General features: G+C 60.0%; 113 protein-coding genes and 1 pseudogene (2 of these 114 running past the window's edge). 60 read left to right on the top strand and 54 right to left on the bottom strand.

What is annotated here, in order from left to right:
- On the bottom strand, positions 1 to 711 hold the start of the coding sequence (locus CAG25_RS10765) for a DUF1302 domain-containing protein (RefSeq protein WP_085611370.1). The gene continues 1,083 nt to the left of window position 1, outside the view; only the first 711 of its 1,794 coding nucleotides appear in the window; it begins with the start codon at positions 709 to 711; the stop codon falls past the left edge of the window.
- 719 nt (positions 712 to 1,430) lie between these two features.
- Between CAG25_RS10765 and CAG25_RS10760 the strand changes: the two genes are divergently transcribed.
- Complete coding sequence (locus CAG25_RS10760; RefSeq protein WP_085611369.1) at positions 1,431 to 3,491, top strand: S-type pyocin domain-containing protein; 2,061 nt, start codon at positions 1,431 to 1,433, stop codon at positions 3,489 to 3,491.
- Entirely contained in the window at positions 3,488 to 3,748 is a 261-nt protein-coding gene (locus tag CAG25_RS10755; RefSeq protein WP_085611368.1) for a hypothetical protein, read from the top strand. Before CAG25_RS10760 ends, CAG25_RS10755 begins: the two co-directional genes overlap by 4 nt.
- A gap of 44 nt (positions 3,749 to 3,792) precedes the next feature.
- On the opposite strand, the gene CAG25_RS10750 is transcribed toward CAG25_RS10755, so the two are convergent.
- The 5 genes from CAG25_RS10750 to CAG25_RS10730 all read right to left on the bottom strand — a co-directional run bounded on the left by CAG25_RS10750 (position 3,793) and on the right by CAG25_RS10730 (position 7,735).
- On the bottom strand, positions 3,793 to 4,704 hold the full coding sequence (locus tag CAG25_RS10750) for an SDR family oxidoreductase (RefSeq protein WP_085611367.1): 912 nt from the start codon (positions 4,702 to 4,704) through the stop codon (positions 3,793 to 3,795).
- 151 nt (positions 4,705 to 4,855) lie between these two features.
- Positions 4,856 to 5,758, bottom strand: coding sequence for an alpha/beta fold hydrolase (locus CAG25_RS10745; RefSeq protein ID WP_085611366.1), 903 nt, complete (start codon positions 5,756 to 5,758; stop codon positions 4,856 to 4,858).
- Positions 5,758 to 6,540 carry a class II aldolase/adducin family protein gene (locus tag CAG25_RS10740; protein ID WP_039769359.1) on the bottom strand — a complete coding sequence of 261 codons (783 nt, stop codon included), beginning with the start codon at positions 6,538 to 6,540 and terminating at the stop codon, positions 5,758 to 5,760. The genes CAG25_RS10745 and CAG25_RS10740 overlap by 1 nt, the downstream gene beginning before the upstream one ends.
- Before the next feature lie 132 nt (positions 6,541 to 6,672).
- On the bottom strand, positions 6,673 to 7,359 hold the full coding sequence (locus tag CAG25_RS10735) for an LrgB family protein (protein WP_007957226.1): 687 nt from the start codon (positions 7,357 to 7,359) through the stop codon (positions 6,673 to 6,675).
- Complete coding sequence (locus CAG25_RS10730; RefSeq protein ID WP_085611365.1) at positions 7,349 to 7,735, bottom strand: CidA/LrgA family protein; 387 nt, start codon at positions 7,733 to 7,735, stop codon at positions 7,349 to 7,351. Before CAG25_RS10730 ends, CAG25_RS10735 begins: the two co-directional genes overlap by 11 nt.
- Positions 7,736 to 7,830: 95 nt before the next feature.
- Here CAG25_RS10730 and CAG25_RS10725 point away from each other — a divergent pair, with 95 nt between their 5' ends.
- Positions 7,831 to 8,718 (top strand): LysR family transcriptional regulator, encoded by an 888-nt coding sequence (locus tag CAG25_RS10725; protein WP_085611364.1) that lies wholly within the window; start codon positions 7,831 to 7,833, stop codon positions 8,716 to 8,718.
- On the opposite strand, the gene CAG25_RS10720 is transcribed toward CAG25_RS10725, so the two are convergent.
- Entirely contained in the window at positions 8,708 to 9,163 is a 456-nt protein-coding gene (locus tag CAG25_RS10720; protein WP_064593430.1) for a flavodoxin, read from the bottom strand. The genes CAG25_RS10725 and CAG25_RS10720 overlap by 11 nt on opposite strands.
- A gap of 153 nt (positions 9,164 to 9,316) precedes the next feature.
- Here CAG25_RS10720 and CAG25_RS10715 point away from each other — a divergent pair, with 153 nt between their 5' ends.
- The gene (locus CAG25_RS10715) at positions 9,317 to 9,793 is read left to right on the top strand and encodes a PAS domain-containing protein (RefSeq protein ID WP_085611363.1); all 477 of its coding nucleotides are present in this window, start codon (positions 9,317 to 9,319) and stop codon (positions 9,791 to 9,793) included.
- Between the two features lie 54 nt (positions 9,794 to 9,847).
- Positions 9,848 to 10,453 (top strand): hypothetical protein, encoded by a 606-nt coding sequence (locus tag CAG25_RS10710; protein WP_085608095.1) that lies wholly within the window; start codon positions 9,848 to 9,850, stop codon positions 10,451 to 10,453.
- Between the two features lie 3 nt (positions 10,454 to 10,456).
- On the opposite strand, the gene CAG25_RS10705 is transcribed toward CAG25_RS10710, so the two are convergent.
- Positions 10,457 to 11,416, bottom strand: coding sequence for a MerR family transcriptional regulator (locus tag CAG25_RS10705; protein ID WP_085611362.1), 960 nt, complete (start codon positions 11,414 to 11,416; stop codon positions 10,457 to 10,459).
- 211 nt (positions 11,417 to 11,627) lie between these two features.
- On the opposite strand from CAG25_RS10705, the gene CAG25_RS10700 reads away from it, so the two are divergent.
- The 5 genes from CAG25_RS10700 (at position 11,628) to CAG25_RS10680 (ending at position 14,284) form a co-directional block, all read left to right on the top strand.
- Positions 11,628 to 12,197, top strand: coding sequence for an antibiotic biosynthesis monooxygenase (locus tag CAG25_RS10700; RefSeq protein ID WP_085611361.1), 570 nt, complete (start codon positions 11,628 to 11,630; stop codon positions 12,195 to 12,197).
- A gap of 56 nt (positions 12,198 to 12,253) precedes the next feature.
- Positions 12,254 to 12,964 (top strand): dihydromonapterin reductase, encoded by a 711-nt coding sequence (gene folM / locus CAG25_RS10695; RefSeq protein WP_085611360.1) that lies wholly within the window; start codon positions 12,254 to 12,256, stop codon positions 12,962 to 12,964.
- A 22-nt stretch (positions 12,965 to 12,986) separates the two neighbouring features.
- Entirely contained in the window at positions 12,987 to 13,547 is a 561-nt protein-coding gene (gene folE, locus CAG25_RS10690) for a GTP cyclohydrolase I FolE (RefSeq protein WP_085611359.1), read from the top strand.
- Positions 13,548 to 13,919: a dihydroneopterin triphosphate 2'-epimerase gene (gene folX, locus CAG25_RS10685; protein WP_007957207.1), complete on the top strand. Its 372-nt coding sequence runs from the start codon at positions 13,548 to 13,550 to the stop codon at positions 13,917 to 13,919.
- A 68-nt stretch (positions 13,920 to 13,987) separates the two neighbouring features.
- The gene (locus CAG25_RS10680; protein ID WP_085611358.1) at positions 13,988 to 14,284 is read left to right on the top strand and encodes a DUF1244 domain-containing protein; all 297 of its coding nucleotides are present in this window, start codon (positions 13,988 to 13,990) and stop codon (positions 14,282 to 14,284) included.
- A 67-nt stretch (positions 14,285 to 14,351) separates the two neighbouring features.
- Here CAG25_RS10680 and CAG25_RS10675 read toward each other — a convergent pair whose 3' ends face one another.
- Entirely contained in the window at positions 14,352 to 15,266 is a 915-nt protein-coding gene (locus CAG25_RS10675; RefSeq protein WP_178076457.1) for a LysR family transcriptional regulator, read from the bottom strand.
- A gap of 316 nt (positions 15,267 to 15,582) precedes the next feature.
- Here CAG25_RS10675 and CAG25_RS10670 point away from each other — a divergent pair, with 316 nt between their 5' ends.
- From CAG25_RS10670 to CAG25_RS10630, 9 genes are all read left to right on the top strand, one after another.
- Positions 15,583 to 16,881 (top strand): SidA/IucD/PvdA family monooxygenase, encoded by a 1,299-nt coding sequence (locus CAG25_RS10670; RefSeq protein ID WP_085611356.1) that lies wholly within the window; start codon positions 15,583 to 15,585, stop codon positions 16,879 to 16,881.
- Positions 16,878 to 18,050, top strand: coding sequence for an MFS transporter (locus tag CAG25_RS10665; RefSeq protein ID WP_085611355.1), 1,173 nt, complete (start codon positions 16,878 to 16,880; stop codon positions 18,048 to 18,050). The genes CAG25_RS10670 and CAG25_RS10665 overlap by 4 nt, the downstream gene beginning before the upstream one ends.
- A 42-nt stretch (positions 18,051 to 18,092) precedes the next feature.
- Positions 18,093 to 19,355, top strand: coding sequence for an acetyl-CoA carboxylase biotin carboxylase subunit family protein (locus CAG25_RS10660; RefSeq protein ID WP_085611354.1), 1,263 nt, complete (start codon positions 18,093 to 18,095; stop codon positions 19,353 to 19,355).
- Between the two features lie 34 nt (positions 19,356 to 19,389).
- On the top strand, positions 19,390 to 19,764 hold the full coding sequence (locus tag CAG25_RS10655; protein WP_158090087.1) for a cupin domain-containing protein: 375 nt from the start codon (positions 19,390 to 19,392) through the stop codon (positions 19,762 to 19,764).
- A gap of 14 nt (positions 19,765 to 19,778) precedes the next feature.
- Entirely contained in the window at positions 19,779 to 21,014 is a 1,236-nt protein-coding gene (lysA, locus tag CAG25_RS10650) for a diaminopimelate decarboxylase (RefSeq protein WP_256575337.1), read from the top strand.
- Between the two features lie 21 nt (positions 21,015 to 21,035).
- Positions 21,036 to 22,982 carry a class I tRNA ligase family protein gene (locus CAG25_RS10645; protein ID WP_143492891.1) on the top strand — a complete coding sequence of 649 codons (1,947 nt, stop codon included), beginning with the start codon at positions 21,036 to 21,038 and terminating at the stop codon, positions 22,980 to 22,982.
- Positions 22,982 to 24,022, top strand: coding sequence for an FAD-binding oxidoreductase (locus CAG25_RS10640; protein WP_085611350.1), 1,041 nt, complete (start codon positions 22,982 to 22,984; stop codon positions 24,020 to 24,022). Before CAG25_RS10645 ends, CAG25_RS10640 begins: the two co-directional genes overlap by 1 nt.
- Before the next feature lie 2 nt (positions 24,023 to 24,024).
- A complete protein-coding gene (locus CAG25_RS10635) occupies positions 24,025 to 25,119 on the top strand; it encodes a methyltransferase (protein ID WP_085611349.1) in 1,095 nt (364 codons plus the stop codon).
- A gap of 121 nt (positions 25,120 to 25,240) precedes the next feature.
- Positions 25,241 to 25,579, top strand: a complete 339-nt coding sequence (locus tag CAG25_RS10630; RefSeq protein ID WP_085611348.1) for a HopJ type III effector protein — start codon at positions 25,241 to 25,243, stop codon at positions 25,577 to 25,579.
- 180 nt (positions 25,580 to 25,759) lie between these two features.
- Here the strand turns inward: CAG25_RS10630 and trxB are convergent, their stop codons facing one another.
- Positions 25,760 to 26,722, bottom strand: a complete 963-nt coding sequence (gene trxB / locus CAG25_RS10625) for a thioredoxin-disulfide reductase (RefSeq protein ID WP_007957204.1) — start codon at positions 26,720 to 26,722, stop codon at positions 25,760 to 25,762.
- A 310-nt stretch (positions 26,723 to 27,032) separates the two neighbouring features.
- Between trxB and cysZ the strand changes: the two genes are divergently transcribed.
- Both cysZ and CAG25_RS10610 read left to right on the top strand, forming a co-directional pair.
- Positions 27,033 to 27,785: a sulfate transporter CysZ gene (gene cysZ / locus CAG25_RS10615; RefSeq protein WP_011332493.1), complete on the top strand. Its 753-nt coding sequence runs from the start codon at positions 27,033 to 27,035 to the stop codon at positions 27,783 to 27,785.
- Positions 27,786 to 27,827: 42 nt separating this feature from the next.
- Entirely contained in the window at positions 27,828 to 29,048 is a 1,221-nt protein-coding gene (locus tag CAG25_RS10610; RefSeq protein ID WP_085611347.1) for a glycosyltransferase family 1 protein, read from the top strand.
- On the opposite strand, the gene CAG25_RS10605 is transcribed toward CAG25_RS10610, so the two are convergent.
- The 3 genes from CAG25_RS10605 to CAG25_RS10595 form a co-directional block, all read right to left on the bottom strand.
- On the bottom strand, positions 29,017 to 30,120 hold the full coding sequence (locus CAG25_RS10605; RefSeq protein ID WP_085611463.1) for an NADH:flavin oxidoreductase: 1,104 nt from the start codon (positions 30,118 to 30,120) through the stop codon (positions 29,017 to 29,019). The genes CAG25_RS10610 and CAG25_RS10605 overlap by 32 nt on opposite strands.
- A gap of 157 nt (positions 30,121 to 30,277) precedes the next feature.
- Positions 30,278 to 30,760 (bottom strand): glutathione peroxidase, encoded by a 483-nt coding sequence (locus CAG25_RS10600; RefSeq protein ID WP_007959082.1) that lies wholly within the window; start codon positions 30,758 to 30,760, stop codon positions 30,278 to 30,280.
- A 123-nt stretch (positions 30,761 to 30,883) separates the two neighbouring features.
- Entirely contained in the window at positions 30,884 to 31,369 is a 486-nt protein-coding gene (locus CAG25_RS10595) for a peptidylprolyl isomerase (RefSeq protein ID WP_011332490.1), read from the bottom strand.
- Between CAG25_RS10595 and CAG25_RS10590 the strand changes: the two genes are divergently transcribed.
- From CAG25_RS10590 to CAG25_RS10580, 3 genes are read left to right on the top strand one after another with little or no spacing between them, the layout of a single operon-like run.
- Positions 31,368 to 31,676, top strand: a complete 309-nt coding sequence (locus CAG25_RS10590) for a DUF3565 domain-containing protein (protein WP_085611462.1) — start codon at positions 31,368 to 31,370, stop codon at positions 31,674 to 31,676. The two genes, CAG25_RS10595 and CAG25_RS10590, sit on opposite strands and share 2 nt — an antisense overlap.
- Before the next feature lie 60 nt (positions 31,677 to 31,736).
- The gene (pta, locus tag CAG25_RS10585) at positions 31,737 to 33,836 is read left to right on the top strand and encodes a phosphate acetyltransferase (RefSeq protein ID WP_085611346.1); all 2,100 of its coding nucleotides are present in this window, start codon (positions 31,737 to 31,739) and stop codon (positions 33,834 to 33,836) included.
- Positions 33,837 to 33,840: 4 nt separating this feature from the next.
- Entirely contained in the window at positions 33,841 to 34,746 is a 906-nt protein-coding gene (locus CAG25_RS10580) for an acyltransferase (protein WP_085611345.1), read from the top strand.
- Positions 34,747 to 35,207: 461 nt separating this feature from the next.
- Here the strand turns inward: CAG25_RS10580 and cysN are convergent, their stop codons facing one another.
- From cysN to CAG25_RS10565, 3 genes are all read right to left on the bottom strand, one after another.
- A complete protein-coding gene (gene cysN, locus CAG25_RS10575; protein WP_085611344.1) occupies positions 35,208 to 37,106 on the bottom strand; it encodes a sulfate adenylyltransferase subunit CysN in 1,899 nt (632 codons plus the stop codon).
- 9 nt (positions 37,107 to 37,115) lie between these two features.
- The gene (gene cysD, locus CAG25_RS10570) at positions 37,116 to 38,033 is read right to left on the bottom strand and encodes a sulfate adenylyltransferase subunit CysD (protein WP_007912374.1); all 918 of its coding nucleotides are present in this window, start codon (positions 38,031 to 38,033) and stop codon (positions 37,116 to 37,118) included.
- Between the two features lie 135 nt (positions 38,034 to 38,168).
- Positions 38,169 to 38,927 (bottom strand): Nif3-like dinuclear metal center hexameric protein, encoded by a 759-nt coding sequence (locus tag CAG25_RS10565; RefSeq protein ID WP_085611343.1) that lies wholly within the window; start codon positions 38,925 to 38,927, stop codon positions 38,169 to 38,171.
- A 103-nt stretch (positions 38,928 to 39,030) separates the two neighbouring features.
- Here CAG25_RS10565 and algW point away from each other — a divergent pair, with 103 nt between their 5' ends.
- Both algW and CAG25_RS10555 read left to right on the top strand, forming a co-directional pair.
- Positions 39,031 to 40,188, top strand: coding sequence for a Do family serine endopeptidase AlgW (gene algW / locus CAG25_RS10560; RefSeq protein WP_085611342.1), 1,158 nt, complete (start codon positions 39,031 to 39,033; stop codon positions 40,186 to 40,188).
- 188 nt (positions 40,189 to 40,376) lie between these two features.
- Positions 40,377 to 40,796 carry a hypothetical protein gene (locus tag CAG25_RS10555; RefSeq protein WP_085611341.1) on the top strand — a complete coding sequence of 140 codons (420 nt, stop codon included), beginning with the start codon at positions 40,377 to 40,379 and terminating at the stop codon, positions 40,794 to 40,796.
- A 50-nt stretch (positions 40,797 to 40,846) separates the two neighbouring features.
- Here CAG25_RS10555 and hisC read toward each other — a convergent pair whose 3' ends face one another.
- From hisC to CAG25_RS10505, 10 genes are all read right to left on the bottom strand, one after another.
- Positions 40,847 to 41,899: a histidinol-phosphate transaminase gene (hisC, locus tag CAG25_RS10550; RefSeq protein ID WP_085611340.1), complete on the bottom strand. Its 1,053-nt coding sequence runs from the start codon at positions 41,897 to 41,899 to the stop codon at positions 40,847 to 40,849.
- Positions 41,900 to 41,901: 2 nt separating this feature from the next.
- Complete coding sequence (gene hisD / locus CAG25_RS10545) at positions 41,902 to 43,227, bottom strand: histidinol dehydrogenase (protein WP_064593403.1); 1,326 nt, start codon at positions 43,225 to 43,227, stop codon at positions 41,902 to 41,904.
- A gap of 125 nt (positions 43,228 to 43,352) precedes the next feature.
- On the bottom strand, positions 43,353 to 43,988 hold the full coding sequence (gene hisG, locus CAG25_RS10540) for an ATP phosphoribosyltransferase (RefSeq protein ID WP_007953554.1): 636 nt from the start codon (positions 43,986 to 43,988) through the stop codon (positions 43,353 to 43,355).
- 127 nt (positions 43,989 to 44,115) lie between these two features.
- Positions 44,116 to 45,381 carry a UDP-N-acetylglucosamine 1-carboxyvinyltransferase gene (murA, locus tag CAG25_RS10535; protein ID WP_074691804.1) on the bottom strand — a complete coding sequence of 422 codons (1,266 nt, stop codon included), beginning with the start codon at positions 45,379 to 45,381 and terminating at the stop codon, positions 44,116 to 44,118.
- A 22-nt stretch (positions 45,382 to 45,403) separates the two neighbouring features.
- Entirely contained in the window at positions 45,404 to 45,643 is a 240-nt protein-coding gene (locus CAG25_RS10530; RefSeq protein WP_039769303.1) for a BolA family protein, read from the bottom strand.
- Between the two features lie 115 nt (positions 45,644 to 45,758).
- Positions 45,759 to 46,064, bottom strand: a complete 306-nt coding sequence (locus CAG25_RS10525; protein ID WP_039769302.1) for a lipid asymmetry maintenance protein MlaB — start codon at positions 46,062 to 46,064, stop codon at positions 45,759 to 45,761.
- Positions 46,061 to 46,711, bottom strand: coding sequence for a phospholipid-binding protein MlaC (locus tag CAG25_RS10520; RefSeq protein WP_039769300.1), 651 nt, complete (start codon positions 46,709 to 46,711; stop codon positions 46,061 to 46,063). Before CAG25_RS10520 ends, CAG25_RS10525 begins: the two co-directional genes overlap by 4 nt.
- Before the next feature lie 11 nt (positions 46,712 to 46,722).
- Positions 46,723 to 47,190 (bottom strand): outer membrane lipid asymmetry maintenance protein MlaD, encoded by a 468-nt coding sequence (gene mlaD, locus CAG25_RS10515; RefSeq protein ID WP_007953559.1) that lies wholly within the window; start codon positions 47,188 to 47,190, stop codon positions 46,723 to 46,725.
- The gene (mlaE, locus tag CAG25_RS10510; RefSeq protein WP_007953561.1) at positions 47,190 to 47,987 is read right to left on the bottom strand and encodes a lipid asymmetry maintenance ABC transporter permease subunit MlaE; all 798 of its coding nucleotides are present in this window, start codon (positions 47,985 to 47,987) and stop codon (positions 47,190 to 47,192) included. Before mlaE ends, mlaD begins: the two co-directional genes overlap by 1 nt.
- Positions 47,987 to 48,799 (bottom strand): ATP-binding cassette domain-containing protein, encoded by an 813-nt coding sequence (locus tag CAG25_RS10505; protein WP_064593401.1) that lies wholly within the window; start codon positions 48,797 to 48,799, stop codon positions 47,987 to 47,989. The genes mlaE and CAG25_RS10505 overlap by 1 nt, the downstream gene beginning before the upstream one ends.
- Before the next feature lie 275 nt (positions 48,800 to 49,074).
- Between CAG25_RS10505 and CAG25_RS10500 the strand changes: the two genes are divergently transcribed.
- The 10 genes from CAG25_RS10500 to CAG25_RS10455 all read left to right on the top strand — a co-directional run bounded on the left by CAG25_RS10500 (position 49,075) and on the right by CAG25_RS10455 (position 56,101).
- The gene (locus CAG25_RS10500; RefSeq protein WP_064593399.1) at positions 49,075 to 50,049 is read left to right on the top strand and encodes a KpsF/GutQ family sugar-phosphate isomerase; all 975 of its coding nucleotides are present in this window, start codon (positions 49,075 to 49,077) and stop codon (positions 50,047 to 50,049) included.
- Positions 50,050 to 50,574, top strand: a complete 525-nt coding sequence (locus CAG25_RS10495; protein ID WP_085611339.1) for an HAD family hydrolase — start codon at positions 50,050 to 50,052, stop codon at positions 50,572 to 50,574. It begins immediately after the preceding gene.
- 8 nt (positions 50,575 to 50,582) lie between these two features.
- The gene (lptC, locus tag CAG25_RS10490) at positions 50,583 to 51,155 is read left to right on the top strand and encodes an LPS export ABC transporter periplasmic protein LptC (RefSeq protein WP_007953568.1); all 573 of its coding nucleotides are present in this window, start codon (positions 50,583 to 50,585) and stop codon (positions 51,153 to 51,155) included.
- Positions 51,142 to 51,687 (top strand): lipopolysaccharide transport periplasmic protein LptA, encoded by a 546-nt coding sequence (gene lptA, locus CAG25_RS10485; protein ID WP_064593398.1) that lies wholly within the window; start codon positions 51,142 to 51,144, stop codon positions 51,685 to 51,687. The genes lptC and lptA overlap by 14 nt, the downstream gene beginning before the upstream one ends.
- Positions 51,687 to 52,412 (top strand): LPS export ABC transporter ATP-binding protein, encoded by a 726-nt coding sequence (gene lptB / locus CAG25_RS10480; RefSeq protein WP_007953572.1) that lies wholly within the window; start codon positions 51,687 to 51,689, stop codon positions 52,410 to 52,412. The genes lptA and lptB overlap by 1 nt, the downstream gene beginning before the upstream one ends.
- Before the next feature lie 186 nt (positions 52,413 to 52,598).
- Complete coding sequence (locus CAG25_RS10475; protein ID WP_011332472.1) at positions 52,599 to 54,092, top strand: RNA polymerase factor sigma-54; 1,494 nt, start codon at positions 52,599 to 52,601, stop codon at positions 54,090 to 54,092.
- A gap of 73 nt (positions 54,093 to 54,165) precedes the next feature.
- Entirely contained in the window at positions 54,166 to 54,474 is a 309-nt protein-coding gene (gene hpf, locus CAG25_RS10470; RefSeq protein ID WP_011332471.1) for a ribosome hibernation-promoting factor, HPF/YfiA family, read from the top strand.
- Positions 54,475 to 54,485: 11 nt separating this feature from the next.
- Positions 54,486 to 54,950: a PTS IIA-like nitrogen regulatory protein PtsN gene (gene ptsN, locus CAG25_RS10465; RefSeq protein ID WP_007953580.1), complete on the top strand. Its 465-nt coding sequence runs from the start codon at positions 54,486 to 54,488 to the stop codon at positions 54,948 to 54,950.
- Positions 54,951 to 54,952: 2 nt separating this feature from the next.
- Entirely contained in the window at positions 54,953 to 55,810 is an 858-nt protein-coding gene (rapZ, locus tag CAG25_RS10460) for an RNase adapter RapZ (protein ID WP_085611338.1), read from the top strand.
- A gap of 15 nt (positions 55,811 to 55,825) precedes the next feature.
- Positions 55,826 to 56,101 (top strand): HPr family phosphocarrier protein, encoded by a 276-nt coding sequence (locus CAG25_RS10455; protein ID WP_085611337.1) that lies wholly within the window; start codon positions 55,826 to 55,828, stop codon positions 56,099 to 56,101.
- 38 nt (positions 56,102 to 56,139) lie between these two features.
- Here the strand turns inward: CAG25_RS10455 and CAG25_RS10450 are convergent, their stop codons facing one another.
- The 6 genes from CAG25_RS10450 to pmbA form a co-directional block, all read right to left on the bottom strand.
- Positions 56,140 to 57,033 carry a ZIP family metal transporter gene (locus CAG25_RS10450; RefSeq protein ID WP_085611336.1) on the bottom strand — a complete coding sequence of 298 codons (894 nt, stop codon included), beginning with the start codon at positions 57,031 to 57,033 and terminating at the stop codon, positions 56,140 to 56,142.
- Positions 57,034 to 57,064: 31 nt separating this feature from the next.
- Positions 57,065 to 57,676 (bottom strand): superoxide dismutase, encoded by a 612-nt coding sequence (locus CAG25_RS10445; protein ID WP_085611335.1) that lies wholly within the window; start codon positions 57,674 to 57,676, stop codon positions 57,065 to 57,067.
- 1 nt (position 57,677) lies between these two features.
- Complete coding sequence (locus CAG25_RS10440; RefSeq protein WP_007953590.1) at positions 57,678 to 58,118, bottom strand: hypothetical protein; 441 nt, start codon at positions 58,116 to 58,118, stop codon at positions 57,678 to 57,680.
- A gap of 27 nt (positions 58,119 to 58,145) precedes the next feature.
- Positions 58,146 to 59,522 (bottom strand): lyase family protein, encoded by a 1,377-nt coding sequence (locus tag CAG25_RS10435; RefSeq protein WP_085611334.1) that lies wholly within the window; start codon positions 59,520 to 59,522, stop codon positions 58,146 to 58,148.
- Complete coding sequence (locus CAG25_RS10430) at positions 59,503 to 59,910, bottom strand: FagA protein (protein ID WP_085611333.1); 408 nt, start codon at positions 59,908 to 59,910, stop codon at positions 59,503 to 59,505. Before CAG25_RS10430 ends, CAG25_RS10435 begins: the two co-directional genes overlap by 20 nt.
- A 163-nt stretch (positions 59,911 to 60,073) precedes the next feature.
- The gene (gene pmbA, locus CAG25_RS10425) at positions 60,074 to 61,420 is read right to left on the bottom strand and encodes a metalloprotease PmbA (protein WP_085611332.1); all 1,347 of its coding nucleotides are present in this window, start codon (positions 61,418 to 61,420) and stop codon (positions 60,074 to 60,076) included.
- A 108-nt stretch (positions 61,421 to 61,528) separates the two neighbouring features.
- On the opposite strand from pmbA, the gene yjgA reads away from it, so the two are divergent.
- Positions 61,529 to 62,053 carry a ribosome biogenesis factor YjgA gene (gene yjgA / locus CAG25_RS10420; RefSeq protein ID WP_007953598.1) on the top strand — a complete coding sequence of 175 codons (525 nt, stop codon included), beginning with the start codon at positions 61,529 to 61,531 and terminating at the stop codon, positions 62,051 to 62,053.
- Positions 62,054 to 62,104: 51 nt separating this feature from the next.
- Here the strand turns inward: yjgA and tldD are convergent, their stop codons facing one another.
- From tldD to mreB, 8 genes are all read right to left on the bottom strand, one after another.
- On the bottom strand, positions 62,105 to 63,547 hold the full coding sequence (gene tldD, locus CAG25_RS10415) for a metalloprotease TldD (RefSeq protein WP_007953601.1): 1,443 nt from the start codon (positions 63,545 to 63,547) through the stop codon (positions 62,105 to 62,107).
- A 5-nt stretch (positions 63,548 to 63,552) separates the two neighbouring features.
- On the bottom strand, positions 63,553 to 64,413 hold the full coding sequence (locus tag CAG25_RS10410) for a carbon-nitrogen hydrolase family protein (RefSeq protein ID WP_085611331.1): 861 nt from the start codon (positions 64,411 to 64,413) through the stop codon (positions 63,553 to 63,555).
- Between the two features lie 58 nt (positions 64,414 to 64,471).
- The gene (locus tag CAG25_RS10405) at positions 64,472 to 68,275 is read right to left on the bottom strand and encodes a YhdP family protein (protein ID WP_085611330.1); all 3,804 of its coding nucleotides are present in this window, start codon (positions 68,273 to 68,275) and stop codon (positions 64,472 to 64,474) included.
- Positions 68,276 to 68,350: 75 nt separating this feature from the next.
- Positions 68,351 to 69,808, bottom strand: a complete 1,458-nt coding sequence (rng, locus tag CAG25_RS10400) for a ribonuclease G (RefSeq protein WP_007953605.1) — start codon at positions 69,806 to 69,808, stop codon at positions 68,351 to 68,353.
- Between the two features lie 57 nt (positions 69,809 to 69,865).
- Positions 69,866 to 70,462 carry a nucleoside triphosphate pyrophosphatase gene (locus CAG25_RS10395; RefSeq protein ID WP_085611329.1) on the bottom strand — a complete coding sequence of 199 codons (597 nt, stop codon included), beginning with the start codon at positions 70,460 to 70,462 and terminating at the stop codon, positions 69,866 to 69,868.
- Between the two features lie 202 nt (positions 70,463 to 70,664).
- Positions 70,665 to 71,156: a rod shape-determining protein MreD gene (gene mreD / locus CAG25_RS10390; RefSeq protein ID WP_064593386.1), complete on the bottom strand. Its 492-nt coding sequence runs from the start codon at positions 71,154 to 71,156 to the stop codon at positions 70,665 to 70,667.
- On the bottom strand, positions 71,156 to 72,292 hold the full coding sequence (gene mreC, locus CAG25_RS10385; RefSeq protein WP_085611328.1) for a rod shape-determining protein MreC: 1,137 nt from the start codon (positions 72,290 to 72,292) through the stop codon (positions 71,156 to 71,158). The genes mreD and mreC overlap by 1 nt, the downstream gene beginning before the upstream one ends.
- A gap of 140 nt (positions 72,293 to 72,432) precedes the next feature.
- Positions 72,433 to 73,470 carry a rod shape-determining protein MreB gene (mreB, locus tag CAG25_RS10380; RefSeq protein ID WP_002555108.1) on the bottom strand — a complete coding sequence of 346 codons (1,038 nt, stop codon included), beginning with the start codon at positions 73,468 to 73,470 and terminating at the stop codon, positions 72,433 to 72,435.
- Between the two features lie 211 nt (positions 73,471 to 73,681).
- On the opposite strand from mreB, the gene gatC reads away from it, so the two are divergent.
- From gatC to CAG25_RS10350, 6 genes are all read left to right on the top strand, one after another.
- Positions 73,682 to 73,969 carry an Asp-tRNA(Asn)/Glu-tRNA(Gln) amidotransferase subunit GatC gene (gatC, locus tag CAG25_RS10375; protein WP_007953612.1) on the top strand — a complete coding sequence of 96 codons (288 nt, stop codon included), beginning with the start codon at positions 73,682 to 73,684 and terminating at the stop codon, positions 73,967 to 73,969.
- Between the two features lie 16 nt (positions 73,970 to 73,985).
- Entirely contained in the window at positions 73,986 to 75,437 is a 1,452-nt protein-coding gene (gatA, locus tag CAG25_RS10370; RefSeq protein WP_085611327.1) for an Asp-tRNA(Asn)/Glu-tRNA(Gln) amidotransferase subunit GatA, read from the top strand.
- A gap of 10 nt (positions 75,438 to 75,447) precedes the next feature.
- On the top strand, positions 75,448 to 76,893 hold the full coding sequence (gene gatB / locus CAG25_RS10365) for an Asp-tRNA(Asn)/Glu-tRNA(Gln) amidotransferase subunit GatB (RefSeq protein WP_039769265.1): 1,446 nt from the start codon (positions 75,448 to 75,450) through the stop codon (positions 76,891 to 76,893).
- Between the two features lie 164 nt (positions 76,894 to 77,057).
- Positions 77,058 to 77,432, top strand: coding sequence for a septal ring lytic transglycosylase RlpA family protein (locus CAG25_RS10360; RefSeq protein ID WP_085611326.1), 375 nt, complete (start codon positions 77,058 to 77,060; stop codon positions 77,430 to 77,432).
- A gap of 46 nt (positions 77,433 to 77,478) precedes the next feature.
- Positions 77,479 to 78,540, top strand: a complete 1,062-nt coding sequence (locus tag CAG25_RS10355) for a calcium/sodium antiporter (protein WP_085611461.1) — start codon at positions 77,479 to 77,481, stop codon at positions 78,538 to 78,540.
- Entirely contained in the window at positions 78,537 to 78,917 is a 381-nt protein-coding gene (locus CAG25_RS10350; protein ID WP_011332452.1) for a carboxymuconolactone decarboxylase family protein, read from the top strand. Before CAG25_RS10355 ends, CAG25_RS10350 begins: the two co-directional genes overlap by 4 nt.
- Before the next feature lie 116 nt (positions 78,918 to 79,033).
- On the opposite strand, the gene CAG25_RS10345 is transcribed toward CAG25_RS10350, so the two are convergent.
- From CAG25_RS10345 to kdgD, 5 genes are all read right to left on the bottom strand, one after another.
- Complete coding sequence (locus CAG25_RS10345) at positions 79,034 to 79,975, bottom strand: AEC family transporter (protein ID WP_064382550.1); 942 nt, start codon at positions 79,973 to 79,975, stop codon at positions 79,034 to 79,036.
- 184 nt (positions 79,976 to 80,159) lie between these two features.
- Positions 80,160 to 81,713: a galactarate dehydratase gene (garD, locus tag CAG25_RS10340; protein ID WP_064593380.1), complete on the bottom strand. Its 1,554-nt coding sequence runs from the start codon at positions 81,711 to 81,713 to the stop codon at positions 80,160 to 80,162.
- An 11-nt stretch (positions 81,714 to 81,724) separates the two neighbouring features.
- Complete coding sequence (locus tag CAG25_RS10335) at positions 81,725 to 83,089, bottom strand: MFS transporter (protein ID WP_039769701.1); 1,365 nt, start codon at positions 83,087 to 83,089, stop codon at positions 81,725 to 81,727.
- A 99-nt stretch (positions 83,090 to 83,188) separates the two neighbouring features.
- On the bottom strand, positions 83,189 to 84,628 hold the full coding sequence (locus CAG25_RS10330) for an aldehyde dehydrogenase family protein (RefSeq protein WP_039769256.1): 1,440 nt from the start codon (positions 84,626 to 84,628) through the stop codon (positions 83,189 to 83,191).
- A 61-nt stretch (positions 84,629 to 84,689) separates the two neighbouring features.
- A complete protein-coding gene (kdgD, locus tag CAG25_RS10325) occupies positions 84,690 to 85,601 on the bottom strand; it encodes a 5-dehydro-4-deoxyglucarate dehydratase (RefSeq protein WP_011332448.1) in 912 nt (303 codons plus the stop codon).
- Between the two features lie 235 nt (positions 85,602 to 85,836).
- On the opposite strand from kdgD, the gene CAG25_RS10320 reads away from it, so the two are divergent.
- The 4 genes from CAG25_RS10320 to CAG25_RS10305 all read left to right on the top strand — a co-directional run bounded on the left by CAG25_RS10320 (position 85,837) and on the right by CAG25_RS10305 (position 88,365).
- A complete protein-coding gene (locus CAG25_RS10320; protein ID WP_085611325.1) occupies positions 85,837 to 87,135 on the top strand; it encodes a phospholipase in 1,299 nt (432 codons plus the stop codon).
- Between the two features lie 11 nt (positions 87,136 to 87,146).
- Positions 87,147 to 87,338 (top strand): hypothetical protein, encoded by a 192-nt coding sequence (locus CAG25_RS10315; RefSeq protein ID WP_085611324.1) that lies wholly within the window; start codon positions 87,147 to 87,149, stop codon positions 87,336 to 87,338.
- 102 nt (positions 87,339 to 87,440) lie between these two features.
- Positions 87,441 to 87,815, top strand: a complete 375-nt coding sequence (locus CAG25_RS10310) for a hypothetical protein (protein ID WP_085611323.1) — start codon at positions 87,441 to 87,443, stop codon at positions 87,813 to 87,815.
- A 196-nt stretch (positions 87,816 to 88,011) separates the two neighbouring features.
- Entirely contained in the window at positions 88,012 to 88,365 is a 354-nt protein-coding gene (locus tag CAG25_RS10305; protein ID WP_085611322.1) for a hypothetical protein, read from the top strand.
- A 7-nt stretch (positions 88,366 to 88,372) separates the two neighbouring features.
- Here CAG25_RS10305 and CAG25_RS10300 read toward each other — a convergent pair.
- Positions 88,373 to 88,561: pseudogene (locus CAG25_RS10300) on the bottom strand (FCD domain-containing protein); the annotation flags it as partial.
- On the opposite strand from CAG25_RS10300, the gene CAG25_RS10295 reads away from it, so the two are divergent.
- Complete coding sequence (locus CAG25_RS10295; protein ID WP_256575339.1) at positions 88,526 to 88,789, top strand: hypothetical protein; 264 nt, start codon at positions 88,526 to 88,528, stop codon at positions 88,787 to 88,789. The pseudogene CAG25_RS10300 and the gene CAG25_RS10295 overlap by 36 nt on opposite strands.
- A 103-nt stretch (positions 88,790 to 88,892) precedes the next feature.
- Entirely contained in the window at positions 88,893 to 89,096 is a 204-nt protein-coding gene (locus tag CAG25_RS10290; protein WP_085611321.1) for a hypothetical protein, read from the top strand.
- Between the two features lie 31 nt (positions 89,097 to 89,127).
- Here the strand turns inward: CAG25_RS10290 and CAG25_RS10285 are convergent, their stop codons facing one another.
- From CAG25_RS10285 to CAG25_RS10270, 4 genes are all read right to left on the bottom strand, one after another.
- Positions 89,128 to 89,874 carry a FadR/GntR family transcriptional regulator gene (locus tag CAG25_RS10285; protein WP_178076455.1) on the bottom strand — a complete coding sequence of 249 codons (747 nt, stop codon included), beginning with the start codon at positions 89,872 to 89,874 and terminating at the stop codon, positions 89,128 to 89,130.
- A gap of 131 nt (positions 89,875 to 90,005) precedes the next feature.
- Positions 90,006 to 91,733 (bottom strand): ABC transporter ATP-binding protein/permease, encoded by a 1,728-nt coding sequence (locus CAG25_RS10280; RefSeq protein WP_085611320.1) that lies wholly within the window; start codon positions 91,731 to 91,733, stop codon positions 90,006 to 90,008.
- Between the two features lie 96 nt (positions 91,734 to 91,829).
- The gene (locus CAG25_RS10275) at positions 91,830 to 92,390 is read right to left on the bottom strand and encodes a response regulator transcription factor (protein ID WP_085611319.1); all 561 of its coding nucleotides are present in this window, start codon (positions 92,388 to 92,390) and stop codon (positions 91,830 to 91,832) included.
- Positions 92,383 to 93,645, bottom strand: coding sequence for an ATP-binding protein (locus tag CAG25_RS10270; RefSeq protein ID WP_085611318.1), 1,263 nt, complete (start codon positions 93,643 to 93,645; stop codon positions 92,383 to 92,385). Before CAG25_RS10270 ends, CAG25_RS10275 begins: the two co-directional genes overlap by 8 nt.
- A 656-nt stretch (positions 93,646 to 94,301) precedes the next feature.
- On the opposite strand from CAG25_RS10270, the gene CAG25_RS10265 reads away from it, so the two are divergent.
- A complete protein-coding gene (locus CAG25_RS10265) occupies positions 94,302 to 95,018 on the top strand; it encodes an SIMPL domain-containing protein (RefSeq protein WP_064593362.1) in 717 nt (238 codons plus the stop codon).
- Between the two features lie 185 nt (positions 95,019 to 95,203).
- Here the strand turns inward: CAG25_RS10265 and CAG25_RS10260 are convergent, their stop codons facing one another.
- The gene (locus CAG25_RS10260; RefSeq protein WP_085611317.1) at positions 95,204 to 95,563 is read right to left on the bottom strand and encodes a DUF6124 family protein; all 360 of its coding nucleotides are present in this window, start codon (positions 95,561 to 95,563) and stop codon (positions 95,204 to 95,206) included.
- Positions 95,564 to 96,409: 846 nt separating this feature from the next.
- On the opposite strand from CAG25_RS10260, the gene CAG25_RS10255 reads away from it, so the two are divergent.
- The 9 genes from CAG25_RS10255 (at position 96,410) to CAG25_RS10215 (ending at position 109,046) form a co-directional block, all read left to right on the top strand.
- A complete protein-coding gene (locus CAG25_RS10255; RefSeq protein WP_085611316.1) occupies positions 96,410 to 98,011 on the top strand; it encodes an ABC transporter substrate-binding protein in 1,602 nt (533 codons plus the stop codon).
- A gap of 260 nt (positions 98,012 to 98,271) precedes the next feature.
- A complete protein-coding gene (locus tag CAG25_RS10250; RefSeq protein ID WP_064593358.1) occupies positions 98,272 to 99,897 on the top strand; it encodes an ABC transporter substrate-binding protein in 1,626 nt (541 codons plus the stop codon).
- Positions 99,898 to 100,198: 301 nt separating this feature from the next.
- Complete coding sequence (locus CAG25_RS10245) at positions 100,199 to 101,797, top strand: ABC transporter substrate-binding protein (protein ID WP_074691859.1); 1,599 nt, start codon at positions 100,199 to 100,201, stop codon at positions 101,795 to 101,797.
- A 177-nt stretch (positions 101,798 to 101,974) separates the two neighbouring features.
- Entirely contained in the window at positions 101,975 to 103,390 is a 1,416-nt protein-coding gene (locus tag CAG25_RS10240) for an OprD family porin (protein WP_085611315.1), read from the top strand.
- Between the two features lie 78 nt (positions 103,391 to 103,468).
- Complete coding sequence (locus tag CAG25_RS10235) at positions 103,469 to 105,064, top strand: ABC transporter substrate-binding protein (RefSeq protein WP_085611314.1); 1,596 nt, start codon at positions 103,469 to 103,471, stop codon at positions 105,062 to 105,064.
- Positions 105,065 to 105,138: 74 nt separating this feature from the next.
- A complete protein-coding gene (locus CAG25_RS10230; RefSeq protein WP_047597886.1) occupies positions 105,139 to 106,149 on the top strand; it encodes an ABC transporter permease subunit in 1,011 nt (336 codons plus the stop codon).
- A gap of 11 nt (positions 106,150 to 106,160) precedes the next feature.
- Entirely contained in the window at positions 106,161 to 107,087 is a 927-nt protein-coding gene (locus tag CAG25_RS10225; protein WP_039769224.1) for an ABC transporter permease subunit, read from the top strand.
- Positions 107,088 to 107,097: 10 nt separating this feature from the next.
- Positions 107,098 to 108,066 (top strand): ABC transporter ATP-binding protein, encoded by a 969-nt coding sequence (locus tag CAG25_RS10220; protein WP_064382563.1) that lies wholly within the window; start codon positions 107,098 to 107,100, stop codon positions 108,064 to 108,066.
- Positions 108,066 to 109,046, top strand: coding sequence for a peptide ABC transporter ATP-binding protein (locus CAG25_RS10215; RefSeq protein ID WP_007953682.1), 981 nt, complete (start codon positions 108,066 to 108,068; stop codon positions 109,044 to 109,046). The genes CAG25_RS10220 and CAG25_RS10215 overlap by 1 nt, the downstream gene beginning before the upstream one ends.
- Positions 109,047 to 109,153: 107 nt before the next feature.
- On the opposite strand, the gene CAG25_RS10210 is transcribed toward CAG25_RS10215, so the two are convergent.
- From CAG25_RS10210 to CAG25_RS10200, 3 genes are all read right to left on the bottom strand, one after another.
- Positions 109,154 to 109,414, bottom strand: coding sequence for a hypothetical protein (locus tag CAG25_RS10210; RefSeq protein ID WP_064593354.1), 261 nt, complete (start codon positions 109,412 to 109,414; stop codon positions 109,154 to 109,156).
- A 160-nt stretch (positions 109,415 to 109,574) separates the two neighbouring features.
- Positions 109,575 to 110,783 (bottom strand): MFS transporter, encoded by a 1,209-nt coding sequence (locus tag CAG25_RS10205; RefSeq protein WP_085611313.1) that lies wholly within the window; start codon positions 110,781 to 110,783, stop codon positions 109,575 to 109,577.
- Positions 110,784 to 110,910: 127 nt separating this feature from the next.
- Complete coding sequence (locus tag CAG25_RS10200; protein ID WP_011332431.1) at positions 110,911 to 112,494, bottom strand: peptide chain release factor 3; 1,584 nt, start codon at positions 112,492 to 112,494, stop codon at positions 110,911 to 110,913.
- 516 nt (positions 112,495 to 113,010) lie between these two features.
- On the opposite strand from CAG25_RS10200, the gene CAG25_RS10195 reads away from it, so the two are divergent.
- Positions 113,011 to 113,619, top strand: partial view of an ABC transporter permease gene (locus tag CAG25_RS10195; protein WP_172829515.1) — the 5' portion only. 81 nt of this gene lie beyond the right edge of the window; only the first 609 of its 690 coding nucleotides appear in the window; the start codon lies at positions 113,011 to 113,013; its stop codon lies off the right edge, out of view.

Below are 113,619 nucleotides of genomic sequence, written 5' to 3'. Positions count from 1 at the left end.
GCAGTTGTCGAGGACGGTCTGATCCCATTCCAGTTGATAGAAGCCCTCGACCGTCAGTTGGTCGGTGAGCCCCTGAGAGGCGAACAGCATGTTCACCGGAATCAGCCCCTCCTTGATCTCCGCACCCGGCCGGCGGAACGCCGACACGTCGATCGGGTTGATGCTGTTGATCGAGTTGCCGATGAAGGTACTTTCGCCCCAGCTCACCACCTGTTTGCCGGCGCGCACGGTGCCCGGCAGGTCGGCGATGGAATAGTTGTGATAGACGAAGGCGTCGAGGATCTGCGCGCCGGAAGACTTCGCGCCTTCCTTGCGTCCCTTGTCGCTGATCGGTTTGAACTCGCGGTCTTCGTCCTTGAGTTCGAAGTCGTACCAGTACTTGCCGCGCACGAACACACCGGTGTCGCCGTACTTCAGTTCGAGGTCGTGGATGCCTTTGAAAATCTTGGAAAAGGTCTCGCCCTTCTTGAAGTTCAACCGCCCGTCATCGCCGGTGGAAGACTGGCCCGTGCCGCCGTTGACCGAACCCACCAACGACTTGTCGGCATCGCGCATGCCCCAGCTCGCCCCGACCGACAGCGACGAGTCGAACGTGCCTTCGATTTCCCCGATATTGAAAGCGACCGCGTGCGCCTGGGCACAGCAACCCAAGGCCACCGCAGCGGCGAGCGCTTGCGGCGTGAAGATGGCGCGCATTGTTGTTTTTGTCATGCGTCTTCCCCGGTGAGTGACAGAAGGCCCCACCCTACTGCCGCGCCACGGCGAGGATAAGCGCACCAAGGAGGTATTCGCGCTGTCGCTCGAAAGGATGAATCCCCGCCTGCGGCAAGGCTTTGCGCCCGCCATGAACAGGCTGGATGAACCACTATCAACACAACGGATAATGACCAGGCCAGTGCGCGCCACTGTTACATGCCCCGTAACAGTGCATGTCCGGAATCGCTATTTTTCCCTGACGCGCCAGCCCTTATTCTGTGCGGGCTTTCACCGCAGACCGCGAGAAAGCACGAAGTCCGCGACCGAGTCGTCGGCAACCGATTTCTGATGGCGCGAAGCGTTTTTCGATCCATCGCCCCGGTGTTCACTGACGTTGATTTGTAGCTCCTTGATCCAACGTCTTACCTTGGCCGCTGCGTTTGCAGCGGCCTTTTTTATGGGCGCTTTTTGCCCCCCGATAAATGATCGAGTGGTGCTCGCGCTGTTTTGAAGTGCCTTTCCCCTTTCAGCGCAGGAAACTTCTTTTAATACGTAAGAAGTTTCCTGAGTCTTTGTATAAGCAACGAAAACTCATACTTAAACGCAAGTTATAAGCCACACCCTTCTCGGACACCTCCGCACAAACTCTCCTGTAACTTTATTAGGCAAAGACCCATTAATGATTCGGATGTTTATGTGCTGAAAAACCAATGCACATTCAAAAGGATATGAATATGCAAAGACCACCTCCATTTGAATTGACGGAGCCTGTGTGGACAACCGCTGAAGCACCGCCGCATTTCAACCCCGGCATTTCCACTGTTGATCACAATCGTTATAACGGTCCGTTCGGCACGCCGCGCAGCCCTGCCCGTTATCAGCAGGTGTTGCAGAACTTCATTACCCCGCTGACTCAGGAATACCAGGCGAAGGCTGCACAAATCCCGCAAGCCATTGAAGTCGATCTGGCCGCGACCCGCCTGGAAGAGTCGACCCAGCCGCTGCCGCCCGCTGCCGCGATCAGCCGAGAGCTGGGCGTGCGCAACCGGCTGATCCAGCGCAAGAACATGCAACTGCAACAGCAGACCCAACTGTCCCATGGTTTCTACGGCAGCGATCCCACCGACAAGACGGTCTACCAGTTCCTGTCCCGGGCCTACGCCGTGGACAAGGTGCTGAGTCCCAACGGCCCGGGGATGAACCTGTGGAAGCAATCCTATCGCGCGGCAATGGAAGTCAGATTGCTGACACAAACGCTGGCGACGCTGCATCAACAACACGTCAACGTGCACAACTGGCTGGCGGCGGTACAGGCCAATGACGCCGCGCAGGCCCAGGCCGCAGAAACCGCACGCCGTGCCGCCGAGCAGGCGCGGATTGCCGCAGAACAGCAACGCCAGAAAGCCTTGGCCGAGACGGCGCGGCGCCAACAGGAACAGCAAGAAGTCCAGGCCCGCGAGCAAGCGCGGTTGGCGGCGCTGGCCGAGGCGCAACGCAAGGCTGCGGAACAGGCGCGGATTGCCGCCGAAGCCGCTGCACGCCAGCTTGCGGTTGAACAGGCGCGCCTGAAGGCCCTTGCCGATCTGCAGCGCCAGACAGAGGCTGCACGCCAGGCCCGTGACCAGGCACGAGCGGATGCAGGCCAGCGGGTTTATCCGGCTTTTGGCGCGGCGGCCAGCGCCGGGCCGGTGATCGCATTCGCCTCGAACGCAGCGCGCCTGAACCCGTCGACAGCCACGGCGATCCTCACGGTCCTGCGCTCGGCGGTCGTCGGCCTCAACGCCTTGGGCGCCTCGCTGCTGGCACCGGTTGCGGTCGGTTTCGCGGCTTTGCTGGCGCCTTCACGTCTGGGCAACGGTGAGCGTTTCAGCGTCAGCGTGCCGCTGGCCGAGCTGTCTTCTGCCACGCCGCAGGCATTACGCGAGATCGCGCAGCGCCAGGGCACATTGCAGATACCGGTCGGACTGGGGACAAGAAGGATGGGCGCCGGCGCCGAAGTCTTCGTGGTCAGCGCTGACGACTTTCAGGTACGCAGCGATGTTCCGGTGCTGCGCGCGACCTTCGATTTGCTCAACGGGGTTTACGAGACCGTCCTGCCCGACTTGCCCAACGACATTCTGACCTGGACCCCGGCCATCAGCCCGGGCGACAGCTCCACGCTGCTCCCGAGTGCCGATACCGATCCGCCGACATACAGCGGCGCGCCGATCATGCCGATCGAGGGAAGGCTCGACCTCCACCCGAGCCTGGAGGAGGAATGGGAGCGCTTCATCATTGTCTTTCCGGATGATTCGGGGGTTGCGCCGCTGTATGTGGTGATCAGCAGTCCGTATGAGGGAGGGAGTGAAGACGGCGAACACAGCGGCCGAGCATTCAACCCGAATGAAACGGGTGGCCCGATTCAGGAACTGGGTTGGGCGACAGCGACGGCTACATCAGAAGGGGAAATTATCGTGAAACTGCATATTTCCAGGTTCTCGGCATCAGCCGCCAATAAAGTAATGCTTGATCGCCTGGAGAGAATTGTTCGTGGCGAACTTGAAGCAACGGATACAGACAAGCGCTTCTACACTCATGAGCTGAGAGAGTTCGAAAGATTCAGAGCCTTGGGCTACGGCGATACCGAGCGACCTGATCCGGAGTCACCGGTGTGGAACAATGTGCACACGGCAACATTGGAAGACTTTCAACTGGCGGATGATGCTTCACTGCTTTACACACCGGAAGCACTGGCCGCAGACGCAGAACAGGATGAGCGCGATTACCAGCGGCTGTTAAAGGAGATGTGGAAATGAGCGTGGTTGAACAGATTGTCAAAAACGAATCGCTGGATGACATCGTTACTGTGTTCGCATTGACCAGGCCAAATCCGCTTCTGGACATGATGATCAGGCGTTACAACCCGGAGATTCTCAAAGGGTACGGTGCGTTGGAAAACGCTTACTCTCGACTCTTCGCCGCCGGTGTACTGGCTATTGATGAGGGTGGTCTGGCGATCAAAGGCCCGAACTGGTCCCCTCCAAAATTCATGATCGAAAACAGATACACCTGATCGGCAAATCGGCCACCAGGCTCTCACCTGGTGGCCACTTCGGGTTACAACGAATACTTCTGCAAATTCCCCATCATCTCCTTCAGCGCCTCGATGTTGTCCTTCGGATGCGCCGCGCCTTCGAAATCACAGATCTGCTGCCAGTGCGCCGCAACGTCTTCCGGGGAAAACCCGACACGAGGATCGAACCCGGCACCCAGGCTGCGCTCCCAGCGCACCTTGCCCATCCAGCCGCCGCCGACTTCGAACAGGCCCGAAGTTTCCTGGCATTGTTCGCTGGCCAGGTACACCACCAGCGGGCTGACCAGTTCCGGTTTGAGTTGTTCGAACACTTGCGGCGGGATCAGGCCTTCGGTCATGCGGGTGCCGCCGGTGGGTGCGATGGCGTTGACCAGGATGTTGTTCTTGCGACCTTCGATGGCCAGGGTGCGGGTCAGACCGTAGAGACCGAGTTTGGCCATGCCGTAGTTGGACTGGCCGAAGTTGCCGTAGATGCCCGAAGTCGAGGCGGTGAAGATCACCCGGCCGTAATTTTGCTCACGCAGGTGCGGCCACGCGGCGCGGGTCACCTTGTAGGCGCCTTCGACGTGGACGCGATAGACCAGATCCCAGTCGGCGTCTTCCATTTTGTGGAAAGTCTTGTCGCGCAGAATCCCGGCGTTGTTGACCACCACATCGATACGGCCGAACACGTCGAGAGCGTTCTGCACCAGTTTGTCGCCGTCGGTGACCGAATCATGGTTGGCCTCGGCGATACCGCCGGCCTCGCGGATTTCCGCCACCACACGATCAGCGGCTGAAGCGTTGGCGCCTTCACCCTGGGTCGAGCCGCCGAGGTCGTTGACCAGCACTTTGGCGCCCTGTTTGGCGAACAGCAAAGCGTGAGCGCGTCCCAGGCCACCACCGGCACCGGTGACGATCACGACTTTATCTTCGAAACGCACAGAATCATTCATCGGGGCAACTCCAGCAGACCTGAGGGACAGTGTCCCTGAGTGTCAGGCACAGGGCGTGCGGTCACAACGAACACGGCTGAGGCTGAATGGTGCGCGATAAGGCTGGGGGATGATGAAACGTGCCGAGGCGTCAGGCGCCTCGGGCACCAAGTCAGGAGCACGCCACCTTGCGCGGCGGCAACACGAAGTGATCGCGAAATTCGAGGTAGTGCTTGAGCACCTGCACTGGCGCTTCGCTTTGCGGGTAATGGCCGATGCCTGGCAACAGCACGGTGTCGGCGTCGGGGATCAGCTCGCGATAACGCTCGACCATGTGCGCCCCGGAAATCGGATCGACTTCGCCATCGATCACCCGCAGCGGCACCTCGCCGCGCTGCATCGCCGCGACCCAGCGATCACGCTGAACCCGGCGCTCGGGAATGTAGTGAATCAGCTTGTGCATGACGCGTTGCCCGCGATTGCATTCGATCAGGCTCCAGAAATCATCCATTTCGCTTTCGCTGGGCCGGGTGTCCGGGCCGAAAATCTGCTGGAAGCTCTTGACCAGCGCATCACGGGTGAAGGCCCGGCCGATCATCCAGCCCAATGGGCTGAGCAGCAGTTTTTGCGCCAGCAGCGGTCGATGGGTTTCCGGGAACAGACCACCGTTGAGAAACACGCAACTGGCGACCTCGATCAGATCTTCGTAATGCCGGGCCAGCAACTCCTGAGCAACACTGTCGCCGTAGTCGTGGGCCAGAATGTGCACCGGTTGTTCGACCGACAGATGCGCCAGCAAGGCCTGTTGCAGATCGGCCTGCTCCAGCAGGCTGTAAATGTGATTCAGCGGCTTTGCCGAGTCGCCGAAGCCGAGCATGTCGCAGGCAATCACCCGGTAGCGCTGGGACAGCGGCTGCCACAGGTAATGCCAGTCCCAACTGGCCGTCGGAAAGCCATGGATCAACAGCAGCGGTTCGCCCTGCCCGGCTGTCCAGTAGCGGATCGGCTGACCACGGAAGACAAACGTCTGGCCGCGTTTGCGCCAGACACTCAGAGGGATCTCGGCGAGAGGCATTAGAGTCTATACCCCGGGTCTTGTTTATCGAGTTTGCGCAGCAGCGCCGGCCAGGCCAGCGCGCCACCCATGCCTTGGGCACTTTTGGTGACGCCGGCAATCATCGCCTTGGCGCCTGCCAGAATCTGCGGTTCGATGGCGATCAGTTCGGCACCGCCGGTCTGCGCCATGACCTGGATATCGCAAGCGCGCTGGAAGGTGAACATCATCAGGAACGTGTCGGCGATGGTGCCGCCACAGGTCAGCAGACCGTGGTTGTGCAGCATCAGGAAATTGTTGTCGCCGAGATCCGCCTGCAACCGCGCTTTCTCTTCATGGTTGAGCGCCACACCTTCGTAGGCGTGAAAGGCCAGGCTCGACAGCACGAACAGCGATTGCTGGCTGATCGGCAACACGCCCTGCTTCTGCGCCGATACCGCAACACCGGAAGCGGTGTGGGTGTGCAGCACGCAGGCCACGTCGTGCCGCACTTCGTGCACGGCACTGTGGATGGTGTAGCCGGCGGGATTGATTTCGTAGGGGCTGTCCATGAGCTTGTTGCCGGCCTGGTCGACCTTCACCAGACTGGACGCGGTGATCTCATGGAACATCAGGCCGAACGGGTTGATCAGGAAATCTTCGGTGCCGGGCACCTTGGCGGAAATGTGAGTGAAGATCAGATCGTCCCAGCCATGCAGGGCGACCAGACGATAACAGGCGGCCAGATCGACCCGGGTCTGCCATTCCGCGGCACTGACCTGATCTTTGACGTTCACGGACGAAGGGACGGGGGCTACGCTCACTGTATGCACCTCTGCGTTCTTATTGTTTTTGCGTGTGTCAGCAGTCTAGTCAGCCTCGGACGGTCGCGTAGTTGCATTGGCAGCCAGCTTGATGACTGAACGAGTCAGCGACGCAATTTGCTTGGATCCATGTCAAAGCAACGACGCCAACAAAGGCGCGGCGAACAGATTGAGCAACCCGGTGAGCACCATCACCAGCCCCGCGACCGAGCCCTCTTCGCCGCCCACTTCATGGGCGCGGCTGACGCCCGCACCATGAGCACCCACGCCGAACAATGCACCGCGCGCCAGGGCGCTGCGCAACGGCAGCCACTTGAGCAACACACCGCCGAGCATCGCGCCGAACACCCCGGTGAACATCACGAACACCGCTGTCAGCTCAGGCACGCCACCGAGGTCCTGCGCCAGCGGCATGGCGAACGGTGTGGTGATCGAGCGCGGCACCAGCGACAGCGTCACCGAACTGTCCAGCGCCAGCGCTTTCGCGAGGCCGAACGACGTGGCAATCGATGCCGCACTGCCGGCCAGCATGCCCAGCAGCAACGCCGACCAATGCCGCACCAGCAATCGCCGCTGTTGCCAGATCGGCACCGCAAACGCCACGGTGACCGGCCCGAGTACCAGCATCAGCCAATGGGTGTTGCTCGAATACTCGGCGTAAGCGGTGTGCAACGGCACGGCAAGCGCGAGCAGCAACGCGGGAACCAGAATCAGTGGCGACAGCACGTAACGTCCGGTCCGCCGATACAGCCAGCGACTGAACAAATAGGCCAGCAAGGTGAACGCCAGCCAAAACATCGGCATCAGCTCAAGCTTCATGGGACCGCCTCAGGCGCACGGCCAGCTCCACGGTGAACGCGGTCACCAGCATCACCATCAGCGTACTGGCTGCGATCACCAACAAGATCCGCCAGCCGTCGTCGCGCAGCAACGCGCCGTAATCCAGCAGGCTCATCAGCGCCGGAATGAAGAACAGCAGCATCTCGGCCATCAACAAGCCTGCGCCCATTTGCAGCGCCGCCGGTTTGACCCAGCCGAACGCAAAACCCAGCAGCAACAGCGCCATGCCGACCACGCCGCCGGGAATCGGCCAGGCCAGCCACGCTGCGATCTGGCAGCCGAGCAGGTAAAGAGCGAGCAGCACGGCCAGTTCGGCCAGCAGGCGAGAGAGGTATTTGAGGGTCGAGGCTTTCATCGATGGGCTCCTTTCAGGTGGCTATCTTACGAACCCGGCTGCCATCTCCGAAGCGAATTGTTAGACTCAAAGCCATTCCAATCTGGAATCACGCCATGGAATTCAAACAACTCAGAAGTTTCGTCGAAGTCATGCATCAGGGCGGTTTCACCCAAGCTGCAAAAACCCTGCACATCAGTCAGTCCGCCGTGAGCAAGCAGATCGCCCAGCTCGAACAGAGCCTCGGCACCCCGTTGCTCGAACGACTGGGTTCACAGATACGCCTGACTGCCGCCGGCAGCGTGGTGCTGCACCGGGCCGAAGGCATGCTGCGGTTGCGCAATGAATTGCTCAGCGAACTGGATGACCTCAGCCAATTGGCACGCGGCGAGTTACGTCTCGGGTTGCCCTTGCTGGGCAGCGATGCATTGTTTGCCGGGCTGTTTGCCGAATACCGACGGCGCTATCCGAACATCAGCGTGCAGTTGCTTGAGGGTGGCAGCCGCAATATCGAACAGGCGGTGCTCAGCGGCGAGCTGGAGTTGGGTGGCAGTCTGCTGCCGAAGGATCCGCAATTCGACTTTCAGCCATTCTGCGATGAACCGCTGGATGCGCTGTTACCGGTGGATCACCCACTGGCGGCGAGAGGTGAAATTGGTCTGGAAGAATTGGCCGAGACGCCGTTTCTTTTGTATCAGCGCAGTTTTGTGCTCAATGATCGTTTGCTTCAGGCCTGCCAGCAGATGGGCTTCACCCCGAGGGAAGGCGGACGCAGTGGGCAGGCGGATTTTCTCGCGGCGCTGGTCGCCGCCGGACAAGGCGTGGTGCTGCTGCCCAGCGTGGTGGCACGCGGTCTGGTGCGGCCAGGCGTGGTGCGCCTGACCCTGAATGCGCCGGACTACTTGCGCTGGGACATCGCTTTCATCTGGCGCCGGGGCGCCTATCTGTCGAAGGCTGCGCAGGCCTGGCTGGCGCTGTTGCGTGAACGCGGGATCAGCCCTTGAGCGTGGCGATCAACTGTTCCAGCCAAGGCTCGGCGTCGGTTTCCGGGGTGACGCTTTCGCTGGCGTCGATGCGCAGCATGTCCTGCACTTCGCGCACGCCCAGCTCGCCGAACAATTCGCGCAGTTGCTCGCCGCCGCCGCAGAAGGTGTCGCCGTAGCTGGCGTCACCCAGTGCGATCACCCCGCCGGGCAAACCACGCCAGGCTGCCGGCAGTTGATCACGAATGGCCGAATACAACGGTTGCAGGTTGTCCGGCAGTTCGCCCATGCCGGTGGTCGAGGTCACGCCCAGCAAGGCTTCAGGGCCAAACGCCTGGAGATCGGCGAGGCTGGCGCGGGAATTGTAGAAGGTTTCAAAACCGGCGGCGTTCAACAGGCTCTGAGCGTGGCGAGCGACTTCTTCGGCCGTGCCGTACACCGAGCCGGAGAGGATGGCGACTTTCATCAATCTGATCCTGAAACTGAAAAAAAGAGCGGCGATAGTAACAGCCAGCGGCGCCCTGCTGCGATTGGCTCTCGATAAGGGCTGATGGCCAGTAGACAGCGCTGGACGATCTTTTAGAATGCCAGCCACTGACAACCTTGAAAGGACTCAAAGATGATCAATGCCAGCCTGCTGAAAATGGTGATCAACGCGTCGAACGACGGGATCGTGGTAGCAGAAAAAGAAGGCGATCAGGACAACATCCTGATCTACGTGAATCCGGCTTTCGAAAAACTGACCGGCTACACCAGCGAAGAAATTCTCTATCAGGACTGCCGTTTTCTGCAGGCCGGGGATCGCGACCAGGCCAGTCTGGAACTGATTCGCGATGTTTTGAAAAACGGTGGTTCATGCCGGGAAATCCTGCGCAACTATCGCAAGGACGGCACGCCCTTCTGGAACGAACTGTCTCTTTCGACGGTAAAAAATGCCGACGACGGGCAGACCTACTTCGTAGGTGTGCAAAAGGACGTTACGGTTCAGGTCAAGGCGCAGCAGCGGGTGGCGCAACTGGAAGCCCAGGTTGCGGCACTGGAAGCAGAAATTGCTGCCTTGAAAGCGACGAACGGCGAAAACAAAACAACGAACTAATTGTCATTAACTACAATCACCAATGACTTTGTAATTATTCATTTCGAGTTAGCCATGCAGCGTGACGCCCTCCTGACCCAGGATGAGCTGGATTTCATCCAGACCATGCAACACAACCCGCAACTCAATGTACGGGATGCGACGTCGAGCCTGCTGGTCAATGGTGGTTCACAGATCCGTGATTTGCTCACGCGTCTGGCGGCCCATGAGCAAGTCACCATCCAGGCCAACTTCGAAAATCAGCAGATGACTTTCCCGCTGCATCTGGTGGAAGACGAGTTCCACGCTCTGCATCTGCGTCTTGGGGTGCCGAGCATCTACGAAGACGGGCCGATGGTGCGCCCATGGCGCCTGACCCTGGAAGAGCCGGTGGCACTGGAAAATGCCAAGGGCCAGCCGGGAACGTTGTGGGTTCACGAGGTTTCGCACAAGGGTGTGTTGCTGGAAGTGCGCAACAAAACCAAACCGCCGAAGCACTTTGCGTTGTGGTTCAGCCCATCGGGCTATGAGCGGATTTCCCTGCGCGGCACGTTCGAGCGGGAAACCGAAAACGGCTTTTATGCTTACGAGTTAAGCCAGAGCGATGCCGACGAAACCGAGCGCCTGCGCCAGTTCATCCTGCAACAGCATCGTCTGACCCACCCTGCCCTGCACACCTGATTCTCAGGTATCCAGCGTCCCTGCGAGGAACTGATTCATGCGCTGGCGCATGGTCGAACCTTCATTGCCCAGACAGCCGACCGATGATCCCGCCAGGCTGTCCTGTGCCAGATCGGCCGCATCCCCCGCCAGCATCAACTGACAATCAAGACTCAGCGCCAGACGATTCAGTCGACGTGGCAGCTCGGGTGCCGGGGCGTGATTGGAAAACAGCACCAGCGCCTCGGGCTTGATCTTCTCGCACACCAGTGTCAGCTCATCGAACGGTTGACCGGTGGTGAGCACACGAACCCCCGCGTCATTGCCGCTGAGAAACAGCGCTGCCACCAACAACTCAAGCTCGCGACACTGACCGGCCAGCGCGCTGACGATCACCTTGCGCGGTTGCGAGCCCCGCAGCGCGACGATGCGCTGCAGCACTTTCGCTCGCAGAAAACCATCGAAGAACAGCCACTCGCTGGTTTGTCCGAACGCATCCTGACGCTGGAGCATTTGCAGCCACAGTGGCATCAGGATGTCTTGAAACACGACAGGCAAGGCATAGGTGGAGAAAATCTGACCGTAGACCCGATCAAGCAACTGATCGTCGAACGAACTGACTGCCTGCCGGACCTGTTCCTGCCACTGGAGGTAGTCCGCCTGCACCAGATCATCGGGAATGAAGTGAGCCAGCATTTTCATTGACTCGGTCTTGGCCAGGATCTTGCCGACCTTGCTCACCGAAACGCCCCGATCGATCCAGTCGACGATGCTGCGAACGCGCTCGATATCGGTCATCGAATACAGGCGATGCCCACTCTCGGTGCGCGTTGGCTGGATCAATCCGTATCGTCGCTCCCATGCGCGCAACGTCACCGGGTTCACGCCGGTCAGGCGCGCCACTTCACGTATAGGAAAAAGCTCCTCGCGATCCAGCGCTACGGATGCCTGCGAAGCAGGACGAACGTCTGTAATGACAGGCATTTGTGCGGACACGTCCTTGTTGGCAAAGTTGGATCCATTCTACTCCTGATGCCCTATGAGGTTTCAAGCAATCAAATGGGACGAAAGTCTCTGGTTCGACACGAAAATGAGGAATAATCCTTGCTTGTCAAAAAACGCAGCCCTCTACCCCGGCGCTGCGTCAGGCGAAACTCCTACCCGGAGCGACGCACCTGCAATACGGAGATACACAATGTCTACTTCCCCCGTCACGCTGATGGTCGCGCGTCGTGTCGCCAATGGTCGTTATCAGGACCTGATCGCCTGGTTGCGAGAAGGCGAACAACTGGCCACCGACTTCCCCGGTTATCTCGGCTCCGGCGTACTGGCCCCGCCTCCCGGCGACGATGAATTCCAGATCATTTTCCGCTTCGTCGACGAACAGACCCTGCACGCCTGGGAACACTCGGCTTCGCGCACCGCATGGCTGGCCCGTGGCAGCGATCTGTTTGCCCACCCGACGGAACATCGGGTCAGCGGGATCGAAGGCTGGTTCGGTGCTGCCGGTCATCGCCCGCCGCGCTGGAAACAGACCGTGGCGATCTGGCTGGCGTTCTTCCCGGTGTCGCTGCTGTTCAACTTCGTGCTGGGCCCGCTGCTCGCTGAAATGAGCCTGTTGCCGAGAGTCTTCATCAGCACGCTGTGCCTGACCCCGTTGATGGTTTACTTCTTCATTCCGCTGTCAACCCGACTGCTGGCCGGCTGGCTCAACCCGTCGTCTGCACGCCCGCTGCCTGCCGCACCCTCCACACAAAATCGCTGAAGCCGTCGCTCGCGTCGCTGTTATAGTTTTTGCTCTGACTTCGACGCGAGCCGTACATGACTTCTCCCACCGCTCCCATCCTTATCACCGGCGCCGGCCAGCGGGTCGGCCTGCATTGTGCGCAGCGTCTGCTGGAAGATGGCCATCGGGTGATCTTCACCTATCGCAGCGATCGGCCGGGGGTGAAGGTGCTTCGAGATCTTGGTGCCATCGGGTTGCATGCGGATTTTTCCAGTGAAGCTTCGATCCTCGCGTTCATCACCGAACTGAAGACTCACACCGACAGCCTGCGCGCCATCGTCCACAACGCCTCGGAATGGTTGGCGGAAACCGGTGACGGCGAAGCCGAAGCCTTCAGCCGGATGTTCAACATTCATATGCTGGCGCCCTACCTGATCAACCTGCATTGCGCCGAACTGCTGCAACGTTCGAGCCCTGCCGACATCATCCACATCAGCGATGACGTCACGCGCAAGGGCAGCAGCAAACACATCGGCTATTGCGCCAGCAAGGCCGGACTCGACAGTCTCACGTTGTCCTTCGCTGCGCGCTACGCGCCGTCAATCAAGGTCAACGGCATCGCGCCAGCCCTGCTATTGTTCAATCCCGACGACGACGCAGCGTACCGCGCCAAGGCGCTGGCCAAGTCCGCGCTGGGCATCGAACCCGGCAGCGAAGTGATCTATCAGAGCCTGCGTTACCTGCTCGACAACCCGTATGTCACCGGCACGACCCTGACCGTCAACGGCGGGCGGCACGTCAAGTAATACGCCCCCGCGAGGATGCTCCATGACCCGTTCCCTGCCCGAGAATTACCGCGAGATCCTGATCGGCCTCGGTGAAAACCCTGACCGCGAAGGACTGCTCGACACACCGGCGCGGGCGGCCAAGGCCATGCAGTATCTGTGTCACGGCTACGAACAGAGCGTTGAAGAGATCGTCAATGGCGCGTTGTTTGCCTCCGACACCGACGAGATGATCATCGTCGCCGACATCGAGCTCTATTCGTTGTGCGAACATCACCTGCTGCCCTTCATCGGCAAGGCCCATGTGGCTTATATTCCGACGGGCAAGGTGCTGGGGCTGTCGAAGATCGCGCGACTGGTGGACATGTTCGCCCGCCGCCTGCAGATCCAGGAAAACCTCACCCGCCAGATCGCCGAGGCGGTCCAGCAAGTCACCGATGCCGCCGGTGTCGCGGTGGTCATCGAAGCCCGGCACATGTGCATGATGATGCGCGGTGTCGAGAAACAGAATTCGACCATGAACACCTCGGTCATGCTCGGCGCCTTCCGCGAGTCGAGCAACACCCGCCAGGAGTTCCTGCAATTGATTGGACGGAGCAAATAAATGCCACAACTTCAACCGGGAATGGCGCGCATCCGGGTCAAGGATCTGCGCCTGCGCACCTTTATCGGGATCAACGAGGACGAAATCCTCAACAAGCAGGATGTGCTGATCAACCTGACCATCCTGTACGCCGCGCAGGAAGCGGTGCGTGACAACGACATCGACCACGCGCTGAACTACCGCACCATCACCAAGGCGATCATCGCCCACGTGGAAGGCAACCGCTTCGCGCTGCTCGAACGCCTGACCCAGGAGCTGCTGGATCTGGTGATGGCCAACGAATCGGTGCTGTACGCGGAAGTCGAAGTCGACAAACCGCATGCCTTGCGTTTTGCCGAGTCGGTGTCGATCACCCTCGCCGCCAGCCGCTGAACGTGTCTGGCGCTCCGGGCGTCAGACTTTTATCATCCGCGCCACGATTTGACTGCACAGAGCCCATCATGACCGAGCAACAACGCCTCGAACTCGAAGCCGCCGCCTTCCGCCGGCTGGTCGCCCACCTGGACAGCCGCAAGGACGTGCAGAACATCGACCTGATGAACCTCGCCGGGTTCTGCCGCAACTGCCTGTCCAAGTGGTACAAGGCGGAAGCCGACCAACGCCAGATCGAGATCAGCCTCGACGATGCCCGTGAAGTGGTTTACGGCATGCCGTACGCCGAGTGGAAAGCCCAATATCAGCAAGAAGCCAGCGCCGAACAACAAGCGGCGTTCGCCAAGGGAAGACCCAACGGTTAGGCGCTTGCCAGGTATCAAAAACAGGCATGCCTGACGAACAGGGAATCAGACAGCTTCCACTTCGTTGCTACCCCAGCAAAGTGTGAAGCTGTTGGTGCAACTCACCGGATCTCAACTTCATCTCATCAATGAAGGCGTTAGCAACTGGCGTCTGTGGCCGGTACAGCGGTCGGATGAGGTTGACGGAAAACGGTATCGAGATCGAAAACCGCCGCAAGCACACACCCTGATCGGCAAAACTCAAGGCCGTCAGCGGATTGATGATACCGACCCCTACGTTTTGCTGAACGAAGAAGCAGACGGCTGCTGCGCTGTGGGTTTCTATGACCGTGCGCGTCTTGACCTGGGCGTCGGCAAGTATCTTGTCGAAGATGATCCGGTAGGGGTCCTGACCCGATAGGCTGACCATGTTGATACCGGCCATATCCAAAGGCGTAATCACCTTTTTGTCGCACAGCGGATGACTGAGTGGCAGCACGCACACTTCATCGCCGGTAAAGATGTTTTCACACCGAGTACCTGGCGGCGTTTCACTGTTTTCAGTCAGTCCCAGATCATACCGCTGGGCTGTCATCCATTCCTCAAGCAACGGGGATTCCTGCGGGGTGATGTTGATGTTCACCTCCGGGAACGCGTTGATGAACCGACCACACACATAAGGCAACAGGCTCTGCGAAAAAGCAGGCAGGCATGCGATCGTGAGACTGCTCTGGAAATTCTTGATCGACTGCGCCGCATTGTGGATGCGTTCGAGCCCGTAATAGGAGGTTTTTACCTCCTCGAACAAACTCAGTCCCTGAGTAGTCGGCTGCAAGCGCGCTTGTGTTCGTTCAAACAGTTTGAGCCCCAGGACATGCTCGAACCGTGCGATTTCACGGCTGACGGTCGGCTGTGAGGTTTTGAGCAACGCCGCCGCCTTGGTCACGCTGCCGGTGGTCATGACCGCCCAGAATATTTCGACTTGCCTGAAACTGAATCTCACTCTACCCCCAGACAGATACCGCCTGAATTCATTGAAAAGCGCCAGCGAGCATAGCAAGCGTGGCTGTTTGGAGCTTGCTCAGGGCATATCAGAAATGAAAGCCCCCTCAGAAGAAATGATATTTTGAATGTAGTGGCCATATAACTACAATGGCCCGACAAAATAAACCTCTGCCACTGCGCCCTTCAGATCCGAGATCAACTGCCCGTTATTCAGCGGTGCCGACATGATCATCGGAAGCCGGCGCGTGCGAGCAAGAGGCGGATCAGGTTTACCAACGGATTAACCGGAATCGACCCAGGTGAGGGGTCAACTTATGGACATGCATGATTTGGTTGGCGTTGGTTTTGGTCCTTCGCATATTGGCTTGGCAGTCTCGCTTTATGAAGATTACAAAGAAGAGACTGAAGGCAAAAAAATCATGTTCTTTGAAGCCAAGAACAAACATGGCTGGCACCATCCGATGATGCTACCCAGTGCCAAAATGCAAATTTCTTTCATGAAAGATCTTTGTTTCTTGCGCAATCCAAAAAGTCATTTCACATTTGTGAACTACTTGCATGAACATCGCCGACTGGGTTCTTTCGCCAACCTGCGAGACTTCAATCCCAGTCGCAAGGAATTTGATGATTACCTGCGCTGGGTCGCCGGTCACTTCAATCATGTAACGCGTTACTCATCATGGGTTCAATCTGTTTTACCGGTTAAAGAAGGTGATCAAGTCGTAGCTCTTGATGTAACCGTCAATGACACGCTGACGGGCAACACACAGGTCGTCAGGACACAAAACCTCGCCATCGCAATTGGCGGTGAACCGGCAATGCCTGTGGCGTGCGCCAGTCCCCATGTCTTCCACTCTTCGCAGTTGCTGGAAAAACTGCCTGAATACGACGAGAACAAACGCTATCGTTTTCTGGTCGTGGGCTCCGGACAGAGCGCGGCGGAGATCTATCAGCACCTGATAGGCCATTATCGTCATGCAGATGTTCGAGTGGCCAGCAGTGGTATCGGGTTCAAGCAAGCCGATGACAGTGAATATGTAAATGAAGTATTTGATAACGAAATGATCGACCGGATTTATTATCTGGATCCGGACAATCGCCAGGCACTGATTCGAAAACACTTCGACACCAACTATTCGGTGGCCGATCTGGCAATTATTCAAAGCCTTTATCGCGAAGAATACGAAGCCACGATTGGCGAGAACGTCGATCGCTTCGGAATGCTCAAGTTCAAACGACTCACCGAGGTAGTCGAGCGCAATAATGCGTTGTCCGTCACATTGGTCTCGACGCTAGACGGCGAGCATCAGGAACTTGAAGTGGACGTCGTCATCTGCGCAACCGGCTACAGCCGTCGGAACAACCTGGCGCTGCTGGACTCCCTCAAGTCTTATTGGGCAGAGCCTGCACACATGCCGCGTTTGAGCCGTCATTACGCGTTGCAGATGAATGACAACTTCAAACCCAACATTTTTATCCAGGGCATGTCGGAACATACGCATGGCCTGAGCGATACATTGCTTTCGGTTATTTCACGGCGGTCCCATGAAGTGGGTGGGGAGATCGTCAACACTCTGAATAACGAAGTCTTGCAGGGAGCATTGACGACATGAAAACACGCAGAGAGCTGATCGTTTTTTTAATCTGTTCCACGGTTTACCGGTTGTTTTCCGGTGCACTGCTGGTTTCCCTGACATGGACCATTCTCAATCAGGATGAAGGCGGCTACTTGCCGCTGGCACTCGCGATTTTCTGCTCCTTCATTCCGGCGTTTGTTACGCCGATGATGATCAAACGCCTGTCGACCCGAATGAACGGACGCCAGATGAGCAGTTGGTTCCTGGTCTGTCTCGCAGGTCTGAGCCTGGTCGCCGGGGTGTGCCGTGATATCACGGTCGGGCTGTTGATCACCAATCTGTTTGTGTGGCTGATATTCATGTTGCTGGAGGCCAGCCTGGATATGTGGTTTACCCAGGTTCAGCGCGGTATGGATGTAGCGACAGTCAGACGCATCAGCGGTGCGACCACCGCCACCAGCCAGGCGGCGCTGATGATTGGACCGTTGCTGGCGGCCGGACTGATGCCGATTCTGACCGGCATGGGGTTTTCCATTCTTCTGGGCGTCAGCTTCTTGCTCGTCGCAGTGGTCTGCTACACCCGAAACGGCGCCGCCGTGATTGAAGCCCGGGAAGGCAGTGCCCTGACAGCGCCGGCGAAGCTTCCACTGACCCTGTTCATTCCAATGGTGTTGATCTGGCCCATCCTCGGAGCATTCAATTTCATGCTTCCGGTGTACGTGTCGAGCCATGGCTGGGCGCTGTTTGAGTTAGGTGTGCTGGACGCCGTATTCGGCATGGGCATGGCGTTAATCGGTGTGCTGATCATTCTGGGCAATACCGGCCGTAACCTCTTGGTCTTCCTGTCCGGCCTGATTGCACTTGCCATCACCGCCGCTCTGGTGTGGTTCCTGGTGCCTGACACACTTGTGCTCAAGGCCCTGAGTCTGCTGATTCTAGGCATGGCGTTTGGCGGCGCCCGGGTGCATATCCGCGCTGCGATCGCCTATCGCTACAGCGAGGCCGCCGTCGGCCTTTGTGTCAGCAGAGCGAATGCGCTGGCTACGCCGGTGTTGTTGCTGATTCTTAGCCTGCAACTGGCAATGATCGAAACGGCCTGGTTTGTGCCGTTCCTGATGATCACATTGTCCATCGCGCTCCTGCTGCAGACCTCAGCGACTCGTTTCGCCAAAGGGCAAGCGAACACTGCATCTGCCAGCGCCTGATAAAGGCCGCACCCTAACTACGTAAAAGTTTGAGGATTCGATATGACCTTATCCAATCGCTACGCCTTGTTGATCGGCGCCGACTTACCCATGAGGGAGCGGGCCGTGTTGTGTACCGCGCGTGCGCTGGGTATGGCCGTTGTGGTGCTGGCCTATCCAGGCGAGGTCCTGGCCCAGCGGCGCAGGCCGGCAGCCAGCCTGGCCGATGACTACATCGTCAGCCCGTACCTGCTGGATCCGGTGCGCGCGCTTGAGGCGGTCAAAGACTACGAACGCAAGACCGGCCTCACACCGGCAGCGGTCATTCCGGTCAATGATTTCGTTCTGGAGGCTGGCGCTGCGATAGCAAGACAATACGCAATACCGTTCCACAGTGACGAGGTCATTCTGCGCTGCCGCGACAAGTTACTGATGAAGACTGAGCTGAGCGGGGCCGGGCTGAACGTCGCGCCGACCCTGGCCGTCAATGAGAGTGTCGCCAGTTACATCTTCAAAGATCAGGAAAAGGTCATTTTCAAACCCAGTGTCTTTGGTGGCAGTGGCGGCGTGCGTCTGGTGAGCAACCCGCAGGAGTTGCAGGTGGCGATTGATGACGCTGCGAAGTTGTTGCACAAGTACAAGGACATTCTTTACATCGATCCTGAGCGGATTCATCTGGAAGCCTTTCTCGACAGCGAGCTTGAAGTCTCCGTCGAAGTTTATTGCAGACCTGGAGAGTGCAAGGCGGCGGCCGTCACCCACAAGCAACTGTCGCCCCGTCCTTTTTTTGCTGAAATGGGTCACATCGTTCCCTATGCCGGGACGGACTACCACGCCTTGTGCGTAACCGCCGAAAAGGCATGTCGGGCGCTGGGTATCGAACGTGGCGTATCACACGTCGAGATCAAGATCGTCAACGGTGTGCCTTTCATTATCGAGGTCGGTGCCCGGCCCGCAGGCGACCGCATCATCGACCTGGTTTATCGCTCGCTGGGTGTCGACCTTTATGCCCTGCATGCCAAGAGCTATTGCGATATCTGGGACGACATGCCCCTGATCAAGCATCGCGGAACGGCGGCCGTCGCTTTCCTGAAAGCGGCACCTGGAAGAATCACCCGTATCAATCCCGTTGCACTGCCCGAGGGTGTGCACGAACTCAGCCTTTATAAAGGCGTGGGAGATTTTTCCGACCGGGACGCACAGAACTTCGAAACCCGGGAAGGGCATGTGGAATGGTTCTGGCCGATCGAGCATCAGGACACGCCCGACTTCATGTTTCAAACCGCCAGGCTCTCAGCCGACCTGTTTGAAATCGAACAAAACTGAGCCGGCTCTGCCAACGCCTTCGCGAGATAAAAGCATGTTTGACAATCGCCACGTTCGCTCGCTAGCCAATCCGGCCATGGAATTGATCGAGTACGCAACACCACCTGAAAAGTGCACGCAGGGTCGTCCGGTGCAAACTTTTCACAAACAGTTCGAGAGCGCTGACCGCTTGTTCTCGGTCGGGATCTGGGAATGCAGCGTGGGCAGTTTTACGGTGAATTTCACCGGGCATGAATTCGCCAGCCTGCTGGAGGGGCGGATCATGATCGAAGACGAGCATGGCTCCCAGCTCATGTTTTTACCCGGTATGCAACTGGTCTTTCCCGCCGGTTACAAGGGCGAATGGAATGTGCTCGAACCGTCCCGAAAGTCTTATGTCTGGTACGAACTCAACCCTCCGACTCCTTGAACGGATACCTCATTGTGAACAACTTCAACGATTCACTGATCAACCAACTGGCGCACGAGTTCGGTACGCCGTTCTGGCTCTATGACGCCGATTCCATTCGACGCCGGACCGCACAGTTGCGCGCATTCGACGTGATTCGCTATGCACAGAAAGCCAATCCGAACCTTCAAATACTCAAGTTGATGAAAAGTCTGGGCGCTATGGTCGACGCAGTGTCACTGGGCGAAATTGAACGCGCTCACAGAGCCGGATTTCGCAACGATGAAGGGCATGCCCAAATCGTTTACACCTGTGATGTCCTGGACGAAGCGACGCTGGAGCGGGTGATCGAACTGAACATTCCGGTCAACGCCGGCTCACCGCAAATGCTGGAGCAACTGGGCAAGGCAAGTCCCGGGCATAAAGTCTGGTTGCGGATTAACCCGGGATTCGGTCACGGCCATAGCCGCAAAACCAATACCGGGGGGCCAAGCAGCAAGCACGGCAACTGGCATGAAAACCTGGCTGAATGCTACCAACTGATCGAAACCTATGGCCTGGAGTTGGTGGGTCTGCACATGCACATTGGCTCCGGCGTCGATTACGAGCATCTGCAACGTGTCTGCGCAAGCATGGTCGAGCACGTATTGCGTTGCCCGTTCGATATTTCGGCGATCTCGGCGGGGGGCGGATTGCCGATCGCCTATCGCGACAATGACCCGCAGATCGACATCGACGAGTACTTCCGGATCTGGGATCTGGCGCGTCGCCAGATCGAAGCACATCTCGGGCATTCGGTGACGCTGGAGATCGAACCAGGGCGCCTTCTGGTCGCTGAATCCGGGTGCCTGGTCACTCAGGTCAGAGCTAAGAAGGATGTCGGGCCAAATCATTTCGTGCTGGTGAACTCCGGCTTCAACGATCTGATGCGGCCAGCCATGTATGGCAGTTTTCACCAGATCACTGCCATTCAGAAAATCCCGGTGCTGGATCGGGGGACGTGGCGCAATACCGTGGTGGCGGGTTCGTTGTGCGAGGCTGGGGATGTATTCACTCAGCAGAGCAACGGCGAAATCGATCACCAATTGCTGCCGGATCTACAGGTGGATGACTTGCTGGTTTTCCATGATTGCGGCGCCTACGGTGCAAGCATGTCATCCAGTTACAACACCCGACCGTTAATCCCGGAGTTACTCCTGGATGGCGACTCGGTCAGGGTTATCCGTCGTCGTCAGACTTTCGACGAGTTACTTTCGCTAGAAACGATTTAAAAAAATAAGAACGGATGAAGGGTGCAGACACAAGTCTGCATCCGGGGATTCGTGTGCCCGGTGATTAGCATTTTGCAAGTTGGGGAGACAAGCATGGAAGTCGTCAGAAAGCACCAACAGTTCAAATCCAGTCATGAATACAATGCACTGATCAAGCGTCTCTATCCTGAGCCGTCGCTGCGTACACCCTTCGGTTCTGCCTGTGTCACCGTTGAAGCCGGGACACTAAGCCAACCGCATCTGCATCACGAACATGAAACGTTCATCATCGTATCCGGTCATGGAGCGTTTGTTCAGGACAACACTCGCAGCGATATCTCGGCCGGGGATGTTATTTACATCAAGCCTTTCAGCGAACACTACATCGAGGCTCATCCTGAGTCGCCAGTCGAGTTCATGAGTATCTGGTGGGAAGACGCAGAATCACAACCCGAACCCCGGACCACTCGCCAGATCCTGTTTACTCCGCCACCGACACCTAACGGCAATCTGCACCTGGGGCATATTTCCGGGCCCTATATCTGTGCCGATATCATCAAGCGCTATCTACAGAGTCAAGGCACTCCGGCCAGCCTGATTGTCGGTCTGGACAAGCATCAGTCCTATGTCGACCTGAAGGCTCGGCAACAGGACGTTCCTGCCCGCGAAGTCTATGAACATTTCAGTCGATCGATCCTGAGCACCTTTGACAATGCCGGTATCGATTACGACGACGTGCATGATTGCGACAGTCATTTTCACCTCGAATTCGTCCACGACTTTATTCAGCGCCTGCTGGCCAAAGACATTCTGCAGATCAAACCGCAGGACATCGCATGGTGTGCCGATTGCCGGATCGAAGTATTTGACGCCTTTGCCCGGGGCGGTTGTCCCACCTGTCAGGCGCCCTCCAACGGGTGCGTGTGCGAAGACTGCGGCAGTCCCAATAACAGCTACAACCTGCATGATGTGTCCTGCAACCTGTGCGGTTCGGCGCCGACGCTGCGGCAAGGTAAAAAGGGTGTACTGGATCTGGGCCGATGCGCTGCCGATTTTGTACACGCCGGTTTTCAGGTCACTGCGCCACCTAAACTCGAGAAGTACTTGCTCAAGCAACAAGCGCTCAAGCAAGAAGATTATGTGGTGACGTTCCACAGCGAATGGGGCGTGCCATCAAGACATCCGGAATTGAGGGGGCAATCCTATCTGGCCTGGATCGAAATGGCTGCCGGCTACCTGGCCGCCATTTACAAGAGTGTATTTGGCGAGGAAATCAGTGATGTCGGGCGGGCAATCGAACGCTTGAACGCCGCAGACTTCGAAATCATTCACCTGATGGGTTTCGACAACTCGTTCTATTACGCCCATCTGTACCCACAGTTATTTGCCGCACTGGGCGTACGGGCGTTGAAGATGACGTTCGTGGTCAATGAGTTTCTGCTGTTGGATCAGTTGAAATTCTCCACCAGTCGCAACCACGCGATCTGGGCCAACGATGTATTTACCTCACCGGCCGTTGCTGACTGGTATCGCTTTTACCTGTCGCTGAAAAGACCCGACGTCAACCGTGAAAACTATGATCGCAGTGAATTTGAAAGCTTTCGTCAAAGCACTCTGGCTGATCTGGCACGGTTGTTCGCGACTCATCGGCAGCGACTTGAGGGGCAATTCGCGGGAGTCGTCCCCCAGCCCGGTTCCTGGACTCGGTTGCACCAGGAATACGACACGTTTTTCAATCGGCACAAGATCCATTTGGGCAACGCCCTTGGTGTACCCAACGGCTATGCCGTCAAACAGTACGCCAGCTCGGTCAAGCAACTGCTTGATGTGGTAAGCCGCTTCCAGCGGATGACCGCCGACGACTTCGAGGACTCGGCCGATCACGGCGAGCGACGCACCAGCATGTACCTGGAGACCGAAGCCGTGGCGCTGCTGCGTCTGCACTTGGGCTGCATAATGCCGCAAGTGATTGGCGAGCTGGGTCGCTGATGAGCTCACGCCAGGTATCCAGCCACTACGACTGGCTCGTCGTCGGTGCCGGGCTCATTGGTCTGTGCACCGCACTGCACCTGGCCCGACGCAAGCTGCGTGTGTGTGTCATCGAGCAGATGTCCCAGGTGACAAACGCTTCGACTGCATCCGGGGCCGGGATACGTTTTTTCGACCCTGACCCTGTTGTCAGCGCCCAGGTTGTAGAAAGCCACGGTTTTTACTCGGAACTGGGCCTGGCTGGCGATTTCCGTCCCTGCCCGAGTTATTACTGCTTCGGTGCGGCAGCTGAGGTTTTGCTGGACGGGGCCAGTCCGAGGGGCCTGCAGGTTCTTTCACGTGCGCAACTTCAAGCCCGCAGACCGCATATCGAATGGGGGGCTGTGGATTACGCCGTGGAAGATGAACACGCCGGTTTCAGAGATCCCCTGCTCACATGGCATGCACTGCGTTCAGCATGTGAGCGACTTGGGGTGACCTTCCGGTTCGGCCATCCGGTTCTGGCTCTGGAGCAAAGTGCCGGTGCACGGCACTTGTTGACGCAAGCGGGGCGTTACGTGGCGCATGGGGTGATCTTTGCCACCGGTTACTGGACGCCGAGCCTGCTCGAACGCTTGGGACTGCCGGCTGTAGTGCGCAATCGAACCATCACTGTTCATCGGCTTGCAGGCCATAACCTGTCGCATCTGCCCTTTGTGGTCGAACACGACAGTGGCTTCCATGCTCGTCCGACCGCATGCGGCGAGATTCTATTTGGCGTTCCTCAGCCGGATTGGGACGTTGCGCCAAACCATCTGCCTGACCGCGCCGACGCTCATCTGAACAAGGCCCTGGCACATTTGCAGCGGTTCGCACCCTTGCCGCTTTCATTCTCCGAAGTACGAACCACCCGCTCGGCAGACGCCTTCGCCTCACTGCCACCCGAGGCGCAAACCGCATTGCCGGCCCACACACATGTATTGGCTTTCGGCGAAGGAGCCGCTTTCAAGTACGCACCGGCCAAGACTTTGGCTTACATCAACTCAATACTGGGATCATAGATATGCAGAATCAGGGAACGATTGATTTTCGCGGTAAATTGCCAAGTTCCGAAGCATTGGTTCACACCCTGGTTAATGGCTATATGCTGTCTGCCTCGTTATTCGGTTGTATCGAGGTGAATCTGTTCAGTCATCTGGATGAGACATCAGGAACGGCAATCAGCGAATTGGCCGACGCGTGCCAGCTAAGTGCGGCGCAAGTCCAGAAACTGGTGTCCTTCGGTTTGTCGGTGGGACTGATCATTCAGCGAGATGAAAAGTTCTTCAACTCAAGCGATGCGCAGAAACTGCTCTCCCGCCATAGTACGAACAATATGTGTTCGGCGGTCGAGCACCACAGCCGTCATGTCTATCCGTTGTTCGGTCAGCTTGCCGAGTCGCTTAAAAGCGGCAAACCGATCTCCGATCGTCTGCACCTGTCCTCGGCGCACGGCGATACCAATGAGTTCTATGCCGAGCTGGATAAAAGCGAGAAAGACTTCAATGTGTTCATGACGGCCATGAACACGTTCAGCACTGGCGCAGGGACTCGTATTGCCGATGCGCTGAACGCGAGAGTCGGTTCTGCGACCCCGTTACGCATACTTGATCTGGGCGGCGGCGGTGGGCAGGTGTCCATTGAAATTGCGCAGGCGATCCCTCAGGCGCAGATCACAATGATTGATCTGGAAAAAGCCACGCGTTTCGCTCGCGCCGAAGTCGAGCGCAAGGGATTGAGCGATCGAATTTCATGCCTGTCAGGGGATATCTTCGATCGCCTGCCGTTGACCGAGGCTGACTTCGATGTGGTGCTGATCTCCGCTGTATTGGGGGACTGGAGTCATGATTACCAGGTCAAGCTGCTGGCCAATACTCACCATTACCTCAGGCCAGGAGGATGTCTGGCGGTCAGTGAAACCTTGTTGGACGATGATCTGGCCGGGCCGATTCTGCCGGCGCTCATGAGTCTCTATGTACAGATCCTGACCGAGGGCGGGCAGAACTTCAGCGCAAGTTCTCTGGTGGCGCTACTGTCTGGAAACCGGTTCGATCACATCGAGGTGCAGCTCAATCGCGCACATGGCTGTCGCGACACCGTGCTTGCCAGCAAGGCATAGGGATAAGTTTCACGTCCGTGCGATTACCCGGCGCGCATCTGGCACGAAAAAGTTACCATGTGTAAGTTATTGAATATATTTGTGAATATCACATGTAACTGTTGAGAAGGAGTCGTAAGTCATGAGTGATCTGAACACCCTGCGCGCCAGCCTCAAGAGCGGCGAACACATTTTTGCCGACACCCTGGCCTTCATCGCCGCCGGTTACGACTACCAGCCTCAGGCGTTCAACAATGGTGGCGTGGAAAACGCGGCCGGGCAGAACGAAGGTTCGTGCAAGACTTTGGGTCTGGCGCTGCTGGAAGGCTTGAGCGATGAAGAAGCACTGCTGGCGTTCGGCGAACACTACCGTTCGGTCGTGGCAACGCCTGAAGGCAGCGACCACGGCAATATCCGTGCGCTGATCCAGCACGGTCTGGCGGGCGTGAAGTTCGAAGCGCAACCGCTGACCCGCCGCTGATTCCGAGCGAATCGCAGGCATGAAAAAACCGGCCAATTGGCCGGTTTTTTCGTCAGATCGTTCCCACGCTCTGCGTGGGAATGCAGCCGGGGACGCTCCGCGTCCCAAGGACGCAGAGCGTCCAGATGAGGCATTCCCACGCAGAGCGTGGGAACGATCATTGTCGTGTTGTCTGCGCTCTTAGAACGAAACGTTCTGCAGATCGTCCAGGTAACGCTCGGTGTCCAGTGCCGCCATGCAGCCGGCGCCGGCCGAGGTGATGGCCTGACGGTAAACGTGGTCGGCCACGTCGCCGGCAGCGAAGATGCCTTCGACGCTGGTCGCGGTGGCGTTACCTTCACGGCCACCCTGAACGACCAAGTAGCCGTCTTTCAATTCCAGCTGACCTTCGAACAGCGAGGTGTTCGGGGTGTGGCCGATCGCGATGAACACGCCGTCGACCTTGATTTCGTCGAAGCTGCCGTCGTTGTTCTTCAGACGGGCACCGGTCACGCCCATGTTGTCGCCCAGCACTTCGTCCAGGGTCGCGTTCAGCTTCAGCTCGATCTTGCCTTCGGCCACACGGGCGTTGAGCTTGTCGATCAGGATCTTCTCGGCGCGGAAGGTTTCGCGACGGTGAATCAGGGTGACCTTGCTGGCGATGTTCGCCAGGTAAAGCGCTTCTTCCACAGCGGTGTTGCCGCCACCGACCACGGCCACCGGCTTGTTGCGATAGAAGAAACCGTCGCAGGTCGCGCAGGCCGAAACGCCTTTACCCATGAACGCCTCTTCCGACGGCAGGCCAAGGTAACGAGCGCTGGCGCCGGTGGCGATGATCAGGGCGTCGCAGGTGTAGGTGCCGCTGTCGCCGGTCAGGCTGTATGGCTTGGAAGCGAAGTCCACAGCATTGATGTGATCGAAGACGATCTCGGTTTCAAAACGCTCGGCGTGCTCACGCATGCGCTCCATCAGCACCGGGCCGGTCAGGCCGTGGACGTCGCCCGGCCAGTTGTCGACTTCGGTGGTGGTGGTCAGTTGACCGCCGGCCTGCATGCCGGTGATCAGCAGCGGCTTGAGGTTGGCACGGGCGGCGTAGACAGCAGCGCTGTAACCGGCAGGGCCGGAACCGAGGATGATCACTCGCGAATGACGGACTTCAGACATGAACCTGCTCCTGTTGACCGACCAAGACACCTGGCCGGACGCCGGACTGCCGGCGGGAATAAAAAAGGACTGTGGATAACCTTGGGGAAGGCGTGAGCTCGACAGTCCTGTAAAAAGTTGGGTGCAGCGTATCGAGGGGGGCAAGATTAAGGAAATACGGTTTAACAATCCAGCTCATAGGTGGTCTCTATGCCGACACACTGACGAGATGGACGTCTTTGTTACAGTGAATGTCGATCCCGCTGCCGCGCTTTCACAGGTTCTGCAAAGTCGGTAAGGTCGGCGCGTTTTCCCTTGCTCGGAGCACCTTATGCCCGCCCCTGTTCTGTCCGGCCCGCAATACCTGCGCGAGGGCCTCAAACTGGTCTTGAGCCCTGGCCTGCGCCTGTTCGTGCTGCTGCCGCTGGCCATCAATCTGGTGCTGTTCGTCGGATTGATCTATCTGGCCGGTCACCAGTTCAGCCTGTGGGTCGACACGCTGATGCCGTCGCTGCCCGAATGGCTGAGTTTCCTCAGCTACATCCTGTGGCCGCTGTTCGTGGTGCTGGTGGCGTTGATGGTGTTCTTCACCTTCACCATGCTGGCCAACGTGATCGCCGCACCGTTCAACGGTTTCCTCGCGGAAAAGGTTGAAGTGGTGGTGCGCGGCACCGACGACTTCCCGGCCTTCAGTTGGGGCGAACTGATCGCCATGATCCCGCGCACCCTCGCCCGGGAAATGCGCAAACTCGGTTACTTCCTGCCCCGCGCCATCGGCCTGTTCATTCTCTCGTTCATCCCGGTGGTGAACATCGTCGCCGCGCCGCTGTGGTTGCTGTTCGGGGTGTGGATGATGGCAATCCAGTACATCGACTACCCGGCGGACAACCACAAACTCGGCTGGAACGAAATGCTCGCCTGGCTGCGCCAGAAGCGCTGGCAGAGCATGAGCTTTGGCGGGATCGTCTATCTGGTGCTGCTGATTCCGGTGGTGAACATCCTGATGATGCCGGCGGCCGTGGCTGGCGCGACACTGTTCTGGGTGCGTGAGCGCGGGGCCGAGAATCTGGTGACGCAACGCTGAGGCCACGTCACAAATCCATCATCCGAACGTCACAACCACGACATGGCCTCAGCCGACACTGAGGCCATGACGACAGCTCTACATATCACCCTCATCAGCGAAACCTTCCCACCGGAAATCAACGGCGTGGCCAATACCCTTGGCCGCTTGTGCGACGGTTTGCGCGCACGCGGGCATCGGGTGGAACTGGTGCGACCGCGTCAGGCTGACGATCCGCAGCGAAGTGAAGATGACTCGCTGCTGCTGTGCCGAGGCTGGCCGTTGCCGGGTTATCCGGGGCTGCAATGGGGGCAGTCGTCGATGCACAAACTGTTGCGACGCTGGACGCGCCAGCGCCCGGACGTGCTCTATATCGCCACCGAAGGCCCGCTCGGGCTGTCGGCACTGCGCGCGGCACGCCGACTCGGTATTGCCGTGGTCAGCGGCTTTCACACCAATTTCCAGCAATACACCCACCAGTACGGGCTGGGTTTGCTGACCCGCGTGCTCACCCACTATCTGCGCTGGTTTCACAATCGTTCGGCCCTGACCCTGGTGCCGAGCGTCAGCCAGCGCCTGGAGCTGGAGCGTCGCCACTTCGAACGCCTCGCGCTACTGTCCCGGGGTGTCGACAGTCAGTTGTTTCACCCAGCCAAGCGCCTGAATGCCTTGCGTGAGCAATGGGGGCTTGGCGAGCAGGACATTGCGGTCATTCACGTAGGACGCCTGGCGCCGGAGAAGAACCTCGGTCTGCTCAAGCGCAGTTTCGAAAAGCTCGCCGGCACTTACCCACAACGTAATCTGAAGCTGATCGTGATCGGCGACGGGCCGCAACGAATGGCATTGGAAAAGGAACTGCCCGAGGCGATTTTCTGCGGCTCGCAACGTGGCGAAGCACTGGCGGCGCACTACGCATCGGGGGATGTGTTTCTGTTTCCGAGCCTGACCGAAACCTTTGGCAACGTCGTGCTGGAAGCGCTGGCCTCAGGCCTGGGGGTGGTGGCTTACGACCAGGCCGCGGCGGCCCAGCATATTCGCCATGGCTACAACGGCGTGCTGGCGATGCCCGGGGATGAAGAGGCGTTCTGCGAGGCAGCAGCGTGGCTGCTGGAAGAAGACGAAAGGTTGCGCTGCGTACGCCTGAATGCACGCCAACACGCCAGCCGCCAGGGTTGGGCGGCTATCGTCGAACAGTTTGAAAACCATTTGCTGGGGGCTTGCCGCGACCTGCGCGACAAGCCTCCCACAACGATCAAACCAGCGTCATCAACGCCTCACGGCTGAACGGCAGAATGTCCTGCTCGCGGCCTTCGCGCACTTTCTGCGCCCAGTCCGGATCCACCAGCAGCGCACGCCCCACCGCCACCAGATCAAACTCATCGTTGTTCAGTCGCTCCAGCAGTTTTTCCAGACTGGCCGGTTGCGCGACCTTGTCGGTGTTGACCATGAACTGCAGGAACTCGCCGTCGAGGCCAACACTGCCGACGGTGATGGTTGGTTTGCCGGTCAGCTTGCGTGTCCAGCCGGCCAGGTTCAGGTCGGAACCGTCGAATTCCGGCTCCCAGAAACGGCGCGTCGAGCAGTGGAAAATGTCCACGCCGGCGTCGGACAGCGGCTTGAGGAATTCGCCCAGCGCTTCGGCGGTTTGCACCAGACGCGCGGTGTAGTCCTGCTGTTTCCACTGCGAGAAGCGGAAGATGATCGGGAAGCCTTCGCCCACCGCTGCGCGTACGGCCTGAATCAGCTCGATGGCGAAACGCGAACGGTTGGCCAGGCTGCCACCGTATTCGTCGGTGCGCTGGTTGCTGCCTTCCCAGAAAAACTGGTCGATCAGGTAACCGTGGGCGCCGTGGATTTCCACGCCGTCCATGCCGATGCTCTGGGCATCTTTCGCCGCTTGGGCGAAGGCTGCGATCACGTCCTGAATGTCCTGTTTGGTCATGCCGTGCACCACGACCTGACCGTCCTTGAGTTTTTCCGACGGGCCGTAACCCGGCACGCTCGCGTCCGGTTCGGTACCCAGACGGCGCACATTGCCGACGTGCCACAGTTGCGGAACGATCTTGCCGCCTTCGGCGTGAACCGCGTCCACGACTTTTTCCCAACCGGCCAGCGCGGCTTCACCGTAGAAGTGCGGCACGTTCGGGTAACCGTTGGAAGCCTGATGGCCGACGGTGGTGCCTTCGGTGATGATCAGGCCGACACCGGCCGCCGCACGACGACGGTAGTACTCGATCACTTTGGAATTGGGCACACCGCCTGGAGAAAACGAGCGGGTCATGGGCGCCATGACCACGCGGGTTGGCAGTTCGAGGGCACCGAGCTGGAACGGTTTGAACAGGGCTTGCACGGGCATGGGAGGCTCCACGAAAAATTGATCGACGGTCATGCGAATCATATGACGGCGATAATATGCGCAGTTCCAACCAACCGATAGCACTATTGATCTGAATGATTAAGGGTCAAAAGGCAGGCGAAAAAAATCGCAGCTCGAGGGCTGCGATTTTTGTGTTTCAGCTCAGGGCTTTTTCAATCGCCGTGATCACCGAAGGATCATCCGGCGCCGTGCGTGGCGAGAACCGTGCCAGTACCCGGCCGTCCTTGCCGAGCAGGAATTTCTCGAAATTCCAGGTGATGTCACCGGGAAACTCCGCGCCCTCGCCCGCCAGCAGACGGTAGAGCTGATGACGGTCGTGACCGTTGACTTCGAGCTTTTTCGACAACGGAAAACTCACGCCATAGTTGAGGCTGCAGAATTCCTGGATCTCCTGCTCACTGCCCGGTTCCTGGCCGGCAAACTGGTTGCACGGCAGGCCCAGCACACTGAAGCCTTTGCCTTTGTATTGCTGATAAAGGTTTTCCAGCGCCGCGTACTGTGGGGTCAAGCCGCATTTGGAGGCGACGTTGACCACCAGCACGACTTGGCCCTTGAAGGGTGCCAGCGGTAGCTCCTGGCCATCCAGGGCTGTCAACTTAAGGTCGTGAAAAGCACTCATGACGAACTCCAGATTCCCGTTTTCTACTCGAAACAGCCACTTGGCGAGACCACCAAGGACAGCCGCGGACTAAAAAGGCGCCCTCGGGCGCCTCTCCAGTACTCGAAAGCTTAGCGCAGAAAATCAGTGGTGATGGCCACCTTCGCCATGGACGTGACCATGAGCGATTTCTTCCTGGCTGGCATCACGGATGGCAACGACCTTCACCTTGAAGTTCAGGCGCTGACCGGCCAGCGGGTGGTTGCCGTCGACAGTCACGTCGTCGCCGTCCAGGTCACGAATGGTGACGATCTGCATCTGGCCGTCCGGCGCCGAAGCGTGGAACTGCATGCCGACTTCCAGCTCGTCAACGCCTTCGAACATGCTGCGGCTCAGGGTGCTGACCAGTTCGGCGGCGTATTCGCCGTAGGCATCTTCCGGCTCGACGGACACTTCCAGATCGTTGCCGACTTCTTTACCTTCCAGGGCTTTTTCCAGGCCCGGGATGATGTTGCCTGCGCCATGCAGGTAGACCAGCGGAGCGCCGCCGGCGGAGCTGTCGATGACCTCACCAGCGTCGTTGGTCAGGGTATAGTCGATGGAGACAGCCTTATTGGCGGCGATCAGCATGGGGCGAGACCTTTTGCATAAGAATGAAGAACGGACAAGTCTAAACAAGGATTTGCCCGAAAGCGAACAGAACCCGGACAGACGGGATCGATTGGCGCCCGTGACCGTCAGCGGATTCCATCAGGACGAGGACGGCCACTGGGTCGCCGAGCTGTCCTGCGGCCACACCCAGCACCTGCGCCACCTCCCGCCCTGGCAGTCCCGGGCGTGGGTGCTGGACGCCGCGCAACGTATTGAAAAAATAGGCCAACCCTTTGCTTGCGGTTGGTGCGCTCAAGGCTCGGTTAGCGATAACCTTGGCGACTGAATTGCGGCAGATCGGCACACAGAGACGATCGCCATTGCCATGCACCCTTAGAGAATCCGCATGCAAACTTTTTTTATCGCGCCCACCGACTTTGGTGTGGGTCTGACCTCCATCAGCCTCGGGCTGGTGCGTACGCTGGAGCGGGCCGGGCTGAAAGTCGGCTTCTTCAAACCGATCGCCCAGCCGCATCCGGGCGATACCGGCCCTGAGCGCTCCACCGAACTGGTGGCCCGCACCCACGGCCTGAAACCGCCGCAGCCACTGGGCCTGGCCCACGTCGAGCGGATGCTCGGCGACGGCCAGCTTGACGAGTTGCTCGAAGAAATCATCACCCTCTACCAGCAGGCCGCCATCGGCAAAGACGTGCTGGTCGTCGAAGGCATGGTGCCAACCCGCAGCGCCAGCTACGCCGCGCGGGTCAACCTGCACCTGGCCAAGAGCCTGGATGCCGAGGTGATTCTGGTCTCGGCCCCGGAAAACGAAGTGCTGACCGAGCTGTCAGGCCGCGTCGAGTTGCAGGCGCAACTGTTCGGCGGGCCGAAAGACCCGAAAGTCCTCGGCGTGATCCTCAACAAGGTCAAGACCGACGAAAGCATGGACGCCTTCGCCGCGCGTCTGAAAGAGCACTCGCCCTTGCTGCGCACGGGTGATTTCCGTCTGCTCGGCTGCATTCCGTTCCAGCCCGAACTCAACGCTCCGCGCACCCGCGACGTCGCCGACCTGATGGGCGCCCAGGTGCTCAACGCCGGCGACTACGAAACCCGGCGCATGACCAAGACCATCATTTGCGCGCGCACCATGCGCAACACCGTAGATCTGCTCAAGCCCGGCGTACTGGTGGTGACCCCCGGCGATCGCGACGACATCATCCTCGCCGTCAGCCTCGCGGCCATCAATGGCGTACCGCTGGCCGGCCTGCTGCTGACCAGCGACACCCTGCCCGACCCGCGCATCATGGACCTGTGCCGTGGCGCGTTGCAGGCCGGTCTGCCGGTGCTGTCGGTGAGCACCGGCTCCTACGACACCGCCAACCTGCTCAACGGCCTGAACAAGGAAATCCCCGTCGATGACCGCGAACGTGCGGAGATCATTACCGACTTCGTCGCCAGTCACCTCGATGCCAACTGGCTGCACCAGCGCTGTGGCACGCCACGGGAAATGCGCCTGTCGCCGGCGGTGTTCCGCTATCAGTTGATTCAACGCGCGCAGGCCGCCAACAAACGCATCGTCCTGCCCGAAGGCAGCGAGCCGTTCACCGTGCAGGCGGCGGCAATCTGTCAGGAACGCGGGATCGCCCGTTGCGTGTTGCTGGCCAAACCGGCTGACGTCGAAGCCGTGGCCCGGGCCCAGGGCATCGCGCTGCCGCCAGGGCTGGAAATCCTCGATCCGGACCTGATCCGCGAGCGCTACGTCGAACCGATGGTCGCGCTGCGCAAGAGCAAAAGCCTCAACGCGCCGATGGCCGAGCAGCAACTCGAAGACACCGTGGTGATCGGCACCATGATGCTGGCACTGGATGAAGTCGACGGCCTGGTCTCCGGCATCATCAACACCACGGCCAACACCATCCGTCCGGCGCTTCAACTGATCAAGACCGCTCCGGGCTGCACACTGGTGTCGTCGGTGTTCTTCATGCTGTTCCCCGAAGAAGTGCTGGTCTACGGCGACTGCGTGATGAACCCGCATCCGAGCGCCAGCGAACTGGCGGAGATCGCCCTGCAAAGCGCCGACTCGGCCGCCGCGTTCGGCATCACCCCGCGCGTGGCGATGATCAGCTACTCCAGCGGCGAATCCGCCACCGGCGAAGAAGTCGAGAAAGTCCGCGAAGCCACCCTGCTCGCCCATGAACAACAGCACTCGCTGCTGATCGACGGGCCGTTGCAGTACGACGCCGCCGCCAACGAAACCGTGGCCCGGCAACTGGCGCCGAACAGCCAGGTGGCCGGCCGCGCCACGGTGTTCGTGTTCCCCGACCTGAACACCGGCAACACCACCCACAAAGCCGTGCAGCGCAGCGCCGATTGCGTCAGCCTCGGCCCGATGCTGCAAGGCCTGCGCAAACCGGTGAACGATCTGCCGCGCGGCGCGCAGGTCGACGACATCGTCTACACCATTGCCCTGACCGCGATTCAGGCTGCCAACCGACCTCTGGATATCTGACCCGATGCTGGCTTTTCTCCCTGCCCCTCTGCGCGGCGTGATCGCCGCGCTGCTGCTGGCGCTGAACACGATCCTGCTGTGCTCGTTCCTGTTTCTCGTGGCGCTGATCAAAGTGCTGCCGTTCGACCTCGCACGCCGCGCCTCGCGTTGGCTGATGAGCCACACCCACGAAGCCTGGATCAGCAACAACAAAGGCTGGATGAACCTGGTCCGCCGCACCCGCTGGCACCTCAGCGGCCTGCAAGGCCTGGACTATCAACACTCGTACCTGATCACCAGCAACCACCAGAGCTGGGTCGACATCCTGGTGCTGCAATACGTGCTCAACCAGCGCATCCAGCCGCTGAAGTTCTTCCTCAAGCAGGAACTGATCTGGGTCCCGGTCATCGGTCTGGCGTGGTGGACACTGGGCTTCCCGTTCATGAAACGCTATTCAAAAGCCTATCTGGAAAAACACCCGGAAAAGAAAGGCAAAGACCTCGAAACCACCCGCAAGACCTGCGCGAAATTCCGCGACAACCCGGTAGGCATCTTCAACTTCGTCGAAGGCACACGCTTCACCGAAGGCAAGCACGCGCAGCAGCAATCACCGTTCAAGTACCTGCTCAAACCCAAGGCCGGCGGCATTGCCTTCGTACTGGACGCGATGGGCGAACAACTGGAATCAATCGTCAACGTCACCATCCACTACCCGGGCGGACGCCCTGGCTTCTGGGACCTGCTGTGCGGCAACGTCCGAGACGCAGTGGTGCACTTCGAAGAACTGAAAATCCCACCGCAGTTCATCGGCAAAAACTACGACCAGGACGGCGAATACCGCCTGCAATTCCAGGGCTGGATCAACCAACTGTGGCAAGACAAGGATGCATTGCTCGAGCAGATGCACCGCGAATATCCCAACCGACGCTGATCTTCCGTGTGGGAGCGCCTGACGGTGGTTGGCTGTCAGGTGCTCCCCCGGAAGAGCAAAGCACCCCTTCCCGCACCTGCTCTTCACCACTCAACACAATGAGCGTTAGCTCGAGTACCGCTTTTGACGTGCCGGCCCCATCGGAAGGCTGAGTGGAGGGAATCATCCGGGGGTGGGAGCGCAGCGACCGTGCGGCGCAGCCGCATGCATCGAGAGGAGGTGCAGCGAAGCAAACCGTAGGCGATGCCCCCGGATGAATCCCGGAGCGAAGGAACCCCGAGCCCCAGCGAGGGGCCGAACGCCGGGGCCCAGACCTTTGGTTACTTTGGGGCGTTTGCCAAAGTGACCCGCCGTAAGGGCGGAACCATAATCCGCAACACCCGAAGAAACGGATATTCACACAACAAAAAAAGCCCACCGATAATCACTCATCGGCGGGCTTTTTCATTCGCAGCTAACGCTTAAATCGCGCCACGCTTACGCAACAGGTCCAGCACCTGCTTGACGCTTTCATCCAGCGACAGCGACTGGGTGTCGATCACCAGATCAGCATCCAGCGGTACGTCATAAGGGAAGGATTCGCCCGGAATGTTATCGCCACCCGCAGCATACAAACCTTGCGGATCACGCTCGGCGCAAACAGTCGGCGAAGCCTGAACATAAACCGTCAGCAAACGATCCTTGCCAATCAGATCCTTCGCCTGTTCACGGCCTTCAGCACTCGGCGCCACAAACGACGCAAGCGTCAACAGACCCGCTTCGTTGAACTGACGCGCCACATGTGCAGCACGACGCCAGTTCTCGGTGCGACCGGCGCGATCCTGCGGCAGACCCTTGTTGAGATCGTGACGCAGGTTCTGGCCATCCAGCACAAACACCGCACGACCCAGATCAAACAGCTTGCGCTCGACCGCGTATGCCAAGGTGCTCTTGCCAGCGCCGGACAGGCCGCTGAACAGCACGGTAGCCGGTTGCTGACCGAAACGCTGAGCGCGTTCTTCGGTCGCTACATGGGCCAGCTTGCCGTGATGCGTAGCCGTACCGTGGGTCACCGGCTGAGCGACGATCATGCCGGCGCCGACGGTGCCGTTGGTCAAACGGTCGATGACGATGAACGCGCCGGTGGTGCGGTTGCTGTCGTAACCGTCGAGGGCGATCGGCGCGTCGAGCGCGATCTTCACCTTGCCGATTTCGTTGAGCTGCAACGCGCTCGCCGGGCCTTCTTCGAGGGTGTTGACGTCGACCTTGTTGACGATGCTGGCGATGGAGCCCGGCACGTAACTGGTGGCGCGCTTGATGTCGTATTTCTTGCCCGGCAGCATCGGCTCTTCAGCCATCCACACCAGCATCGCTTCGAAGCTGTCGGTCACTGGCGGAACGTTGTCGGCGTGAACCAGCAGGTCGCCACGGGAGATGTCGATTTCGTCTTCCATGGTCAGCGTTACCGCTTGGCCAGGACCTGCGTGTTCCAGCTCACCTTCGAAAGTGACGATGGATTTCACGCGGCTGCTCTTGCCCGACGGCAGGACCACGACTTCGTCGCCCTTCTTGACGATGCCGCTGGCCAGGGTGCCGGCGAAACCGCGGAAGTTCAGGTTCGGACGGTTGACGTACTGCACCGGGAAACGCAGATCGGTGAAGTTGCGATCGCCCGCCACTTCCACGGTCTCGAGGATTTCCATCAGCGACTGGCCGGTATACCACGGCGAGCGCTCGGACTTGTTCACCACGTTGTCGCCCTTCAGAGCGGACATCGGCACGAAGTGCATGCTGGTCGGCTTCATCTTCAAGCCTTCGGCGAACTTCAGGTAGTCGGCCTTGATCGACTCGAACACGCCCTGATCGAAGCCCTTGAGGTCCATCTTGTTGATGGCAACAACGATGTGCTTGATGCCCAGCAACGAGGCGATGAAGCTGTGGCGGCGGGTCTGGGTCTGCACGCCGTAACGGGCGTCGACCAGGATGATCGCCAAGTCACAGGTGGACGCACCGGTGGCCATGTTGCGGGTGTACTGCTCATGGCCGGGGGTGTCGGCGATGATGAATTTGCGCTTGGCGGTAGAGAAATAGCGGTAGGCGACATCGATGGTGATGCCCTGCTCGCGCTCGGCCTGCAGGCCGTCGACCAGCAATGCCAGGTCGATGTCGTCACCGGTGGTGCCGACTTTCTTCGAGTCGCGGGTGATGGCTTCGAGGTGATCTTCGTAGATCATCTTCGAGTCGTGCAGCAGGCGCCCGATCAGGGTGCTCTTGCCGTCATCGACGTTACCGCAGGTCAAAAAGCGCAGCAGCTCTTTACGTTCGTGCTGGCCCAGGTAGGCGAGGATGTCCTCGCTGATCAAATCAGATGCGTGCGACATGACAACCCCTTAGAAATAACCCTGACGTTTCTTGTCTTCCATCGAGCCTGCGCCATCGTGGTCGATGACCCGGCCCTGGCGCTCGGAAGTTCGCGTCAGGAGCATTTCCTGAATGATGTCCGTCAGGCTTTCGGCCTCGGACTCCACCGCGCCCGTCAACGGGTAGCAGCCAAGGGTACGGAAACGCACTTTCTTTTTGACGATGCGCGCCTTGTCCTCGTCGGACAGGTGCTCGAGGATGCGCTCGTCGTCGATCATGATCAGCGTGCCGTTCTTCTCGATCACTTCGCGTTCGGCGGCGAAGTACAGCGGTACGATCGGGATGCCTTCGAGGTAGATGTACTGCCAGATGTCCAGTTCGGTCCAGTTCGACAGCGGGAACACACGAATGGATTCGCCCTTGTTGACCTTGCCGTTGTAGACGTTCCACAGCTCGGGACGCTGGTTCTTCGGGTCCCAGCGATGTTTGCTGTCACGGAACGAGTAGACGCGCTCCTTGGCGCGGGACTTCTCTTCATCGCGACGGGCACCGCCGAAAGCGGCGTCGAAACCATGCTTGTCGAGTGCCTGCTTCAGGCCCTCGGTCTTCATGATGTCGGTGTGCTTGGCGCTGCCGTGGGTGAACGGGTTGATGTTCTGCGCCACGCCATCGGGGTTGATATGAGTGATGAGGTCCAGGCCAAGCTCTTCGACCATCTTGTCGCGGAACTTGTACATTTCCTGGAATTTCCAGCGGGTGTCGACGTGCATCACCGGAAACGGCAGTTTGCCCGGGAAGAACGCCTTGCGTGCCAGATGCAGCATCACGGCGGAGTCTTTACCGATGGAGTACAGCATCACCGGGTTGTCGAACTCGGCGGCCACCTCGCGGATGATGTGGATGCTTTCCGCCTCCAGCTGTTTCAGATGCGTCAGTTTGTCGACCATGGCTACTCACGAAAGCTTTCTTATGAACGGCCAGCGGGCCGTGTTCGAGCGGGGAATCCTAGCACAGCGCCCCCTTCTAATCAGGACGCCAACTAGATCGAAAGGGTATATGAATATGCCTGCCCGTTCGGGCGCTCAGATCGGATTCGGGCAGTCGATAAAGATGTGCTCCAGCGCAAAACGTTTCGCCAGATAATCGCCCAGCGCCTGCACGCCATAGCGTTCGGTGGCGTGGTGGCCGGCGGCGATGAAGCTGATGTCGTTTTCCCGGGCGCTGTGGAACGTCTGCTCGGAGGCTTCGCCGCTGAGGAACAGATCGACGCCGGCAGCGATGGCGTTATCGATGTAGCCCTGACCGCCACCGGTGCACCAGCCGATCCGACGGATCATCGCACTGCCTTCGACCAGCAGCGGTTCGCGGCCCATGACTTCCTGCACTTTGCGAGCGAAGTCACGCGGGGTCATTGGTTCGCTCAGCGAACCGACCAGACCGACGATCTTCAGGTTGTCCGGGTCCAGCGGCCCTTCGACGGTGATGTCCAGTTGACGGGCCAGTTGCACGTTATTGCCGACATCCGGATGCAGATCCAGAGGCAGGTGATAACCGAGCAGACTGATATCGTGCTTGAGCAGCGTCTTCAAACGGCGCTGCTTCATGCCGGTGATGCACGGGTTCTCGCCCTTCCAGAAATAACCGTGATGCACCAGCACCAGATCGGCTTCGGCTTCGACGGCGGCATCGAGCAACGCCTGGCTGGCGGTGACACCACTGACGATGCGCATCACCTGCGGACGGCCCTCGACCTGCAGACCATTGGGGCAATAATCGGCAATTTTCGCACTGCCAAGGTAACGGTCGGCTTCTTCGACCAGGGTGCTCAGGGCGACGGCCATGAAAGACTCCTAAATATCCCGTTCAGAGGCACGCGCGGCCTCGTATAATGCGCGACATTATGGGCGGTCTGACCCCGCCTGCAACTTTTCCAGGACGTGCTTAATGCTCAAGGCGCTGCGTTTTTTCGGCTGGCCGCTGTTGGCCGGCGTGCTTATCGCTCTGTTGATTATTCAGCGTTACCCGCAGTGGGTCGGGCTTCCGAGCCTCGACGTCAACCTGCAACAGGCCCCGCAGACCACCAGCGTGCAGCAGGGGCCGGTGTCCTATGCGGACGCGGTGAGCATCGCCGCGCCTTCGGTGGTCAACCTCTACACCACCAAAGTCATCAACAAGCCGAGCCATCCGCTGTTCGAGGATCCGCAGTTCCGCCGCTTCTTCGGTGACAATTCACCGAAGCAGAAGCGCATGGAATCAAGCCTCGGCTCCGGGGTGATCATGAGCCCGGAAGGCTACATCCTGACCAACAACCACGTCACCAGCGGTGCCGACCAGATCGTCGTGGCGCTCAAGGATGGTCGCGAAACCCTGGCCCGAGTGATCGGCAGCGATCCGGAAACCGACCTCGCAGTCCTGAAGATCGACCTGAAAACCCTGCCGTCGATCACCGTCGGCCGCTCCGACAACATCCGCATCGGCGACGTCGCACTGGCCATCGGCAACCCGTTCGGCGTCGGCCAGACCGTGACCATGGGCATCATCAGCGCCACCGGCCGCAACCAGCTGGGCCTGAACAACTACGAAGACTTCATCCAGACCGACGCGGCGATCAACCCGGGCAACTCCGGCGGCGCACTGGTCGACGCCAGCGGCAACCTCACCGGCATCAACACCGCGATCTTCTCCAAGTCCGGCGGCTCCCAGGGCATCGGTTTTGCGATCCCGGTGAAACTGGCGATGGAAGTGATGAAATCGATCATCGAGCACGGCCAGGTAATTCGCGGCTGGCTGGGCATTGAAGTGCAACCGCTGACCCAGGAACTGGCCGAGTCGTTCGGCCTGTCCGGACGTCCGGGTATCGTGGTGGCGGGGATTTTCCGCGACGGCCCGGCGCAGAAGGCCGGCCTGCAACTGGGTGATGTGATCCTCAGCATCGACGGCGAACCGGCCGGCGATGGCCGCAAGTCGATGAACCAGGTGGCGCGGATCAAGCCGACCGACAAGGTCACGATTCAAGTGATGCGCAATGGCAAGGAGCTGAAGCTGACCGCCGAAATCGGTCTGCGTCCGCCACCGGCGCCGCTGAAAGAAAAAGAAGAGTAAGGAAGACTGACTGTGTGAGCGGGATCACTCGCTCATACAACATTCATTTCCTTACATCTGCTTTATTACTTCTTGCTATTAAAGACAAAGCAGAAAGTTGTCTCCACCTGCCAGATCTGACAGGTTCATTCTCTGGAACATTGTCTTACGCTTGAACCTCGACAACTTCCTGGAAGAGCGAGGCAATAATGGATATTCAAGAAGCCCTTAAAAATCTGCAAACCTCCAAGACCACTGGCGAAGTGGTTGTCAGCGTGAACGGAGGCACAGAAGTTAAATTCAAAAAGGTAGATCTTCATGATTTCGGAGAAGAAAAGGGTGGCTATATAGCGGGATACACGGATACCACATCCCTGATCGCATTCGGGTATCCAGGCACCGTCAAGGACGGGCCCAATTCCGCCAAGTACAAGAATGATTTTCAGGAGCCATATATGACCTGGATGCTTACCGACGCAAGCGGAAAAAATTATTACGCGCGAGAAGGTACGCTAAAGATAACCTTCTCAAAATATCTTCAGATCGCTGAAGGGAGTTTTGACTTCATCACTGATAATAATGACAAAGTTTCTGGAACGTTCTCCGTCACTAACATCAATCCCGCCTGACATTTGGCTACACAGTTCCCACTTGCATGGGAACTGTGTTCCTTTAGCGATTACAACTGCCCGAACCCCTCAATCAACGCCTGATTCTGCTCTGGCGTACCGATCGAGATCCGCAGGAACTGGGCAATCCGCTCCTGCTTGAAGTGACGCACGATCACGCCCTGTTCACGCAGTTTGGCTGCCAGCCCTGCCGCATCGTGTTGCGGATGACGGGCGAAGATGAAGTTTGCCGCCGACGGCAGCACTTCAAAGCCCTTGGCCTGCAACTGGGTAACCACCCATTCGCGACTCTCGATGACCAGTGCGCAGGTCTTGTCGAAGTACTCGCGATCCTCGAACGCCGCCGCCGCGCCGACGTTGGCCATACGATCGATCGGATAGGAGTTGAAGCTGTTCTTGATCCGCTCCAGCGCCTCGATCAGGTCTGGATGCCCGACCGCCAGACCGACCCGCAGGCCCGCCAGCGAGCGGGACTTGGACAGGGTCTGGGTCACCAGCAGGTTCGAGTAACGGTCGACCAGACTGATCGCGGTTTCACCGCCAAAGTCGATGTAGGCCTCGTCGACCACAACCACCGAATCCGGGCTGGCCTTGAGGATCTGCTCGACCGCTTCCAGCGCCAGCAGGCAACCGGTCGGTGCGTTCGGATTAGGGAAGATGATCCCGCCGTTCGACTTGGCGTAGTCGGCCGGGTTGATCTGGAACTGCGCATCCAGCGGCACCGCGTCGAACGTGATGCCATAAAGGCCGCAGTAAACCGGATAGAAGCTGTAGCTGATGTCCGGGAACAGGATCGGCTGATCGTGTTGCAGCAGACCGTGGAAGATGTGCGCCAGCACTTCGTCCGATCCGTTGCCGAGGAACACCTGATTGCTCTGTACGCCGTAGTAGCTGGCGACGGCGTTTTTCAGCCGATCGCTGTTCGGATCCGGGTACAGGCGCAGGTTGTCGTTGAGTTCGGCCTGCATCGCCGCCAGAGCTTTCGGCGACGGGCCGTACGGGTTTTCGTTGGTGTTGAGCTTGACCAGACGGGTCAGCTTCGGCTGCTCGCCCGGCACGTAAGGCACCAGATCCTTGACGAACGGGCTCCAGAATTTACTCATGTTCAGTTCCCCTTCACTTCGTCTTTGATGCGGTATTCGGCGCTGCGCGCGTGGGCGCTCAGCGATTCGCCACGAGCCAGGATCGATGCAGTCTTGCCAAGCTCGGAAGCTCCGGCCTCGGAGCAGAAGATGATCGACGAGCGTTTCTGGAAGTCGTACACGCCCAGCGGCGAGGAAAAACGCGCAGTGCCGGAGGTCGGCAGCACGTGGTTCGGACCCGCGCAGTAGTCGCCCAGCGCTTCGGAGGTGTGACGGCCCATGAAGATCGCGCCGGCGTGGCGAATCTGCGGCAGCCAGGCCTGCGGGTCGGCGACCGACAGCTCAAGGTGTTCCGGGGCGATGCGGTTGGCGACTTCGATGGCCTGGGTCATGTCACGCACGTGGATCAGGGCACCACGGCCGTTGATCGAGGTTTCGATGATGGTTGCGCGATCCATGGTCGGCAGCAGTTTGTCGATGCTCGCGGCGACCTTGTCGAGGAACTCGGCGTCCGGGCTGACCAGGATCGCCTGGGCGTCTTCGTCGTGCTCGGCCTGGGAGAACAGGTCCATGGCGATCCAGTCCGGGTCGGTCTGGCCGTCGCATACCACGAGGATTTCCGACGGGCCGGCGATCATGTCGATGCCGACCTGACCGAACACGTGACGCTTGGCGGTCGCCACGTAAATGTTGCCCGGACCGACAACCTTGTCCACCTGCGGCACGCTTTCAGTGCCATAGGCCAACGCGGCAACGGCTTGTGCGCCACCGATGGTGAACACCCGGTCGACACCGGCGATGCACGCGGCTGCCAGCACCAGTTCGTTGACTTCGCCGCGCGGGGTCGGCACCACCATGACCACTTCGGTCACGCCGGCGACCTTGGCCGGAATCGCGTTCATCAACACCGACGATGGATATGACGCCTTGCCGCCCGGCACGTACAGACCGGCGCGATCCAGTGGCGTGACCTTCTGACCCAGCACGGTGCCGTCGGCTTCGGTGTAGCTCCAGGAGTCCTGCTTCTGTTTTTCGTGATAGCTGCGCACGCGGGCGGCGGCTTTTTCCAGCGCTTCGCGCTGCGGCACGGTGATGCGGGTCAGGGCCAGTTCCAGACGCTCGCGCGGCAGGATCAGGTCCGCCATCGAGGCGACTTCGAGGCCGTCGAATTTCTGGGTGAACTCGACCAGCGCCGCGTCACCGCGCTCGCGCACAGCCTTGATGATGTCCAGCACCCGCTGATTGACCGAGTCGTCAGACACACTTTCCCAGCTCAGCAGATGATCCAGATGATGCGCGAAATCCGGGTCAGCAGCGTTGAGTCGGCGAATTGCAGTCGGTGCGGTCATAGCGAGAGCCTCATAGGAATGGCAAAAACTCAGGCGCCCTAACTTAGCAGTCGTTTCCGCTTGGGCACCTGAGATTCTGGCTATGAGGCGGATAGACGGGCGCGACTTAAGGTCGCGCAGGTACATCAGCCGCGGTGTCGAGACTCCACTGCCTTGCGCAGGGTGTCGATCAACGCCTGGATTCGGGCGTGTTGCATTTTCATCGAAGCCTTGTTCACCACCAGACGCGAGCTGATCGTGGCGATCAGTTCCTGGGGTTCCAGGCCGTTGGCACGCAGGGTGTTGCCGGTGTCGACCACGTCGATGATCTTGTCGGCCAGACCGATCAGCGGCGCCAGCTCCATCGAGCCGTAGAGCTTGATGATGTCGACCTGACGGCCCTGCTCGGCGTAGTAACGCTTGGCGACGTTGACGAATTTGGTGGCGACGCGCAGGCGGCCCTTGGGCTCGACCGCGCCGACCTTGCCGGCGGTCATCAGCTTGCACTGGGCAATCTGCAGATCCAGCGGCTCGTATAGGCCTTGGCCGGTGTATTCCATCAGCACGTCTTTACCGGCAACGCCGAGGTCGGCCGCGCCATGCTCGACATAGGTCGGCACGTCGGTGGCCCGCACGATCAACAGGCGAACGTCTTCCTGGGTCGTGGGGATGATCAGCTTGCGGCTCTTGTCCGGATTCTCGGTCGGCACGATGCCCGCTTCGGCCAGAAGCGGCAGGGTGTCGTCAAGGATGCGGCCCTTGGACAGTGCGATGGTCAACATGGGAAACGTCAGTCCTTATCAAGGTACTCATGTCCGGTCGCAATCGGCGCCGGACATACATCGAGGGCGTTGCCACCCCCGATCAAAACGAATTCAACGGACACTTCCCTGTGTCCAGATGCAGCGACTAGCCCGGAACGCGACGGATCCTGGCGCCCAGCATCTGCAGTTTTTCCTCGATGCACTCGTAACCACGGTCGATGTGGTAGATGCGGTCGATCAGGGTATCGCCTTCAGCCATCAGGGCCGAGATCACGAGGCTGGCCGAAGCCCGCAGGTCGGTAGCCATGACTGGCGCGCCCTTGAGGATTTCAGTACCGGTCACGATGGCCGTGTTGCCCTCGACCTGGATCTTGGCGCCCATGCGATGCAGTTCGTAGACGTGCATGAAGCGGTTTTCGAAGATCGTCTCGATCACGGCACCGGTGCCTTCGGCAATGGCGTTGAGCGAGATGAACTGCGCCTGCATGTCGGTCGGGAACGCCGGGTACGGTGCCGTGCGCACGTTGACCGCTTTCGGGCGTTTGCCGTGCATGTTCAACTCGATCCAGTCTTCACCACAGGTGATTTCTGCGCCGGCTTCACGGAGTTTTTCCAGAACGGCTTCGAGAATGGTCGGATCGGTATCCTTGACCTTCACGCGGCCACCGGTGACCGCAGCGGCCACCAGGTAGGTGCCGGTTTCGATGCGGTCAGGCATGACCTTGTAGAAAGCCGAGCCCAGACGCTCGACGCCATCGATGGTGATGGTGTCGGTGCCGGCACCGGATACCTTGGCGCCCATGGCGTTGAGGAAGTTCGCCAGGTCGACCACTTCCGGCTCACGGGCGGCGTTCTGCAACACGCTACGGCCTTTGGCCAGAGCGGCGGCCATCATGATGTTCTCGGTACCGGTCACGCTGACGGTATCAAAGAAGAAGTGAGCGCCACGCAAGCCGCCTTCAGGCGCCTTGGCCTTGATGTAGCCGCCTTCGACGTCGATGACCGCACCCATGGCTTCCAGGCCACGGATGTGCAGGTCGACCGGACGCGAGCCAATGGCGCAACCGCCAGGCAGTGCAACTTCGGCTTCACCGAAACGCGCAACCATCGGGCCCAGCACCAGGATCGAGGCACGCATGGTTTTCACCAGCTCGTACGGGGCGATCAGGGTCTTGATGGTGCGCGGGTCGATTTCGACGCTGAGCTTCTCGTCGATCACAGGCTCGATGCCCATGCGACCGAACAGCTCGATCATGGTGGTGATGTCGTGCAGGTGCGGCAGGTTGCCAACGGTAACCGGGCCATCGCACAGCAGGGTGGCAGCCAGGATCGGCAGGGCGGAGTTCTTCGCCCCGGAGATGCGGATCTCGCCATCAAGACGAGCGCCACCGGTAATAATCAATTTATCCATAAGAATCTCGACGCCCTAGGGCTCAGGTGCGCTCGGCCCAGGCCGCGCTGCTGAAAAATTTCATAGTGACCGCGTGGATGCTGCCATCGGCGATCCAAGGGTTCAAATGGGCATAGATGCTTTGCTGACGCTTGACCGGGCTCAACGCCGCCAGTTCATCACTAATCACGTTCAGCTGAAAGTTGCAGCCTTCGCCTTCAACTTCCACCAGCGTTCCTGGCAGCTTTCCTTCAAGGAAGCTCTTCACTTCTACGGCCTGCATGCTCAACCTCAATCGGCGCCCTGTGCGCACGGGTCGGACATCATACAAAAAAGCCCCGCGCCTGCGAACCCCGCTGCGCAGGACTCTGACGGGGGGCTTCTCTATTGATGCGGGTTCAGGGTTGCGCCAACAGCTCGGTCAGTTCGCTGACCTGAGCAATTTCGCGCATGTCTTCGGGCATCCCGCGGATGCTGACCGCCTTGCCGGCGGCCTTTGCATCGCGAATGAAGCACAGCAGCAGCGACAGACCGACGCTGCTGGACTTCTCCACCGCCGAGCAATCGATCACCAACGCCGGGGCGGTGCACGACTTGATCAGCGCCCGGCCCTGTTCCCGAAGATCCGGGCCGGTGCGGTAATCCAGCACGCCGCTGAGCTGCAGCTCACTGGCTTCGTCCAGACGAATGGCCGACTCGGTCATTGGGCTGGCTTCTCGTTCTGCTCGGCCGACTGTTTGGCCTTGGCGACTTCCCCGGCCCAGCCGTTGATGGTCTTGTCCAGATCGTTGCCATTGCGTTGCATCGCGTCGGCGAACTGGTCACGGAACAGCTTGCCGATGTTGATGCCGTTGATGATCACATTGCGCAGTTTCCACTCGCCGTTGATCTTCTCCAGGGTGTACTGCACAGGGTAGATCGCGCCATTGTTGCCTTTGACGGTCATGCCGACACTGGTGCGGTCGCCCGATTCATCCTTGGGCGCATCGACAGTGATGCCCTGGTTGTTGTACTCGAGCAAGGCGTTGCCGTAGAACTGGAACAGACCGCGCTTGAAGTTTTCCTCGAAGGTCTTCATCTGCGCCGGAGTTGCCTTGCGCGAATACTTGACCGTCATGATGCTCTTGGAAATGCCCTCGGCGTCCACGACCGGCCCGACGATGGTGTTCAACGCGGTGTAGAAATCCTGCGGATCCTGCTTGTACTTCTCTTTATTGGCCGCCAGGTCGGCGAGCATCCGGTTCGTGGTGTCCTGAACCAGATCGTGCGCCGATTGTGCCGCCACGGCGTTAGCCACCAGCGGCAGTGCCGCAAGCAACACCAACAGGCCACGTCGCAAGGTAGAGATCATTCAAAAGCTCCTCATTTGGCGTCTTTGCTAACGGTATTGAGCAGGAATTTACCGATCAGGTCTTCCAGTACCAAAGACGACTGCGTGTCGTGGATGGTTCCACCATCCTTGAGGCGGGTGTCTTCGCCGCCCACGCTGATACCGATGTACTTCTCGCCCAGCAGACCCGCTGTCAGGATAGATGCTGTGGAGTCGGTCGGCAGATTGTCGACGCTTTTATCCACTTGCAGGGTCACCCGACCGGTGAAGCTGTCGCGGTCCAGATCGATCGCGGTGACCTTGCCGATGGTCACACCCGCCATGGTCACTTTGGCTCTGACCGTCAAACCGGCGATATTGTCGAAATACGCGTAAAGCTTGTAGGTATCGGTGGTCGAAGTCGGAGACAGGCCACTGACCCGCAGGGCCAGCAGCAACAAAGCCAGGATCCCTGCCAGCAGGAACAGGCCGACACCGATTTCCAGGGTGCGGTTTTGCATCAGAAATCTCCAAACATCAAAGCGGTCAGAATAAAGTCCAGGCCGAGTACTGCCAGCGAGGCGTAAACCACGGTCTTGGTGGTGGCACGACTGATCCCCTCGGAAGTGGGTTCGCAGTCATAGCCTTGAAATACGGCGATCCAGGTGACGACAAAAGCGAATACTGCACTTTTGATGATGCCGTTGAGCACATCGTCACCGAAGCTCACGCTGTTCTGCATGTTCGACCAGTAGGAACCTTCGTAGACGCCCAGCCAGTCGACGGCGACCCATGAACCGCCCCAGATGCCGACCACGCTGAAGATCATCGCCAGCACCGGCAGGGAAATGAAGCCTGCCCACAGACGCGGGGCAATGATGTACTTGAGCGGGTCGACCCCGATCATTTCCAGACTGGACAACTGTTCGGTGGATTTCATGTTGCCGATTTCCGCCGTCAGCGCCGAGCCGGCACGACCGGCAAACAACAGCGCGGTCACCACCGGTCCCAGCTCACGCAGCAGGGTCAGCGCCACCATCTGGCCGACGGCCTGTTCCGAGCCGTAACTCGACAGGATATTGAAGCCCTGCAGCGCCAGCACCATGCCGATGAAAATCCCGGACACCACGATGATCACCAGCGACATCACGCCGACGGAATGCAACTGCTTGACCAGCAGGCCAAACCCGCCGCCGATGCCGCCACGCCCGAGCAGGGCATGAAACAGGAACAGGGTCGAACGCCCGAACACTGCGACGCTGTCGATTCCGGCGAGGCCGAAACGACGCACACGCTCCATTAATGTAATTCTGCGCATCAGCGGCGCTTCCCCAGAAGATCTGCGCGGTAATCCGGCGCTGGAAAGTGATACGGCACCGGGCCGTCGGGTTCACCGGTCATGAACTGGCGGATACGCGGATCGTCCGAGCCCATCAGTTCGTCCGGCGTGCCCTGCCCCAATACCTGGCCATCACCGACCACATAGATGTAGTCAGCAATGCTCGCGGTTTCGGCGAGGTCGTGGGATACCACGATGCTGGTGATGCCCAAGGCATCGTTGAGCAGACGGATCAGGCGAACCAGCACACCCATGGCGATCGGATCCTGGCCGACGAACGGTTCGTCGTACATGAGGATCTGCGGATCGAGGGCAATGGCCCGGGCCAGGGCGACCCGGCGCTTCATGCCGCCGGACAGCTCGTCAGGCATCAGCTCGATCGCACCGCGCAACCCCACTGCCTGCAATTTGAGCAGGACGATGTCACGGATCATCTCCTCCGGCAGGTCGGTATGAACACGCAGCGGGAAGGCGACGTTCTCGAACACATCGAGATCGGTGAACAGGGCGCCACTCTGAAACAGCACGCCCATGTGCTTGCGCGCATCGAACAGATCGCTGCGCGACAGCTTCGGCAGGTTCTGGCCGTTGACCCAGACCTCGCCCTTGGATGGCCGCAACTGGGCGCCCATCAGGCGCAACAGTGTGGTCTTGCCGCACCCGGAAGGCCCCATGATGCCGGTGACCTTGCCGCGCGGGATGCGGATATCGACGTTATTGAAAATGCTCCGCGCACCGCGCTTGAAGGAGACTCCCTTCAGCTCGACCGCGTAGGCGTTATCGGCACTCATCTAAACTCCTTGCGATGCAGCCTCTCACTCGGACGCCTGGCTTTCTGAGGAAAGCCCCTACATCCCGGGCAGGCCGAACTGGCGGCGAACTATATCACTGCAAAGGGCAAGCGCCCAAGGCCTGCACCGGCCCGCATTCTGCGAGTTGAAGGGCTGGAAGCGTTATTTATAGAGTTTTGGTAACCAGGAATGACAAAGCACGACGAACTTGCGTGAGGCTTTTCAACATAACCGCTATAATCGCCGCCTTTTCATCGGGCTATACGATTTCTGACATGAGCCAAACCAGCGACCTGATTCAATCGGCACAACGCACCATTCGCCTCGAAGTGGAAGCCGTACAAGGCTTGTTGCCCCATATCGACGCCGATTTCGTACGCGCTTGCGAGATGATTCTGGCCAGCAAGGGCCGTGTTGTCGTGGTCGGCATGGGCAAGTCCGGGCACATCGGCAACAAGATTGCCGCGACCCTGGCCAGCACCGGCACCCCGGCGTTTTTCGTGCACCCGGCCGAGGCCAGCCACGGCGACATGGGCATGATCACTCGCGATGACGTCATTCTGGCCCTGTCGAACTCCGGTTCCACCAACGAAATCGTCACTCTGCTGCCTCTGATCAAGCGCCTGGGCATTCAGCTGATCAGCGTCACCGGCAACCCGCAATCGCCGCTGGCCAAGGCCGCCGAGGTCAACCTCAACGTTCACGTCGAGCACGAGGCCTGCCCGCTGAACCTGGCGCCGACCTCCTCGACCACCGCCGCACTGGTCATGGGCGACGCCCTGGCCGTGGCGCTGCTGGAAGCGCGCGGCTTCACTGCCGAAGACTTCGCCTTTTCCCACCCCGGCGGCGCACTGGGCCGACGCCTGCTGCTGAAAGTGGAAAACGTCATGCACGCCGGCCAGGAACTGCCGCAGGTACAGCGCGGCACCCTGCTCAAGGACGCGTTGATGGAAATGACCCGCAAGGGCCTGGGCATGACCGTCATCCTGGAAACCGACGGCAAGCTGGCCGGGATCTTCACTGACGGCGACCTGCGTCGCACCCTTGATCGCAGCATTGATATCCACAGCGCCACCATCGACCAGGTGATGACCGTGCACGGCAAGACCGCCCGCGCCGAGATGCTTGCCGCCGAAGCCCTGAAAATCATGGAAGACCACCGAATCAACGCGCTGGTTGTCGTGGATGAAGAGGATCGCCCGATCGGCGCCTTCAACCTCTCCGACCTGCTGCGCGCAGGAGTGATGTAAATGAGCAACGATCTGCTGCAACGCGGCAAGGCCATCAAACTGGCGGTTTTCGACGTCGACGGTGTCCTCACCGACGGGCGCCTGTACTTCCTTGAAGACGGCAGCGAGTTCAAGACTTTCAATACACTGGATGGCCAGGGCATCAAGATGCTGATGAACGCTGGCGTACAGACCGCCATCATCAGCGGTCGCAAGACCCCGGTGGTCGAGCGTCGGGCGAAGAACCTGGGGATCCCGCACCTGTTTCAGGGCCGTGAAGACAAACTGGTCGTTCTCGACGGTCTTCTGGAGCAACTGGGCCTAAGCTATGAACAAGTGGCTTACCTCGGCGACGACCTGCCGGATCTGCCGGTGATCCGCCGTGTAGGCCTGGGCATGGCCGTGGCCAACGCCGCACCTTTTGTTCGCGAACACGCTCATGGCGTCACCCAGGCTCGTGGCGGCGAAGGTGCCGCCCGCGAATTCTGCGAACTGATCCTGCGCGCCCAAGGCAGCCTCGACGCCGCCAACAATGCGTATCTGTGAGTCCAACCATGTTTAGCAAAAAGTTTCGCAACATCTTGTTGTTCGGTTGTATCGCAGCGATATTCGGCGCGGTCGGCTACTGGAACATCAGCCCGGAACGCTTCCTCGACAAACCGCCGGTTTCGGCAGAGGAAAGCCCGATCGACTGGTACGCGACCAATACGCACACGATCCAGTACCTCGAAGACGGCAAAGTGCAGTACGAAATGACGTCCGACAAGGCTGAGCACGTCAAGGCGACCGACATTACACTGGTCACCAAGCCTGATCTGAACATGTTCCGTGGCACCGATTTCCCATGGCACGTGACCAGTGAGCGCGGCGAAGTGAACTCCGGTGGCACCGAGGTCGAGCTGATCGACTCGGTACGCGTCAAGCGCACCGACGAAAAGAACCGCGACACCCTGATCACCTCCACTCGCATGACGGTGTTCCCGCAGCAGCAATATGCGCAGACCCAGCAACCCGTTAGAATCGACGGCGCTGGCGGTGTATCGACTGGCGTAGGAATGAAAGCGTATTTGAAGGAAAGCAGGATACACCTGCTATCGAACGTAAGAGGACAGTATGAGGCTCGTTAAAACCCTCCCTATTTTGCTCAGTCTGGGCGCAGCACTGGGAAGCGTGAGCGCCTGGGCTCTGCCGAACGATCAAGAGCAGCCAATCCGCATTCAGGCCGACGATGCCCAACTGGACGACAAGAACGGCGTTGCCACCTACAAAGGCGACGTGATCATCACCCAGGGTTCGATGATCGTCAAAGGCAACACCGTGACCATGACCCGTGCGCCTAACGGCGACATCGACGTCGTGACCTCGGTCGGCAACCTCGCCTACTTCGAACAGTTACAGACTGCCGGTGATGCCAAACCCGTTCAGGGCTGGGGCGTGACCATTCAGTACCACGCACAGCAGAACCGCGTTGTTCTGATCGACAAGGCCAAAGTCGTCGACAAGGACAACAACACCACTCAGGGCGAAAAAATCGTCTATGACACGGTGAAGAAACTGGCCAGCGCCGGTCGAGCCACTGGCAGCAAGGTCACCGAAGCGCGTCCGCGCATCGACATGGTGATCCAGCCGAAGAAGAAAACCGACGAGAAAACCCAGTAATGGCAACTCTGAAAGCTCAGCACCTGGCCAAGGCCTATAAAAGCCGCCAGGTCGTGCGCGACGTCAGCCTGTCGATCGACAGCGGTCAGATCGTCGGCCTGCTCGGCCCGAACGGCGCCGGCAAGACCACGTGCTTCTACATGATCGTCGGCCTGGTTCAGGCCGATCAGGGTCGCGTACTGATCGACGACCTCGACGTCAGCCACCAGCCGATGCATGGCCGTGCGAAGGCCGGTATCGGCTATCTGCCGCAAGAAGCGTCGATCTTCCGCAAACTGTCGGTGGCCGACAACATCATGGCCATCCTCGAGACCCGTCAGGAGCTCGACAAGGCAGGTCGTCGCAAGGAGCTGGAAAGCCTGCTGCAGGAATTCCACATCAGCCACATCCGCGACAACCTCGGCATGAGCCTGTCCGGTGGTGAGCGCCGCCGGGTAGAAATCGCCCGCGCACTGGCCACGGCACCGAAATTCATCCTGCTCGACGAACCGTTCGCCGGTGTCGACCCGATCTCGGTCGGCGACATCAAGCAGATCATCCACCACCTCAAGGCCAAGGGCATCGGTGTACTGATCACCGACCACAACGTCCGTGAGACGCTGGATATCTGCGAAACCGCCTACATCGTCAACGACGGCCAGTTGATCGCCGAAGGCGACTCCGCGACCATCCTCGCCAACGATCTGGTGAAGGAAGTCTATCTGGGTCACGAGTTCCGCCTGTAAGCGCGACAGCATCCCACCAGCCGTCCGGGTGCTGTAACGTTGAAGCGCCTTTTTATACGCTTTTATTGTTACAGCGCTCTAGGCAAACACGACAGTTTCAGGCATATAATTTGCTTAAGTTTGGCGCTCCGGCGCCCTGTAGTGGATGGCGCATAGCGCCGGCGAATAAGGTGTTAAGCCCCTGCCATGAAACCATCGCTAGTCTTGAGAATGGGCCAGCAGCTGACGATGACACCGCAGCTGCAACAGGCCATCCGCCTGCTCCAATTGTCGACCCTGGATCTGCAACAGGAAATCCAGGAGGCTCTGGAATCCAATCCGATGCTCGAACGCCAGGAAGACGGCGACGACTTCGACAACTCCGATCCCATGGCCGACAACGCCGAACAGAAGCCCAACACCGAGATCCAGGAACCCTCCTATCAGGAGACCGCGCCGACAGTCGACAACCTCGAAGACGGCGAATGGAACGAGCGAATCCCCAACGAATTGCCGGTGGACACCGCCTGGGAAGACGTCTACCAGACCAGCGCCAGCAGCCTGCCAAGCAGCGACGATGACGAGTGGGACTTCACCACCCGCACCTCCGCCGGCGAGAGCCTGCAAAGCCACCTGCTGTGGCAGTTGAACCTGGCACCGATGTCCGACACCGATCGCCTGATCGCCGTCACCCTGATCGATTGCATCAACAATCAGGGCTACCTGGACGAAACCCTCGAAGAAATCCTCGACGCCTTTGATCCGGAGCTCGACATCGAGCTGGACGAGATCGAAGCCGTCCTGCACCGCATCCAGCAATTCGAACCGGCCGGCATCGGCGCACGTAACCTGGGCGAATGCCTGCTGCTGCAATTGCGCCAGCTGTCGGCCAAGACCCCCTGGCTGGCCGAGGCCAAGCGCCTGGTCACCGATTACATCGACCTGCTCGGTAGCCGCGACTACAGCCAGTTGATGCGGCGCATGAAGCTCAAGGAAGACGAGCTGCGCCAGGTCATCGAACTGGTGCAGAGCCTGAACCCGCGCCCCGGTTCGCAGATCGAATCCACCGAAGCCGAATACGTGGTGCCTGACGTCATCGTGCGCAAGGACAACGAGCGCTGGCTGGTCGAGCTGAATCAGGAGTCGGTGCCACGCCTGCGGGTCAACGCCCAATACGCCGGTTTTGTGCGCCGCGCCGACACCAGTGCCGACAACACCTTCATGCGCAACCAGTTGCAGGAAGCCCGCTGGTTCATCAAGAGCCTGCAGAGCCGCAACGAAACCCTGATGAAAGTGGCCACCCAGATCGTCGAACACCAGCGCGGGTTTCTGGAGTACGGCGACGAAGCCATGAAGCCGCTGGTCCTGCACGACATTGCAGAAGCGGTTGGCATGCACGAGTCGACGATTTCCCGCGTAACCACGCAAAAATTCATGCATACCCCACGGGGCATATATGAACTGAAATACTTTTTCTCCAGCCATGTGAGCACCTCCGAGGGCGGTGAATGCTCGTCCACGGCGATCCGCGCGATCATCAAGAAACTGGTTGCCGCGGAAAATCAGAAAAAGCCGTTGAGTGACAGCAAGATCGCTGGTTTACTGGAGGCACAAGGCATTCAGGTGGCTCGCCGCACCGTCGCCAAGTACCGCGAATCCCTCGGGATCGCGCCTTCGAGCGAACGCAAGCGGTTGATGTAAGCCACGTTACAGCGTTCCAGTGGCAGGCTCTTCGGCCTGCCGCTTTATGCACTGGCAACGAAGGAGAAGCTGTATGCAAGTCAACATCAGTGGACACCAACTGGAAGTTACCCAGCCTCTGCGCGAGTACATCGAGCTCAAGCTCAAGAAGCTCGAAGGGCATTTCGACAAGATCACCAACGTGCAAGTCACGATGTGCGTCGAAAAACTGAAGCAGAAAATCGAAGCCACGCTGCATATTCCCGGCAATGAGGTCGTCGCAAACGCGGAACATACCGATATGTACGCTGCGATCGACGCGTTGACCGACAAGCTTGATAAACAACTCAAAAAGCATAAGGAAAAGACCCAGAGCCTGCTTCAGGGCGCTACCGGTCGATAACCCCCACCCCCATGATCCGACTTGAAAGTATCCTGACCCCCGGCCGTTCCCTGGTGAACGTGCCGGGCGGCAGTAAAAAGAAAGCCCTGGAACAAATTGCCAACCTGATCGCCCGGGAAGTTCCGGATCTGGAGATGCAAGATGTCTTCGAGGCATTGATTGCCCGTGAAAAACTGGGCTCCACCGGTTTTGGCAACGGCATCGCCATTCCCCACTGCCGCCTCAAGGGCTGCGAAGCGCCGATCAGTGCGCTGATGCACCTTGATGCCCCTATCGATTTCGACGCTATCGACGGCGCGCCCGTGGACTTGCTCTTCGTCCTGCTGGTACCGGAAGCCGCCACCGATGCACACCTGGAGCTGTTACGCCAGATCGCCAGCATGCTCGACCGCAAGGACGTGCGCGACAGACTGCGCAGCGCGCCAAGCAACGAAGCCTTGTACCAGGTTGTACTGGAAGAACAGAACAGGCCGTAACCATGCGCTTGATCATTGTCAGTGGCCGTTCCGGCTCGGGTAAAAGTACTGCCCTGGATGTCCTTGAGGACAACGGTTACTACTGCATCGATAACCTGCCGGCAGGCCTTCTGCCGGATCTGGCCGAACGTGCGCTGGTTCATACCGAAATGCTCCAGCCGCTGGTGGCCGTCTCGATCGACGCCCGCAACCTGCCGAGTCATCTGTCACGTTTTCCAGAGTTGCTCGAGGAAGTGCGCAGCCGGCACATCCAGTGCGATGTCCTGTACCTCGACGCCGATGACGAAACGTTGCTCAAACGCTTTTCGGAAACTCGTCGTCGTCACCCGCTCAGCAATGCCAACCGCTCGCTGGCCGAAGCCATCGACGACGAAACCGCCCTGCTGGGCCCGATTGCCGATCTGGCCGATCTGAAGGTCAATACCACCAATCTGAACCTCTACCAACTGCGCGACACCATCAAGCTGCGCCTGTTGAACCAGCCGGAGCCGGGTACCGCGTTTCTGGTGGAGTCTTTCGGTTTCAAACGCGGCATGCCGGTGGATGCGGATCTGGTGTTCGATGTACGCTGCCTGCCGAACCCGTACTGGAAACCTGAACTGCGCGCGCAATCCGGTCTCGATCAGCCGGTCGCCGAGTATCTGGCGGCGCAGCCGGAGGTCGAGGAGATGTACCAGGATATTTACACGTACCTGCAGAAATGGTTGCCGCGCTTTGCCGCGAGTAACCGCGCTTACGTCACCATTGCCATCGGCTGCACCGGCGGGCATCACCGTTCCGTTTACCTGACCGAACGTCTTGGCCAGGCGCTGCAGAAGACCCTGAAGAACGTCCAGGTTCGCCACCGCGACCTCAGCTAAAGGATTCACACCGCGATGCCTGCTCGTGAAATCGAAATCATCAACAAGCTGGGCCTGCACGCCCGCGCATCGGCAAAATTCGTCGGAGTGGCGGGCCAGTTTCCCGATTGCACGATCAGAGTCGGCCGCACCCCGGAAACCACGGTTGACGGTAAAAGCATCATGGCGATGATGATGCTCGCAGCCGGCAAGGGCACCAAAATCCACCTGAGTACCGAAGGCCATCAGGAACAGGAAGCCATGGACGCGCTGGTGACACTGATCAACAACTACTTCGACGAAGGTGGTTGAAACACTTGAAGTGAGGGAGCTTGCTCCCTCCTCCCGGTTCAGCCCAACGCGGTATCCATCACCATCATCAGACAGAAGCCGATCAGCAACCCCAGGCTTGCCAGCTTCTCATGGCCATTGCGTCGCGACTCGGGGATGACTTCGTGAGTCACCACCAGCAGCATGGCGCCCGCCGCCAACGCCAATCCCAAGGGCAGCAACAGTTCGGCAAGACTGACCAGCCACGCACAGAGCAGCGCGAACATTGGTTCGACCAGACCTGACGCTGCGCCAATCAAAAACGCTTTGACCCGCGACATACCGGCACCAGCCAGTACCAGGGCAATCACCAGCCCTTCGGGCACATCCTGCAAGGCAATGCCCATGGCCAGACTGTCTGCGTCCGGCATTCCACCGCCCGCCGAGACACCGACCGCCATGCCTTCCGGGATGTTATGGGCAATGATGGCGAACACGAACAACCAGATCCGTGGCGGAATCACCGGATGTTCGACGGTGCCGATGAGCATTTCCGGCGAGGCCCCCGACACACGGCGATCAACCAGATACAGGCCGAACGCCCCGAGCATGATGCCGAAGCAAATCAGGCCGCTGGCGCCCCATGGGCTCAGTCCCAGACTTTCGGCGGCGGCGATTCCCGGTACGATCAACGAAAACGCGGTTGCCGCCAGCATCACACCAGCACCAAAACCCAACAGCGTATCGCCCAGCGCCTGGGGCATGTTGCGGATCACCAGCACCGGAACTGCCCCGAGTGCGGTGCCGAGGGCGCAAATCGCGCCGCCCTGCAATGCCCGCAACAACCTCGGCTCCAGATTCAGCCATTCGAGTCCGTGGGCGACCAGCAAGGTCATGCCCGCCAACAGCAGCAGCGATCCGATTGCGTAACGAAACATGCGCCCACTTCCGATCGCCAGTGTCTCAGTGCCCATAGTCCGCCTTGGAATTGTTTTTATAGAAGACTTAAATCAGCGCCGCCTGATAGCGCGCAGCAACTTGTGGCCAGTTGATCACGTTGTAGAACGCGCTGATGTATTCCGGCCGACGGTTCTGATAACGCAGGTAGTACGCGTGTTCCCACACGTCGAGCCCGAGAATCGGCGTGTTGCCGTTCATCAGCGGGCTGTCCTGGTTGCCGCTGCTTTCCACCACCAGTTTCTTGTCGGGCGTGACGCTGAGCCACGCCCAGCCACTGCCGAAACGGGTCAACGCGGCTTTGGTGAAGGCTTCCTTGAAGCTGTCGAGGCCACCCAGCTGCTCATCGATCGCCCTGGCCAGCGCACCGTCCGGTTTGCCACCGCCGTTAGGCGCCATGACTTCCCAGAACAGCGAATGGTTGGCATGACCGCCGCCCTGGTTGATCACCGCCGCGCGCAGTTTTTCCGGCAGTTGCTGGACGCTGGCGACCAGTTTTTCCACCGGCCATTCCGCGAATTCGGTGCCCTCGACCGCAGCGTTCAGGTTGTTGATGTAAGTCTGATGATGCTTGGTGTAGTGGATCTCCATGGTTTGCGCATCGATGTGCGGCTCCAGTGCGTCGTAGGCGTAAGGCAAGGCTGGCAGGGTAAAAGCCATTTCAATGGACTCCATGGTGATGTGGGGCAGGCGCGCGGCGCGCGTTGCCGGTATCCGGGTGCAGCAAACGCTGGGTGCGCGGGTATTCGCCGTGTTCGCTGATGAAATTGAGCAGCTCGACATAGGTTTTGCTGCTCTGGCGCAACGCCGCCTCACGTAGCGCCGGACGCAGGCGCTCGTCCTGCATGGTCTGCAACAGGCGCTGGTGGATCGCGCACAGGTACTCGGCGCTCTCCTCCGGCTGATTCAGGCGCAGATGCAGATCCGCCAGGTTGTGGTGGGAGATGACGCAGGCCGCCACCGCTTCGTCGGCATCGGCCCAGCGCTCGAACAACACCTGCGCCAGGGCCAATGCTTGCAGGTAGGCCTCGCGGGCATCGATCAGCTCGCCCAGCATGAAGCAGCGATTGGCCCGTTCGATCGTGCGTTTCCAGTGCTCCATGGTGAACCTCCAAAGCGGTTGCGGTGCTTACACGCCGCCGGCGGTGAGTTTCTCGGGATTGAGCAACTCTTCCAGCTGGCTGCGCGACAGGTCGGTGTGCTCCAGCGCAACGTCGATCACCGGGCGACCCTGCTTGTAGGCCTGCTTGGCAATCTCGGCAGCTTTCTGGTAACCGATGATCGGGTTGAGCGCGGTCACCAGAATCGGGTTGCGCGACAGCGCTTCCTTGAGGCGCGACTCGTTGACCTTGAAGGTGGCGATGGCCTTGTCACCCAGCAAACGGCTGGAGTTGGCCAGCAACTCAATGCTGCTCAGCAGATTCTGGGCAATGATCGGCAGCATCACGTTCAGTTCGAAATTGCCTGATTGACCGGCGATGGTGATCACCGAGTCATTGCCGATCACTTGCGCAGCTACCATGGCGGTGGCTTCCGGGATCACCGGGTTGACCTTGCCTGGCATGATCGATGAGCCCGGCTGCAGGCCCTCGAGCTCGATTTCACCGAGCCCGGCGAGCGGGCCGGAGTTCATCCAGCGCAGGTCGTTGGCGATTTTCATCAGGGACACGGCGGTGGCCTTGAGCTGGCCCGAGACGGCCACGGCGGTGTCTTGCGAACCGATCAGGGCGAACAGATTTTTGCCCGGCGTGAACTGGACGTTGGTCAACTGGCTGAGCTGTCGGCTGAAACGCGCAGCGAATTCCGGATGCGCGTTGATCCCGGTGCCGACTGCCGTGCCGCCCTGGGCCAGGGATTGCAGGCTTGGCAGCAAATCCTGCAGGTGACCGATATTGGCCTTGAGCTGCTGCGCCCAGCCGTTGAGCACTTGGCTCAGGCGTACCGGCATGGCGTCCATCAAGTGGGTGCGACCGGTTTTGACGTGATGATGGACCTGTTCGGCCTTGCGCTCGATCACCTGCACCAGGTGCAGCAGCGCTGGCAGCAGTTGTTCGTGCAAGGCCAACGCGGCGCTGACGTGGATAGTGGTAGGAATGATGTCGTTGCTGCTCTGCCCACAGTTGACGTGATCGTTCGCGTTCACCGGTTCGTCGAGCAAGCGGCTGGCCAGGGTGGCGATCACTTCATTGGCGTTCATGTTGGAGCTGGTGCCGGAACCGGTCTGGAAGATGTCCACCGGGAAATGCCGCATGAAGTCGCCTTCCAACAACCCTTGGGCGGCATCGCTGATGGCTTTGCCTTGCGCTGCACTGAGCTGGTTGAGTTCAACGTTGGCGCGCGCGGCGGCCGCTTTGGCCAGAATCAGGGCGCGGATGAACTGGGTCGGCATCGGCTTGCCGCTGATCGGGAAGTTATCCACTGCACGCTGGGTCTGCGCGCCGTAGAGAGCGTCCACCGGCACCTGCAGTTCGCCCATGCTGTCGCGCTCAATACGTGTCTTGGTCATCGGTAAATCCTTGGACTAATTCAATGAGAGGAATCGAGGGTTGCAACTCGCAGGTGGCGAGCTGCCAGGTGTAGCTTTGCCAGTGTTTGAGCCGGCACTTGCACAGCGACAGGCGCTCCATTTCACGCAAGGGGCGCCAGGCTTGATCGAGACACAGGCTGCGCCAATGCCACGGCAGTGCGATGTCGGTGGCCGTGTCGAGCAGCAGACGGAAAGAGGTTTCAGCGACCGTCCAGGGCGAGGTCGCCGTGCAGCAGGCCAGGTATCGACCTTCGGCCAGGTAATGTTCGATCAGTCGTGGTTGGTCGGGGTCCATCGCGCAACGGATCTGGCGGCTCATCCAGCGCCAGCTTTCGAGGTACGGCTGCTCGTGCAAAGCAGAACTCATGATCCCGGGCTCATTCGATAATGAGATTTATTATTAGATGATAATGAGAACCAAAACAAGAGTGGCTTCTTAGCTGCTCTGCGCAACCCGAAAAATAAGTGGACACAAAAAAAGGCGCGCCACCCAATCGGGTGACGCGCCTTTTTTTGTACCTGCCTGGGGCTTAGCTGCCCGCGACAGTCATCTTCTCGATCAACACCGAACCGGTGCGAATGTTGCTGCGCAGTTCCAGATCGTTACCCACCGCGACGATCTGCTTGAACATGTCCCGCATGTTGCCGGCGATGGTCACTTCCTGCACCGCGAACTGGATCTCCCCGTTCTCGACCCAAAAACCCGCCGCACCGCGCGAGTAATCGCCGGTCACCATGTTCAGACCATGGCCCATCAATTCGGTGACCAACAGGCCACGACCCATGCGTCGCAGCAAGGCGGCCTGGTCTTCATCGCCATGGGTGACGAACAGGTTATGCACGCCGCCCGCGTTGGCGGTGCTCGGCATGCCCAGCTTGCGACCCGAATACGTGCCCAGGATGTATGACACCAGCTCACCCTTTTCGACGAACGGTTTGGCATAGGTCGCCAGACCGTCGCCGTCATACGACGCACTGCCCATGGCACGCATCAGGTGTGGACGTTCGTCGATGGTCAGCCATTCCGGGAACAGCTTCTGCCCCAAAGTGCCTTCGAGGAACGACGATTTGCGGTACAGACTGCCGCCGGAAATCGCCGACAGGAAGCTGCCGAACAACCCGCCCGCCAGTTCCGCCGAAAACAATACAGGCACTTCGCAGGTCGGCACCGGACGCGCGCCCAGACGACTCGCCGCGCGCTGTGCCGCACGCTGGCCAATGCTCACCGGATCCGCCAGCAAGCTGCCCTGGCGGTTCACGTCATACCAGTAATCGCGCTGCATCTGGCCATCGGCCTCGGCGATCATCACGCAGCTCAGGCTGTGTCGGGTCGAAGCGTAACCACCGATGAAACCGTGGCTGTTGCCATACACGCGGCAGCCCTGATGAGTGCTCAACGTGGTGCCATCGGCATTCTTGATGCGCGCATCGGCGTCGAACGCGGCGGCTTCGCAGAGCAATGCCTTCTCGATGGCCTGCTCCGGGGTAATGTCCCATTGGTGGAACAGATCGAAATCCTGGATATCCCGGGCCATCAGCGCGGCATCGGCCAGCCCCGAGGCTTCGTCTTCCGACGTGTGCTTGGCAATCGCCAGGGCGGCGGCGACAGTCTCGCGAATCGCATCCGGCCCGGTGGCAGACGTGCTGGCCGAGCCCTTGCGCTGGCAGACATACAACGTGATGCCAAAACCCTGATCGCGGTTGAACTCGACCGTTTCGACTTCACGCTGACGCACCGACGTCGACAGACCCTGCTCCAGCGAAACCGCTACTTCGCAGGCACTGGCTCCCTGACGCTTGGCTTCGGCGATGATCTGCTCGACCTGTTCCTGCAGTGCCGGCAATGCCTGTGGGCCGACGCTTTCAACTGCACTCATGCTCATCTCCACTCAAATTCTGCTTTCGGCTGGGGCCTTCGAGCGACCGGGCCGGACAAGCGGCCCCCGACTGGTTATCATGGCGGCGTTTCTTTGCGGACTGCCACCATGGTTGATTCTTACGACGACTCCCTCGATACGGGAGAAAAAAGCAAATCCCAGGTCAAACGCGAGCTGCATGCTCTGGTTGACCTTGGCGAGCGCCTTACAACGCTCAAGCCCGACTTGCAGGCAAAACTGCCATTGACCGACGCTTTGCGCCGGGCCCTGGCTGATGCGCCCAAGCACACCGCGAACATCGCGCGTAAGCGGCACTTGCAGTTCATCGGCAAACTGATGCGCGATCAGGACACTGACGCGATTCTCACCCTGCTCGATCAACTCGATGCCTCTACCCGTCAGTACAACGAGCGTTTTCACAACCTCGAACGCTGGCGTGACCGCCTGATCGCCGGTGACGATGCCGTACTGGAGAAATTCGTCGTCGATTACCCGGACGCCGACCGCCAGCAACTGCGTTCCCTGATCCGTCAGGCCCAGCACGAGGTTGCGCAAAACAAACCTCCTGCGTCGAGCCGCAAGATCTTCAAGTACATCCGTGAGCTGGACGAGACTCAACGCGGTCTGCGCTGATATTCGCCACCGGGTGGCCGCACCGCGCGCCACCCGAAGCTCCATCCCTTCTTATGCGCCCGTGCCACCCACGGTGATCGCATCGATTTTCAGGGTCGGCTGACCCACACCCACCGGCACCGACTGCCCGTCCTTGCCGCATGTGCCCACACCGCTGTCCAGCGCCAGATCGTTACCGACCATCGACACCCGGCTCATCGCTTCCGGACCGTTGCCGATCAACGTTGCGCCTTTGACCGGTGCAGTGATCTTGCCGTCCTCGATCAGATAAGCCTCGCTGGTGGAGAACACGAATTTGCCGCTGGTGATGTCGACCTGACCGCCGCCGAGGTTGGCGCAGTAGATGCCCTTTTTCACCGAGGCGATGATTTCCGCCGGATCGCTCTGGCCGCCGAGCATGTAAGTGTTGGTCATCCTTGGCATCGGCAGGTGCGCATAGGATTCGCGCCGACCGTTGCCGGTGCGGGCTACGCCCATCAGCCGCGCGTTGAGCTTGTCCTGCATGTAGCCTTTGAGCACGCCGTTTTCGATCAGCGTGGTGCACTCGGTCGGGGTGCCTTCGTCGTCGACGCTCAGGGAGCCGCGACGACCGCTCAGGGTGCCGTCATCGACGATGGTGCAAAGCTTGGAGGCAACCATTTCGCCCATGCGTCCGCTGTAGGCTGAACTGCCCTTGCGGTTGAAATCGCCTTCCAGGCCGTGGCCGACCGCTTCGTGCAGCAGCACGCCGGACCATCCCGAGCCCAGAACCACCGGCAAGGTCCCGGCCGGTGCCGGAATCGCTTCCAGGTTCACCAGCGCCTGACGCAGCGCCTCACGGGCATAGCCCATGGCGCGGTCTTCGGCGAGGAAATAACGGTAGTCGGTACGCCCGCCGCCGCCATGTCCGCCGCGCTCGCGACGGCCGTTCTGCTCGACGATCACACTGACATTGAAACGCACCAGCGGACGCACATCGGCCGCCAGGCCGCCGTCGGTCGAGGCCACCAGAATCCGCTCCCAGACCCCGGCCATGCTCACGCTGACCTGCTGGATTCGCGGGTCGAGGGCGCGGGTCGCCACATCGATGCGCTTGAGCAATTCGACTTTTTCAGCGCGGCTCAGGACTTCCAGCGGATTGTCCGGCGCGTACAACTGGGCGACGTCCTGGGTGCTGAACGCCTGCACCGTGCCGTTCTGCCCGGCGCGGGAAATCGAACGGGCCGCACGGGCCGCCGCGCCGAGGGCTTCGAGGGTGATCGCGTTGCTGTACGCGAAACCGGTTTTTTCGCCGGACTGCGCACGCACGCCGACGCCCTGGTCGAGGTTGAAACTGCCTTCCTTGACGATGCCGTCTTCCAGCGACCAGGACTCGGAAATCTGCCCCTGGAAATACAGGTCGGCCGCATCGATGCCTGGACCCGCCAGATCACCGAGCACGCCTTGCAGGCTCTCGATCGTCACGCCGCCGGGCGCCAACAGGTGATCACTGACTGAGGACAACAACTCGCTCATAGGTTTTACGCCTTAAATTCGTGTTCTGAAGCAGGTCGCTGTGCGCCCTGCGAAAAAAACCGCCGATGACCGGTCACCGGCATTCGCGCCCGGATGGACGCTTGTTCATTGCTGTCGCGCTCGGCCAGCAACACGGCTTCGCCTTGTTCCTGCTGCGCCAGCACGCGGCCCCACGGATCGACAATCGCCCCGTGGCCAAAGGTTTCCCGCGGCCCCGGATGCGTTCCGCCTTGGGCTGCCGCCAGCACGTAGCACTGGGTTTCAATGGCCCGCGCGCGGATCAGTACATCCCAGTGCGCCGCCCCCGTCACCGCAGTGAAGGCCGACGGTGCGGTAATCAGTTCAGCCCCGGCTGCGCGCAATTCGCTGTACAGCTCCGGGAAGCGCAGGTCGTAGCACACCGTCAGGCCCAATCGCCCGACCGGCGTGTCCGCGACCACCACGCCACTGCCATAAGCATAGTCATCGGATTCGCGGTAACGGCCGCGATTGTCCGCTACGTCGACATCGAACAGGTGCAACTTGTCATAGCGTGCAACGATTTCGCCCTGATCGTTCACCAGAAGCGAGCAGGCATGGGACTTGGCCTCGGGCTGCCCCACCGGTGGTAACGGCAAGGTGCCGGCCACTATCCATAACCTGAGGTCGCGGGCGGTCTGTTTCAACCACGGCAGGATCGGGCCTTCGCCAAGCGCTTCGGCGCGGCCGATATCGGCGATGTCGCGACGGCCCATGGCCGCGAAGTTTTCCGGCAGCACCGCCAGCTTCGCGCCGGCGTTGGCGGCCTGTTCGAGCAAACGTCGGGCATCGCGCAGATTGGCCAGCACATCGCTCTGGCTGACCATTTGAATCACCGCTAAAGACATGGCGCACTCCGCAAGAGGTATGCGGCCATGCTACTCCATCGGTTCAGGGGCTGGCTGTTCAAAAAGGCTTGTCGAAGGTGATTTTCGGCTCTTTCCACGGGCCTTTGACGGTGTATTTGACGCTGGCGAACCGCGCCACGCGATCGCCGATCAGCTTGTCGATCAGGAACAACGCACCGCCGACGGCCGGCGCGCCGACAATCAGCGCGGCAATCGGCAGGTTGTTGGTCACAGGCAAAGTCACCAGCAATTTGGCATCTACCTTGTCGCCCACCAGATCCAGCGTGCCGTCCAGTTCCAGGTTGCTCGAGGGGCCGGTCAACTTGATCGGCTCTTTCGTCACATACACGCCGTTGGTCGCCACCAGCAATCCCTTGACCCGGTCGTAGCTCAGGCCTTTGCCGAACAGGTCGGAGAAGTCGAGACGCAAACGCCGGCCAATCGAGTTGAAGTTGAGCAGACCGAACACCCGCAACGCCTGGGCACCGCCCTCGACTTCGACGAACTGGCCTTTGTTAAGGGACGCGTCGAGTGTGCCGGAGAAGCGCTTGGTCGCCAGCCACGCCGGCGAGCCCGGCCAGCGGCCATCGACATCCATGTGGAATTCTTCGCTGGTCACGCTCGGCGCAAAACCCCAGCCCTTGAGCACATCGGCGAGGTTCTTGCCGCCGATCCGCCCCTTGTACCAACTGGTCGTGGCACCGGGCGCTCCCTCCCAGCCACCGCTGCCCTGCAAGAGGATGCCCTTGAGGCCCAGATCGAGGTTGTTCAGGGCAATGCCCTTGGCGGTCGGCCGAATCTTGAGCGACCAGCCGCCGACCAGGTCCTGGCCCTGGAACAATTGATTGATGGTGATATCCAGCGCCGGAATCTTGCTGGGATCGACCGAGGCCAGCGGGTCCGGCGCGTTTTCGTCGGCCTGCACCGTCGGGTCCGGCGCTGGCAATCGCACGTATTGCAGGTTCACCGCAATCGGCGCGCCCTTGGCGTCAGGAATGCCCGCCGTGCCTTTGGCCTGCTGGCTGTCGAGGGCCAGCGCCCAGGCACCGGGCTTGCGATTCACCTGCACGGCTGCCTGATCCAGGGTGGTGCCGAAGGCGGTGAGTTTGCCGATCTTGAAATCTGCGCTGCTGAGCAACTGTTTGGCGTTGCCGCCTGGATCCTGGCCGGCGTATTTGTCCAGCAGATCCTGCCACGGCTTTACGTCCAGCTCCGACAACACGCCACGCACCCGCAGGCCTTTGTTGCCCGGCAACACCGCTTCGCCAGCGCCAAGGAACAACTCGCCACGACCATCGGCGAAACTGCTCGGTGGCGCGGCGAAAGTGAAATTGGCCAGTTGATCGTAATTGACCCAGTAACGCCGTTCCTGCCCCTGCAATGTCATCCGGAACACCGTGTCACGCCCGACATCGGCGGCCATGCCGAACGGCGCCGGCAGATCCACCGCCACGCCTTTCAGACTGGAGCTGACCATCAATTGGCTGTCGGCACCGTCCAGATTCACTTGCAGCTGATACGGAATCGTCCCGGACACCGGCAAAGGCTGAGTCACACCCAGCCAGTCGGTGAGTTTCTTGACCTCGACCTGTCCTGACGCCGCGACCCGGGTCTTGAGTTTGCCGGGGGCGCCGTCGGCGAAGATTTGCGCGGTCACCGGTTTGTCGAAGGCCCGGGCACTGATGTTCTGCCCGCTCAGCCCTTTGGCGCTGTCGAAGCGGAAGTCGCCCTTGAGCTGGCTCAATTCCAGCTTCGGCTCCGCCAGCTTCAAGCGCGCATTGGCGGTTTTGAAGTCGACGAGAATTTTCGGCTGATCACCCTTGGCCAAAGGCACATCGAGTTTGAGTTTGCCTTGCAGGTCACCCTCGCCTTCCCAGCCGGCAAAAGTATCGGCGGTGCCGATCGGCGCCTCCTGAAGAATCTTCAGGCCATCGCCCAGCCCGCCGGCAAAGCTGCCGTCGAGGAACATATGGCTGTGCTCGCCGCTCGGCACATGGGGAATATTGACGAAGACATCGCTGACCTGGGTGTCGAGCAACTGACCCTTGCTGGCCAGAATCCGCACGCCGCTGTCTTCGATGAACACATCACCGTTGACCTTGCTCACGTGCGGCCAGCCTGGCTGGAACGCCAGTTCGGCGTCGTGCACCTTGAAGAACAGACTGATGCTGCGATCCGCTTCCCCGGCGTTCTTGTTCAGCGAACCCTGATACTGGAAGAAACCCTGATCCACCGCGCCCTTGAGAATCGCCGTACGCAGCCATTCATCGAGGGCCGGGCTCAGGACTTGCGGCAAGTACTTGGCGGTGTAGCGACCGTCGCCATCCACCAGACCGACCCGCAGATCCATGTAGTCTTCCTGGCTGTGATCGAAATGCAGGCGGATCAGGAAGTCGCCGGCGATCTTGCCTTCCTCGCCGAGCACCTTCAGGTACGGCGCAATCAGGGTGAAACCTTCTTTATCGAGCTTCCAGGTCAACCGGGCGTTGGCCTGAATGTATTGCCACGGCTTGGCGAAGATCGGATCGAGGTGCAGGACGAAGTCCTTGCTGTCCATGCGCAGCTCCCCGCCGCCGAGATTGCCGGTAAGACTGCCGCTGACATTCCGTGCCGCCGGCGCGCCGTGGTAGGCGTCGAAGCCGACTTGATCGAGGTTGGCGGCGAAGCTGAATTTGCTGTCGTCGGTGGCGTTCGGCCGGAAATCCAGCAGCACGTTACGCAGACCGCCGGTCACTTTCAGGCGCTCGACCACGGTGGCGAAGCCTTGGGGCAAAGGGCCGAGGGCATTGAGCAAAGGTGTGATCGGGGTCAGGTCGAGCCGGTCAGCCTGCAGATGCCAGAGTTCGTCGGTGCTATCGGTGGCGGCAGTCTGTTTGATCTGCACATGGGATTCCCAACGGGTTTCGCCGACATTCATCGCCAGCGAATCAAGTGTGACAATGGCTCCCTCGGAGCCGCGCTGGAAATAGCCATTGAGCGCCAGATTGTTGATCTGGATCGGCTTGCGTTCAGCGTAGGCGCCGGTCAGTTGCGGCGCATTGAGACGGATCGCAGCACTCTGCAACGCCCCCTCGCGCCAGTTGACCCACAGCTCACCACCGGCCTTGATCTCGGAGAAATTCCATTGTTGAGTCAGGCGCTCGGGCAACCATTTTGACCAGTCGCTTTGCGGCAGGCTGACATAACCTTCCACTTCGCTGCTCTGCCACTGATTCGGACGAAGTCGTGTGCGCAGGCTCAGCGCCACAGGCTGACCGTCGGGCAGGGTCAGGCGCGCATCGAGGCGTTGGCGGCTGGACCCGGTCTTCAGATTGAGACCGACATAAGTGAGGGTCAGCGGCGCCTGCTCCAGCGGCTGCAACGTCACCTGACTGTCGAGCACCGACAGTTGCTGAATCATTTGCATGCGGTTGAACAGTTGCTCGGGATCCATGGGCTGGTCCTGCTGCACCGGCAAGCCTTCCAGCGCCCACTTTCCGTCTTCGCCTTCCTTGAGGCTGATCTTCAGACCGTTGAGTTCAAGATGGGCGATGCGTACTTCCCGGGCGAGCAAACTGGCCCAAAGATCCGGCACCGCGCGCACCCGATCCAGGCGCAGGGCATTGGCGCCGCTGCCGACCATCACGTCGTGGGCCAACAGGATCGGCGCGAATCCACTCCAGTTGCCTTCCAGCTCGCCGATCTGCAGCGGCATGCCCAGGGCGGCACTGGCCTTGTCTTCGATATCGGCGCGGTATTCGGCCACCAGTGGCGTGAGTTCCCGGCCGAGACTGACGTACAACGCCATCAATACCAGAACCAACGCGCACAGGCCCAGACCCCAGCGGGTCAGTGCGGCCAAAATGCGTGTCAGACGTTCCATGTCAGTTGGCTCCCATGGCAAAAATACTGCAAAAAGCTGAGGCCAGCCGTTTCAGGAAAAAGGTGATGCAGGGGTTCAGAGCAGCACCACGTCATATTGTTCCTGGGAATACATGGTTTCCACCTGGAAGCGTATGGTGCGCCCGATGAAACCTTCAAGTTCGGCCACGTTACCGGACTCTTCATCGAGCAGCCGGTCGACGACTTTCTGGTTCGCCAGCACCCGATAACCCTCGGCCTGATAGGCCCGGGCTTCACGCAGGATCTCGCGGAAAATCTCGTAGCAAATGGTTTCCGGGGTTTTCAGCTTGCCCCGGCCCTGACAGCTGCTGCACGGTTCGCAAAGCACTTGCTCGAGGCTTTCGCGGGTACGCTTGCGCGTCATCTGCACCAGGCCCAACTCGGTAATGCCGATGATGTTGGTCTTGGCGTGATCGCGCTCCAGCTGTTTCTCCAGGGTACGCAGCACCTGACGCTGGTGCTCTTCGTCTTCCATGTCGATGAAGTCGATGATGATGATCCCGCCCAGATTGCGCAGGCGCATCTGCCGGGCAATCGCGGTCGCGGCTTCGAGGTTGGTCTTGAAGATGGTTTCTTCAAGATTGCGATGACCGACGAACGCCCCGGTGTTCACGTCAATGGTGGTCATGGCTTCCGCCGGATCGATCACCAGATAACCGCCGGACTTCAGCGGCACCTTCCGTTCCAAGGCTTTCTGGATTTCGTCTTCGACGCCGTACAGGTCGAAGATCGGCCGCTCACCCGGGTAGTGTTCCAGACGATCGGCGATTTCCGGCATCAGTTCGGCGACGAACTGCGTGGTTTTCTGAAAGGTTTCCCGGGAGTCGATGCGGATCTTCTCGATCTTCGGGCTGACCAGATCGCGCAGGGTACGCAGCGCCAGGCCCAAGTCTTCGTAGATCACGCTCGGTGCGCCGATGGTCTTGATCTGCTCGTTGATCTGATCCCACAAGCGGCGCAGGTAGCGGATGTCCATCAGGATCTCATCGGCCCCGGCACCTTCGGCGGCGGTACGCAAAATGAAGCCGCCGGCCTCCTTGATGCCTTCTTTGGCCACGCAGTCGCTTACCACCTGTTTGAGGCGTTCGCGCTCGGCTTCGTCTTCGATCTTCAGAGAAATGCCGACGTGGGCGGTGCGCGGCATGTACACCAGATAGCGCGACGGGATCGACAATTGCGTTGTCAGCCGCGCACCTTTGGAACCGATCGGATCCTTGGTGACTTGCACCACCAGGCTCTGGCCTTCGTGTACAAGCGCACTGATGCTTTCCACCGCCGGGCCTTCGCGCAGGGAAATTTCCGAGGCATGAATGAAGGCTGCGCGATCCAGGCCGATGTCGACGAAGGCCGCCTGCATGCCCGGCAGGACCCGCACCACCTTGCCTTTATAGATGTTGCCGACGATCCCGCGCTTTTGCGTACGCTCGACGTGCACTTCTTGCAGCACACCGTTTTCGACCACCGCCACACGCGATTCCATCGGCGTGATGTTGATCAGAATCTCTTCACTCATGGCAGGGTCTCGTTCAGGCATGTTCACGATAATGGCCGCATCTGGTCCGTTCGACGCTTATTGCGCGTTCAGGGTTTGCCAACAGGGTATGTCGAAATGGCCGAGCAGTTCTGCGCTTTCGCACACCGGCAAGCCGACAACCGCCGAGTAACTGCCATTGAGGCCGGCAACAAACACCGCGCCGAGCCCCTGAATGCCGTAGCCACCCGCCTTGTCCCGGGGCTCGCCGCTGGCCCAGTAGGCGGCGGCTTCTTCGCGACTGATCGAGCGGAACCGCACCCGACTGCGCACCACCCGCGACTCGCAGCGCTGGCCGTCGAGCACGGCAATCGCCGTCAGCACTTCATGCTCCTTGCTGGACAACATCATCAGCATGGCGCATGCATCGGCTTCGTCCACCGGTTTGCCAAGAATTTTGCCGTCCAGCACCACGGCGGTGTCGGCGCCCAGTACGCAAAATGGTCCAGCGCAGACGACGGTGCGCCGTCCGGCCTCGGCCTTGCCGCGCGCCAGGCGCTCGACGTAGGCCGATGGGGATTCATTGGCGAGAGGGGTTTCATCGATGTCCGCGCTGATGGCGGTAAACGGGATGCCGATCTGCGTGAGCAATTCACGCCGACGCGGCGATCCTGAGGCGAGGTAAAGCTTTTTCATCAAGACATCTCCCTGTTTGGTGCCCTGCCTCACAAATGCTGTTCCCTTTGGCCGGCGTCTGTTGTTGCCATACTGCGTTGCCGTTCCTCGCCATAGCACGCTATGACTCGTCACGGCGCCTTGTCTGGCAACAACAGCCGCTCGCCCAAAAAGAACTTCATTTGCGAGGCAAGGCACTGGTACGGGCAAATGCCTGACCGAATCAGTTGATTTTGTAGCGCCGGCGCAATCCACGCAAAGCGAAGCTGACCCATGGCCAGAGCAAGGCACTGACCAGTGCCGGCAGTACCAGCGCGAGGGTCGGCTGACGGTTGCCGGTCAAGGCACTGAGCCAAAGCTGTACGAGCTGGGCGAGGCCGAAGATCACCAGGATCACCAGACTCTGCTGCCACATCGGGAACATCCGCAGGCGTTGCTGCAACGACAGCACCAGAAATGTGATCAGGGTCAGGATCAAGGCATTTTGACCGAGCAGATCGCCCTGTAGCACATCTTCGGCCAGTCCCAGGCAGAACGCCGTGACCATGCCGACCGTATGCGGCAGGTACAAAGCCCAGAAAGTCAGGAGCAAGGCCAGCCACAGCGGGCGCAGGATTTCCATGAAAATCGGCAATGGCGACACGCTGAGCAGTATGCCGACGATAAACGTCAGCCAGACGATCCAGCCGTTACGCGATGCGGTAGCTCCGACCATTATTCTTGCCTCCCGGTGGTCGCCGGCGCAGTGACAGGCGGCTTGGCCGCTGGTCGAGCAGCGGGCTGATTGGCCGGTGGCTTGCTGACCGCGGGTGTGGCTGCAGGCGGTTTGCTCGCAGCGGGTTTGGCCGGCGTGGTGCCGGCGGCAGGCGTAGCCGGCGGTGTCGCCGTGGCAGAGGTTGCGGCTGCGGCTGCGGCTGCGGCAGGCGGGGTGACGATTTTCGGCACCGTGGCCGGAACCACCGGACCGCCACCAAAGGCATCGAGGTTTTCCTGAGCCTGCGCGGCATCGTTGGCACGTTCTTCGGCGGTGCGGTTGTCACTGAATACCAACAGCAGGTAGCGGCTGCGGTTCAATGCGGCGGTCGGCACGGCGCGAACAATGGCGAATGGCTGGCCGGAATCGTGGATCACTTCCTTGACCGTCGCCACCGGATAACCGGCCGGGAAACGCTGACCGAGGCCCGAACTGACCAGCAGATCACCTTCCTTGATATCGGCGGTGTCCGCCACGTGGCGCAACTCCAGACGCTCAGGGTTACCGGTGCCGCTGGCAATCGCCCGCAGACCGTTACGATTCACCTGCACAGGAATGCTGTGGGTCGAGTCGGTCAGCAGCAGCACACGGGAGGTGTACGGCATCAGTTCGACCACCTGCCCCATCAGGCCGCGAGCATCGAGCACCGGCTGGCCAAGCACCACGCCATCACGCTCACCTTTATTGATGATGATGCGATGGGTGAAGGGGTTGGGGTCCATGCCGATCAGCTCGGCCACTTCGACCTTCTCGTTGACCAGCGCGGAGGAATTTAGCAACTCGCGCAAACGGACGTTCTGCTCGGTGAGGGCGGCAAGCTTCTGCATGCGACCCTGCAACAGCAGGTTCTCCGACTTGAGTTTTTCATTTTCCGCGACGAGCTCGGTGCGACTGCCGAACTGGCTGGCGATCCCTTCCCACAACCGTCCGGGCAGGTCGGTAATCCAGTAGGCATCCATCAGCACCAGCGAGGCCTGGCTGCGTACGGGTTTAAGCAGGCTGAAGCGCGCGTCAACGACCATCAGCGCGACCGACAGCACGGCCAACACCAACAAGCGCACGCCCAGTGAGGGGCCCTTGGCGAAAAGCGGTTTAATAAGCCGCTCCTCCCAGGCAAATGTTCTGTTTATTCATACGGCATCAAACCGGCCTGGATGAAGACTGACAGAAGATAAACGCCAACAGGCAGCACTGCAAAGTGCTGCCTGTGCGCTCACCCACGTATTGCACCCGGCGATTATTCGCTGGAGAGCAGGTCCATGGTGTGCTTGTCCATCATTTCCAATGCACGGCCACCGCCGCGAGCGACGCAGGTCAGCGGATCTTCGGCAACGATCACCGGCAGACCGGTTTCCTGGGCCAGCAGCTTGTCGAGGTCTCGCAGCAGCGCGCCACCGCCGGTCAGCACCAGGCCACGCTCGGCGATGTCGGAAGCCAGTTCCGGCGGCGATTGCTCCAGGGCGCTTTTCACGGCCTGAACGATGGTTGCCAGGGACTCTTGCAGAGCTTCCAGCACTTCGTTGGAGTTCAGGGTGAATGCGCGTGGAACGCCTTCGGCCAGGTTGCGACCACGAACGTCGACTTCGCGAACTTCACCGCCCGGATAGGCCGTGCCGATTTCCTGCTTGATGCGCTCGGCGGTGGATTCGCCGATCAGGCTGCCGTAGTTGCGGCGCACGTAGGTGATGATCGCTTCGTCGAAGCGGTCGCCGCCAACGCGTACGGATTCGGCATAGACCACACCGTTCAGGGAGATCAGCGCGATTTCGGTAGTACCACCACCGATATCCACGACCATCGAACCGCGAGCTTCTTCAACCGGCAGGCCGGCACCGATCGCAGCGGCCATCGGCTCTTCGATCAGGAACACTTCACGGGCACCGGCACCAAGGGCCGATTCACGGATGGCACGACGCTCAACCTGGGTGGACTTGCATGGAACGCAGATCAGCACACGAGGGCTGGGCTGCAGAAAGCTGTTTTCGTGAACCTTGTTGATAAAGTATTGCAGCATCTTTTCGCAGACGCTGAAGTCGGCAATCACGCCATCCTTCATCGGACGAATGGCAGCAATGTTGCCCGGCGTACGGCCGAGCATGCGCTTGGCCTCGGTGCCGACAGCGACGACACTTTTCTGGTTACCGTGTGTCCGAATGGCCACAACCGATGGCTCATTCAGGACGATACCGCGCTCGCGCACGTAAATAAGGGTGTTGGCAGTGCCCAGGTCAATGGAAAGATCGCTGGAAAACATGCCACGCAGTTTCTTGAACATGGGAAAGGGACCCTAGGCAACGCGTGGGTAAAAAAGTGCGGCAAACTCTAACAACGACAGGGATTTTGGGCAAGGCGCCAATATGTTAAATTGGCCGCTTTTCTGTGCACCAAGCCCCACAATCGCGGCCTTATGACCGTAGAAGTGCGGTAGTGTTCCGACAATCTAACACACGGACGCCGTCCGTCCTGTTTTCCACTGGAGAAACCCGATGGCGCTAGAACGCTCCGACGTGGAAAAAATCGCTCATCTGGCCAGCCTTGGCCTTAATGACGCCGATCTTCCACACATCACTTCGGCCCTCAACAGCATTCTCGGGCTGGTCGACGAAATGCAGGCGGTCAATACCGACGGTATCGAGCCGCTGGCCCACCCGCTGGAAGCCAGTCAGCGCCTGCGCGCCGACGTCGTGACCGAAAGCAATAACCGCGAGGCTTATCAGTCCATCGCACCAGCGGTCGAAAACGGCCTGTACCTGGTTCCGAAAGTCATCGACTAAAGGGAAAGAGCCTGCAATGCATCAATTGACTCTGGCCGAGATCGCCCGCGGTCTCGCCGATAAAAAGTTTTCCTCCGAAGAGCTGACCAAAGTCCTGCTGGCACGCATTACCCAGCTCGATCCGCAGCTCAACAGTTTCATCAGCCTCACCGAAGAACTGGCCCTCGAGCAGGCGAAAGCCGCCGACGTGCGCCGGGCCAATGGTGAGAGCGGCGCCCTGCTCGGCGCGCCGATCGCCCATAAAGACCTGTTCTGCACCCACGGCATCCGCACCAGCTGCGGCTCGAAGATGCTCGACAACTTCAAGGCCCCGTACGACGCCACCGTGGTGTCGAAGCTGGCCGCCGCCGGCACCGTGACCCTTGGCAAGACCAACATGGACGAATTCGCCATGGGTTCGGCCAACGAGTCGAGCTGGTACGGCGCGGTGAAAAACCCGTGGGACCTGGAACACGTGCCGGGCGGTTCGTCCGGTGGTTCGGCTGCCGCGGTTGCCGCTCGTCTGTTGCCCGCCGCAACAGCCACCGACACCGGCGGTTCGATCCGTCAGCCAGCTGCATTCACCAACCTCACCGGCCTGAAACCGACCTACGGTCGCGTTTCGCGCTGGGGCATGATCGCTTACGCCTCCAGCCTCGATCAGGGCGGCCCTCTGGCTCGCACCGCCGAAGACTGCGCGATTTTGTTGCAAGGTATGGCCGGCTTCGATCCGAACGACTCCACCAGCATCGATGAACCCGTGCCGGACTACGCCGCTGGCCTGAATGGTTCACTGCAAGGCCTGCGCATCGGTGTGCCGAAGGAATACTTCGGTGCAGGTCTCGACCCGCGCATCGCCGACCTTATCCAGAACAGCATCAAAGAGCTGCAGAAGCTCGGTGCCGTAATCAAGGAAATCAGCCTGCCGAACATGCAGCACGCGATCCCTGCGTACTACGTGATCGCCCCGGCAGAAGCGTCCTCCAACCTGTCACGTTTCGACGGCGTGCGCTTCGGCCACCGCTGCGCAGACCCGAAGAACCTGGAAGACCTGTACAAGCGCTCCCGTGGCGAAGGTTTCGGGCCCGAAGTACAGCGCCGGATCATGGTCGGTGCCTACGCGCTGTCCGCCGGTTACTACGATGCCTACTACCTCAAAGCCCAGAAGATCCGTCGCCTGGTGAAGAACGACTTCATGACCGCATTTAATGAAGTCGACATCATCCTCGGCCCGACCACGCCAAACCCGGCCTGGAAACTCGGCGCCAAGAACAGCGACCCGGTCGCTGCCTACCTGGAAGACGTCTACACCATCACCGCCAACCTCGCGGGCCTGCCGGGTCTGTCGATGCCGGCCGGTTTTGTCGACGGTCTGCCGGTTGGCGTGCAACTGCTCGCGCCGTATTTCCAGGAAGGCCGTTTGCTCAACGTTGCGCATCAGTATCAGTTGAACACTGACTGGCACACTCGCACCCCAACCGGCTTCTGAGGAGACACACATGCAATGGGAAGTTGTGATCGGGCTGGAGATTCACACCCAGCTCACCACCCGGTCGAAAATCTTTTCCGGTAGTTCCACCCAGTTCGGTTCCGAGCCGAACACCCAGGCCAGCCTGATCGACCTGGGCATGCCCGGCGTGCTGCCGGTGCTCAACCAGGAAGCGGTGCGCATGGCGGTGATGTTCGGTCTGGCGATTGACGCCGAGATCGGCCAGCACAACGTGTTCGCCCGTAAAAACTACTTCTACCCGGACCTGCCGAAGGGCTACCAGATCAGCCAGATGGAGTTGCCGATCGTCGGCAAGGGCCACCTGGACATTGCCCTGGAAGACGGCACGGTCAAACGCGTCGGTATCACCCGTGCGCACCTGGAAGAAGACGCCGGCAAGAGCCTGCACGAAGAATTCAGCGGTGCCACCGGCATTGACCTGAACCGTGCCGGCACGCCGCTGCTGGAAATCGTGTCCGAGCCTGACATGCGCAGCGCCAAGGAAGCGGTGGCCTACGTCAAGGCGATCCACGCGCTGGTGCGTTACCTGGGCATCTGCGACGGCAACATGGCCGAGGGCTCGCTGCGTTGCGACTGCAACGTGTCGGTACGTCCGAAAGGCCAGGTCGAGTTCGGCACCCGCTGCGAGATCAAGAACGTCAACTCGTTCCGCTTCATCGAGAAGGCGATCAACTCCGAGATCCAACGTCAGATCGACCTGATCGAAGACGGCGGCAAAGTGATCCAGCAGACCCGTCTGTACGACCCGAACAAGGACGAAACCCGTCCGATGCGCAGCAAAGAGGAAGCCAACGACTACCGTTACTTCCCCGATCCGGACCTGCTGCCGGTGGTCATCGAGGATTCGTTCCTCAACGACGTGCGCGCCACCCTGCCGGAGCTGCCACCGCAGAAACGCGAGCGCTTCCAGAGTGCCTTCGGTCTGTCGGCCTACGACGCCAACGTGCTGGCCACCAGCCGTGAGCAGGCGGACTACTTCGAGAAAGTCGCGAGCATCGGCGGCGACGCCAAACTGGCGGCGAACTGGGTGATGGTCGAGTTGGGCAGCCTGCTCAACAAGCAGAACCTGGACATCGAGGATTCGCCGGTTTCGGCCGAGCAACTGGGCGGCATGCTGCAGCGCATCAAGGACAACACCATCTCCGGCAAGATCGCCAAGGTGGTGTTCGAAGCGATGGCCAACGGCGAAGGCAGCGCAGACGAGATCATCGAAAAGCGCGGCCTGAAGCAGGTTACCGATACCGGCGCGATCTCGGCGGTGCTGGACGAAATGCTCGCGGCCAACGCCGAGCAGGTCGAGCAATACCGCGCGGCAGACGAAGCCAAGCGCGGCAAGATGTTCGGCTTCTTCGTCGGTCAGGCCATGAAAGCCTCCAAGGGCAAGGCCAACCCGCAGCAAGTGAACGAACTGCTGAAAAGCAAGCTCGAAGGCTGACCACAATGGAGCCAGATCCAAAGCCTGGCTCCATTCCCTGTGGGAGCGGGCTTGCTCGCGAAAGCGGCGTAACAGTCAGCAGATATGTTGAATGTGAGTCCCCCTTCGCGAGCAAGTCGGAGCGCCGAACCGCCGCTCCCACATTTGTTTTCGGGATCCCTTGAATGAAGCGTTTGTTCAGCCTTTTCGCCCTGCTCTCCTTGCTGGCCGGTTGCGCCAGCACCGACACCATCGACCCGCACGGTTACGACCAGACCGGCGTCGCCTCCTATTACGGAGCCAAACACCACGGTAAACGTACCGCCAGCGGCGAAGCGTTCAACCAGAATTCCCTGACCGCCGCCCACCGCCAGTTGCCGTTCGGCACTCGGGTGAAGGTCACCAACCTGAAAAACGATGAATCCGTCGTGGTCCGCATCAACGACCGTGGCCCGCACACCCGTGGCCGCCTGATCGATGTTTCACGTGCGGCGGCCGAACAGCTCGGTATGCTGCGCAGTGGAACAGCCCGGGTTCGGGTGCAGGCCCTCGACGACTGATGGAGCGTCCACCATTTTCGGACTGACCGACTTGCCGCTGATCAGCGTGATCGAATTGCTCAGCGGGCTGCTCCTGCTGATCGCCGGCGCCGAGCTGATGGTACGCGCCGCCGTGCGTCTGGCCGCGCGCCTGCATGTACGACCGCTGATCATCGGCCTGACCATCGTCGCCCTCGGCAGCAGCGCCCCGCAAATGGCCGTCAGCCTGCAAGCCGTGCAGGCGCACACGCCGGACATCGCCGTCAGCAGCGTGATCGGCAGCAGCATTTTCAACATTCTTGTCACCCTCGGCCTGTCGGCACTTATCATTCCGCTGCGGGTGTCGCGGCAACTGGTACGCCTCGACATCCCGTTGATGATCGGCGCCAGCCTGCTGGTATTCGTGCTGGCGTGGAATGAAGAACTCGGGCGCTTCGACGGCATTCTGTTGCTCGGCGCCCTGGCGCTTTGTCTCGGATTACTGCTGCGCCAATCACGGCATTCGACCCGCCCGCATTCCGATCAACCCCACGATCCGCAGGCCCCGTGGTTTACCAGCCTGCTGATGATTGTCGGCGGCCTGGGCATGCTGGTGTTCGCCGGACACTTGCTGCTGGGGGCGGCCGTGGTCGTCGCCACTGACCTGGGGTTCTCCGAACGGGTGATTGGTCTGACCGTGGTCGCGGTCGGCACTTCGCTGCCGGAACTCGCCACCTCGCTGATCGCCGCGCTGCGCGGTCAGCGGGACATCGCCGTGGGCAACGTGATCGGTGCCAACCTGTTCAACCTGCTTGGGGTGCTGGGTTTCACCGCTTTGATCGCGCCGACACCGCTGTCGGTCTCGCCCAATGCGCTGGATTTCGACCTGCCGGTAATGCTCGGCGTCGCGTTGCTGTGCCTGCCGGTGTTCTATTCCGGCTACCGCGTGACCCGCGCCGAAGGTCTCCTGCTGCTGGGTTTGTATCTGGCGTACGGGCTGCACGTGGTGTCGTTCACCACCGGCATGCCACTGGCCGGCAAGCTCGAGCGATTGATGCTGTTTTATGTGCTGCCGACGCTGCTGACGTTTCTGTTTTTCACGTCCGTGCGCGCCTGGCGCCGCCAACACCACAAGAGGGATGTGCCATGACCGAATCGAAGAAATCCGGGGTTGAAGTCCGCCGTCAGGTAATGGGCGACGCGTTTGTCGATCGCGCATTGGGCAACGCTACCGAGTTCACTCAACCGTTGCAGGATTTCGTCAACGAACACGCCTGGGGCGGCGTGTGGAATCGCGAAGGTTTGCCACTGAAAACCCGCAGCCTGATCACCCTCGCCGCGCTGACCGCGTTGAAGTGCCCGCAGGAGTTGAAAGGCCACGTGCGCGGCGCGTTGAACAATGGCTGCACGGTCGATGAGATCCGTGAAGCGCTGCTGCATTGCGCGGTGTACGCGGGCGTACCGGCGGCGATCGATGCGTTTCGCGCGGCGCAGGAAGTGATCGACAGTTACCAGAAGCCTGAGTGACAGCACTGTCCCCTTCGCGAGCAAGCCCGGTCCCACAGGGTTTATGATCGCCACAGATCCAATGTGGGAGCGGGCTTGCTCGCGAAGAGGCCCGAAAGATCAAACCCGGCCTCAGGCTAGATCCACCCGCCCCACTGCAGGAAGAAAATCCCGATGTTGGTGGTGATCGCCGCCATCAGCGTGGTCAGCACAATGATCGCCGCCGCCAGTTCATGATTGCCCTGCGCCGCACGGGCCATGACAAAACTGGCGGCGGCGGTCGGGCTGCCGAAGTACAGAAACAGAATCCCCAGTTCCGCCCCGCGAAAGCCCCACAGCCATGCACCCAGCGTGGCGATCACCGGCAGGCCGACCATCTTCACCAGACTCGAACTGAGCGCCATCTTCCCGCTCTTGCGCAGCGCCGCCAGCGACAGCGTGCCGCCAATGCAGATCAGTGCCAGCGGCAGCGTGGTCTGTGCCAGGTACTGGCCGGAGGTTTCCAGCCAGCCCGGCAGACCGATCTTGAAATAAGCGAACGGCGCCGCCGCGATCACGCTGATGATCAACGGATTGCTGACCACGCTTTTGCAGATGCTCCACGGGTCCGACTTGATCACCGGGCTGTAGACCGCCAGCACGATGGTCGACAGGGTGTTGTAGAACAGGATCACCAGCGCCGCGAGAATCGCGCCGAGGGAAATCCCGTAGTCACCGTACATGCTCGCCGCCAGCGCCAGGCCGATCACCCCGTTGTTGCCGCGAAACGCGCCTTGGGTGTAGATGCCGCGATCTTCACGCGGACAACGGAAAATCGCCCAGCCCCAGGCGACGGCAAAACTGACCAGCGTGGCGAGGGCAAAATAGATCAGCAGCGCCGGCTGCAGCGCGGCGTGCAGGTCGGCGTGCAGGATGCCGAGAAACAGCAGCGCCGGCATGGTGACGTTGAACACCAGCGACGAAGCCGTATGGATGAAGTTGTCGTTGATCCAGTCGATGCGCTTGAGCAGCACACCGAGAAACAGCATGGCAAACACCGGCGCGGTGATGTTCAGGGTTTCAAGAAAAATAGCCAGCATGCCGGGGAGCCTTGGAGGTGAGCGTCGTTAGGGGGCTAATGATAAGCCACTTTCACCCCGATCGTTCCCACGCTCTGCGTGGTAACGTCTCCTGTGACGCTCCGCGTCACGCTGTTGGGACGCGGAGCGTCCCGGGCTGCATTCCCACGCGGAGCGTGGGAACGATCCACACCCCTCAAACAGATCAAGTAATCGGCGCCGGATTGAACAACGTAATGTCGTTATGCAGCTTGTGCTTCTCCGCCCACGTCTGCTGCTTGCCGCTCGCCACATCCAGGTAGTAGTGGAACAACTCCCAGCCCAATTCTTCGATGCTCGCGCGCCCAGTAGCAATCCGCCCGGCATCGATATCGATCAGATCCGGCCAGCGCTGCGCCAGTTCGGTACGAGTCGAAACCTTCACCACCGGCGCCATGGCCAGACCATAAGGCGTGCCACGCCCGGTAGTGAATACGTGCAGGTTCATCCCCGCCGCCAGTTGCAACGTACCGCAGACGAAATCACTCGCCGGCGTCGCACAGAAGATCAAACCCTTCTGCTTGAAGCGCTCACCCGGGCCGAGCACACCGCTGATCGCGCTGCTGCCGGACTTCACGATCGAGCCCAACGACTTCTCGACGATATTCGACAACCCGCCCTTCTTGTTGCCCGGCGTGGTATTGGCGCTGCGATCCGCTTCGCCCTTGGCCAGATAGCGGTCGTACCAGTCCATCTCGCGCACCAGTTCCTCGGCAACGGTTTTGCTCTGCGCCCGAGAGGTCAGCAGGTAGATCGCATCGCGCACTTCGGTGACTTCGGAAAACATCACCGTCGCCCCCGCCCGCAGCAGCAAGTCCGAGGCGTAACCCAGCGCGGGGTTGGCGGTAATGCCGGAAAACGCATCGCTGCCGCCGCACTGCATACCGAGGATCAGCTCGGACGCCGGCACGGTTTCCCGGCGGCGCTGGTCGAGTTTCTTCAGGCGAACTTCGGCCAGTTCCATGATCTGCTCGATCATCTCGGTGAAACCGTGACTGGAATCCTGCAAGCGATACAGCCACGGCTCGCTCAGATCCACCGAGGCATCGTCCTCGTGCATCACCTGCCCGGCCTGCAATTTCTCGCAGCCCAGGCTGATCACCAACGCCTCGCCACCGAGGTTCGGGTTGCGCGCCAGATTGCGCACGGTGCGGATCGGGATGTAAGCGTCGGTCGCCGTGATGGCCACGCCGCAACCGTAACTGTGGGTCAGCGCCACCACGTCATCGACGTGCGGGTACTTGGGCAACAGTTCGTCCTTGATCCGCTTCACCGCGTGATCGAGCACCCCGGTGACGCATTGCACGGTGGTGGTGATCCCGAGGATGTTGCGCGTGCCGACAGTGCCGTCGGCGTTGCGATATCCCTCGAACGTGAAGCCTTCCAGGGGCGCCTGGGCGTCCGGCACTTCGGTGGACAGCGGCAGGCTGTCCAGCGGTGGCGCGGTCGGCATGCGCAGTTGATCTTCCCTGACCCAACTGCCACGGGGAATCGGCTGCAACGCGTAGCCGATGATCTGGCCGTAGCGAATCACCGTGCCGCCCTCGGGGATATCCACGAGGCTGACCTTGTGACTCTGCGGCACGAAATCCACCGTTACCAGGCCATCGGCAAATGCGGTGCCGGCCGGCACGCCCTGGTCGTTGACCACTACCACTACGTTGTCCCGCTCGTGCAGGCGGATGTAGCGCGGCGAGTCGGAATGTTCAATCAACTGCATGACGCCGCTCCTCAGGAATGCGCTTGAGACAATTTGCCGGTGGCTTCGGAACCGCCCTGGGTTGGCGGCTCTTTAAGGACCACACGTTTGATCGGGCCGACTATCACCAGGTAGCTGAACACCGCCACGAGTGCGTTGGCACCGACGAACACCAGCGCCCATTTGAACGAGCCGGTCGAACTGATGATGTAACCGATGACGATCGGAGTGGTGATCGAGGCGATGTTGCCGAAGGTGTTGAACAGGCCACCGCTCAGACCGGCGATCTGTTTCGGCGAAGTGTCGGACACCACCGCCCAGCCCAGAGCCCCCACGCCTTTGCCGAAGAACGCCAAGGCCATGAAGCCGACCACCATCCATTCAACGTCGACATAGTTGCACGCCACGATGCTGCTCGAAACTAGCAGACCGGCAATGATCGGCGCCTTGCGGGCAAAGGTCAGCGAATGGCCCTTGCGCAGCAGGTAATCGGAAATCACCCCGCCGAGCACGCCGCCGATAAAGCCGCAGATCGCCGGCAACGAGGCGATGAAACCGGCCTTGAGGATGGTCATGCCGCGTTCCTGCACCAGGTACACCGGGAACCAGGTCAGGAAGAAATAGGTGATGCCGTTGATGCAGTACTGGCCCAGGTAAACGCCGAGCATCATGCGATTGGTCAGCAATTGGCGGATGTAATCCCACTTCGGACCGTCAGCCTTTTTGCCTTGTTTCTGGTCCATGTCGACCATGCCGCCGTTGTCGGCGATGAACTTCACTTCCGCTTCGTTGGCCATCGGGTGTTGGCGCGGGCTGTGGATAACCTTGAGCCAGACCAGCGAGAACACGATGCCGAGCAGGCCCATGACGATGAACACGTGCTCCCAGCCAAAGGAGAACACGATCCAGCCCATCAGCGGCGCGAACAACACGGTGGCGAAGTATTGCGCCGAGTTGAAGATCGCCGAAGCGGTGCCGCGCTCGGCGGTCGGGAACCAGGCCGCCACAATGCGGGCGTTGCCGGGGAACGATGGCGCCTCGGCCAGACCCACCAGGAAGCGCAGCATGAACAGCGCGACGATGGCCGTGGACATGCCGAATTCACCGACGAAGCCTTGCAGCACGGTGAACAGCGACCAGGTGAAAATGCTCAGGGCATAGACTTTTTTCGAGCCGAAGCGATCGAGCAGCCAGCCGCCTGGAATTTGCCCGGCCACGTAGGCCCAACCGAAAGCAGAGAAGATGTAGCCGAGGGTGACCGCGTCGATGCCGAGGTCTTTTTGCAAACTGGAACCGGCGATCGCGATGGTGGCGCGGTCGGCGTAGTTGATCGTGGTCACCAAAAACAGCATGAGCAAGATCAAATAGCGGACGTGAGTCGGCTTGGACGATTGCATGTAGATGTACTCCCACTGATTATTTTTATGCGGGTAAAACATTCTTTGGTCTTGTGCCGCGCAGGGCCTCAGGCGAAGGCCCGGCGCGGGTGCAGCGATTTACGAACCGATGTAGCTGGTCTTCACGACCGTGTAGAACTCTTGCGCATAGCGGCCTTGCTCACGTGAGCCATAGGATGAACCCTTACGGCCACCGAACGGAACGTGATAATCGACACCGGCGGTCGGCAGGTTGACCATCACCATCCCGGCCTGGGAATGACGCTTGAAGTGGTTGGCGTACTTCAGCGACGTGGTGGCGATGCCCGCCGACAAACCGAATTCGGTGTCGTTGGCCATGGCCAGTGCTGCCTCGTAATCGGCCACGCGGACGATGTTGGCCACCGGGCCGAAGATCTCTTCGCGGCTGATGCGCATCGAGGCTTCGCTGTCGGCAAACAGGGTCGGAGCGAGGAAGTAGCCCTCGGTGTCGCAGGTCACCAGAGCACCGCCGCTGACCAGACGCGCACCTTCGGACTGACCGATGTCGATGTACTTCATGTCCTGCTCGAGCTGCGCTTGCGAAACCACCGGACCGATGTCGGTGCCAGCCTTCAGCGCGTGGCCGACCTTGATCGACTTCATGCGCTCGGCCATGGCTTCGACGAACTTGTCGTGAATCCCGGCAGTGACGATCAGTCGGCTCGAAGCCGTGCAACGCTGACCAGTGGAGTAGAACGCGCTCTGCACCGACAGCTCGACCGCCTGCTTGAGGTCGGCGTCGTCGAGAATGATCTGCGGGTTCTTGCCGCCCATCTCCAACTGAACCTTGGCCTGGCGCGACACGCAATTGACCGCGATCTGCCGACCCACACCGACAGAGCCGGTGAAGCTGATGCCGTCGACTTTCGGGCTGTTGACCAAAGCTTCGCCAACCACGCGGCCGCTGCCCATCACCAGGTTGAACACGCCGGCAGGGAAACCTGCGCGGGAGATGATTTCAGCCAGGGCCCAGGCGCAACCCGGCACCAGATCCGCTGGCTTCAACACCACGCAGTTGCCGTAGGCCAGGGCCGGGGCGATTTTCCACGACGGGATGGCAATCGGGAAGTTCCATGGGGTGATCAGGCCGACCACACCCAGGGCTTCGCGGGTGACTTCGACGTTGACGCCCGGACGCACCGACGGCACGTAGTCGCCGGACAGGCGCAGGCACTCGCCAGCGAAGAACTTGAAGATGTTGCCGGCGCGGGTCACCTCGCCGATGGCTTCGGGCAAGGTCTTGCCCTCTTCCCGGGCCAGCAGGGTGCCGAGCTCTTCGCGGCGGGCGAGGATTTCGGTGCCGACTTTGTCCAGCGAATCGTGACGGGCCTGAATGCCCGAGGTCGACCACGCCGGGAACGCGGCGCGCGCGGCGTCGATGGCGGCGTTGACCTGAGCCAGGTCAGCCTTGGCGTAATCGCCGATGGTGTCGCTCAGTTCGGACGGGTTGATGTTCGCCGAGTAATCGTTACCGGCGACCCATTCACCGTTGATGTAGTTGTCATAGCGCTTGGTCACGAATCATTCTCCTGACGCAAAAGGCCGCTGATTGCTCAGCGGCCTTGTTTATAGAGGTGTGTTACTGCGCACCTTGCTTGTCGATCAGCGCAGCGAGCATTTCGTACTCTTCGCCGGTCAGGTCAGTCAGCGGCGCCCGCACCGGGCCTGCGTCATAGCCGGCGATCTTGGCGCCTGCCTTGACGATGCTCACGGCGTAACCGGCCTTGCGGTTGCGGATGTCCAGGTACGGCAGGAAGAAGTCGTCGATGATCTTGCCGACGGTGGCGTGATCTTCGCGGGCAATCGCGTGGTAGAAGTCCATCGCGGTTTTCGGGATGAAGTTGAACACCGCCGACGAGTAGACCGGCACGCCCAGGGCCTTGTAGGCAGCGGCGTAGACTTCGGCGGTCGGCAGACCACCGAGGTAGCTGAAGCGATCGCCGAGGCGACGACGGATCGACACCATCAGTTCGATATCGCCCAGACCGTCCTTGTAACCGATCAGGTTCGGGCAGCGTTCGGCCAGACGCTCCAGCAGCGGGGCGGTCAGGCGGCAGACGTTGCGGTTGTACACCACCACACCGATGTTGACCGATTTGCACACCGCTTCAACGTGGGCGGCGACGCCGTCCTGGCTGGCTTCGGTCAGGTAGTGCGGCAGCAGCAACAGACCTTTGGCGCCCAGACGCTCGGCTTCCTGAGCGTATTCGATGGCCTGGCGGGTCGAACCGCCGACACCGGCGAGGATTGGCACGCTGCTGGCGCAGGTGTCGACGGCAGTCTTGATGATTTCCGAGTATTCGCTGGCAGCCAGGGAGAAGAATTCACCGGTGCCACCGGCGGCGAACAGGGCTGAAGCACCGTACGGGGCCAGCCATTCCAGGCGTTTGATGTAGCCAGCGCGGTTGAAATCGCCCTGGGCATTGAAATCGGTCACCGGGAACGAGAGCAGGCCGGCGGAGAGGATGGACTTCAGTTCTTGTGGATTCATTATTCGAACACCCTGGTAGCAACGTTTTTTTGTGAGTGGACCGTTCAGCCTTCGCCGAAGTTGTAGGTCATCGTACAACTTAAAATATAACCGTCAACTGCATTTCATCGTTGGAGGGCATTTTTTGTCGGACAGGATTTCTTTTTGACGTAGGAAATTTCTCGACTAGCCTGAACTTAACTGTATATACATACAGTTAAATACAACCTGCCGACGACATATCAAGGAGAAAGAAATGTCCGGTCTACAAACAAAATGCTTCGAAAAACCTGCACCGGTCATCGCCCGTTTTGATGACTTGTTTACCCCCGGCGGCATCGCCTTCAATGCCGAAAACCCGCACTTGCTGTTGCACACCGCCGACGCGCACAGCGATGTCGAACCCGTGACCGCCCTGCCCGCTCAAGCCTTGAAAGGCAAGCCGCAACTGCGCTTCGAAGGTGCGGAACACACGGCTATCGGCGATAACACCCGACTGCGCTTCGTTGAAAATGCCGAGCCGCTACTCGCGCAAAACGTGCCCCTGCATCTGCCGAACGGGTTGGCGCTGACCTACGGCCAGGTGCTGGCACTGGGTGGTGATTTCTATGGAATCGTCGACCGCCCGATCAATGAAGGATCGACCCCGGCTGATCGCCTTCAGCGCTTCACGGCAGCCTTCGACAGCCTCGCAGCGCTGCCCGCTTCTAAAGTTGAAGCGACGCAAATTCTCGCGATCATGCAAAAGGAGATCGACGCGGTTAAACAGGCAATCAAGGACGGCAAGCAGCCTCATGAGGCCTACGACGCGTTAGGAGATACGTTGTCGGAAGAGTGGAACAAAATCACCGGCGGCGGCAGTTTCGTCTCGGCGCTGTTTCCGCTCGGTCGCTATCTGAAACTGGCGGCGAACAACGCCGACCATTTCGGCGAATGGGCCCGACAAGCCTACATCGCCGGGCACACCGTTGCCCTGCAAAACGCCGCTGCCGCCCACGCCAGTCAGGACGAGCTGCAACTGGAGCGGGCCTACGCGATGAACGCATTCGCCGACCACTACCTCACCGACCTGTTTTCCTCCGGACATTTGCGGGTGCCGCGCAAGGCCATGGCCGCCGCGGTGACACCAAGCGATCTGGGCTCGCTGATCACTCGCTTCATGCACGACGAAGACAGCAAGTTCGGCCTCAAGGTACGCAACGGCCATGGCGAGCAATGGCGGGCATTCGGTGACAAGCGCTACTTCGATGCCACGGACGCCGACAACCGCAATCAAGTGAATCAAGCCGTACAGGATTCGGCAAACGAGGTGTATGCCGCGTATTCAAGCGGCAACGTGCCGACCACCTTCAACGCGCTGCAACGGTTGCCGGATCTGACGGCCGTGCTCGATCCGGCCAACAACTTCTCGCCACTGTTCCGCGTCGAGGGCAACAAAGTCCTGCGGCGCAAGGACGTCAACAACCTCAACGACACCGCCACCGTCGACGACTGGTGGGGCTGGAGCACTTACCTGCTGCTCAAGGACTATCACCCAACCGGCAACACGAATTAAGGAGCGATTCGATGACCCTCAAATTGAAACTGGAACTGGCCTCGGGCCAATCGTTGAAAGGGGCGCCGCTGCAATTGCTGCGCGATGGCGTGGCTATCGCCCGCGCGTCGGTGGATGCTCATGGCCAGGCGACTTTCGACGTCAGGCCCGGCCCGGGCAAACTGGCGGTCAGGGTGGATCGTTCGATTCTGCCCCGGAGCTGAAATGCCCGGACAAGATTGCCCCGGCGCGCCTCAGCGATTCGCCGGGTAAAGTGCGACGACTGCCGCGAAGGATCGCGGCAGATCTTTCAAGGAGAGCGAAACATGACGTTTGCCGCTGCACACCTTCCACAATTCCCCGATCACGCCAGCGACTCGATCATCCTGCGGTTATCGACTCTGGATGACGACCTGATCGTCCGTGTACCCGATGGCCAGAACACACCGCCGAACTGGGATGTGTACCCGATCCTCGGTGATGACCCGGAAGAGCCTGAATGGCTTGGTTTGTCGGAGCCGACCGGCGTCTGGGATGACGTACTCGATGACATGGTTGGCCTGACCGGGATCGAACTGAGCATCCCGAGATTCGAGCTGGAAAAGTACCTGAACAGCACCGTTGAACTGCGCTACAAGTTTGCTGATGAGGCCAGTCTGGAGCCTTCCTCCGAACCGTTGACGCTACATATAGAGACCTGAGCCAGCCGTTTTCCCGCAGACCAGGCATACCTTCCCGAACCCATCGACCGTTCGTCGAAACTGTTATTTCTAATAGGTGCCGTGCACATCCATTCCCGGCTTCAATCGCTGAGGAGTTAACGAACCGGCTCCGTCAGCCCAACAAAATGGCTGCGTTCTGAACAGGGTTCAAATGGATGTGAAAAGGAGTTTGATCATGACTGCACAAGTCAAAGCCTTGGAGGCACCGGATCTCGAAGAAGCCGTGAATGGTGTGCTCCACGTTGGCAAACTGAAGGGAGACGCTCACAGTGTTGTGCCGCCTTTCTCCCAGGCCGCTGTTGGCGACGTGATTAACATGCACGTAAGGACCTCGACCGGTAACGAATGGCAAGGGACCCGTGTACTGACCTCAGCCGAGGTGGGAAGGCCAGTGATCTTCGCCATCTCCAAAGATGTCTTTGAGAAAAAACTTGTTCCCGGTGCGAAGGCCGAATTGCATTACACCGTCACCAGAAACAACGGTAATGCTGAGTCTTCCCCGTTGCTGACAGTTCAACTCGAACGATAAGCAACAATCACCCCTGCGCCTGTGCCTCTTCATGAGCCTGGCGCAGCCGTTCGCGGCTGTTGGTCAGGTGCAGGCGCATGGCCGTACGAGCGGCATCGGAATCCTGACGGGCGATGGCGTCGTAGATTTCCTCGTGCTCGCGACTCAGGCGATTCATGTAGTGCTGCTGATCGTCATGGGCCAGTCGTGCCGAGTTATAGGTGACGCCCCGGAAGAGCCCGAATGGCAGGGTTTGTCGAAACCGACCGGCACTTGGGATGACGCCCTCGATGACATGGTCGGCCTGACCGGGATCGAACTGAGCATCCCCAGATTCGAACTGGAAAAGTACCTGAACAGCACCGTTGAACTGCGCTACAAGTTTGCTGATGAGGCCAGTCTGGAGCCTTCCTTCGAACCGTTGAAGCTCTACGTTGAAGCCTGAGACCCGCCAGCACCGCTCGTCGAAACTGTTAGTTTTTACAGGTGCGCCGACAGAATGACTGCTCCTAGGCTGAGACTCAATTCTCAGTCCAGGAGCTGCAATCATGAAAGTGACCTACACGCTCAAGAACCCCGTGGGCAATCGGCGGTATTTCATGTTCGACGGGATTATCTTTAAGACCGACATTCTGAAATTCGAGGGTGTCGACCAGCAGTACATCGTCACCAAAAGAACCCTGGTTGTGCCCTTCGATATCGAAGAGCCCATCACCGATGTCATGCTCGAGACCGAGGTTTATAAACCTTGAAACAATCGACAACTCGAACGATAGGCAACAATCAACCCTGCGCCTGCGCCTCTTCATGAGCCTGGCGCAGTCTTTCCCGGCTGTTGGTCAAATGCAGGCGCATGGCCGCGCGGGCGGCATCGGAATCCTGACGGGCGATGGCGTCGTAGATTTCCTCGTGCTCGCGACTCAGGCGATTCATGTAGTGCTGCTGATCGTCATGGGCCAGTCGCGCCGAATTCAGGCGAGTACGCGGAATGATGCTGGTGCCCAGGTGGGTCATGATGTCGGTGAAGTACCGGTTGCCGGTGGACAGCGCGATTTGCAGGTGAAACTGAAAGTCCGAGGCCACCGCATCGCTGGCGTGGGCCACGCTTTCATTCAACGCATCGAGGGCGGCGCGCATCGCGGCCAGTTGTTCGGCGCTGCGACGCTGCGCGGCAAGGCCGGCGGATTCGACTTCGAGGCTGATACGCAATTCGAGAATGGCCAGCACGTCACGCAGGGTGACCACTGTAGCCGGATCGATCCGGAAACCGCTGGGGCTCGGGGTATCGAGCACAAAAGTGCCGATGCCATGACGGGTTTCCACCTGACCTGCGGCCTGTAGCCGGGAGATCGCCTCGCGCACCACGGTGCGGCTGACACCATGGGCTTCCATGATCGCCGACTCGGTGGGCAACTTGTCGCCACGCTTGAGCAGACCGTCGCGGATCTGCTCGGTCAGCACCGTCACCAGTTCTTGAGCCAGGCTGCGGCGCTTGCGAGGGAGGCGCGGGGTGTCGATCAGGTTTTCCATGGTCTGCATCTTGTCTCGAAAATTCGGCTTGTGGGCATCATAGCTCAAGCGGGTTGTACGATCACTTTCCGTTTCCACACAAAACCTGTGGGAGCTGGCAAGCCAGCTCCCACGAGGAACGTATGGATATATCAGGCGGTCACGGTCTGCTCGACCAGATGCCCGCCATCGATCCGCACATGCCGTGGATGGAAGCGCTTGAGGCTGCTGCGATGGCCGACGCTGACGATGCTCAGGCCGGGCAACTGATCGATCAGCGCCTGATACAGCGTGGCTTCGTCTTCTTCATCCATCGCCGACGTCGCTTCGTCCATGTACAGCCATTGCGGTGCGTAAAGCAGCGCGCGGGCGAAGGCCAGACGTTGCTGTTCACCCGGCGACAACATGCGCTGCCAGTGGTTGGCCTCGTCCAGTCGCGCGACAAGATGCGGCAAACGGCAAGTCTCCAACACCTGTGCATAACGCTCGGGCGCGTAGGTGTCGCCCGGTTGTGGATAACTCAAGGCATCGCGCAGCGTGCCAATTGGTAGATACGGCTTTTGCGGCAGGAACAGATAACGCGAAGCCGGCAGGCGAATGCTGCCGTGCCCGGCCGGCCACAAATGGCCCATCGCCCGCAGCAGCGTGGATTTACCACTGCCGGAACGACCGCTGAGCATCACCCGATCGCCCTGCTCCACGGTCATGTCGGCGCTGGTCAGCAGGTGACGACCGTCGGCCAGATCGAGGCCGAGGTTACGAACCTTCAGCTCATCGCCCTGATTCTGCACGTCGATGGCCGGTGCACGTTCTTCGTTGTCGGTCATCGCCTGGCGGAAACTCAGCAGACGATCACACGTGGCGCGCCACGCGGCGAGATCCGAATACGCGTTGATGAACCAGCTGAAGTTCTCCTGCACATTGCCGAATGCCGAGTTGATCTGCATCAGCTCACCCAGTTCGATCTTGCCGGTCAGGTAACGCGGGGCCGCGACGATGAACGGGAAGATGATTGCGATCTGGCCGTAACCCGAGGTGAAGAACGTCAGGCGCTTGGACACCCGCATGATGTCCCAGAAGTTGTGCCAGACCAGCCCGAAGCGGTTGCTCAGACGACGATTCTCGTTCGGCTCGCCGTTGTACAGCGCAATGCTTTCGGCGTTCTCACGTACCCGTACCATGGAGAAACGCAGGTCAGCTTCGAAGCGTTGTTGTTGGTTGTTCAGACCGATCAGGCGTCGACCGATCAGGTGCGTCAGCCAGCTGCCGACTGCCGCATACAACAGCGCACACCAGAACATGTAGCCGGGAATCTCGATGCCGAACACTTCGATGCTGCCGGAGACGCCCCACAGAATGATCGAAAACGACACCAGGCTGACCACCGTGCGGATCAGGCCCAACGCGAGACTCAAGGTGTTGCTGGTGAAGGTATTGAGGTCTTCTGAAATCCGCTGGTCAGGGTTGTCGGTGTAGCCGCCCTGCTCCAACTGGTAGTAATTCTTGTGCCCGAGCCAGCGCTTGAAATGGTTCTCGGTGAGCCATGCCCGCCAACGGATGGTCAGCATCTGCGTCAGGTACAGGCGATACACCGCGCCGAGAATCGCCACCGCCGCAATGCCGCAGAAATACAGGATCAACTGCCAGAACGCCGCCTCATCCTTCTTCTGCAGGGCGTTATAGAAATCCTTGTACCAACTGTTGATCCACACCGAGATCGCCACGCTGAACAATGTCAGCGCGATCACGGCGATCAGCAACGTCCAGGCCTTGCCCTTCTCTTCGCTGCGCCAGTAAGGCGTGGTCATGGCCCACACCTTGCGAAAAAACTGCCCGCGCACAGTATCGTTGACCGCGGAATATTCAGCGTTCTGATTCATGGAAAAGGCTCGATAAAGAAAAGAACAGACACGCACCGATCATAGATGATCGGTGCGTTTTATCGCGAGGGCTGGCGATGGTCGTTCAGCGCAGGTTCAGCGACGAACCGGGCGCTTCTGCAGTTTGCGCTGCAGGGTGCGCCGGTGCATGCCCAGGGCGCGGGCAGTAGCGGAAATGTTGCCTTCGTGCTCGGTCAGCACGCGCTGGATATGCTCCCACTGCAGGCGATCTACCGACATCGGATTTTCCGGCACCAGGCTGTCGAGGTCGGCGTGCTCGGAGAGCAGCGCTGCCAGCACGTCGTCGGCATCCGCCGGTTTGCACAGGTAATTGCACGCGCCGCGCTTGATCGCCTCGACCGCGGTGGCAATGCTCGAATAACCGGTGAGGATCACCACGCGCATTTCCGGGTCCAGCTCCAGCAGTTTCGGCAGCAGGACCAGACCGGAGTCGCCGTCCATCTTCAGGTCCAGCGCGGCATAGTCCGGCAGATCGGCCTGAGCGATGGTCAGGCCTTCCTCGGCGGAACCGGCGGTGCTGACGCGAAAGCCGCGGCGCGCCATGGCCCGGGCCATCACTCGGGTAAACGTCGCGTCATCGTCGACCAGCAGCAAATGCGGCAGTTCTTCGCCTTCGACTTGGATTTCTTCACTCATGTTGGTCTCCTCGGGCGCCGTGAGGCAGGCGCAGCTCGGTGAGCGTGCCGCCTTCCTCATGACTATAGAGTTTCACTGAGCCGCCGGCGCGTGTCACGCTGGCCTTGCTCAAAAACAGGCCCAGGCCGAAACCTTTGCCCTTGGTGGTAAAAAACGGTTTGCCGATCTGCTCGGCGATGGCCAGCGGCACACCGGCACCATGATCGCGGATGCTGATGGTCAGGTCTTCGGCGGTCCAGTCCAGGGTCACCTGAAGGTTTTCCGGGCAGGCGTCGGCGGCGTTGTTCAACAGATTCAACAGGGCCTGGGTCAGATCCGGCGGCGGCGCCACACGCGGCAACGGGCCCTGGCCCAGACGCTGGAAGCGATAACTGGCTTCCGGGCGCATCAGATGCCAGCGGTTGAGCGCCTCGTCAAGCCACTCGGTAACGTCCTGCATCTCCACCGCCATCCGGCGATTGGCCTCGGCAGCACGCACCAGTTGTTGCAGAGTCTCCTTGCAGAGCTTCACCTGATCCTTCAGAACCTTCAGGTCTTCCTGAAGCATCGGGTCGTGATGATCCTGCTGCATTTCGTTGAGCAACACACTCATGGTCGCCAGCGGTGTGCCCAGTTCATGGGCGGCACCGGCGGCCTGAGTCGCGACGGCCAGCAATTGCTGATCGCGCAGGCCTTCTTCCCGGCGGATCGCGCGCAACTCTTCCTGGCGGCGCAGCTCTTCAGCCATGCGCGCGGCGAAGAACGTAATCACTGCCGCCGCCAGGGCAAAGCTCAGCCACATGCCGTAGATCTGCAGGTTCTCCCGGGCGACCGGCAGGGTTTCCAGCGGATAGAAATGTGTCAGCATCAATGTGTACAAAGCCAGCGCAATGCCCGACAGCACCACCGAATAACGCCACGGCAGCGTCACCGCAGCGATGGTCAGCGGCACCAGATAATACGAAACGAACGGGTTGGTCGAGCCACCGGAGAAATACAGCAAGGCACTGTGGATAACCAGATCGCAGGCCAGTTGCAACGCGTATTCGAGCTCGGTCACCGGCCACGAAGTGCGCAGGCGCACGGCGGTGAACACACACAGCAGAATCGAACAGCCGAGGGTCATCACCAGTTGCACCCACGGCAACGGCAACAAATCCAGCCAGTAGGCCAGGCCCACGGAACCAGCCTGCGCAGCGAGCACCAGGGTGCGGATGAAAGTCAGCCGCCAGAGGTTCTGGCGAGTGGCGGAAGTCAGTTGTACGGGGGCGAGCATGAGCTCTCCTGATGAGCGCTCCAGGCGGATCGCACGGAGTATAACCAAGGCGCGGGCTCGAGAGGCGAAAGTGCGGCAAACGACCACATGGCGCAAAGATTTTCTGCGGCTATAAGGGCGTCTTCGCTATGGGCGGTCTCCGGCGTTGCGCACCGCGACCTGACGCACAAAAAAGCCGGCTATCTGCTCTCGATAGCCGGCTTGTGAGATTCGTCAGTTTCCCATTCCGTACGACCCCTTTGTCTGCAGCATTTTCACGTGATCCCAACCTTCGGGCTCTGATCCAAATGGGCCGCCGACCTCGTTGTTTTTGAGGAAAACCCAATACGAAAAATTGCCTGGACTTCGCTCCTGGAGCCAAACTGAATAACCTTGAGCTTCTGCATCCGCTCGTTCTTGTGCATTCATCTTCAATTTCCTTATTCGCAGTTGTCGTGTTTGCAGCCGAGTGCAATGACGGCTCACAAACATGCTCAATCTGCCGGCGAAATCCGTCTACTGTCAGAACTAACAGGTACACCGCTATATACGACGGACGGCGTGCGCACGTATCTGTATAGAAGTTGTAACTGGGCGAACCGGATCATAAAAGCTAGAGTCTGATGGTTTCACGCAGGCCCCCGAACCATCACCTGCGCCCTCATCAAGGAGCTTTCATGCACACATTTCGCCGCAGCGCCGCCCTTCTCGCCCTGACCGTCGGCAGCATCGCCAGCCTTCCGGCCCTGGCCGCCGATGAGCTGCACTACAACCAGATTTCCCTGCGCGCCGAAGTCAGCCAGGAAGTGGCCCGCGACCTGATGATCGTGACCCTCTACACCGAAGAACAAAACACTGACCCGGCCAAACTCGCCGCCGACGTCAGCACCACCATGAACAAGGCACTGGCCCAGGCCAAGCAAGTCAAAGACATCACCCTGCGCCAGGGCAGCCGCAACAGCTACCCGATCTACGACACCAAGGGCCAGAAAATCACCGGCTGGCGCGAACGCGCCGAACTGCGCCTGGAAAGCGCCGACTTCGCCGCCCTGTCCAAACTCACCGGTGAGCTGCTGACCGACCTGAAAATGGGCGGCATGGACTTCGCCATCGCCGACCCGACCCGCAAGGCCAGCGAAGACAAACTGCTGAAAGAAGCCGTCACCGCCTTCAAGGCCCGCGCCCAACTGGCCACCGACGCCCTGGGCGGCAAGGGTTACAAAATCGTCAACCTGAACCTCAACAGCAACGGCTTCCCACAACCGTACATGCGCGCCCCGATGATGATGAAAGCCGCGGGCATGGATTCGGCGCCCGTCACGCCTGAAGTCGAAGCCGGCACCAGCCAGGTCAGCCTGACCGCTGATGGCTCGATTGAAGTGTTGATGCAGTGATTGAGTGACGGCTGAATGAAAAACCGGCGATCAGTGGTGATCGCCGGTTTTTTTGTGCCCGGGATTTGTGTTGTCAGCTCTGCCGTCATCGCTGGCAGGCTAGCTCCCACCAGTTCTGCGCATTTATTGAAATCGCGCACGACCCTGTGGGAGCGGGCTTGCCCGCGATGAACGATGACGCGGTCTCAAGCACGCGGATCAACCCGGTCCAGCGCGCGGTTCACCGCCAGCTCGGCCAGCATGATGATCTGCTGGATCCCGAGCGCCGTACTGCGCTGCGAACCGCTGAGCTCATTGGCGAAATTGCTCGCGATGGTACTGGCCGAGGCCAGGGACTCGCAGGCATTGGCCAGCAGGCTTTCGGTGTCGACGTTGGGCGTGACCATGTACATCGTGCTCGGGCGCGGTTTGGAAGGATTGGGGCACAGGTAATAGTCGAGGGCGCGTTTGATGGCTTCGCGGTTGCGGGCGAGGTCTTCGGCGCGCATGGCTTCTTCGAGGGGCGTGGGTGATTCGAGGGGTGGGTCGGGTATCAGCTTATCCATGTAGCAATTTCTCCAGGTTATGGAGCCACTTTTCCCGATCTCACTCGAAGAAGAGGTGGCAGCTATGTACGGGGTGAGATCACCGGTATGGATACCCGGCAGGACATTCGTCCACCCGTACACAGCCGCCATAAAGAATCGCTGACAGTCTAAACTGGCGGCGATTATGAAGGGGCTCGCACAAGTATCCAAATGAATAGCCGGGATCTCACTCCCGGTCGCTGAATTGGCAGCGACAACCAAAGACTAGAGAGCGTGCTTCCGACGGACAACCTGAAAACATTGTGGGAAGGTTCGGTGAATCACACACATCTTTAAACATTCGAAAATGGAACGCGGAGCGTCCCGGGCTGCATTCCCACGCGGAGCGTGGGAACGATCAAGCAGTCCACAGTTGCTTTCCGCTTTCCGCTTTCCACCACTCAACACGATGAGCGTTAGCTCGAGTAAAGCTCTTGATCTTTTGGCCCCTTCGGAAGGCTGAGTGGAGGGATTCATCCGGGGGAGGGAGCGCAGCGACCGTGCGGCGAAGCCGCATGCATCGAGAGGAGGTGCAGCGAAGCAAACCGTAGGCGATGCCCCCGGATGAATCCCGGAACGAAGGAACCCCGAGCCCCAGCGAGGGGCCGTACGCCGGGGCCCAAGACCTTTGGTTACTTTGGGGCGTTTGCCAAAGTGACCCGCTGTAAGAGCGGAACCATAAGAAGCCGTTACCGCAGCAACGGATATGTACACAAGCCCAGATATACCGAGATAGACGCATCCCCTCAAAAAACGATATTTCCGAACACCCCCAAATCCCCGCTAACCTCAAACAACAACCACCTAAAAACCCACGGGCCAGACATGCAAAGACTCACCCTGAAACCACTCCTGATCACCCTCGCCCTGGCAACTACCGCACCCTTCGCAAACGCAGCAACAACCCTGGTCTACTGCTCCGAAGCCAGCCCCGCCGGCTTCGACCCCAGCCAATACACCAGCGGCACCGACTTCGACGCCTCCGCCGAAACCGTCTTCAACCGCCTCACCCAATTCAAACGCGGCGGCACCGAAGTCGAACCCGGTCTGGCGACCAAATGGGACGTAAGCCCGGACGGCCTCCAGTACACCTTCCACCTGCGCCAAAACGTAAAATTCCACACCACCGATTACTTTACCCCGACCCGAACCTTCAACGCTGACGACGTCCTGTTCACCTTCCAGCGCCTGCTCGACCCGGACAACGCCTTTCGCAAGGCCTACCCCGCCGAGTCCCCGTACTTCACCGACATGGGCCTGAACACAACAATCAAATCCGTGGAAAAACTCGACGACAACACCGTGCGCTTCAACCTGAACAACGTCGATGCCGCGTTCGTGCAAAACCTCGCCATGAGCTTCGCCTCGGTGCAATCGGCCGAATACGCCGCCCAATTGCTGAAGGAAGGCAAAGCAGCAGACCTCAACCAGAAACCGGTCGGCACCGGCCCGTTCGTGTTCAAGCGCTACCAGAAGGACGCGCAGATCCGCTACGCCGCGAACAAGGACTACTGGAAACCAGAGGACGTGAAGCTCGACAACCTGGTGTTCTCGATCACCCCGGACGCCGCCGTCCGCCTGCAAAAGCTCAAGACCGGCGAATGCCAGGTCAGCGGCTACCCGCGCCCCGCCGACATCGAAGTGATGGAAAAAGACCCGAATCTGCGGGTGTTGAAACAGGCCGGTTTCAACCTCGGCTTCCTCGCCTATAACACCACTCATCCACCGCTGGATCAGCTCAAAGTGCGCCAGGCACTGGATATGGCCATCGACAAACCGGCGATCATCAAGGCGGTTTACCAGAGTGCAGGGCAGTTGGCGCAAAACGCCTTGCCGCCAGCGCAATGGTCGTTCGATCCGAACATAAAAGACGCACCGCATGACCCTGTGAAAGCCAAAGCGCTACTCAAGGAAGCCGGGGTTGCACCGGGTATAACCATCAACCTCTGGGCCATGACCGTGCAGCGCGCCTCGAACCCGAATGCGCGGATGTCGGCACAGATGATCCAGCAGGATTGGGAGAAGATCGGTATCAAGGCCAACATCGTCAGCTATGAATGGGGCGAGTACATCAAGCGCGCCAAGAATGGCGAGCACGACGCGATGATCTACGGCTGGACCGGTGACAACGGCGACCCCGACAACTGGCTGGGCGTGCTGTACAGCTGCGCGGCGGTGAAGGGCAGCAACTACGCCAAATGGTGCGACCCGGCCTACGACAAGCTGGTGCAGCAGGCCAAAGTGTCCACCGATAAATCGCAACGGGTAAAACTGTATCAACAGGCGCAACTGATCCTTAAACAGCAGGTGCCGATCACGCCGATCGCCAACTCCACGGTGTTCCAGCCGCTGCGCAAGGAAGTCAGCGACTTCAAGATCAGCCCGTTCGGTCTAACCCCCTTCTATGGCGTGGGTATAAATAAGTAACACCCGGCCCCAATCCGGCGCGCACAGCGTGACCAATGCACCGTTTTGGGGCTCCATTTGCACCGTAAAAACCGCCCGCAAACGGTCAAATGCGTCAGAAGTTATACGGATGCGACATTAAGGTACGTTCGTGCCACGCTTTGACGCCGCCGAGCGCTCTGGATCTTGCATTGGGTATGGGCCCTGCATAAGTATCCGCAGGCACGACTCACGAGGTCGTACCTCACTACTAAAAAATGACAACAAATCATGAGGCCAACATGCTTAAACACGCGGTCATTCCGTTTTTAGTCGGCGCAGGCTTGTTAGCCTCCGCACCTTTCGCCACCGCTGCGACTAACCTGGTGTTCTGCTCCGAAGGCAGCCCGGCCGGTTTCGATCCAGGCCAATACACCACCGGAACCGACTTCGACGCCTCAGCCGAAACCATGTTCAACCGTCTGACCCAGTTCGAGCGTGGCGGTACCGCCGTGATTCCTGGTCTGGCGACCAAGTGGGACATCTCGGATGACGGCCTGACTTACACCTTCCACCTGCGTGAAGGCGTCAAGTTCCACACCACCCCGTATTTCAAGCCGACTCGTGAGTTCAACGCCGACGACGTGCTGTTCACCTTCAATCGCATGATTAACAAGGATGACCCGTTCCGTAAGGCGTACCCGACCGAATTCCCGTACTTCACCGACATGGGGATGGACACCAACATCACCAAGATCGATAAAGTCGACGACCACACCGTCAAGTTCACTCTGAAAGAAGTCGACGCCGCGTTCATCCAGAACATGGCCATGAGCTTCGCGTCGATCCAGTCCGCCGAGTACGCAGCCCAGCTGCTGAAAGAAGGCAAGGCTGCCGACATCAACCAGAAGCCGATCGGCACTGGTCCGTTCGTGTTCAAGAGCTACCAGAAAGACTCCAACATCCGCTACACCGGCAACAAGGAGTACTGGAAGCCTGAAGACGTGAAGATCGACAACCTGATCTTCGCCATCACCACCGACCCGTCGGTACGTATCCAGAAGCTGAAGAAGAACGAGTGCCAGGTCACCCTGTTCCCGCGTCCGGCCGACCTCGCGGCACTGAAAGCCGATCCTGCGCTGAAGATGCCTGACCAGGCCGGCTTCAACCTGGGCTACATCGCCTACAACGTGATGGACAAGGTCAAGGGCAGCAACGAGCCTAACCCGCTGGCTGACCTGCGTGTGCGCCAAGCGCTGGACATGTCGGTCAACAAGCCACAGATCATCGACTCGGTTTACCAGGGCGCGGGCCAACTGGCCGTCAACGCCATGCCACCGACCCAGTGGTCCTACGACACCACCATCAAGGACGCCAAGTACGATCCTGAGAAAGCCAAGCAGCTGCTCAAGGAAGCCGGCGTCAAGGAAGGTACCGAGATCGTTCTGTGGGCGATGCCGGTTCAGCGTCCGTACAACCCGAACGCCAAACTGATGGCCGAAATGCTCCAGTCCGACTGGAAGAAAATCGGTCTGAACGTGAAGATTCAAAGCTACGAGTGGGGCGAGTACATCAAGCGCTCCAAGGGTGGCGAGAACCAGGGCATGCTGATTGGCTGGAGCGGTGACAATGGTGATCCGGACAACTGGCTCAACGTGCTGTTTGGTTGCGACTCGCTGAGCGGCAACAACTTCTCCAAATGGTGCGACAAGAAATTCGACGGCCTCGTGAAAGAAGCCAAGCGCACCACTGACCAGGCCAAGCGCACCGAACTCTACAAAGAGGCGCAGCACGTCCTCAAAGATGCAGTCCCTATGACACCTATCGCTCACTCGACGGTGTATCAACCCATGCGCGCCAACGTGCAGGACTTCAAGATCAGCCCATTCGGCTTGAACTCCTTCTACGGCGTCAGCGTCAGCAAATAAAAGAGGCAGCGGCGACGTTTTCAGCGTCGCCGCTGTTTTTTTTGCCGAGAAGTAAGGAATTTGCCTACAACCTTTTCCAGCCCGTCTGACCGGGATGGTTTAGGACGTGTCGCCTTTTCCTACGAGTCTTTAGGACTCAGCGCATTTACTGCCAGACCCACGGCCCCTACCGTCGGGTTCTGACCAGTGACTGCGTGGGCTTTCGGTTTTTGCTGTTCGTTTCGGTTTGAGCTCAATGCAGCTACAACGTCCCTGGACGGGATCGCGGCGCATTGAAAAACACTAAAAAAGAGGGAGCGTCATGCGCCATACCTTGGTTTTTTCCGCATTGCTGGGCGCTGGCCTGTTGGCCGCCACGTCCGCCAGTTTCGCCGCCAGCGACAGTCTGGTGTTCTGCTCCGAAGGCAGCCCGGCCGGTTTCGATACCGCGCAGTACACGACGGCGACCGATAACGACGCCGCCGAACCGCTGTACAACCGCCTGGCCGAGTTCGAAAAAGGCGCGACCGGTGTAGTACCGGGCCTCGCAACCAGCTGGGATATTTCCGAGGACGGCCTCAAGTACACCTTTCACCTGCGTGAAGGGGTGAAATTTCATACAACGCCGTACTTCAAACCTACACGCGATTTCAACGCCGACGACGTGCTGTTCACGTTTAACCGCATGCTCGATCCGCAACAGCCTTTCCGTAAGGCTTATCCGACCGAGTTCCCGTATTTCAACGGGATGAGCCTCAACAAGAACATCGCCAAGGTCGAGAAGACCGGGCCGCTGACCGTGCAGTTCACGCTCAACAGCGTCGACGCCGCGTTCATCCAGAACATCGCCATGAGCTTCGCCGCCATTCTGTCCGCCGAATACGCCGACAAGCTGCTGGCCGAAGGCAAGCCGAGCGACATCAACCAGAAGCCGATCGGCACTGGCCCGTTCGTGTTCAAGAGCTACCAGAAAGACTCGAACATTCGCTACACCGGCAACCCGCACTACTGGGATCCGAGCCGGGTGAAGCTGAAGAACCTGATTTTCGCGATCAATACTGACGCCTCGGTACGTGTGCAGAAGCTCAAGGCCGGTGAATGTCAGGTCACCCTGCACCCGCGTCCGGCCGATGTGCCGGCACTGAAGAACGACCCGAAACTGCAATTGATCGAGAAACCAGGCTTCAACCTCGGCTATATCGCCTACAACGTGCGCCACAAGCCATTCGACCAGCTCGAAGTGCGTCAGGCGCTGGACATGGCGGTGAATAAACAGGGGATTCTCAACGCTGTTTATCAAGGCGCCGGCCAACTGGCCGTCAATGCCATGCCGCCGACCCAATGGTCCTACGACGACACGATCAAGGACGCCGCCTACAACCCGGAAAAAGCCAAAGAGCTGCTCAAGGCTGCAGGCGTCAAGGAAGGCACCGAGATCACCCTGTGGGCGATGCCGGTACAACGGCCGTACAACCCGAACGCCAAACTGATGGCCGAAATGCTCCAGGCCGACTGGGCCAAGATCGGTCTGAAAGTGAAGATCGTCAGCTACGAATGGGGCGAGTACATCAAGCGCACCAAGAATGGCGAGCACGACGTGAGCCTGATCGGCTGGACCGGTGACAACGGGGATCCGGACAACTGGCTCGGCACGCTGTACAGCTGCGATGCCATCGGCGGCAACAACTACTCCATGTGGTGCGATCCGGCTTACGACAAGCTGATCAAACAGGCCAAGGTCGTCACCGACCGTGACCAGCGCACCGTGCTCTACAAACAGGCCCAGCAACTGCTCAAGCAGCAAGTGCCGATCACGCCTGTCGCCCACTCGACGGTCAACCAGCCGCTGAGCGCCAAGGTCGAAGGGTTCAAGGTGAGCCCGTTCGGTCGCAACGTGTTTTCGGGTGTCAGCATCGATTAAACAAAAAACCGATTAGCCGCAATGCTGAGGGGGCCGTCTACCCCCTCACGCAAGCGCTTTGCCGAAATTCGCCAATCAGGCCTTTTGCAAACGTTTGCGATGTGTGAATGAGTTCTAAACCAATAACCGGCCAACCCAAAAAAGCCGGCATAAAAAGAAAGTAAAGGAGCTTCACCCATGAAACTGAGCAATACCGCGATACTGGCCCTGGCCATCAGCAGCATCACCGCCACGGCTTATGCGGAAACCCAAAGCCAGGCGTTCACTCCGGTGACCGTCAACGAGAAGAGCGCCCAGGCTGAAGCCACCGGCTTTCTCGAAGGCTCCACAATCAGCGGCACGACCCGTAACTGGTACGCCAACGAACAACTGAAACGCGGCGGCAAGTTCACCTATCGCAAGGATGGTGTGGCCACCCCGACCGACCGCCGTATCAACTGGGTGCAAGGCACCATCGTCAAGTACAACTCGGGCTTCACCGAAGGCACCGTCGGTTTCAGCACCGAAGTGGCGGCGTACAACGCCATCGCGCTGGAGCGTGACCGCGAGAACCTGGCGGCCAACAACGGCGGCGCACCGGGCACCCGTCCAGGCGCGGGCAACAACCGTACCCTGACCCGTGAAGGCGGCGAAGCCCAGGGCCAGTGGAGCAAAGTCGGCCTGGCCAACGTCAAGGCGCGGATCTCCAACACCACCCTGACCGCCGGTCGCATGAACTTCAGCAGCCCGCAGGTTGACGTGATCGGCAACCGTCCGCTGCCATCGAGCTTCGAAGGTATCGCGATCCACAGCGAAGAACTGAACAACCTGTCCTTCGACCTGGCCTCGTTCGACCGCGTGTCGCCGCGTACCGAAGAAAGCCTGAGCAAATTCCGCTCCGAATACGGCGCGATCGATGCCGAAGCCGACCACGTTCACACCGGCGGTATCTCGTACCAGCCGTTCGCCAGCCTGACTACCAGCCTGTGGGGCACCCAGGCCGAAGACCTGTGGAACCAGTACTACTTCGGCGCCACCCACGTACTGGGGGACAGCTCGGTTCTGGCCCTGACCACCGGTCTGAACTACTACAAGACCGTGGACGAAGGTAAGAAAAAACTCGGTGAAATCGACAACGACACCTACTCCCTGTCGTTCGGTCTGACCCACCAGGCGCATACCCTGACCTTCTCCTACCAGGAAGTGAACGGTAACGAGTACTTCGACTACCTGCACGAAACCAACGGCATCTACCTGGCCAACTCCCTGCTGTCGGACTTCAACGGCCCGAACGAGAAATCCTTCCAGGTGGCCTACGGTCTGAACATGGCCGAATACGGCGTGCCAGGCCTGAAGTTCAACATCTACCAGGCCCGCGGCTGGGGCATCGACGGCACTCACTACAAGGGTGGCGGCTACGATGGCGTGCAGTCGATGGACGGCGAGCATCACTATGAATACGGGATCGGTGCCGCTTATGCCGTACAGAGCGGTCCTCTGAAGGCAACCACCGTTCGCGCGACCTACACCGCGCACCGCGCCAGCGAAAACCAGGCTGACGGCAGCATCAACGAGTTCCGTCTGGTGACCACCGTTCCATTCAACATCCTGTAAAACCGCCAGCCGACGGCTGACTCAGTGACGAGTCGGCCGTTCGGCTTTTTGTCTTCAACCGATTGCAGAGGGTTCTTGATGAAAATGCTTCCCCTACGTGCGGCCATCGCGGCTGCGTTGCTGAGTGTCGCTGTCGGCGTCTCGGCCAAACCCTTGGTGGTCTGCACCGAAGCCAGTCCGGAAGGCTTCGATATGGTCCAGTACACGACTGCAGTCACTGCCGACGCGGTGGCCGAAACCATCTTCAACCGTCTGGCGGACTTCAAGCCCGGCACCACCGAAGTGATTCCGGCGCTGGCCGAATCCTGGGACATCAGCGAAGACGGCCTGACCTACACGTTCCACCTGCGCAAAGGCGTCAAGTTTCACACCACCGAATATTTCAAGCCGACCCGCGACCTGAACGCCGACGACGTGGTCTGGAGTTTCCAGCGTCAGCTGGACCCGAATCACCCGTGGCACAAGCTGTCGAGCGTGGGCTTCCCGTATTTTGAAAGCATGGGCTTCAAGGAACTGCTCAAAAGCGTCGAGAAAGTCGACGACAACACCGTCAAGTTCACCCTGACCCGCCGCGAAGCGCCGTTCCTGGCCGACATCGCCATGGCGTTCTCCTCGATCTATTCGGCCGAGTACGCCGACCAGTTGCTCAAGGCCAGCAAGACCGGCGACCTGAACAACAAACCGGTCGGCACCGGGCCGTTCATCTTCCAGCGCTACAACAAGGACGCCCAGGTTCGCTTCAAGGCCAACCCGGACTATTTCCGTGGCAAGCCGCCGGCTGACGCGCTGATCCTGGCGATCGCCACCGACAACAACGTGCGCTTGCAGAAACTCAAGGCCAACGAGTGCCAGATCGCGCTGTACCCGAAACCGGATGACATCCCGAGCATCAAGAAAGACAGCAACCTGAAAGTCGATGAACTGGATGCGATGACTGTCTCGTACGTCGCCATGAACACCCAGCACAAGTACATCAGCGACGTGCGGGTGCGCAAAGCAATCGACATCGCGTTCGACAAGGAAGCCTACGTCAACGCCCTGTTCGGCAAGGGCAACGCGACCGTTGCGGTCAATCCGTACCCGCCGACCCTGCTGGGCTACAACCACGAGCTGAAAAACCCGCCACGTGACCTCGACAAGGCCCGTGCCCTGCTCAAGGAAGCCGGAGTACCGGAAGGCACCACGTTCACCCTGTTCACCCGCAACGGTGGCGGCCCGACCAACCCGAACCCGATGCTCGGCGCGCAGATGATGCAGGCTGACCTGGCGAAAGTCGGGATCAAGATCGACATCCGCGTGATGGAATGGGGCGAGATGCTCAAACGCGCCAAGGCCGGCGAGCACGACATGGTCTCGGCCGGATGGGCGGGCGACAACGGCGACCCGGATAACTTCCTGACGCCTATGCTCAGTTGCGAAGCGGCGAAGAACGGCGAAAACTACGCGCGCTGGTGCAACGAGAAATTCCAGGCCCTGCTCGACGAAGCACGGGCTAAAGTAGATCCGGCCGAACGCGCCAGGCTGTATGAACAGGCTCAAGTGCTGTTCAATCAGGATCAGCCGTGGATCAGCATGGCCCACACCCGCATGTTCACCGCAATGCGCAACAACGTAGAGGGTTATCACATCAGCCCTCTGACAACCAATAACTTCGCCACCACCCAGGTGAAGTAGATAAGAAAACTCCCGGTTTCCCTGACCCCAGGGAAACCGGGCACGCCTAACCGGCTGATGAGGTACCACACACGATGTTTAGTTTTATTGCCCGCCGACTGGGGTTGTTGATCCCCACGTTTTTCGGCATCACCTTGCTGACTTTCGCGTTGATTCGCATGATTCCCGGCGACCCCGTGGAAGTGATGATGGGCGAACGTCGGGTCGACCCCGAAATGCACGCTCAGGCAATGGAACGCCTCGGTCTGAACAAACCGCTGTACGCCCAGTACCTGGACTACATCGGCAAACTGGCCCACGGCGACCTCGGCGAATCCCTGCGCACCCGTGAGAGCGTATGGACCGAGTTCACCTCCCTCTTCCCGGCGACCCTGGAACTGTCCATGGCCGCCCTGCTGTTCGCCGGCATCCTGGGCCTCTTGGCCGGGGTGATCGCGGCCCTCAAGCGAGGATCCCTGTTCGACCACGGGGTGATGGGCATCTCCCTCGCGGGCTACTCGATGCCGATTTTCTGGTGGGGCCTGATCCTCATCATGTTCTTCTCGGTGAGCCTGGGCTGGACCCCGGTGTCCGGGCGGATCGACCTGCTCTACGACATCGAGCCGCGCACCGGTTTCATGCTGATCGACACTCTGCTGGCCGATGACATGGGCGCGTTCCTCGATGCCCTGCACCACCTGATCCTGCCGGCCATCGTGCTGGGCACCATTCCGCTGGCGGTGATCGCGCGGATGACCCGTTCGTCGATGCTCGAAGTGCTGCGTGAAGACTACATCCGTACCGCCAGGGCCAAAGGCCTGTCGCCGTCGCGCGTGGTGTTCGTCCACGGCCTGCGCAACGCGCTGATCCCGGTGCTGACCGTGGTCGGCCTGCAGGTCGGCACCCTGCTGGCCGGTGCGGTCCTGACCGAAACCATCTTCTCCTGGCCCGGCATCGGTAAATGGCTGATCGAAGCCATCGGCGCCCGGGACTACCCGGTTGTGCAAAACGGCATCCTGTTAATCGCCTGCCTGGTGATTCTGGTCAACTTCGTGGTGGACATCCTCTACGGCTTTGCCAACCCACGCATCCGTCATCAGCGCTGAGGTCAATACCCATGAGCACTCCAACTTCCTCAGTAGTCACCGCCGCCACCGCCGTGGATCAAAGTCTGCTGTACCCGTCACCGTACAAAGAGTTTTGGCAGGCTTTCGCCAAGAACAAGGGCGCCGTCGCCGGCCTGCTGTTCATGCTGCTGGTGATTTTCTGCGCGATCTTCGCGCCGTGGGTCGCCCCGCATAACCCGAGCGAGCAATACCGTGACTTCCTGCTGACGCCGCCGGCGTGGCTCGAAGGCGGTCAGATGCAATTCCTGCTCGGCACCGATGAACTCGGTCGCGACCTGCTGTCGCGTCTGATCCAGGGTTCGCGCCTGTCGCTGCTGATCGGTCTGTCGTCGGTGGTGATGTCGCTGATCCCGGGGATCCTGCTGGGTCTGTTCGCCGGTTTCTTCCCGAAAGTGGTCGGCCCGACCATCATGCGTCTGATGGACATCATGCTGGCCCTGCCGTCGCTGCTGCTGGCCGTGGCCATCGTCGCCATCCTCGGCCCTGGCCTGATCAACACCGTGATCGCGATTGCCGTGGTGTCCTTGCCGTCCTACGTGCGTCTGACCCGTGCCGCCGTGATGGGTGAGCTGAACCGCGACTACGTGACCGCCGCGCGCCTGGCCGGTGCCGGTCTGCCACGCCTGATGTTCATCACCGTGCTGCCGAACTGCATGGCACCGCTGATCGTCCAGGCGACGTTGAGCTTCTCCTCGGCGATCCTCGATGCCGCCGCCCTGGGCTTCCTCGGCCTCGGCGTCCAGCCGCCAACCCCTGAGTGGGGCACCATGCTGGCTTCGGCCCGCGACTACATCGAACGCGCCTGGTGGGTGGTGAGTCTGCCTGGTTTGACCATTTTGCTCAGCGTGCTGGCAATCAACTTGATGGGCGACGGCCTGCGCGATGCGCTGGACCCGAAACTCAAGAACGCCGCCTGAGGAGATTCCCATGTCACTGTTAGAAATCAAGAATCTCAACGTTCGCTTCGGCGACAAGAACGCCACCCCGGTCGTCGACGGCCTCGACCTGAAAGTCGACAAGGGCGAAGTCCTGGCGATCGTGGGCGAGTCGGGTTCCGGCAAGTCCGTGACCATGATGGCGCTGATGGGCCTGATCGAGCACCCGGGGATCGTCACCGCCGACGCCCTGAGCTTCGACGGCAAGAACATGCTCAAGCTGAACAACCGTCAGCGTCGGCAGATCGTCGGCAAAGACCTGGCGATGGTGTTCCAGGACCCGATGACCGCGCTGAACCCGAGCTACACCGTGGGTTTCCAGATCGAAGAAGTGCTGCGCCTGCACCTGAAAATGTCCGGCAAGCAAGCGCGCAAGCGTGCGATCGAACTGCTGGAAAAAGTCGAGATCCCGGGCGCCGCTAGCCGTATGGACGCCTACCCGCATCAACTGTCCGGCGGCATGAGCCAGCGTGTGGCAATTGCCATGGCGATTGCCGGCGAACCGAAGCTGCTGATCGCCGACGAACCGACCACCGCACTCGACGTGACGATTCAGGCACAGATCATGGATCTGCTGCTGGCGTTGCAGAAAGAGCAGAACATGGGTCTGGTGCTGATCACCCACGACCTCGCCGTGGTGGCCGAAACCGCCCAGCGCGTGTGCGTGATGTACGCCGGCCAGGCCGTTGAAGTCGGGCAGGTGCCACAACTGTTCGACATCCCGGCGCACCCGTACAGCGAAGCGCTGCTCAAGGCGATTCCGGAGCACAGCCAGGGTGCCGAGCGTCTGGCCACGCTGCCGGGCATCGTTCCCGGCCGTTATGACCGCCCGCAAGGCTGCCTGCTGTCGCCGCGCTGCCCGTACGTGCAGGACAGCTGCCGCGCGCAGCGTCCGACCCTTGACCCGAAAAGCCACAGCCTCGCCCGCTGCTTCTATCCGCTGAACCAGGAGGTGGCGTAATGGCCGTCGTACTTACCGCCCGCGACCTGACCCGTCACTACGAAGTCTCCCGTGGCCTGTTCAAGGGTCACGCCACCGTGCGCGCCCTCAACGGCGTGTCGTTCGAGCTGGAAGCCGGCAAGACCCTCGCCGTCGTCGGTGAATCGGGCTGCGGCAAATCCACCCTCGCCCGCGCCCTGACCCTGATCGAAGAGCCGTCATCCGGCTCCCTGAAAATCGCCGGGCAAGAAGTGGCCGGCGCCGACAAGGCTCAGCGCAAGCAACTGCGCAAAGACGTGCAGATGGTGTTCCAGAGCCCGTACGCATCGTTGAACCCACGGCAGAAAATCGGTGATCAGCTGGCCGAGCCGCTGCTGATCAACACCAACCTGTCGGCCGCCGAACGTCGCGAGAAAGTCCAGGCGATGATGAAGCAGGTCGGCTTGCGTCCCGAGCACTACCAGCGTTATCCGCACATGTTCTCCGGCGGTCAGCGTCAGCGCATCGCGCTGGCCCGCGCCATGATGCTGCAACCGAAAGTGCTGGTGGCGGACGAACCGACCTCGGCGCTGGACGTGTCGATCCAGGCGCAGGTGCTGAACCTGTTCATGGACATGCAGCAGGAGTTCAACACCGGCTACGTGTTCATCTCGCACAACCTGGCGGTGGTGCAGCACGTGGCCGATGACGTGATGGTGATGTACCTCGGTCGCCCGGTGGAAATCGGTCCGAAGCACGACATCTATGCCCGTCCTCTGCACCCGTACACCCAGGCGCTGTTGTCGGCGACCCCAACCATCCATCCGGATCCGGACAAGCCGAAAATCAAGATCGTCGGCGAGTTGCCCAACCCGCTGAACCCGCCGCCTGGCTGCGCGTTCCACAAGCGCTGCCCATACGCCACCGCGCGTTGCAGCAGCGAAGAGCCGGCCCTGCGCCAGCTCGACACGCGTCAGGTCGCGTGCCACTACGCCGAGCAATTCCTCGACGGCGCGGCATGAGAAAACCCGCCCCGTTTCCCGGGGCGGGTTGTTGATGAGTTGACCCAACCCCTTCTGCCTCGATTGCGCATCAGTCGAGAAAGAAGGGGTTTTCTTTTGTCCGGAATCTACGTCTGGCTGTCGCCCTCATCCGGATCATCGGAGTCAGGCTCGTCGGTGGTCGAGTCGTCATCGTCGGCGCTGCCACCCTGGCCCTGATCGCCCGGCTCGGACTCGGACTTGGCCAGCATCAGCGCGCTGTGCCCCACCTGCCCGCTGGACGCCTGGGTATCGTGATCCTCGCACTCGGCCCAGGCCGTCGCGGTGCCGAGGGACAGCATCACCATCACTTTCAACAGCAGCAAAATCCGTAGCAACCTGCTTTTCATAGCCGAGTCCATCCTGTTCCAGGTGAGAAATTCATGCTGACCTGACGCTGATTGAAATCTAGTTCCGATCCGCCGGGTTCACCAGATAGGACGCTGACCAATGCCCGGAAATGCCATGCGTGGACAGACCGCTTTCGAATAACGCTCATAACCGGATCGGCTAAGCGTCTGCACCTTGCGTGGCTCGAATGCGCGTTGCCTGATAAATCAGCGGCACTGTCAGCAAGGCCAGCACGGCACTCGCCAGCCAGACACTGTGGCCACCGAACTGCCCATAGAGCTGCCCACCCAACACCGGCGACAAGAGCGAACTCGCACTCCACGCCATGAAGAACAGTCCGAAGTAACGGCCACTTTTTCCGGTTTGCGCATGCTGCATCACCAGCACATTCAACGGTGGCATGAACAACGCCTCCCCCAGCGTCCAGATGACTGTCGAGAGACAGGCATAAAACAAGCCGGAACCCAGCGGCAACATGCCGAGTCCGACCGCCAGCAGCACACAACCGGCGATCAATGGCCGACGCGCGCCCCAGCGTTCCCCCCAGTGCGACATGGGAATCTGCAGCGCTACCACCAGAATCGCGTTGATCGCGAACTGCCAGCCGATGGCCTCGGTGCTCAAACGGTAATAGTCGCGAAGATAGTTGCCCAAGGTGCTGTAGACCGTGTCGAACGCCATGCCAAGAAGGACGGTCGCCGCCAGCAGCCAGAGGAAGGGTTTGTCGCGATAGGGAAGGCCCGAACTCGATTGCGCCTGTGGCGCCTCGTCAGCGATCAGCACCGGCCGGCGCCAGGTCGTGCGGACAAACCAGAGCAACGCCAGCAGCGTGAGCCCGGCGCTGATGAAAAACACCCAGCGAAAATCCACCTGTGCCAGAACACCGCCCGCCACACCTGCAGCGGCCATCCCGAGGTTCCGGGCAATGCGACTCAAGGCCTGCGCCCGTGGGCGATGCGCAACCTCGCAATACTCCATGATCAGTCGCTGATGCAGGGTGCGGATCGCCCCATCGAGAGTGCCGCTGAGCAACAGCAACCCGGCCAGGAATGGCACTTGCGTGACCAGCCCCAGCAAGACCAGAACCCAAGCAGAGACAAAGAACAGCGCCGCCGTCAGTCGCGCCGTGCGGACGTGGTCACTGAGCCATCCGCCGAGCATCGAGCCGATCAGCAGACCTCCGCCATACGCCGACAGCAGCCAGCCGACCGTTTCGATCGCCAGCCCCAACTCTTGCCGCAAGTACAACGCCATGAACAGCTTGACCATGCTGCTCAGGCGATTGATGAACAGCAGCGCCGCCAGCACCCAGGCCATCAGGCTGAAATAGCCGTTGGGCCGAAGCAGATGAGCGAGCCTCCCTGTCATTCGATTGCTCCCTTGGTGATCGGACCAGACGCCTGCGCCCGACTTGAATGAGTTCGCATACTTGATCAACACGCAAAAAAAAGCCCACTGTTTTATCAGTGGGCTTTCGGGTGTCGCCAATCAGCGCTTAGTGATGCTCGCGCGTCGCACGGAATTTCACGTCCGGCCAGCGCTCTTCCATCAGGGCCAGGTTGACCCGCGTCGGCGCGAGGTAGGTCAGGTGACCGCCGCCGTCCAGTGCCAGGTTTTCCACCGCCTTGTTGGAGAATTCCTCGAGCTTCTTCTTGTCGCTGCATTCGATCCAGCGCGCGGAGTACACGGTGATCGGCTCGTAGGAGCACTCGACCTTGTATTCCTCTTTCAGGCGGCTGGCGACCACATCGAACTGCAGCACGCCGACGGCGCCGAGGATGATGTCGTTGCTGCGCTCCGGGAAGAACACCTGGGTCGCGCCTTCTTCGGCCAACTGTTGCAGGCCCTGGCGCAGTTGCTTGGATTTCAGCGGATCGCGCAGGCGTACGCGGCGGAACAGTTCCGGGGCGAAGTGCGGGATACCGGTGAAGCCCAGGGTTTCGCCTTCGCTGAAGGTGTCGCCGATCTGGATCGTGCCGTGGTTGTGCAGACCGATGATGTCGCCGGCGTACGCTTCTTCCAGCTGTTCACGCTCGGAGGAGAAGAACGTCAGGGCGTCGCCGATGCGCACGTCCTTGCCGGTACGCACGTGGCGCATTTTCATGCCTTTCTCGTACTTGCCGGAGCAGATACGCATGAAGGCGATGCGGTCGCGGTGTTTCGGGTCCATGTTCGCCTGGATCTTGAAGATGAAGCCCGAGAACTTCTCTTCCACCGGCTCCACGGTACGCTCGTTGGCCACACGTGGCAGCGGACGCGGCGCCCAGTCGACCACAGCGTCGAGGACATGGTCGACCCCGAAGTTGCCCAATGCAGTACCGAAGAACACCGGGGTCAGTTGACCGTCGAGGAACTCCTGCTGGTTGAACTCGTGGCAGGCGCCCTGCACCAGTTCCAGCTGCTCGAGGAAACGCTCGTACTCGTCGCCCAGGTGAGCGCGGGCTTCGTCGGAGTCGAGCTTCTCGATGATCTTGGTTTCGGTGCGTTCATGACCGTGACCGGCGGTGTAGACAATGATGTAGTCGTCGGCCAAGTGGTACACGCCCTTGAAGTCGCGGTAGCAACCGATCGGCCAGGTGATCGGCGCGGCCTTGATCTTCAGGACGGCTTCGATTTCGTCGAGCAGTTCGATCGGGTCGCGGATGTCACGGTCGAGTTTGTTGATGAAGCTGACGATCGGCGTGTCACGCAGACGGCAGACGTCCATCAGCGCGATGGTACGTGGCTCTACACCTTTACCGCCGTCGAGAACCATCAATGCCGAGTCCACCGCGGTCAGGGTGCGGTAGGTGTCTTCGGAGAAGTCTTCGTGGCCCGGGGTGTCGAGCAGGTTGATCATGTGTTCGCGATACGGGAACTGCATGACCGACGTGGTGATCGAGATGCCCCGCTGCTTTTCCATCTCCATCCAGTCGGATGTCGCGTGGCGGTCGGATTTACGGGATTTCACCGTACCGGCCACGGCAATCGCCTTGCCCATCAGCAAGAGCTTTTCGGTGATGGTGGTTTTACCGGCATCGGGGTGGGAAATAATGGCGAAAGTGCGGCGTTTCGCGACTTCGGCGGCCTGTCTGGTCATGGGAAATCGCCTGGCGGTGATTCAAAAAAGGGCGGCGATTATAGCCCAACTCGATTCAATAACCGAACCGTTGAGCACATTAAGGGTGGCCAAATGCTGCCTCGGATGGGAACCTTTTAAAGCACGGAGACGTCCATCCCCTGTTACGACAATTCGTCAGGGGCTGAAAAATCAGCAAGTTAGCCTGACGAGGCTGCGCTCATGGCTCGCTTTCAGGCCGCTTTTGCCGGGCTGAAAAAAAGCTGCTTCTCGCGAACGACTCTCCCGGCAGCCAAGGCTTGGCAGGTGGCCGGGGTGGTCAATTTTGTTGGCTCAAATTTGTATGCCAGCAGTTCATAGCCAAGGCGCTGTGACGAGTCATAGCTCGCTATGGCGAGGAACAGCAACGCAGGATATGAACTTCTGGCGCCGAAGTTGGGCTAACAAAATTGACCACCCCGGCCACTGAACACGGGACTGCGTTCGCCGACTAAAAAAAGGAGTCCGCCTGTGGCTATCCGCTATGGCAAAGGGCTGATGGGAGGTGCGGTGGTGATCGCGCTCCTGGCCCTGCTGGTCCACTGGATCGGCATCAACACGATCGAACACTACCGCGACGATTTGTTGTTTTACCTGCAAGCTCATCTGATTCTCGTCCTCGCCTCAATGCTGGCCGCCCTTGTCGTGGGCCTCCCCGCCGGTATCTTCCTGAGCCGCCCGACCATGGTCGGCCGCGCTGAACGCTTCATGCAGATCTTCAACATCGGCAACACCGTGCCGCCGCTGGCCGTGCTGGCGATTGCCCTGGGGATTCTCGGCATCGGCAGCGGTCCGGCGATCTTCGCCCTGTTCCTCGCCTCGCTGTTGCCGATTGTGCGCAACACCTACGAAGGCCTGAAAAACGTCCAGGGCTCGCTGAAAGAGGCCGCTGTCGGCATCGGCATGACCCCGCGCCAGGTGCTGTGGAAAGTCGAGTTGCCCAACGCCGTGCCGATCATCGTCGGCGGTGTGCGGGTGGCGCTGGCGATCAACGTCGGTACCGCGCCGCTGGCCTTCCTGATCGGCGCCAACAGCCTCGGCAGCCTGATCTTCCCCGGCATCGCCCTGAACAATCAGCCGCAACTGCTGCTCGGCGCCGCGTGCACT

This window comes from Pseudomonas sp. B16(2017) (assembly GCF_002113205.1).
GTDB lineage: Bacteria > Pseudomonadota > Gammaproteobacteria > Pseudomonadales > Pseudomonadaceae > Aquipseudomonas > Aquipseudomonas pharyngis.
Note: the sequence above shows the minus strand (reverse complement) of the source record. Positions and strands in the feature narration are given on the sequence as shown.

Coding starts and splice junctions, on each gene's coding strand:
- CAG25_RS10395 (WP_085611329.1), bottom strand. CDS start 70,462: ATGAAAAAGCTTTACCTCGCCTCAGGATCGCCGCGTCGGCGTGAATTG.
- CAG25_RS10605 (WP_085611463.1), bottom strand. CDS start 30,120: ATGCCCGTGCAAGCCCTGTTCAAACCGTTCCAGCTCGGTGCCCTCGAA.
- gatA (WP_085611327.1), top strand. CDS start 73,986: ATGCATCAATTGACTCTGGCCGAGATCGCCCGCGGTCTCGCCGATAAA.
- CAG25_RS10640 (WP_085611350.1), top strand. CDS start 22,982: ATGAGCTCACGCCAGGTATCCAGCCACTACGACTGGCTCGTCGTCGGT.
- CAG25_RS10345 (WP_064382550.1), bottom strand. CDS start 79,975: ATGCTGGCTATTTTTCTTGAAACCCTGAACATCACCGCGCCGGTGTTT.
- CAG25_RS10555 (WP_085611341.1), top strand. CDS start 40,377: ATGGATATTCAAGAAGCCCTTAAAAATCTGCAAACCTCCAAGACCACT.
- CAG25_RS10720 (WP_064593430.1), bottom strand. CDS start 9,163: ATGAAAGTCGCCATCCTCTCCGGCTCGGTGTACGGCACGGCCGAAGAA.
- CAG25_RS10525 (WP_039769302.1), bottom strand. CDS start 46,064: ATGACCGAGTCGGCCATTCGTCTGGACGAAGCCAGTGAGCTGCAGCTC.
- rng (WP_007953605.1), bottom strand. CDS start 69,808: ATGAGTGAAGAGATTCTGATCAACATCACGCCGATGGAATCGCGTGTG.
- CAG25_RS10710 (WP_085608095.1), top strand. CDS start 9,848: ATGCAGCGTGACGCCCTCCTGACCCAGGATGAGCTGGATTTCATCCAG.
- CAG25_RS10450 (WP_085611336.1), bottom strand. CDS start 57,033: ATGGGCACTGAGACACTGGCGATCGGAAGTGGGCGCATGTTTCGTTAC.
- CAG25_RS10360 (WP_085611326.1), top strand. CDS start 77,058: ATGAAGCGTTTGTTCAGCCTTTTCGCCCTGCTCTCCTTGCTGGCCGGT.
- CAG25_RS10305 (WP_085611322.1), top strand. CDS start 88,012: ATGACTGCACAAGTCAAAGCCTTGGAGGCACCGGATCTCGAAGAAGCC.
- gatC (WP_007953612.1), top strand. CDS start 73,682: ATGGCGCTAGAACGCTCCGACGTGGAAAAAATCGCTCATCTGGCCAGC.
- murA (WP_074691804.1), bottom strand. CDS start 45,381: ATGGATAAATTGATTATTACCGGTGGCGCTCGTCTTGATGGCGAGATC.
- CAG25_RS10495 (WP_085611339.1), top strand. CDS start 50,050: ATGAGCAACGATCTGCTGCAACGCGGCAAGGCCATCAAACTGGCGGTT.
- CAG25_RS10230 (WP_047597886.1), top strand. CDS start 105,139: ATGTTTAGTTTTATTGCCCGCCGACTGGGGTTGTTGATCCCCACGTTT.
- CAG25_RS10730 (WP_085611365.1), bottom strand. CDS start 7,735: ATGAAAGCCTCGACCCTCAAATACCTCTCTCGCCTGCTGGCCGAACTG.
- lptA (WP_064593398.1), top strand. CDS start 51,142: ATGAGGCTCGTTAAAACCCTCCCTATTTTGCTCAGTCTGGGCGCAGCA.
- CAG25_RS10410 (WP_085611331.1), bottom strand. CDS start 64,413: ATGTCTTTAGCGGTGATTCAAATGGTCAGCCAGAGCGATGTGCTGGCC.
- yjgA (WP_007953598.1), top strand. CDS start 61,529: ATGGTTGATTCTTACGACGACTCCCTCGATACGGGAGAAAAAAGCAAA.
- CAG25_RS10445 (WP_085611335.1), bottom strand. CDS start 57,676: ATGGCTTTTACCCTGCCAGCCTTGCCTTACGCCTACGACGCACTGGAG.
- CAG25_RS10435 (WP_085611334.1), bottom strand. CDS start 59,522: ATGACCAAGACACGTATTGAGCGCGACAGCATGGGCGAACTGCAGGTG.
- gatB (WP_039769265.1), top strand. CDS start 75,448: ATGCAATGGGAAGTTGTGATCGGGCTGGAGATTCACACCCAGCTCACC.
- CAG25_RS10240 (WP_085611315.1), top strand. CDS start 101,975: ATGAAACTGAGCAATACCGCGATACTGGCCCTGGCCATCAGCAGCATC.
- CAG25_RS10635 (WP_085611349.1), top strand. CDS start 24,025: ATGCAGAATCAGGGAACGATTGATTTTCGCGGTAAATTGCCAAGTTCC.
- CAG25_RS10235 (WP_085611314.1), top strand. CDS start 103,469: ATGAAAATGCTTCCCCTACGTGCGGCCATCGCGGCTGCGTTGCTGAGT.
- CAG25_RS10500 (WP_064593399.1), top strand. CDS start 49,075: ATGAGCCAAACCAGCGACCTGATTCAATCGGCACAACGCACCATTCGC.
- CAG25_RS10205 (WP_085611313.1), bottom strand. CDS start 110,783: ATGACAGGGAGGCTCGCTCATCTGCTTCGGCCCAACGGCTATTTCAGC.
- CAG25_RS10745 (WP_085611366.1), bottom strand. CDS start 5,758: ATGCCTCTCGCCGAGATCCCTCTGAGTGTCTGGCGCAAACGCGGCCAG.
- CAG25_RS10680 (WP_085611358.1), top strand. CDS start 13,988: ATGACCGAGCAACAACGCCTCGAACTCGAAGCCGCCGCCTTCCGCCGG.
- pta (WP_085611346.1), top strand. CDS start 31,737: ATGCAAACTTTTTTTATCGCGCCCACCGACTTTGGTGTGGGTCTGACC.
- CAG25_RS10725 (WP_085611364.1), top strand. CDS start 7,831: ATGGAATTCAAACAACTCAGAAGTTTCGTCGAAGTCATGCATCAGGGC.
- CAG25_RS10405 (WP_085611330.1), bottom strand. CDS start 68,275: ATGGAACGTCTGACACGCATTTTGGCCGCACTGACCCGCTGGGGTCTG.
- ptsN (WP_007953580.1), top strand. CDS start 54,486: ATGATCCGACTTGAAAGTATCCTGACCCCCGGCCGTTCCCTGGTGAAC.
- rapZ (WP_085611338.1), top strand. CDS start 54,953: ATGCGCTTGATCATTGTCAGTGGCCGTTCCGGCTCGGGTAAAAGTACT.
- CAG25_RS10215 (WP_007953682.1), top strand. CDS start 108,066: ATGGCCGTCGTACTTACCGCCCGCGACCTGACCCGTCACTACGAAGTC.
- CAG25_RS10335 (WP_039769701.1), bottom strand. CDS start 83,089: ATGCAATCGTCCAAGCCGACTCACGTCCGCTATTTGATCTTGCTCATG.
- hisD (WP_064593403.1), bottom strand. CDS start 43,227: ATGACCGCACCGACTGCAATTCGCCGACTCAACGCTGCTGACCCGGAT.
- CAG25_RS10705 (WP_085611362.1), bottom strand. CDS start 11,416: ATGCCTGTCATTACAGACGTTCGTCCTGCTTCGCAGGCATCCGTAGCG.
- CAG25_RS10735 (WP_007957226.1), bottom strand. CDS start 7,359: ATGAAGCTTGAGCTGATGCCGATGTTTTGGCTGGCGTTCACCTTGCTG.
- CAG25_RS10610 (WP_085611347.1), top strand. CDS start 27,828: ATGGCCTCAGCCGACACTGAGGCCATGACGACAGCTCTACATATCACC.
- CAG25_RS10755 (WP_085611368.1), top strand. CDS start 3,488: ATGAGCGTGGTTGAACAGATTGTCAAAAACGAATCGCTGGATGACATC.
- CAG25_RS10475 (WP_011332472.1), top strand. CDS start 52,599: ATGAAACCATCGCTAGTCTTGAGAATGGGCCAGCAGCTGACGATGACA.
- CAG25_RS10700 (WP_085611361.1), top strand. CDS start 11,628: ATGTCTACTTCCCCCGTCACGCTGATGGTCGCGCGTCGTGTCGCCAAT.
- CAG25_RS10430 (WP_085611333.1), bottom strand. CDS start 59,910: ATGAGTTCTGCTTTGCACGAGCAGCCGTACCTCGAAAGCTGGCGCTGG.
- lptC (WP_007953568.1), top strand. CDS start 50,583: ATGTTTAGCAAAAAGTTTCGCAACATCTTGTTGTTCGGTTGTATCGCA.
- cysZ (WP_011332493.1), top strand. CDS start 27,033: ATGCCCGCCCCTGTTCTGTCCGGCCCGCAATACCTGCGCGAGGGCCTC.
- CAG25_RS10275 (WP_085611319.1), bottom strand. CDS start 92,390: ATGAGTGAAGAAATCCAAGTCGAAGGCGAAGAACTGCCGCATTTGCTG.
- CAG25_RS10310 (WP_085611323.1), top strand. CDS start 87,441: ATGACGTTTGCCGCTGCACACCTTCCACAATTCCCCGATCACGCCAGC.
- folM (WP_085611360.1), top strand. CDS start 12,254: ATGACTTCTCCCACCGCTCCCATCCTTATCACCGGCGCCGGCCAGCGG.
- CAG25_RS10600 (WP_007959082.1), bottom strand. CDS start 30,760: ATGAGTGCTTTTCACGACCTTAAGTTGACAGCCCTGGATGGCCAGGAG.
- tldD (WP_007953601.1), bottom strand. CDS start 63,547: ATGAGCGAGTTGTTGTCCTCAGTCAGTGATCACCTGTTGGCGCCCGGC.
- CAG25_RS10505 (WP_064593401.1), bottom strand. CDS start 48,799: ATGAGTGCCGATAACGCCTACGCGGTCGAGCTGAAGGGAGTCTCCTTC.
- CAG25_RS10440 (WP_007953590.1), bottom strand. CDS start 58,118: ATGGAGCACTGGAAACGCACGATCGAACGGGCCAATCGCTGCTTCATG.
- pmbA (WP_085611332.1), bottom strand. CDS start 61,420: ATGAGTGCAGTTGAAAGCGTCGGCCCACAGGCATTGCCGGCACTGCAG.
- CAG25_RS10715 (WP_085611363.1), top strand. CDS start 9,317: ATGATCAATGCCAGCCTGCTGAAAATGGTGATCAACGCGTCGAACGAC.
- CAG25_RS10265 (WP_064593362.1), top strand. CDS start 94,302: ATGCACACATTTCGCCGCAGCGCCGCCCTTCTCGCCCTGACCGTCGGC.
- CAG25_RS10270 (WP_085611318.1), bottom strand. CDS start 93,645: ATGCTCGCCCCCGTACAACTGACTTCCGCCACTCGCCAGAACCTCTGG.
- CAG25_RS10260 (WP_085611317.1), bottom strand. CDS start 95,563: ATGGATAAGCTGATACCCGACCCACCCCTCGAATCACCCACGCCCCTC.
- CAG25_RS10750 (WP_085611367.1), bottom strand. CDS start 4,704: ATGAATGATTCTGTGCGTTTCGAAGATAAAGTCGTGATCGTCACCGGT.
- CAG25_RS10455 (WP_085611337.1), top strand. CDS start 55,826: ATGCCTGCTCGTGAAATCGAAATCATCAACAAGCTGGGCCTGCACGCC.
- mreB (WP_002555108.1), bottom strand. CDS start 73,470: ATGTTCAAGAAACTGCGTGGCATGTTTTCCAGCGATCTTTCCATTGAC.
- CAG25_RS10665 (WP_085611355.1), top strand. CDS start 16,878: ATGAAAACACGCAGAGAGCTGATCGTTTTTTTAATCTGTTCCACGGTT.
- CAG25_RS10245 (WP_074691859.1), top strand. CDS start 100,199: ATGCGCCATACCTTGGTTTTTTCCGCATTGCTGGGCGCTGGCCTGTTG.
- CAG25_RS10520 (WP_039769300.1), bottom strand. CDS start 46,711: ATGATCTCTACCTTGCGACGTGGCCTGTTGGTGTTGCTTGCGGCACTG.
- CAG25_RS10210 (WP_064593354.1), bottom strand. CDS start 109,414: ATGAAAAGCAGGTTGCTACGGATTTTGCTGCTGTTGAAAGTGATGGTG.
- CAG25_RS10255 (WP_085611316.1), top strand. CDS start 96,410: ATGCAAAGACTCACCCTGAAACCACTCCTGATCACCCTCGCCCTGGCA.
- CAG25_RS10595 (WP_011332490.1), bottom strand. CDS start 31,369: ATGCTGATCGCCGCCAATAAGGCTGTCTCCATCGACTATACCCTGACC.
- CAG25_RS10250 (WP_064593358.1), top strand. CDS start 98,272: ATGCTTAAACACGCGGTCATTCCGTTTTTAGTCGGCGCAGGCTTGTTA.
- mlaD (WP_007953559.1), bottom strand. CDS start 47,190: ATGCAAAACCGCACCCTGGAAATCGGTGTCGGCCTGTTCCTGCTGGCA.
- cysD (WP_007912374.1), bottom strand. CDS start 38,033: ATGGTCGACAAACTGACGCATCTGAAACAGCTGGAGGCGGAAAGCATC.
- CAG25_RS10580 (WP_085611345.1), top strand. CDS start 33,841: ATGCTGGCTTTTCTCCCTGCCCCTCTGCGCGGCGTGATCGCCGCGCTG.
- hisG (WP_007953554.1), bottom strand. CDS start 43,988: ATGTTGACCATCGCACTGTCCAAGGGCCGCATCCTTGACGACACCCTG.
- folX (WP_007957207.1), top strand. CDS start 13,548: ATGCCACAACTTCAACCGGGAATGGCGCGCATCCGGGTCAAGGATCTG.
- CAG25_RS10655 (WP_158090087.1), top strand. CDS start 19,390: ATGTTTGACAATCGCCACGTTCGCTCGCTAGCCAATCCGGCCATGGAA.
- CAG25_RS10320 (WP_085611325.1), top strand. CDS start 85,837: ATGTCCGGTCTACAAACAAAATGCTTCGAAAAACCTGCACCGGTCATC.
- CAG25_RS10285 (WP_178076455.1), bottom strand. CDS start 89,874: ATGGAAAACCTGATCGACACCCCGCGCCTCCCTCGCAAGCGCCGCAGC.
- algW (WP_085611342.1), top strand. CDS start 39,031: ATGCTCAAGGCGCTGCGTTTTTTCGGCTGGCCGCTGTTGGCCGGCGTG.
- CAG25_RS10760 (WP_085611369.1), top strand. CDS start 1,431: ATGCAAAGACCACCTCCATTTGAATTGACGGAGCCTGTGTGGACAACC.
- CAG25_RS10290 (WP_085611321.1), top strand. CDS start 88,893: ATGAAAGTGACCTACACGCTCAAGAACCCCGTGGGCAATCGGCGGTAT.
- folE (WP_085611359.1), top strand. CDS start 12,987: ATGACCCGTTCCCTGCCCGAGAATTACCGCGAGATCCTGATCGGCCTC.
- mlaE (WP_007953561.1), bottom strand. CDS start 47,987: ATGCGCAGAATTACATTAATGGAGCGTGTGCGTCGTTTCGGCCTCGCC.
- CAG25_RS10660 (WP_085611354.1), top strand. CDS start 18,093: ATGACCTTATCCAATCGCTACGCCTTGTTGATCGGCGCCGACTTACCC.
- CAG25_RS10200 (WP_011332431.1), bottom strand. CDS start 112,494: ATGACCAGACAGGCCGCCGAAGTCGCGAAACGCCGCACTTTCGCCATT.
- CAG25_RS10315 (WP_085611324.1), top strand. CDS start 87,147: ATGACCCTCAAATTGAAACTGGAACTGGCCTCGGGCCAATCGTTGAAA.
- trxB (WP_007957204.1), bottom strand. CDS start 26,722: ATGTCTGAAGTCCGTCATTCGCGAGTGATCATCCTCGGTTCCGGCCCT.
- CAG25_RS10350 (WP_011332452.1), top strand. CDS start 78,537: ATGACCGAATCGAAGAAATCCGGGGTTGAAGTCCGCCGTCAGGTAATG.
- CAG25_RS10590 (WP_085611462.1), top strand. CDS start 31,368: ATGGGGCGAGACCTTTTGCATAAGAATGAAGAACGGACAAGTCTAAAC.
- CAG25_RS10280 (WP_085611320.1), bottom strand. CDS start 91,733: ATGAATCAGAACGCTGAATATTCCGCGGTCAACGATACTGTGCGCGGG.
- CAG25_RS10530 (WP_039769303.1), bottom strand. CDS start 45,643: ATGCAGGCCGTAGAAGTGAAGAGCTTCCTTGAAGGAAAGCTGCCAGGA.
- CAG25_RS10670 (WP_085611356.1), top strand. CDS start 15,583: ATGGACATGCATGATTTGGTTGGCGTTGGTTTTGGTCCTTCGCATATT.
- CAG25_RS10630 (WP_085611348.1), top strand. CDS start 25,241: ATGAGTGATCTGAACACCCTGCGCGCCAGCCTCAAGAGCGGCGAACAC.
- CAG25_RS10225 (WP_039769224.1), top strand. CDS start 106,161: ATGAGCACTCCAACTTCCTCAGTAGTCACCGCCGCCACCGCCGTGGAT.
- kdgD (WP_011332448.1), bottom strand. CDS start 85,601: ATGAATCCACAAGAACTGAAGTCCATCCTCTCCGCCGGCCTGCTCTCG.
- hisC (WP_085611340.1), bottom strand. CDS start 41,899: ATGAGTAAATTCTGGAGCCCGTTCGTCAAGGATCTGGTGCCTTACGTG.
- hpf (WP_011332471.1), top strand. CDS start 54,166: ATGCAAGTCAACATCAGTGGACACCAACTGGAAGTTACCCAGCCTCTG.
- garD (WP_064593380.1), bottom strand. CDS start 81,713: ATGCAGTTGATTGAACATTCCGACTCGCCGCGCTACATCCGCCTGCAC.
- mreD (WP_064593386.1), bottom strand. CDS start 71,156: ATGGTCGGAGCTACCGCATCGCGTAACGGCTGGATCGTCTGGCTGACG.
- cysN (WP_085611344.1), bottom strand. CDS start 37,106: ATGTCGCACGCATCTGATTTGATCAGCGAGGACATCCTCGCCTACCTG.
- lptB (WP_007953572.1), top strand. CDS start 51,687: ATGGCAACTCTGAAAGCTCAGCACCTGGCCAAGGCCTATAAAAGCCGC.
- CAG25_RS10565 (WP_085611343.1), bottom strand. CDS start 38,927: ATGGCCGTCGCCCTGAGCACCCTGGTCGAAGAAGCCGACCGTTACCTT.
- CAG25_RS10220 (WP_064382563.1), top strand. CDS start 107,098: ATGTCACTGTTAGAAATCAAGAATCTCAACGTTCGCTTCGGCGACAAG.